We start from the raw sequence: 107,870 nt of genomic DNA, 5'->3' as shown, positions 1-107,870 counted from the left end.
GGCCCGGGGGGCCAATTTGGGCCGGGGGGCCCTTGTGGACGCCCCCGTTTTTTTTGGGGGGGGTTTTTTTGTTACCTTTTAATGTTTTTTGGGGGCCGCGTGGCGCCCCATCGCCGGCAAGCCAGCTCCCACAGGGACCGCGCAATTCTTGAGGCATGCGCTGTACCTGTGGGAGCTGGCTTGCCGGCGATGAGGCCGGTACTAGCCACAGGTATCGCTACTCAGAAATCCTTGCGCAGCTGCACGCCGAAGTAGCGCCCATCATCCCGCGGTACCGAGCGGTAGATGTAGTCGCCGCCACTGGCCAGCATCTGCGCATACGACTTGTCGCCCAGGTTCTTGCCCAGCAGCGCCACGCGCCAGCCGTCGTTGTAGTCGGCCAGGGCAATGCTGGCGTTCCAGATTCCATAGGCGCCCTGCACGGTGTCCGGGTTCTGATCGAGGCTGAACTGCACCGCGTCCTGCCAGCTGTAATCGCTGCTCAGTTCCACATCCAGACCGTTGTCCAGCGGGATCACATAATCGGCGCGCAGGTAAGTCTTCCAGTCCGGCGTGAACGGCAGGCGACCGCCATCGATGTTGCAGTTGGCGGCAGCACCCGCAGGGCAATTGAAGTGGTCGACACGGGCCTTGGTGTAGGCCACGGCTGTCGACAGCTTCAGGCGAGACGTGGCCTGGAAGCTGGCATCCAGCTCCACACCCTGGGTCTTGACCTTGCCGGCGTTGACCAAGCGGGTCACCACCTGGTTGGCCACGGTGTCGTAGAAGTTGGCCTGGTAGTTGTCGTAGTCGGTGTGGAATACGGCCAGGTTGGCGGTCAGGCGATTGTCCAGCGCGGTGCTTTTCAGGCCGATTTCGTAGGCATCGGAGGTCTCGGGTTCGAGCGCCTCGGTGTCGCGCGGCTGCATGTTGAAGAACACGTTGTAGGCCGGGCCTTTGTAGCCGCGCGAATAGGTGACGTAGCCGGTCAGGTTGTCGTTGAAGTCGTATTGCAGGCCGGTCCGACCGCTCCAGCCGTCCTCGTCCACCGAGCCAGCGCTTGCGGTCGAGGGCTGGATGCCGGTCACAGCGGTGGCCGAGGTGGAGACACGGCGGTGGTCATACTCGAGGTCGTCGTGGGTCCAGCGCAGGCCGAATATGGCTCGGAAGTCGTCGGTGAAGTTGAAGGTGTTCTCGCCAAACAGCGCAACACTGTCGTTGGTGGTGGAGTAGTCGGCACGGCCACTGTTGGCGACACCGCCATTGACCGACAGCCGCTGATAGGTCTCGTTGGACGTGCCATGCATGTAGAAGGCGCCCAGCACATATTCGTTGAACTGCCCTTTGGGCGAGGTCAGACGAAACTCCTGGCTGTACTGGTCATAGTCCACCGTGCCCTTGTCATGGGACGCGGTCAGCGGCAGCAGCGCACGGCGGTCGCCGTCCTGGTACTGGGTGTTGTCCCAGCCCCGCCAGGCGCTGATCGACGTCAGGGTGTAGTCGCCCAGCTGCCAATCCAGTTGCGCCGACAGCCCTTGGTTCTCGTCCTCGACGTGGGTCTTGAAGTCGCTGTTGATGTCGCGGTTGTGGGCACTGGGCGCCACCGGACGCAACTGGCTGGCGAACGCGGCACTGGCGCTGGTGATCACACCGCTGGGCAGGGTGTCTTCGCCTTTCATGTAGTCGGCGATCAGGGTCAGGCGCAGGTCTTCGTTGGGCTCGAACTCCAGCTTGCCGCGGGCGCCTTTTCGCTCGTAACCATTGACGTCGTGGCCATTGGCAACGTTCTCGACATTGCCATCGTAGTCGCCCCACAAGGTGCTCAACGAGCCCTTGAATTGCTCGCTCAGGCGCCCGCCAATACCAAAACGCAGGCGGTTCTCGTCGCCACCGCCAAAGTGCGAATAGTCCACATACCCCTGGGTCTGTTCGGGTATGGCCTTGCTGACCACGTTGAGCACACCAGCCGAGGCGTTCTTGCCAAACAGCGTGCCCTGCGGCCCGCGCAGTACCTCGATACGCTCCAGGTCGAGCAAGTCCAGAGTCGACTGGCCCGGGCGGCCGAATACCACACCATCGACCACCGTGGCCACGGTTGGCTCGACGCCCGGGGAGGTGGAAATGGTACCCACGCCACGGATGAACAGCGAGGTGTCCTTGTTCGAGGCACCGGCGCGGTAATTGAGGGTAGGCACCTGCTGGACGATGCTGGCAACGTTGTTGCGGTTGTCGCGCTCCAGTTGCTCGCCATCGATCACCGACACCGCCACCGGCACTTCCTGCAGCGTGGCTTCGCGGCGTGTGGCGGTCACGGTCACGGCGCCCAATGCCGTAGCCTGCGGGGCACCTGCTTGAGCCGGTTCGGCTGCCTGGGCGCCCTGACCGAAAGCGGCCAACAGGATGGCAGCGGCCAGCGGCCGGCGTTGCGTAGCGGGGAATGGTGTACGGCTTTTCTGCATGGTGCTCACTGCCTCGGGAAACCAGAACAGGCCCCACCTGTAGGGGCCGACACGGAATTGCTGTGGTTGTCTGGTCTCGCTCGTGCGAGTGGCAGGCGCTTGCCAACAGCAGCGCTTGTTAGCGCTAACATGAGCAAGTATCAGAGCCCGTCGATTAGCACGTCAAATACTTAAAAGTCAGATTTATATGCAATTAAGCTATTTGCCAATCGTTCATCCGTTAGCGCTACCATCGCGCCATTTCCACAGGAGGCAGCCCGGTGAGCCAGGCCAAGGATCCCCCCCGCAAGCGTCGAAGCGCAGGCCGTGTCACCCTCGCCGAGGTGGCGCGGGCTGCTGAGGTTTCAGCCATCAGCGTGTCGCGCTACTTCAACCAGCCCGACCAGGTTTCACCGCCGTTGCGTGAACGTATCGAGGCCGCTGTACAGGCGCTGGGCTATGTCCCCAATTTGGTCGCCGGGGGGTTGGCCTCGGCTCGCGGGCGCATCGTGGGCATGGTGATCCCGAACATTTCCGGGCCGATCTTCGCCCAGACCATCCAGGCCTTCAGCGATACCCTCAGCAGGCATGGCTACCAGTTGCTGCTGGCGTCCAGTTATTTCAGCGAAGCGCAGGAAGAAAGCGCAGTGCGGGCGTTTCTTGGCTGGTCGCCGGCGGCGTTGGTGGTGACCAGCCATTTCCACAGCCCGGCCACGGAAAAGATGCTGGCCGACGCCGATGTGCCGGTGGTGGAAATCTGGGATTACCGCCCGGAACGGGCGCCCTTGCAGGTGGGTTTCCTTCATCACCAGGTGGGTGTACAGGCCTGCCGATACCTGCTGGACAAAGGCCACCGGCGCATCGCGTTCGTGCAAAACAGTGCAGCCGGCGACCTGAGTGCGCTGGAACGGCGCGACGGCTATATCGAGGCGCTGGGTGAGGCCGGGCTGGAGCCCTGGGTGTTCGTGCCCTCGGCCGACTGCGCGCCGTTCGAGGCGGGCAAGCAAGCCATGGAAGCATTGATCCGCCGCAATCCACGGCCCGAGGCGATCATCTTCGCCAATGACAACCTGGCGGCCGGCGCCCTGTTGGCCGGCCAGCGCGCCGGTTTGCGCCTGCCTGAAGACATGGCCATTGTCGGCTTTGGCGACTACCCCTTTGCCGACATGCTGTTGCCCAGCCTCACCACCCTGCGCCCGCCCTCCCGGGAAATTGGCGAAGTGGCAGCGTTGCGGGTGCTGCAGCACCTGGGTGTGCTGGCGTGTGACGGTGAGGTACAGCGGCTGAACCTGTTGGCGTGCGAGTTGATTGCCCGCGAAAGCGCATGAAGGGCACAGTGGCCCGAACACTTGCGCCTTCAGAGGGTGGGTACGGGTACACCAAGCTGGCATTGACGGCAAGCCCGCCCCATGCTCTCCTTATGCCTCACGTTCAGGTGCCCCCTTGGGGGGTGAAACGGGAAACCGGTGCGTTGCAGGCCCTCCAGCAGGGCCGGACAAGGCCGGTGCTGCCCCCGCAACGGTAAGCGAGCGAAGCGTCTGTACCACTGTGCCTTGTAGTGCGGCATGGGAAGGTGACGCTTTCCAGGAGCCCTGCTCTTCCTCGCAAGCCCGGAGACCGGCCTGGCGTTCATGAACACCCCGCGGTGGGCGGGCGCTGTTGCATTCCCCTGGGCGACCACGCTCGGGGCTGCCGCGCTTGCCCATTGCCCACAAAAAGCAGAGGAACGCGTCATGCCCGTCACCAGCGCCAAGCAACACAGCCTTGCCACTCCTGTCACCCTCAGCCAGCGCGTCGTCATCGCCGTCGGCGCCAGCCTGCTGGGCCTGTGCCTGGTGTACTTTGCCGGCTTCTCGCACATCGAGGCCGTGCACAACGCCGCCCACGACACCCGCCACAGCGCCGCCTTCCCCTGCCACTGAGTACGCCTGATGATCATGCGCATTGCCCGTACCGCGGGCTTCAGCGGGCTGCTTGCGGCCCTGTTGCTGACCCTGCTGCAAAGCTTCTGGGTCGCCCCGCTGATTCTTGAGGCGGAAACCTACGAGTCCTCGGTCCCTGCCGCCCACCACGAGCATGGCGGCGACGTACCTGCCCATGAGCACAGCGCCGAAGCCTGGTCGCCGGAAGACGGCTGGCAGCGCGTGCTCTCTACCACGGGTGGCAATCTGGTAGTCGCAGTCGGCTTTGCCCTGATCCTCGCCGCCCTGTACAGCCTGCGCGCACCGACGCGCGCCGGCACGGGTGCATTGTGGGGGCTGGCCGGCTTCGCCGTGTTCTGTCTCGCCCCGACCCTGGGCCTGCCACCCGAACTGCCCGGTACTGCAGCCGCCGACCTGGGACAACGCCAGGCCTGGTGGATCGGCACAGCCAGTGCCACCGCTCTGGGCCTGGCTTTGCTGGTGTTCGCTCGCCACTGGCTGCTGAAGGCGTTGGGCGCCGTGCTGCTGGTAATCCCCCATGTGATCGGCGCACCACAACCTGAAGTACATGAAAGCCTGGCCCCCGAAGCCCTGGAAACCCAGTTCAAAGTGGCCTCCTGGCTGACCAACGCCGCCTTCTGGCTGGCCTTGGGCCTGCTCAGCGCCTGGCTTTTCCGCCGCTCCAGCCAGGCCTGATGCCTGCCTACTACGCCGGCTTCGGCTGCCGCCGGGGTTGCCCGGTGGATACCTTGCAAAGCCTGCTGCACCAGGCCCTGGAGAACCAGGGCCTGGTATTGGCCGACCTGCGCGGCATCGCCAGCATCAGCCTGAAGGCCGACGAACCTGGCTTGTTACAACTGGCCGATCGCCTCGGTTTGCCCTTGGTGCTGTACCATAGCGTGCAACTGCAACCTTACGAACCCCTGCTAAGCCACCGTTCCGCCGCCGCCCATGCCCACAGTGGCTGCTGGGGGGTGGCCGAGAGTGCAGCACTGGCCCTGGCGGGCCAGCAGCTTGGCACGGCCAGGTTGCTGCTGGCTCGCCAGGTACTGGGCCCGGCAACCCTGGCCCTGGCCTGCTGAGCACTTCCCCTTCTTTCCTGCAAGGACTTTCCATGACGGTCTATTTCATCGGTGCCGGTCCCGGCGACCCGGAACTGATCACGGTCAAGGGACAACGGCTGATTCGCCAATGCCCGGTGATCATCTATGCCGGCTCACTGGTACCCGCCGCCGTGCTCGAAGGTCACCACGCCGAGACCGTGATCAACAGCGCCGGACTGCATCTGGAACAGATTATCAGCGCCATGCGCAACGCCCACGAACAGGGTCAGGATGTGGCCCGTGTACACAGTGGCGACCCCAGTCTGTACGGTGCCATCGGCGAGCAAATCCGCCACTTGCAGGCGCTTGGCATCGATTACCAGATCATCCCCGGGGTCACCGCCACGGCAGCCAGCGCCGCACTGCTCGGCTGCGAACTGACCCTGCCACAGGTGGCACAAACGGTGATCCTCACCCGCTATGGCGACAGCTCGCCCATGCCGCCGGGCGAACAGCTGGGTGACCTGGCGCGCCATGGCAGCACCCTGGCAATTCACCTGGGGGTCAAGCACCTCTCGCGCATTGTCGAAGAACTGCTGCCACACTACGGCGCGCACTGCCAGGTAGCAGTGGTGCATCGTGCCACCTGGCCCGACCAGGACTGGGTGCGCGGCAACCTCGGCGATATCGTCGAACGCGTGGCGGCCAAAGATTTCCGGCGTACGGCACTGATCCTGGTTGGCCATGTGCTAGGGGATACGCCATTCGCCGAGTCGGCCTTGTACCGTGCCGGGCACGCCCACCTGTATCGCCCTGCCGACTGAGCATTGCCAGCCTAGCCACGGGCGTAGCAGACTCCGGGTTCCCGCCTGCGAACAGGAGTTACGCCCATGCTGGAATTACGCCCCAACTGCGAGTGCTGCGATACCGACCTGCCGGGCGACAGCCCCAACGCGTTGATCTGCTCCTTCGAATGCACCTTCTGCCGCACCTGCGCCGAAAGCCGCTTCCAGGGCCGTTGCCCGAACTGCTCCGGCCAACTGGTGGCCCGTCCGACGCGGGTCGACCGGGCGTTGGCCAACAACCCCGCCTCGACCCAGCGCGTAAACAAACCGCATGCGGCCTGCGTCTGACCGACCGGCGAAAACCGGCATCACCGCTTTGACAGGGTGATGTCTTTCCTGCTTTTTGTAGGATTTTTCAACAACAAGTGCGGGTAATTTCAACACTTCTATACTCGGCATTACCAAACTTCGGGATTGGTCGTATCTTGCAGCGCTTCCGATTAACCCACTTGCAGACGTATTCCTGAGTGATCCAGGAAGCGGACCACATCCCGACAGGAGTTTTCCCCATGACAACCGTGCTGATCGTCGACGACCACCCTATCGTCCGGCTGTCCTTGCGCCTACTGCTCGAGCGCGAGCGCTTCCATGTCGTCGGCGAAGTCGGCAATGGCAGTGAAGTGGCGCAGGTGGCCCGCGAACTGCGCCCGGACGTGGTCATTCTCGATATCGGCCTGCCTGGGCTGGACGGCATGGAAGTCATCAAGCGCCTGCAGTGCCTGGAGCCGGTTCCGAAGATCATGGTATTGACCGGCCAGGCCACCGACCTGTATGTGCGACGCTGCCTGGATGCCGGCATCGGCGCTTTCGTCACCAAGGAAGAAGACCACGAAGCGCTGTTGTTTGCCCTCAAGGCCCTGACCAAAGGTTATTCGACCTTTCCGCAGATGTCGGTCAACAGCAATTCGCTGGAAAGCGAGCCCGTACGCCTGGCCAGCCTCTCCAACCGGGAGATGGAAGTACTGCGCCGCCTGGCGCGCGGCGAGAACAACAAGAATATCGGCACTTGCATGAACCTCAGTGCCAAGACCATCAGCACCTATCGGGGCCGCATCATGGAAAAACTCAAGACTGAATCACTGGTTGAAATGGTCGACCTGGCCAAACGCAACAGCGTCTATTGAGCGTTTGCAAACCATGAAGCGCCTGCTGGCGAGCGTCTTTCTGGCTATCGGCGTGCTTGGCTCAGCCGACTTGTTGGCCAGTAGCGAACCGCGCCAGCTGCTGGCCCGCTCGGCCAGTGCCGCCGCCCCCCTGTCGCTATCCAGCGAGGACCGGCAATGGCTACAGCGACGCCAGTACCTGGTGCTGGGCAGCTCGCGACCCGACTATCCGCCCTTTGAAATCAACGTCAGTCAGCAGGAGTATGAAGGCCTTAGCGCCGATTACGCAGGGATTATCGCCGAGCAATTGGGCATTTCCGTCGAAGTGCGGCGCTATGACAGCCGACACGAAGCGATCACGGCCTTGCGCGAGGGCAGCATCGACCTGCTGGGCAGTTCCAATGCCTTCGAGGCGGCGGACGCCCAGCTCAGCCTCAGCACCCCCTACGCTGACGACCTGCCGGTCATCGTCACCCGCAAGGGGCACAGCCTGAAGGGCACGCCTGACCTCGCCGGCCTGCGCTTGGCCATGGTCGATCATTACCTGCCCGCCGCTGCCGTTCGAACGCTGTACCCCAAAGCGCAGCTGAGCCTTTACCGCTCGACCCAGGCCGGGCTGGCGGCTGTCGAACTGGGCGAGGCGGATGCCTATCTGGGCGATGCCATCAGCACCGACTTCCTGATTGGCAGGAGTTACCAGGGCACGCTCAAGATCGACCATTTCTGCCAGGTTGCCCCTGGCACCTTTGCCTTTGCCCTGGCCGATGACAACCCACGTTTGCATCGGCTGGTCGACAAGGCGCTGGCGCGCATCAGCGAAAGCGAACGGCTGAACATCCTGCGTCGCTGGAGCAGTGGTAACACCAGCCTGCTGCTGCAGCGCCACCTGACAGCCTTGAGCGTGGAAGAAGAGGCCTGGATCGCCGCCAACCCCACCGTCAGCGTGCTGGTCAATACCTCGCTGGCCCCTTTGACATTCAACGACGCTCAGCATCGCCCCAGTGGCATTACCCTCGACCTGCTCAAGCAGATCTCACTGCGCACGGGGCTGCAGTTCTCACCCGTCGAAAGTGCTTCAGCACAGGCGATGGTGGACCGTCTGGCCCGCGGTGAAGCACAAATGATCGGGGCACTGGGCTATGGCGCTGACCGTTTGAAGCAACTGCGCTTCACCCGCCCCTATCTGGTCAGCCCGCGCGTGCTCGTCACCCGCAGCGACGTCGAATCACCTGCACAAGCCAAGGCCCTGAACGGCAAGCGCATCGCCTTGGTACGTGGCTCACCGCAACGAGCCCTGCTGCAACAGCGCTACCCGCAGGCCAAGATAATCGAAGTGGACAATCCACTCAGTCAGATGGAGGCCGTGGCCAACGGTGCCGCCGACGTTGCCCTTAGCAGCCATATCAATGCTGCCTACTACATCAGTCATGTGTTCAAGGACCGCCTGCGCATCGCCAACGTGCTCGACGACGAACCGGCCGTTGCCGCCTTCGCCATCGCCGCCGACCAACCCCAGCTTCAGGCCATTCTCGACAAGGCGCTGATGAGCATTCCGCCCGAAGAGCTCGACCAGCTGATTAACCGCTGGCGTACCAGTACTCTGGTCAGCGACAGCCCCTGGCGCGACTACCGTACCTTGGCCTTGCAGGTGCTGGTGCTGTCGGCCCTGCTACTGGCCGGCGTCATTTTCTGGAACAGCTACCTGCGTAAACTGATCAACCAGCGCACCGAGGCCCAGCACGCGTTGCAGGCGCAGTTGGCGCTGAGCCGTGGGTTGCTTGAGCAACTGCGCCAAGCCAAGGACGACGCCGAACAGGCCAGCCAGACCAAAAGCACGTTCCTGGCCACCATGAGCCACGAAATCCGTACCCCGATGAATGCCGTGATCGGCCTGCTGGAACTGGCATTGGAGGACAGCCGTGGTGGCCGATGTGACACCCAGACCTTGCAGACCGCCTACGATTCGGCAATCGGCCTGCTTGAGCTGATTGGCGATATTCTCGACATTTCCCGGATCGAATCCGGGCACATCAGCCTGCAGCCAGTGCCCACCGATCTGGTAGAACTGGTGCGCGCCACGCTGCGGGTGTTCGAAGGCAATGCACGGGCCAAAGGCCTGCACCTGCACAGCGAACTGCCGACAGAACCGGTGTGGGTGCTGGCTGACCCGCTGCGATGCAAGCAAATTCTGTCCAACCTGATCAGTAACGCCATCAAGTTCACCGACCGTGGAGACGTGCAGGCAAGCCTGCTGCTACCCAAAGTTGCCGGCCACGGCACTCTGGCAATCGAGCTGAATGTACGCGACACCGGTATCGGCATCAGCCCCGCCGACCAGGCCCGGTTGTTCAATGCATTCGTGCAGGCCGATGGCCCAAGGGCCCGCCAAGGTGCGGGCCTGGGGTTGGTCATCAGCCGTACCCTTGCCGAATTGATGGGCGGCGCCCTGACCCTGCAGAGCGTGGAAGGCGTCGGCACCCGGGTGCAAGTCGACCTGCAACTGCCCACCTGCGCAGCACCGGTACAGGTCGAACAGGACCTGCCGGCACATGAGAGCAGCAGTGGCCCGCTAAACATCCTGGTGGTCGATGACTACCCTGCCAACCTGCTGTTGCTGGAGCGGCAACTGCATACCCTGGGGCACCGCGTGACCCTGGCGGAAAATGGCGAAATCGCCTTGGCTCGCTGGCAGGCAGCGCGCTTCGACCTGGTGATTACCGATTGCAGCATGCCGGTCATGGACGGCCACGAACTCACCCGGCGCATTCGCATCCTGGAGGGTGAACGCGGCCTGCCAGCATGCAGGATTGTCGGCGTGACCGCCAATGCCCAGGCCGAGGAGCGCGCCCGCTGCCTGGCCAGCGGCATGGACGAATGCCTGTTCAAACCGATCGGCCTACGGACGCTAAAGACCCATCTGCCCCAGGTCCGCCCTCAGCAACAAAAAACACCGACAACTCGCCGTAGCGGGTTCGATCTGGCTGAATTACGCCACCTGACCCAGGACGACGAACAGCTGACGCGGCATTTGCTCGAACAACTTTCGGTAAGCGTCGCTGAAGACTTGGCCGCGTTGCGCGCCCTGGCAGCAAACGCCTCTGATGAGGCGGTGCGCGCCCTTGCACATCGCATCAAGGGCGGCGCCAAGATGATCAGGGTGCGCACCGTGGTCACGGACTGCGAAGCCATCGAACAAGCGCACGCACAGGGGCTGCCGACGGTCGAGCAGCGCGCACTGCTGCAAACCAGCCTGCAGGCCCTGCTTGACGAAATGCGCGATGCGCTCAATGCAATTGCAGCGTCGAACTGATCTGGCTGATGGCATCTACCACATGCCGTGAGCCTTGCTGAATCTCCATGATCACCGTACCCGCTTCGTTGGCCAACGCAACGCCGTGACCCGTGCGGTTCAGGCTTGACTGCATGCTGGCAACGGCCAGTAGCGACAGGTCGTGGTTTTGCCGCACCACATCGACAATTTCCAGGGTGGCCTTGCTGGTTCGCGCCGCCAGGTTGCGCACCTCGTCGGCCACCACCGCAAAGCCTCGCCCGTGCTCGCCAGCACGGGCGGCTTCGATCGCTGCATTCAGGGCCAGCAGGTTGGTCTGGTCGGCGATGCCGCGAATGGTCAGCACGATCTGCCCGATCACATCCGATTGCCTGCTTACCGCGTCGATGCTGCGCGCGGCGTCGTTAAGCTCCTGGGAAATCTGCTCGATCACCTGCACTGCCTGTTGCACGACTTCGGTACCCTTGCGCGCGCAGGCGTCGGTCTGCATGGAACTGGCATGGGCGGCATCAGCGGCGTGCTGCTGGGTGCAGACCTGGCGGGTAATGTCACTGGCGAACTTCACGACCTTGTGCAAGCGGCCCTTGCTATCGAAGATGGGGTTGTAGGAGGCCTCCAGATAGACCATCTGGCCATGCTTGTTGATACGCTCGAAACGGTGCGAATGGTATTCGCCGCGGTTAAGCGATGCCCAGAATTCGCGGTACTCGCCCGACTCGCGTTCGTGCGGCAGGCAGAACAGACCGTGATGTCGACCGACCACCTCCTCCAGGCGATAGCCCATGGTGTCGAGGAAGTTCTGGTTGGCCTTGATCACCCGGCCTTGGGGGGTGAACTCGATCACCGCCATGGAGCGGCTGATGGCCTTGAGCAGGTTCTCGCTTTCATGCTCCTGCACCACCCGCTGGCTGATGTCGGCTGCCACCTTGATCACGCTGGTGACCTGACGCTGCTCGTCCAGCACCGGCATATAGCTGGCCTCCAGCCAGACCTCGCGCCCGGCCTTGTCGAGGCGCTCGAAGGTGCCGCTGATAGCCTTGCCCTGCCCCAGTTCACGCCACAGTTGCTGGTATTCGGCACTTTTTGCGTAGTCTGGCTCACAGAACAGCCGGTGGTGCTTGCCACGCAGCTCGTCAACGCTGTAACCCATGGCCTGGCAAAAACGCTCGTTGGCATCGAGAATGGTGCCATCGGGGGCGAATTCGATCATCGCCATGGAGCGGCTGATAGCGGCGAGTTTGGCCTGTGCGGTGGCCAAAGCCTGGTGGCTGCGCTGGATCTCGACCAAATCGGACTTACGGTGGAAATCGAACATGACGCCGGGCTCCTTTATGCGCGGTTTCATGAGCATAGATCGCCATCATTAGCATGCAAGCACAATGCTATCACTTTGTAATTACTACATTTTCATTGCCGAGGGCGTCTACACGTTCACCGCGCAGGCCTCGAAGTTCAGGAGCTTTCCCGGACCATCAACTCAAAGCCCAAGTCCTGCTGCGCGTTCGGCACCCGCTTGCCATCGAGCAACGCCAGCAGCGCCTGCGCCGCCCCACGCCCCACGGCAGCCCGCGGCGTGCGAATCGAAGTCAGCCGCGGCACCATGTGCGCCGAGGCCGGCAAATCGTTGAACCCGACCATTGCCACCTGGCGAGGGACCTCCACCCCCTGGCGCAAGGCCTGCAGCACCGCGCCCTGGGCCAGGTCGTCGTTACAGAAGAAGATACCGTCGACATCCGGCGCCTGTTGCATCAGTTGGCTAAACAGTGCACTGCCCAGGGCAATCGACGAAGGTTCCGGCGCCAGTACCTCCAGCTCGGTTGCCTGCAAACCGGCCTCGGCCAACGCCTGGCGGAAACCTTCTGCCCGTTGCATCACGCGCGGGTCGAGCTGCGCGGCAATGAATGCCAGGCGCTTGCGCCCGCGCTCGATCAGGTGCCTGGCAGCAGCACGCCCGGCCTGCTGCTGCGAGAAACCTACCGACAGTGCCCCAGGTTCGCCATTGAGCTCCATCATGTGCACACAAGGCACGCCACTGGCGGCCAGCATCTGGCGCGCAGCATCGCTGCGCTCGAAACCGGTCAGCAGCATGCCGCAGGGCTGGTAGGCGAGGTAGTTGCGGATCAGGTTCTCTTCTTCGGCAAGGTCGTAGTGATAGTTGCCGATCAGCACCTCGAGCCCACGCGGGCGCATGACCTCGTGAATGGCCTCCAGGGTATCGATGAACAGCTGGTTGGACAGTGACGGGATCAACACCACCACCGACTGGCTACGCGCCGAGGCCAGCGCCCGGGCCGCCGGGTTGGCCACATAGCCAAGGCTGGCCGCTGCGGCGACAACCTTTTCCACCAGTTGCGGCGCAACCGTGCTGACCCCGCGCAGGGCGCGCGAGGCGGTAATCGGGGAAACCCCGGAAAGCCTGGCAACTTCTGCCAGGGTAGGACGACCTGTAGTACGGGAGCCGGTGCGGGACATGGATGTTGTAATTTTACTACTTGCAAGGAGAGGGAACGGCCACTAAGGTAGCGCTGTCTCAGGACGCAGGCAATGTAATCTTTGGTAGCAGCCACCACGCGCTCGCCACCAGGCGTCCATACTGCGTAAGGACAAGACCAATAACACCGGGGAGGTGGCTGTTCGTCGATGACGAGACAGCGCTATCTCACCCCGCAGGAGGTACTGATGAATTCTCCCCTGTCCGCCATCGTGGTGATGGGCGTGGCCGGTTGCGGCAAAAGCTGCATCGGCGCTGCCATTGCCGCCAGAAGCGGCGGCCGCCTGATCGAAGGCGACGCTTTCCACCCTGCCGAAAACATCCGCAAGATGAGCGCTGGCATCCCTCTTGACGACGGCGACCGTGCCGGCTGGCTGGTGCGCCTTGGCCAGGAATTGCAGGCCACCACCCAGGCTGGAGAGCGTCCGATCCTGACCTGCTCGGCACTCAAGCGCCGCTACCGCGACACCCTGCGCGATGCCATGCCCGGGCTGCTGTTCGTGTTCCTCGAACTGTCACCTGCCGAGGCGGAAAAACGCGTCCTGGCCCGCCCTGGGCACTTCATGCCAGCCAGCCTTATCGACAGCCAGTTCGCTGCCTTGGAATCGCCACGCGGCGAGCCACTGACGCTGGCGCTGGACGCCACCCAACCCATCGAAGCGCTTGCCGAAGCGGTGGACCGCTGGCTAAAGCGCTGCGGTGAGCAGGGGCTGGCGCAAACCGCCTGACCCTGGCGGTTTTCCGGCTCACCAAAGACAGCGCTACCCCAGCCCGCAAACGCGGGCAAAGTTCCAAAAAGCTACGCCCAAAACAACGATAAGACCGAGGCCTTCAAACCATGTTCGGACTGGCTACTGATACCTTCCTGCTGCTCGACGCGCTGGTTACCATCGTCGGGCTGATCCTGCTGATCACCCACTTCAAAGTGCACCCCTTCGTCGCCCTTACCCTCGCGGCCGGCTTCCTGGGCCTGACCTCCGGCATGCCGGTGGCCAAGGTCATGAAATCGTTCCAGGACGGTTTTGGCGGCGTGTTGGGCTTTGTCGGTATCGTGCTTGCCCTAGGCACCATGCTCGGCAAGCTGATGGCCGACTCCGGGGGCGCCGACCAGATCGCGCAAACCCTCATCCGCGCCTTCGGCAAGAAGAACGTGCACTGGGCCATGATGTTCGCCGCATTCCTGGTGGGCATTCCGCTGTTCTTCGAAATCGGCTTCGTGTTGCTGATTCCTCTGGTATTCATCGTCGCCCGCCGCTCCGGGGTGTCGCTGGTGAAAATCGGCATTCCGCTGCTGGCCGGCCTTTCGGTGGTGCACGGCCTCGTCCCGCCGCACCCAGGCCCGCTGCTGGCGATCGGCATCTTCCACGCCGATATCGGCAAAACCATCTTCTACGGCCTGATCGTGGCGTTGCCCACGGCGATCATCGCCGGCCCGCTGTTTGGTAACTTCATTTCCCGCTACATCCCGGGCAACCCGTCGCAGGAACTGATGGACCAGATCGCGAAGGAGTCCGACCAGGGCAACCTGCCAAGCTTCAGCATCACCCTCATCACCGTGCTGCTGCCGGTGGCGCTGATGCTGCTGAAAACCTTCGCCGACGTGGTACTGCCGGCCGAGCATATCGTACGCCAGTGGATGGACCTGATCGGCCACCCCATCACCGCCCTGCTCGCGGCCCTGCTGCTGGCCTTCTACACCTTTGGTTCGGCTCGCGGCTTCAACCGCCAGCAGATCATGAAGATGCTTGACCAGAGCCTGGCCCCCACTGCAGCCATCGTGCTGATCGTGGGTGCTGGCGGTGGCTTCAAGCAAATGCTGGTGGACACCGGCGTGGGCAACGTGATCGGGCAGATGGCCGTGCAGGCGGAAATTTCACCCATCATGCTGGCCTGGCTGGTCGCTGCGGTGATCCGCATCGCTACCGGCTCCGCCACGGTTGCCACCATTACCGGTGCGGGCATCGTTGCGCCGGTGATCGACCTGGTGCCGGGGGTTAACCGTGAGCTGCTGGTACTGGCCACCGGTGCCGGCTCGCTGATCCTGTCGCATGTGAACGACGCCGGTTTCTGGCTGGTGAAGCAATACTTCAACATGACCGTGGCGGAAACCTTCAAGACCTGGAGCATGATGGAGACCATTCTCTCGGTGGTCGGCATCATCTTCATCATGTTGTTGTCGCTGGTGGTGTGACTGTCGTGTGATTGGGTTGCCAACGCGAAACCCGCATTGGCAACCCTGACGGACCGGCACCGATAGCGTCGATGTTCACCACTGACGCTTGTCTGGCCGGGTCAGCCCCAGTTTTTCGATCCGGTAACGCAGCATGTCCCGCGACAGCCCCAGCATCCGCGCCGACTTGGTCACGTTCCAGTCCGTACGGTCCAGGGTCTTGCACACCAGGTCGCGCTCCATGTCGGGTAGGCTGGTGCCCGGCTCCGGCTCGTGCCGCGGCATTTCGAACATTGCCGGCGCCTGCTGAGCTACCAGTGGCTCGTCAATCAGGGTCATGCACAGGTTCAACTGGTGCGCCTGCACCACCTCGTTCGGAGCCAGCAGCACGGTCTGTTCCAGCATGTTGCGCAGTTCGCGCACATTGCCTGGCCAACTGTAGCCCAGCATCAGGCTCTCGGCCTCGGCGGAAAAACGCAGGTTCGGCTTGCCGTAACGCCGGCCATGATGGGCCAGGAAATGCCTGGCCAGCAGCAGAATGTCCTGCCCGCGGGCATACAGGCGCGGAACCTTCAAGGCAATGATGCGCAGGCGGAAGAACAGATCGCGGCGGAACTTGCCCTGCTGCACCATCTGCTCCAGGTTGCAGTTGGTGGCGCTGATCACCCGCAGGTCAACCTTGCGCTCCTTCACCGCACCAATCCGGCGAATGCTGCGGTCCTCCAGCAGCTTGAGCAGCTTGGCCTGCAGCACCAGGTCCATCTCGCCGATCTCGTCAAGGAACAACGTGCCGCCATCGGCAGCCTCCACCAAGCCTACCCGGCGCTCCTTGGCGTCGGTGAATGCGCCCTTCTCGTGGCCGAACAGTTCGGCCTCCAGCAGGTTGGCGGGGATCGAGGCACAATTGAACTCGATGAACGGTCCCTTGCTGCGCGTGCCATCAAAATGCAGCGCGCGGGCCACCAGTTCCTTGCCGGTGCCGGTCTCGCCTTCGACGAGCACAGGTGGCAGGTCGTCACTGGCCATACGCCGTTCGGCATCCAGCACCTGGCGCAGGGTGTGCTTGAGGGTAAGCATCGTTGGCGACTCGCCGATCAACGCCTGCAACCCGGACTTCTGCGCCTCGCGCTCCTGATAGAACGACAGCGTGCGTTCCATGCGCTCGGCAGCCAGGGCCTTGTCCAGCGTCAGTTTGAGTTCGGCCAGTACCACGGGCTTGCTCAGGTAATGAAAAGCGCCCTCCTTCATCGCCTGCACGGCGTCTTCGACATTGCCGTAGCCCGTCATCATGATCACTTTCAGGTCCGGCACCTGTGCCACCAAGGTCCGCAGCAGGTCGTGCCCGCTCATGCCCGGCAGCGAGTTGTCGGTCAGCACCGCGTCGGGCCGGGCCCGCTTGATCTGCTCCAGCGCCAGCTCCGCGCTGTGGCATACGGTGACCTCGTAGCCCTTGAGGCTGAGGTAGGTGCGAATGTTGTCGGCGAGAATTTCATCATCCTCGACTACCAGGATGCTGTGCTCCATGGTCCCCTCCCGCTGCGATATTGAATGTAAGGCTGACGCGGGTTCCTTCCTCTTCGCGGCTGCTCAGGCTGACCGAGCCGCCAAAACGTTCCATGATGCGTTTGACCAGGGCCAGGCCTACACCGAGTCCACCCTGTTTGGTCGTGAAGAACGGTTTGAATACCATCCGTTCCTGCTGTTGGCTCATGCCCTTGCCCGTGTCGGTGAGCACGAACTCGGCACGCAGGCCTTCCTGCACATTGACCTGGGCATTGAGCATACCGCCGGAGGGCATGGCCTCCAGGGCATTGGAAAACAGGCTGTTGAGAATTTGCGTCAGCTGCAACGGCTGGCTGGCCACCCACTGCATGTCAGGCCCTTCGAAATGGAAGCGCACGCCGTTTCGCTCGATCTGCTGGGCGAAGGCCAGGTGGGTGTCCTCGATGGCGGCCACCAGGTCCACGGCTTCGGGTTCGTCGCTGGCCGGGCGCAACGACACCAGCAAGTCGCGCACCCAGCGCGACATACGGTCGACCTGGCTGATGATGTCGGTGATGTTCTTCTGCGCGGCAACGTTGGCGGTTTCCTGGGCCAGCTCGGCGCTTGAACGGATGTTGGCCAGCGGGTTGCGCAAGCTGTGGGCTACCGCCGACGACATTTCGCCCAGCGCCACATAGGTTTCGCTGGCCACCAGCCGGTCCTGTTGCAGGTGCAGCATCTGCGCGGCCCGGCGCACGATCCAGAACAGCCCGAAGTAGATGAGCGCCCCGCCCACCAAGGTCGAGGCCCAGATCAGCACATAACCACGCTGGATACGCCGTACCAGGTCCTGCGGCTCCTTGTAGATTTCCACCATGGCCAAAACCTGCTCGCCCTGGCTGTCGAACAGCGGAATGTAGTTCTCGATGAACAGGTAGCGCGGTTCACGCTGAAACTTCTGTTCTTCCCGATCTTCCTCGGCCTTGTGATAGCTGGCCGACACCGCCTTGCGCGACCGGAAGGCACGGTCGAGGTCGCCATCGGCTTCTATCCGCTTGCCGATCAGCTCGACGTTGGTGGACCAGACGATGGTGCGGTCGCGGGCGTAGACATTGGCCAACAAGGTATCTGGCAGGTGCTCGACATGGTCCAGGAACTCGACCCGGGTCGATTCGGCCAGTGCGGGGGTGAACTGCAGGTGCTGCAGGTCCAGACGCGGGTCGAGCAGCTCCCCCATGGTGGTGCCTGGCGGCAACTGCGAATGGCGTACCTCGGCCTGGGCCATGGCCTGAATGAACTGCGCGGTAAGCATCGCATCGCGCTGCACGCTGTCGCGTACCACGAAACGCGTTGACACATAGCCCAGCCCACCCGCCACGGCGGTGATGATCAACAGGCTGATGACCGAAAACCACCGCAGCAGGTTGAACTCACGCAATGGCACTGCCAGACCACTGGCGGTCGCACCGGGCTTGTCGCGAACTTCGTTTTCCAGCATCTGCATCGCGTGGTTCCCGCACAGGGCGTCCGTTCAGAAATGCCTCAAGGCCCACACCAACAGCCAATTGAAAGCACCCCGCCTGGGCAGCCTGATAGCTGCCGTTTGTTGCGTGTTGCGCTCTGCACATCACATAGCAAGAACTTGGCCAACCAGTAACAAAAAACTATAAATCCTTATAATTCAGTATTTTAATAAGTATTGTTAAGTACATTTTGAGGAAAAACCCCCACATCTGGGTAATTTTCACCCAAATCCTATCAAGCTGTTAAATATCAATAACTTATATATACTTCTTAATGTTTATCACACGCTAGCTGCCAGGCGGAACGTCAACGATACCCGCGTACCATGCCCCTCACTGCTGCTGAGCCGAACCGAACCGCCGAAGCGCTCCATGATGCGTTTCACCAGCACCAGCCCCACCCCTAGCCCACCCTGTTTGGTGGTGAAGAACGGCCGGAAGGCCATGCGCTGCTGCTCTTCGCTCATACCCTTGCCATTGTCGGACAGGCGCAGTGTCAGGCAGCGCCGGTTCTGGCGCACTACCTCGATCCGCAGACGCCCGCCCTGTTCCATGGACTCCAGGGCATTGGCAACCAGGCTGCTGAAGACCTGCCGCAGTAACGCCGGGTGCCCCAATACCTGCACTGCCGGTAACGGTTGCAGGTCAAGGCTTACCCCACCGCGTGCCAACGGCACGGCGTAGGTCTGCAAGCTTTCCTGCAAAGCCTGTGGCAAGTCCACCGCCACCGCCTCGTCGTTCAGCGGGCGCAGGGACTGCAGCATCTGGCGGATCCACTGCGACATGCGATCGACCTGGCTGATGATGTCGTTGACCTGGCGTTGCGCCGGGCCATCGTCGAACGCCTGGGCCAGTTCGGCGCTCGAGCGGATACTCGCCAGCGGGTTGCGCAGGCTGTGGGCCACCGCCGACGATACCTCGCCCAGTGCAACATAAGTTTCGTTGTTGATCAGCCGCTTCTGCTGCACGGCCAGCAACCGCGCGGCACGGTGCATGATGCCGTACAGGCCGATGTAGACCAGCGCGGCACCCACGGTGATAGCCAGCCATATCAGGATCAGGCCATGCTCGATGCGCACGATCAGGTCATGGGGCTCTTTATAGATTTCGACCATTGCCGTGACGTTCTCGCCATCGGCATCGAACAGCGGAATATAGTTTTCGATGAACAGCTGTTCGGGCGGTGTAACGAATTTCTGCTCCGCGCGGGCCTGTTCGAAGTTATGGTAGCTGGCCGAGACCCGCATCTTGTACTCGAAAGCCCGCTCCAGGTCGTCGTCGCCATTGATCAGCTTGCCGATCAGCGCCGGGTTGCTGGACCAGATCACCGTACGGTCCGGCGCATAGATATTGGCCAGCAGCATGTCCGGCAGGTGGGCGATATGGTCGAGGAACTCGCCGCGCGCCTTGCGCCGGGCATCCGGGTCGACGTCGGGCAAGTTGCTGCGGTCGGTGCGCGGATCAAGCAGCTCGCCCATGGTACGCACGTTGGGGATCGACACATGGCGTACTTCGGCGTCGGCGATGGAGGTGATGAACTGCGCGGTGAGCAAGGCATCGCGCTCCACGCTCTCATCGATGATGAAACGGCTGGAAATCAGCCCTAGTCCGGCAGCCACCGACAGGATGATGGCCAGGCTGACCCAGGCATACCAACGTAGAAGGTTGAAAGGCTTGCGCGGGGCGGCCAGCTCGTTACCGGCAGGCACTTCGATGGTCTCGGAACGAGGGGCGATGTCCATGGCGGACTCCACATCTAGGCACCTTCAGAAGGTTATAGCCCAGAGTTGGGGAAACCATAGTATTAAATTGATGGCATCCGCCGAAGGGTAACGTTTTTTTCACTTCGCACAGCCGGTCACTGCAGAAACGGCAGCCGTACCTGACGCCGTCAGAGAGAGCCATCATCTGCCAGCCCCTGCAATTTGCGATATTCGCGCAGCACAGCAGGCACATAGCGCCGGGTCTCGGCGAACGGCGGCACCGCGCCCCGCCGCATGACGGCATCTGGCCCTGCATTGTAAGCCGCCACGGCCAGGGTGATGTCGTTGTCAAACAGGGTGAGCATGCGCTTCAGGTAGCGTGCCCCACCCTGCACGTTGTCTTCCGGGTCCAGGCGGTCTTCCACGCCCATCTCGCGGGCGGTATCGGGCATCAGCTGCATCAACCCCACCGCACCCGCCGGCGAACGGGCCTTGGGGTTGTAGCCGGACTCGGCCTTGATCAGCGCGTGCAGCAATGCGGGGGGCACGTTGTGGATGCGCGCTGCGGTGGCGACCACCTCGGCATAAGGGCGGCCGGTGATCATCTGCGCGTTGGACGGCCCAGCCTGGGCCAGCGGTTCGTTGATTACCTTTTCATAGTGGCGTCCGGGTCGATGGACGTTGGTCAGTACATAGCCACCCTTGGCATCGATTGAGATGTACACATCAGCCTGAGCAGCCCCTGCCGCCAGCCAGATCAAACCGAGGATGAGTCCACGCATGACGGTTGCCTCTTCGTCGTGGCCCCCGATGTGGGGGAAATGCCCCGGAAAACCCGAGGTCGATGACCACGACGCAAGCACTGTGCCGCTTCCTGTGCCGCATGGCGCAAGGCCCCGAGGCAGACGTGCACGGCTGTTGCATGGTGCCTGTCAACGCGTGTTCCCATGCAGTGGAGGGCTTCACCATGCAGCGCAGAACCAACCCGCAACGTGGCTTCACCCTGCTCGAACTTCTGGTGGTACTGGTGGTGCTTGGCCTGCTGGCCGGCATCGTCGCGCCCAAATACTTCAGCCAGCTCGGCCGCTCCGAAGCCAAGGTGGCACGGGCGCAGATAGAAGGGTTGAGCAAGGCGCTGGATTTGTATCGCCTGGAAGTCGGCCATTACCCCAACAGTGAGCAAGGCCTGCAGGCCCTGGTAGTCGCCCCCAGTGGCGAAGCACGCTGGACCGGCCCTTACCTGCAGAAGGCCGTGCCGCAGGACCCGTGGGGCCGCCCATATATCTACCGGCAACCCGGGGAAAACGGCGGTGAATACGACCTGTTGTCGATGGGCAAGGACGGCCAGCCAGGTGGTGACGGGGAAAACGCCGAAGTCACCAGCTGGCAGTAAGGAGAGCGGCCATGCGCTACAGCCTCAAGGCCCTGGGCAGACAGGGCGTGGTGCAGTTGCAGATCGACGCCGAAGACGCCGACCAGGCCCGCCGTCAGGCCGAAGACCAGGGCCTGCGCGTACTCAGCCTGCGCGGCAACGGCGGCGCATTGCGCAACATGGCCTGGCGCCGTGAGGCGGCGTTTGATCTGGTGCTGTTCAGCCAGGAACTGTCGACCCTGCTCAATGCCGGCCTGCCGCTGATCGACGCACTGGAAAGCTTGGCAGAAAAGGCCCCCGCTGCCGCCACGCGCAAGGTGCTGGCCGAACTGGTACGTCAGCTGTACGAAGGGCGCTCGCTGTCCCAGGCCCTTGGTCAGCAATCCCGGGTATTCCCGCCGCTGTATGTGGCGCTGGTGCAGTCCAGCGAACGCACCGGTGCGTTGGGCGACGCCCTTGCCCGCTACATCAGCTATCGCCAGCGCCTGGACCTGGTGCGGCAGAAGCTGGTGGGCGCATCGGTGTACCCGTTGCTGCTGTTGCTGGTAGGTGGCGGCGTGGTGCTGTTCCTGCTCGGCTATGTGGTACCGCGTTTCAGCCAGGTGTTCGAAGGCATGGGCACCGAGTTGCCTTGGCTGTCACGGGTGTTGATGCAGATCGGTCTGTTTCTGCACGCGCAGCAACTGCCGCTGGCCCTGGGCACTGCAGGTGGCGTCACGGCGCTGTGGCTGCTGCGCCGCCACCCTCGGGTACGACGCTGGGCATCTTGTCAGTTGCGCCGGCTGCCAGCGCTGCACCAACGTTTGATGATGTACGAGCTGGCGCGCTTCTATCGCTCGCTGGGCATCCTGCTGCAAGGTGGCATTCCCATCCTCACCGCCATGGGCATGGCCCGCGGCCTGCTCGGCAGTGCCGCAGGCCAAGGCCTGGCACAGGCCAGCCAGCGGGTGGGCGAAGGGCTGCCGCTGTCCGATGCGCTGGAGGCCGGGCACCTGGTTACACCCGTTTCGCTGCGTCTGCTGCGGGCCGGCGAGCAGTCGGGCAACCTGGGCGAGATGCTGGAGCGCTGCGCCGACTTCCACGACCAGGAAATCGGCCGCTGGGTGGAATGGTTCGTCAAACTGTTCGAACCGCTGCTGATGACGTTCATCGGCCTGCTGATCGGCCTGATCGTGATCCTGATGTACATGCCGATATTCGAACTGGCTTCAAGCATTCACTGAGACACCAGGCCCAGGCTTTCGGGTGACGTGGTGCGGTCATGTTCACATCTTTACAATCGCCCACGTCGATGTTTGATCCCCACCTATCATTCAGCGTGATAATAACCTTCGCCCCGTTCGATTCGTGCCTCACGCGCAACACACTCACACTCCGCCCACTACTAATACATTGGCGGAGTTCTCCATGGAACAATCACTCAAACCCTTGCGCTTCCCCCTCGCTGCCCTGGCAGTGGTGGTGATCAGCGCTTGCGGTCGAACCCCCGACGCCGTGCAGGCTCCCGCCGCGCCGAAGGTCAGTGTGGCCAAGGTGATCGAGCAACCGATCAACGAATGGGACGAGTTCACCGGCCGCCTTGAAGCCCCGGAAACCGTCGAAGTACGCCCACGGGTCTCCGGCCAGATCGATCAGGTGGCCTTCACCGAAGGCGCCCAGGTCAAGAAAGGCGACCTGCTGTTCCAGATCGACCCACGCCCGTTCCAGGCTGAAGTCCGCCGCCTTGAAGCCCAGCTGCAACAGGCCAAGGCCACTGCCATTCGCAGTGCCAACGAAGCCCGCCGTGGCGAACGCCTGCGTGACAGCAACGCCATCTCCGCCGAGCTCGCCGAATCGCGCAGCAGCGCTGCCGCCGAAGCCCGTGCCGGGGTCGATGCCATTCAGGCCCAGCTCGACCTGGCACGCCTTAACCTCAGCTTCACCCGTGTCACCGCGCCTATCAGCGGCCGCGTCAGCCGTGCCGAGTTCACCGCCGGCAACATCGTCAGCGCCGATGTCACCCCGCTGACCAGCGTGGTATCCACCGACAAGGTCTACGCCTACTTCGACGCCGACGAGCGCGTGTACCTCAAGTACACCCAGCTGGCACGCGAAGGCCAGCGTGGCCAGAGCACCCCGGTGTACCTGGGCCTGACCAACGAAAGCGGCAACCCGCACCTGGGCCAGATGAACTTCGTCGACAACCAGGTCAACCCGCGCACCGGCACCATCCGTGGCCGTGCGGTGTTCGACAACAGCGACGGCCAGTTCACGCCGGGCCTGTATGCGCGCCTGAAACTGGTGGGCAGCGCCCAGTACGACGCCGTGCTGATCAACGACGAAGCCGTGGGCACCGACCTTGGCAAGAAGTTCGTGCTGGTCATGGACAAGGACAACAAGGCTGCCTACCGCGCCGTGGAGCTGGGGCCGAAGCTGGAAGGCCTGCGCATCGTGCGCAGTGGCCTGGGCAAGGATGACCGCATCGTGGTCAAGGGCCTGCAACGCGTGCGCCCTGGTTCACCTGTCACGCCGGAAGAAACCCAGATGGCCAGCGAACAGACCCTCGCCGCCCTCGCCCAGCAGCGCCAGGCCCTGGAGGCCAGCAACCCGGCGCCGAAGGTGGCGGGCAACAATGTGAAAGTCGCCAGCGCCCAGGCGCCACGCGGTTAAGGGACCACACCGATGAACTTCTCGAAATTCTTCATTACCCGGCCAATCTTCGCCGCGGTGCTGTCGCTGGTGCTGCTGATTGCGGGTTCGATCTCGCTGTTCCAGCTGCCGATCAGCGAATACCCCGAAGTGGTGCCGCCCACCGTGGTGGTGCGCGCCAACTTCCCCGGTGCCAACCCCAAGGTCATCGGCGAAACCGTCGCCGCGCCGCTGGAGCAGGCCATCACCGGTGTGGAGAACATGCTGTACATGTCCTCCCAGTCCACCGCGGACGGCAAGCTGACGCTGACCATCACCTTCGCCCTGGGCACCGACCTGGACAACGCCCAGGTACAGGTGCAGAACCGCGTCACCCGCACCCAGCCCAAGCTGCCCGAGGAAGTGACCCGCATCGGTATCACCGTCGACAAGGCCTCGCCCGACCTGACCATGGTCGTGCACCTGACCTCGCCGGACAACCGCTACGACATGCTCTACCTGTCCAACTACGCCATCCTCAACATCAAGGACGAGCTGGCGCGTCTGGGCGGTGTGGGCGACGTGCAGCTGTTCGGCATGGGCGACTACTCGCTGCGCGTGTGGCTGGACCCGAACAAGACCGCTTCGCGCAACCTCACCGCCAGTGATGTCGTCGCTGCAATCCGCGAGCAGAACCGCCAGGTGGCCGCTGGCCAGCTGGGCGCCCCGCCCGCCCCCGGTTCCACCAGTTTCCAGCTGTCGATCAACACCCAGGGCCGTCTGGTCAACGAGGAAGAGTTCGAGAACATCATCATCCGTGCCGGTGCCGATGGCGAGATCACCCGCCTGAAGGACATCGCCCGCGTCGAGCTTGGCTCCAGCCAGTACGCCTTGCGCTCGCTGCTGAACAACCAGCCGGCCGTGGCCATCCCGATCTTCCAGCGCCCCGGTTCCAACGCCATCGAGATCTCCGACGAAGTGCGGGCGAAAATGGCCGAGCTGAAGAAGGACTTCCCGGAAGGGATGGACTACAGCATCGTCTATGACCCGACCATCTTCGTGCGCGGTTCCATCGAAGCGGTGGTGCACACCCTGTTCGAAGCGCTGGTGCTGGTGGTGCTGGTGGTGATCCTGTTCCTGCAAACCTGGCGTGCCTCGATCATCCCGCTGCTGGCCGTGCCGGTGTCGCTGATCGGTACCTTTGCAGTCATGCACCTGTTCGGCTTCTCGCTCAACGCCTTGTCACTCTTCGGCTTGGTGCTGGCCATCGGTATCGTGGTGGACGACGCCATCGTCGTGGTGGAGAACGTCGAACGAAACATAGGCCTGGGCCTGAAACCGCTTGAGGCCACGCAAAAGGCCATGAGCGAAGTGACCGGGCCGATCATCGCCACCGCCCTGGTGCTGTGCGCCGTGTTCGTACCTGCTGCATTCATTTCCGGCCTTACCGGGCAGTTCTACAAGCAGTTCGCCCTGACCATCGCCATTTCCACCGTGATCTCGGCATTCAACTCGCTGACGCTGTCGCCGGCCCTGGCTGCCGTGTTGCTGAAGGACCACCATGCGCCCAAGGACCGTTTCTCGCGGTTCCTCGACAAGCTGCTGGGCAGCTGGCTGTTCTCCCCGTTCAACCGGTTCTTCGACCGCGCCAGCCACAGCTACGTCGGTGGTGTGCGCCGTGTCATCCGCTCCAGCGGCATCGCCCTGTTCGTGTACGCTGGCCTGATGGGCCTGACCTACCTGGGCTTCTCGTCCACGCCGACCGGCTTCGTGCCGGCCCAGGACAAACAGTACCTGGTGGCCTTCGCCCAACTGCCAGATGCGGCCAGCCTGGACCGCACCGAAGCGGTGATCAAGCGCATGAGTGAAATCGCCCTGAAGCAGCCAGGCGTTGCCGACTCGGTAGCCTTCCCGGGCCTGTCGATCAACGGTTTCACCAACAGCCCGAACAGCGGCATCGTGTTCACCCCGCTCAAGCCGTTCGATGAGCGCAAGGACCCGAGCCAGTCGGCGGCAGCCATCGCGGCTGCACTGAATGCCCAGTTCGCCGATATCCAGGACGCCTACATCGCCATCTTCCCACCGCCGCCGGTACAGGGTCTGGGCACGATTGGTGGTTTCCGCCTGCAAATCGAGGACCGTGGCAACCTGGGTTACGAAGCGCTGTACAAGGAAACCCAGAACATCATCGCCAAGAGCCACAACGTGCCAGAGCTGGCAGGCCTGTTCACCAGCTACCAGGTCAACGTGCCGCAGGTCGATGCCGCCATCGACCGGGAAAAGGCCAAGACCCACGGCGTGGCGATCACCGACATCTTCGACACCCTGCAGGTTTACCTGGGCTCGCTGTACACCAACGACTTCAACCGCTTTGGCCGCACCTATCAGGTCAACGTCCAGGCTGAACAGCAGTTCCGCCTCGATGCCGAGCAGATCGGCCAGCTGAAGGTGCGCAACAACCTTGGTGAAATGATCCCGCTGGCGACCTTCCTCAAGGTCAGCGACACCTCGGGGCCCGACCGCGTCATGCACTACAACGGCTTCATCACCGCCGAAATCAACGGTGCCGCAGCCCCAGGTTACAGCTCCGGCCAGGCCGAAGCTGCCATCGAGAAGCTGCTGAAAGAGGAACTGCCCAACGGCATGACCTTCGAGTGGACCGACCTGACCTACCAGCAAATCCTCTCGGGCAACACCGCACTGCTGGTATTCCCGCTGTGCGTACTGCTGGCGTTCCTGGTACTGGCTGCCCAGTACGAAAGCTGGAGCCTGCCGCTGGCGGTGATCCTGATCGTGCCGATGACCCTGCTGTCGGCCATCACCGGTGTGATCGTGTCGGGTGGCGACAACAACATCTTCACCCAGATCGGCCTGATCGTACTGGTGGGCCTGGCGTGCAAGAACGCGATCCTGATCGTCGAGTTCGCCAAGGATGAACAAGCCAAGGGCCTCGACCCGCTGGCTGCGGTACTGGAAGCCTGCCGCCTGCGCCTGCGGCCGATCCTGATGACCTCGATCGCCTTCATCATGGGTGTGGTGCCCCTGGTGTTCAGCTCGGGTGCGGGTTCCGAAATGCGCCATGCCATGGGTGTGGCGGTGTTCTCGGGGATGATCGGCGTGACGGTGTTCGGCCTGTTCCTGACCCCGGTGTTCTTCTTCCTGATCCGCCGTTTTGTCGAGCGTCGCCAGGCCCGCAAGGCCGCACGCGTTCACTCGCTGGAGAACCCTGCATGAACCTGCTAAAACCCCTGACCCCAAGCCTGCTGGCACTGGCCCTGGCGGCCTGTGCGGTAGGCCCGGACTACCAGGCCCCGGCCACCGAACCTGCGCAGCTGAGCAGCGACGTGCAGGCCAAGGCCTACGACCGTAGCCGCTTCGAAAGCCTGTGGTGGAAACAGTTCGATGACCCGGTGCTGAACCAGCTGGTGCAGGCCTCGCTCGACGGCAACCGTGATTTGCGCGTGGCCTTCGCCCGCCTGAAATCGGCGCGTTCGATCCGTGAAGACGCCGAGAACGATCAGTTCCCGGTGGTCACCAGCCGCGCCAGCAGCGACATTGGCAAGGGCCAGATCCCTGGCCAGACCACGCAGCGGGTGAACAGCGAGCGCTACGACCTGGGCCTGGACATGGCCTGGGAGCTTGACCTGTTCGGCCGCATCCAGCGTCAGATCGAGGCCAGCGAAGCCCAGGAAGCGGTGGCCGCCGCTGACCTGCAGCAGTTGCAAGTCAGCCTGATCGCCGAACTGGTCGATGCCTACGGGCAGCTACGCGGTGCCCAGTTACGCGAAAAGATTGCCCTGGCCAACCTCAAGACCCAGCAGGAATCGCGCACCATCACCGAAACCCTGCGCGATGCCGGCGTGGGCAACGACCTGGACGTGGTGCGTGCCGATGCACGCCTGGCCGGGGTCGAAGCCACCGTGCCGCAACTGCAGGCCGAACAAGCACGTGCCCGACACCGCATCGCCACCCTGCTCGGCCAGCGCCCTGACGCGCTCAGCGTAGACCTGTCGCCCAAGGCCCTGCCGGCCATCGCCAAGGCGTTGCCGGTGGGCGACCCGGGTGAACTGCTGCGTCGCCGCCCGGACATCCGCAGCGCTGAACGCCAGCTGGCGGCGGCCACCGCCAACGTCGGCGTGGCCACGGCAGACCTGTTCCCCCGCGTCAGCCTTAGCGGCTTCCTTGGTTTTACCGCTGCGCGCGGCTCGCAGATCGGCTCCTCCGCCGCCAATGCCTGGGCGCTGGGCCCGAGCATTACCTGGGCAGCCTTCGACCTGGGCAGCGTGCGGGCCCGCCTGCGCGGTGCCAAGGCCGATGCCGAAGGGGCGTTGGCCAACTACGAGCAGCAGGTATTGCTGGCCCTGGAAGAGTCGGCCAATGCGTTCAGCGATTACGACAAGACCCAGCAGCGGCTGCTGTCGCTGATGCGCCAGAGCGACGCCAGCCGCAAGGCGGCAGAGCTGGCCTCGATTCGCTATCGCGAGGGTACGGTCGACTACCTGGTGCTGCTGGATGCCGAGCGTGAGCGGTTGAGCGCAGAAGATGCGCAGGCTCAGGGCGAAGTCGAGCTGTACCGCGGCATTGTCTCGATCTACAAGGCCCTGGGCGGCGGCTGGCAACCGGAGACAGTGGCCAGCGCACACTGATACACCCCGTTTCAACGACTCCTTTGGTTGGCTCCTCCCCCAACCGTTTGCCCCGCAGGCCTTGGTCCGCGGGGCTTTTTTATGGCAAAAGCAATTGGGGGCTGCTGCGCAGCCCCAAACTACGGTGGCTCGGTTGCATTTACCCCCCGGCTGGCCCAAGCTCTGCCCTTCCCGCCGCCACGGATCGTCCGATGCCCAGACGCAACCGCTACCTGATCGCCCTGCTGTTGTTGATTCTGGTATCGGCCCTGTTCGGCTACCTGTGGCGCGACACCCCGCCAGCCGCGCCGACCCTGCCGGCACACAGCTACGCCAAGGCACTGCGCCAGGCCCACGACGGCCAGCCCGGTGCGGCACGGGTGCTGTACCAGCAACTGCAACGTAACGACCTGCCCGCCATTCGGCGTGCGGCACTGTACGCCGAGTTGCCCAACTACCCCTCGCCGCAGGCATTGAAGCTCGCCCGCCAGGACCTGGAGCATGCCGACCCGCTGGTGCGCCGAGCGGCCATTGCGGGTATCCGCCGCCTGTTGCCGGCGGCGCAGCGTAGCCTGGTGCTTGGCCCTCTGCTCGACGACGACGAGCAAAGCGTGCGTTTTGCCGCCGTGGATGCCCTGCTGGGCCTCGACCCCGACGCCATCGGCCTGTATTTCGGCCCGCTGCAAGCAGCCCTGGAGCACTACCAACAAGCGCTGGAGCAACAGCCGGAGGATGCAGATGCCCAGGTGCACCTGGCGCGCCTGTACCTGCATGAAAACGACTACACCCAAGCCGCCACGGCCCTGCAACGAGCGCTGGCGATCGCCCCCGGCAACCTCGATGCCTTGGCGACTCAGGTGCGCCTGCTCGAGCGCCAGGGCCATCACGATGCCTCTCGACAGGTGCTGGGCCAAGCCTTGGCACTCAGTCCCGACTCGGCCTTTCTGCAGTACGAGCTAGGGCTTTGGCTGAACCGCCACGAACAGCGTGAATATGCCTTACTGGCCCTGTCCCGCGCCGTCGAACTGGAGCCGGACAACGCCGACTACCGCTATACCCTGGCAGTTACCCTGCATGAGCTGGGCCAACTCGACGCTGCGCAGAAGCAACTGGAAACCGTGCTCAATCGCCAGCCTGCCAACCGCCGGGCACGGGTGCTGCTGATTCAATACTGGAAAGAGTCCGGCCAACTGCAGAACGTGCAAGTGCTGCTGGCCGAGCTGGAGCAACAAAATCCGGACGACCCCGTGCTTCAACAGGGCTTGTAGGTAACAGCTGATATTTGTTGAACCCTGAGCCTGAGCCCAGGGTCCAGTGGATATCAGGTCATCCTACAGGAGAGTCGTGTTGGCCAATTCATTGGCGCTGGACGAACGTGCCTTGATCCTGGCACCCCCGAGGTTGGCGGCGGATACCTCGCGCCTGCTCACCTCCGCCGGCATCGACAGCCTGTGCGCGGTCGACCTGGCCAACCTGCAGGCACACCTGGCCGAAGGCGCAGGCCTGGCGATCATCGCCGAGCAGGCGTTCAGCCAAGGCCCGAGCGCAGTGCTGCAGGCCTTCATCGACCAACAACCGAGCTGGTCCGATTTGCCCATCGTGCTGGTCACCCAGGGCGCCTGGACGGCCACTGGCGTAAGCAACCATCCGGTGGGCAACCTGGTATTGCTGGTCGCCCCCTTCGAAAGCGCCCAACTGCTGCACATGACCCAATCCGCCCTGCGCAATCGCCGCAGGCAGTACCTGACACGCGACCAGCTGCATGGCCTGCAGCAACGCCTGGACACCCGACTTTTGCCGCCAGGCGAAGAACAGGAGCGCGGTGAGTTCGCCCGCTACCAGGCACGCAAGATGGAAGCCATCGGCCAACTGGCCGGCGGCGTCGCCCATGATTTCAATAACCTGCTCACCAGCATTGGCGGCAGCTTTGAATTGATCGAGCGACGCCTGCGGCAGGGCCGCAGCGACGGGCTGGACGGGGTGCTGCGCATGGGCCACGAGGCTGTATCGCGCGCCGCGCGTCTGACCCACCGCCTGCTGGCCTTCTCGTCCCGCCAGTCGCTGCACAGCCAACGCATAGACCTGCATGCCCTGCTACAGGCAAAACGCCTGAAAGCCTGCCTGACCCCCTCAGTAACCCTGCAAGTACACATGGCCAAAGGCCTCTGGGCCGTGGAAGCGGATGACCAACAGCTGCAGGAAGCCTTGAGCAACCTGATGCTCAATGCCTGCGAAGCCATGCCCAGCGGTGGCCTGCTGCGCATCGAAGCAAGCAACCTGCACCTCACCTCCGGCCAGTTCGCCAGCGGCGCCCTGGGCAATGGCGACTATGTGCGGCTTCGCATCATCGACGATGGCCAAGGCATGGCGCAAAGCACGCTGGAACATGCCTTTGAGCCGTTCTTCAGCACCAAGGCGATAGGCCAAGGCATCGGTCTTGGCCTGTCGATGGTGTACGGTTTCAGCAAGCAGTCTCATGGGCATGTCACCCTGCACAGCCAGATCGGCCAGGGTACTCAGGTAGACCTTTACCTGCCGCGCCATGCCGGCCCGGCCAGGCAATCGAGCCAGCCGGCGCAGCCTGTGCAACACGACTGCGGCCGACATGTGCTGGTCGTCGAGGACGACCCGCATGTGCGCCAGCTGTTGTGCCAAGCCCTGCGCGACGACGGGTTCACCTGCCACAGCGCCGCCAACGCCCACGAGGGGCTGAAGGTGCTGCGCTCGGCACAAACGGTAAATTTACTGGTCAGTGATGTCGGCTTACCCGGCATGAACGGCCGGCAGCTGGCCGAGATAGCCCGCAACCTGCGCCCGCACTTGCCGGTGCTGTTCATCACCGGGTATGCGGAAACGGCCATGGCCCGAGAGGGTTTCCTGGGGGCGGGCATGAACTTGATCTGCAAGCCGTTCGAGCTGAAGCAGCTGCAAGCACAGGTAACGCAGATTCTTGGCAAGCCGTGATGCGCCTTACGCATCAAGCAAGCGCAGGGCCTTGTCGGCAAGGTCCGCCAGCAGGAACGGTTTGTTCATCAACGCCGTGCCCGGTTGATCGAGCAATTGCGCCTCGATGGACTGGTCCGCATAACCCGTGATGAACAGGATCTTCTGCTGCGCAAGCTGCATGCGCATGGCCCTGGCCACTTGCCGGCCACTGAAACCTCCCGGCAAGCCGATGTCGGTGATCACCAAGTCGAAGGGGCCATCATGGCGGAAACGTTCCAGGGCAGTATTCGCATCGCCTGCTGGCGTCACGTCGAAACCACGCTCGACCAGGTACTCATGCATGACCGCGCGCAAATTCACCTCGTCATCAACCAGCAGCAGGCGTTCGCCACGCGCCATACGCTGCGAAGGCGGCGCGGGCTTGGGCTCTTCCGGGACCAGGTCATGACACCTTGGAAAAAGCATGGAAACCTTGGTGCCCTGCTCCGGGCCAGACTCGATCCAGACATACCCGCCCGATTGGCTGACAAATCCATACACCATCGACAAACCCAGCCCGGCCCCACCTCCGATGGGTTTGGTGGTGAAGAACGGTTCAAAGGCCCTGGCTATGTCCGCTGCCGACATGCCATGGCCGTCATCCTCGACATACAAGGCTACATAGTCGCCAGGTGGCAGCCCCCCTGCATCTGGAAAAGCGGCGGTCAGCCGCTTGTTCACAGTACGCAACGTGACACTGCCCTGCGTCAGACTCGCTTCACGGGCGTTGGTGCAAAGGTTGATCAAGGCATTTTCAAGCGCACGAACGTCCAGGTTTACCGCCCACGGCACTACATCCAGCTGCCAGTGCAAGCCAATCTCCGCGCCCAACGTCTTCAGCAGCAATGGCTCGCAAAGGCGTAGTTGCCGATTGAGGTCCAGCGGCCGGGTGGCCAAGGGTTGATGGCGAGAGAGCGCCAGCAAGCGGTGAGTCAGCTCCATGGCGCGCTGCACTGAATCGCGCGCCACTTCCATGTAGGCCTCCACGCGCTCCAGGCGCCCCTCCTGCAGGCGCCGTTGCAACAATTCAAGGCTGCCGCCAACGCCGGACAGCAGATTATTCATTTCGTGGCCCATGCCCCCCGCCAATTGGCCTACCACCTGCATACGCTCGCTGTTGCGCATCAGCGCCTTGGACTGACGCGCCGCCTCTTCGCGGTCAGCGGTGATGTCCCGGCCAACCGCGGTCAGCAGGCTGCCATCAAACCGCGCGCTCCAGCGAAACCAGTGGTAGTGACCATCACGGTGACGTAGGCGGGTCTCGATCTGCTCCGTGTTGCTGTCTTGCAGCAGCCCGGACACTGCCACCTGCACCTCGGCGCGATCTGCCGGGTGCACCAGCTCCAGCACCGGCATATCCTGCACCTGCTCTTGGGTCCAGCCCAGAATGCGGTACCAGGCCGGGTTGACGGCATGCAGTTTCAGTTCGGGGGTAACTGTCATCATCGCTTCGCGCGACAGTTGCCAGAACTGTTCGCGCTCGGCCACATGGCGTTCGATCTGCCGTTCAAACCCCAACGCCTGCTCACGCCAATGACGGTGAGCCTCGACGCTGGCCGTCGTTTCGATCACCGTATGCAGAAAACCCGCCACATTGCCCAGCTCATCGTGCAACGGGGCATAACCGGACGCACACCATAGCGCCTGGACGCCTTCGCCGCAGACGATACGCAGGGGCGGATCCTCGACAAAACTCGAACGCCCTTCCAGTACCTTGAACACCCAAGGCCCCATTGCCGGCCAGAGATCACTCCACAGCGCATCGAACGCCTTGCCCAGTGCATCCGGCCCCCGCAGTGCCTGATAGCCATCGTTGTGCACCACACAAAGGTCTGCCCCCCAGACCACCGCACAGGGGAACGGCGACAAATGCATCATGTCGACGGCAATGCGTAACGAGGCCGGCCAGCGCGGCAATGGCCCGAGCGAGGTACACCCCCAGTCGAACCGTGCAATCCGCGCCCCCATCAGCTCGACTGACTGCGAAACAGGCGACTGCAGGATGACCGGCTGCGAAGGCTCGCGTGGCGTACTGTTTGCGACCAATATCGTGACTCCAGCAATGCTCAGGGTTGACCACCGTGCTGCCTGACTCGTGAGGCCCGCCCGTGGTTTTTTGTTCAAGTTAGCACAGCATGCACCGCGTACCATGGCACGCGTGCAGGTGGCAGCTATGCTGATTAGGTTTTCCCTTGGGCCAGGGAGCAACGGCCTATCCAGGTTGCCGACAGGAGCACGGTCATGAGCAAGAAAATGCTGGTGGTGCTGACCAACACAGCCAAGTACCCAACCCTCAAGCGGGCGACCGGGTTGTGGCTGGGTGAGGCCGTGCACTTTGTCGAGAAGGTCGAAAAGGCCGGCTACACGGTGGATTATGTCAGCCCACAGGGCGGCTACGTCCCCATCGACCCGCACAGCCTGCAGATGGCGCCGGATCTGGATTGGCAATGGTATGACGACAAGCGCTTCATGACACGCCTGGGTACCACGCTGAGCCCCGGCCAGGTAAAGGCCGACGAATACAGCGTCATCTACTACACCGGTGGGCATGGGGTGATGTACGACTTTGCCGACAACCAGCAGCTGCAAGAGCTGGCGCGCAAGGTCTACGAAAAAGGCGGCATCGTTGCGGCGGTATGCCACGGCGTTGTCGGCCTGCTGAACATCAAACTCAGCGACAACTGCCTGTTGCTCAAAGGCCGTAAAGTGACCGGCTTTTCCAATATCGAGGAAAAACTGGTTGAGCTGGACACCGTGGTGCCTTTCCTGACGGAAAACGAACTGGGTGGCCGCGGCGGCGAGTACAGCAAACACGATGACCCGTGGCAGCCGTATGTGGTCGAGGATGGCCGGTTGATCACCGGGCAGAACCCGGCCTCGACCGCCAAACTCGCCGAGCATGTACTGGCAAAACTCAAGGCTAGCTAAAGCCTCACATGAGCCTTGTGGTTTTCCTCTGCTGCGCATTGCACAAGGACTACAGCCGACCGGTCATTGAGTGCATAGGCTCAGGGTTCAGTTGTTCACCCCGAACAGCTTCGGCCCGGAGAGCGATTGCCCTATGTTGAAAATCCTGAACGCAGGACACCGCCTGCGAGAGCTGCTGCTGCTCTGCACGGTATGCCTCGTGCCTGTGATTTCCGGTTTGCTGGTAATGGTTGTTCAACTGGAAATGAAACTCGCGGAAAACGCAAACATCTCGGTGCAGGAAGCGGTTTTCAGTGTCGATCAGGCGCTGAACCGAATCCATGAGGCTGCCCAACGCGCCATGCCGCTTGCAGGCAAACCCTGCGAAAATGTCAAAGACGCTTTACAGGACCAGGTTGTGAGCCGCTCCATGCTCAGGTCGCTGACCTTGGTCGAGGGCAATGAGGCCTACTGCAGCAGTACTTCAGATTCCCTGGAACACTTAACGTCCTTTGCCTTGTCCGGCCAGCAGGTCGAACTGTCCTACGGACAACCCGACAAGCGCCGCAAGCTGTTGGTCAACTATTACTTGCAGGGTAAGAACGGCGGCGTGATCGTGACCGCCTATGCCGTGCAGCTACGCAACGAACTCGACGGTTTCCAGGATGGGTTGACGCTGCTGGTGGAGTTCGACGACCGATACATCTGGAGCCAAGGCGATAGCCGTGACGCTCAGCGCCCCTCGCAGTCCGAGTTTTTTGCAAGCGCACTGTCGGACAAGTATGGGTACAGGGTAAAAGGTGGTTACGCCGTCGGTTTCACCGCACTGGAAATCCGCCAGTCGATGCTGCAGATCTTTCCCTCGTTAATGCTGGTAGGGATCCTGACCGGCTCGATGGTATATCTGGGCTTGTACAGGGCACGAGCCCACAGGCGCGGGGCGGCCGCCAAGCATGCATGATGGCGGCGCCCCTCAAGCGGGATCAGTCGGTGCTCAGCACACCACGACGCACCTGGTCCCGTTCGATGGATTCGAACAACGCCTTGAAGTTGCCTTCACCAAAGCCATCGTCACCCTTGCGCTGGATGAACTCGAAGAACACCGGGCCAAGCAGGGTTTCCGAGAAGATCTGCAGCAGCAGGCGCTTGTCTTCAGGTTGCGAGGCGCCATCGAGCAGGATGCCACGCGCTTGCAGTTGATCGACCGGCTCGCCGTGGCCAGGCAGTCGCTCTTCGAGCATCTCGTAGTAGGTCTGAGGTGGCGCCGTCATGAAGCGCATGCCGAAGCCTTTCAGGGCATCCCAGGTCTTGAGCAGGTCATCGGTCAGGAAGGCTACATGCTGGATACCTTCACCGTTGAACTGCATCAGGAACTCTTCGATCTGCCCGGCACCCTTGGACGACTCTTCGTTGAGCGGAATGCGGATCATGCCATCAGGCGCAGTCATCGCCTTGGAGGTCAGACCGGTGTATTCGCCCTTGATGTCGAAGTAGCGGATTTCACGGAAGTTGAACAGCTTCTCGTAGAAGCCAGCCCAATAGGCCATGCGCCCGCGGTACACGTTGTGGGTGAGGTGGTCGATGATTTTCAGGCCGGCCCCCACCGGGTTGCGGTCCACGCCTTCGATGAAATTGAAGTCGATGTCGTAGATCGAGCTGCCTTCCTCGTAACGGTCGATCAGGTACAGCGGTGCACCACCAATGCCTTTGATGGCCGGCAGGCGCAGCTCCATCGGGCCGGTTTCGATTTCCACCGGCTGGGCACCCAGTTCCAGGGCACGGGCATAGGCCTCATGGGCATTGCGCACGCGGAACGCCATGCCACATACCGACGGGCCATGTTCGGCAGCGAAGTACGAGGCGACGCTCTTGGGTTCGTTGTTCAGGATCAGGTTGATACCACCCTGGCGATACAGGTGCACATCCTTCGAGCGGTGGGTGGCCACCTTGGTGAAGCCCAGGATCTGGAAGACCGGCTCGAGTACGCCAGGGGTCGGCGAAGCCAGTTCAATGAATTCGAAGCCCATCAGGCCCATTGGATTGTCGAAGATATCAGCCATGTTCGTGTCCTCATCTGCAGCGAAAAATTATTGAATGCGTGGGATGCGGAACAGAAACGGCGGTGAGCACGGGATACCCCGCACGCTGCGGGCGAGGAAGTCACCTATGATCAGTTTGAACCCATGGTATGTCATATGGACCCATTCTCGGCGGGTTTGATCCTCCGGAGTTGAAGGACCTTATTGTTGTATTCGTAAATGGATTCTACATTGCGTAAAATGGTTTGTCGCGTTTTTGTTGGTCGTGAGCGCCGACAAACGGCTATCCTCTCGTTATCTCTCATCGTAGCCAGGTCCGCATGCCCCTTTCCGTAAAACGCCGCGCCGCGTTCAGCTGGCGTACGCTGTTGCCCTGGGGCGTCGGTGTGCTGCCGGTGGTGTGCGGCCTTGCCATCATGAATTGGCAGGTTGAACGCGAGATGCAGGCCAGCAGCCAGGCCACCACCCGCCAGGCGGTGGAGCATGTCGAGCGCATCCTCGACAACTTGTCCAGTGCTGCCAATGCATTGCTGCCCTTGGCTGCAAGCCCCTGCGACCAGGCCCAGCTTACGCTGCGCGCCCAGGTTACCCGCAATGCCTTCGTGCGCTCGACCAACCTGTTCAGGCACAACAACCTTTACTGCACCTCGCTGTTCGGCGAATTCGACGAGCCGGTCAACGCCAGCGACTATACCGATGGCAAGCTGTGGCTGATGGACGGCAACTCGGTCACCCCAGGGCATCCGTTGCTGGTGTACCGTGCCAACGATGGCGACAACGGTGCAATCACCACGGTCGATGGCGACCACCTACTGACCGCACTGCGCCTGATCGGCCCCGATGAAGACTTGCACATCCGCGTGGGCGATGCCTGGATGGGCAAGGACGGTGTCGTCCACAAAGGCGTACCACCTGCCGCCGCCAGCGCCAACGTACTGATGGGCTCGACCCGTTACCCGTTCAGCGTGCAGGGCGGCTACAGCACCGGCAAACAGGGCCAGCTGTTACGCAGCCACTACCCTGCCCTGATCAGCTTGTTGCTGGTTCTGGGCGCCGTGGCGGGGCTAGTATCCCGCTGGCAGATTCGCCGGGCCACCTCCCCCCGCGCCGAGCTGGATCGGGCGCTGCAGGCCGACGAGTTTCTGCCGTATTTCCAGCCAGTGGTGCGCAAGGGCGACTACCGCTGGGCCGGTGCCGAAGTGCTGATGCGCTGGAACCACCCGCGCGAGGGCCTGGTAAGGCCCGACCTGTTCATCCCTTATGCCGAGCACAGCGGGCAGATCGTCGCCATGACCCGGGCGCTGATGATGCATACCGCGCAAAGCCTGGCGCCCTATGCCGGGCTGCTGGAAGACGGTTTCCATATCGGTGTCAACATCACCGCTGATCATTGCCGCGATCTCAGCCTGCTGGACGACTGCCGCACCTTCCTGCAGCACTTTGCGCCCGGCCGGGTGGTGCTGACCCTGGAACTGACCGAGCGCAAACTGATCGAGCCCACCCCTGTCACCCTGGAGCTGTTCGAGAAGCTGCACGCCATGGGCGTGATGATTGCCCTCGACGACTTCGGCACCGGCCAGTCAAGCCTCAACTACTTGCGCCAGTTCCAGGTCGACTACCTGAAGATCGACCAGAGTTTCGTTGCCATGATCGGCGGCGATGCACTGTCCGTGCACATTCTGGAAAGCATCATCGAACTGTCGGCCAAACTGGGCCTGGGCATCGTGGCCGAAGGTGTGGAAACGAACACCCAGCGCGACTACCTGGCCCGCCATGGGGTGGACTTCCAACAGGGCTACCTGTTTGCCAAACCCATGCCGGCCGCCCAGTTCCTGGAGGCACTGGCCACAGGCCCGGGCGCGGCGCAGTTGCCGCAAGGCGCGGCCCCTGAGATCATGCGCGGCTGATCCACCCGCTCAACTCCCCTATTCGAGGCACTTGTGTCAAAAGGCATTGTTTCATCGGTCATGGCGTCCTGTCTGTTCGCTGTGATGTATTTCTATACCTCGCTGCTCACGCCACTTGATGGCGAAGAGATCTTTGGCTGGCGCACCTTGCTGACGCTGCCCTGCCTCACCTTGTTCATGCTTGTCTCGAAGGACTGGAAACGGGTGGGCGAGCTGCTGGCCCGGGTAAAACGCACCCCGGTGCTGTTGCTGGGCATGGTCGGTACGTCGTGGCTGATGGGCGTGCAGTTGTGGCTGTTCCTCTGGGCGCCCCTGCACGGGCGCAGCCTGGAGGTGTCGATGGGCTACTTTCTGCTGCCACTGGCCATGGTCCTGACCGGGCGGCTGGTGTATGGCGAGCGCTTGTCGCGCCTGCAGAAGGTGGCGGTGGCCTGTGCCGCGCTGGGCGTGGGCCACGAGCTGTACCAAAATGGCAGTTTTGCCTGGGAAACCCTGTTGGTGACGATCGGTTACCCGATCTACTTCGTCCTGCGCCGGCGCTGCCGCACCGACCACTTGGGCGGCCTGTGGTGCGACATGTGTCTGCTGCTGCCGTGGGCGTTGTACTTCGTTATCCAGGGCCCGCTTTCCAGCGCCGACCTGCAAGCCCACTCTGGGCTGTATGCATTGATCCCGATCCTTGGGGCAATCAGCGCCTCGGCCCTGATTGCCTATGTGCTGGCCAGCCGCTTGCTACCGTTCAGCCTGTTCGGCCTGCTGAGCTACGTCGAGCCCGTGTTGCTGGTGGGCGTGGCGTTGCTGCTGGGCGAAACCATCGGCCCGGATCAGTGGCTGACCTACCTGCCGATCTGGGCCGCGGTGCTGGTACTGGTGCTCGAGGGCTTCAAGCACCTGCTGCGTCAACGTCGTCGTTCGGTATAAGCCGAACCTGGCGCACCCGTCGCTCTTCAACCGCTTCCACGGTCAGCGTCCAGCCATTCCAGGCCAGGCGGTCACCCACCATCGGCAGGCGGTCGAGCAGGCTCATCACCAGGCCCGCGAGGGTCTGGTAATCCTCGGTAGCACGGGCACTGAAACCGGTACGCGCCTGTACCTGGCTCAGGTTCAGTGCACCACTGACCACAAAGCCCTCACCCTCCTGGACGATCCCGGGGCCTTCAACCTCGCTGGCATCCGGCAGTTCGCCGGCAATCGACTCAAGGATGTCGGTCATGGTCAGCAAGCCGGTGAAGTCACCGAACTCGTTGACCACGAAGGCGATGTGGGTCGACTGACCACGCATCTGCTCCAGGGCGTTGAGGATGCTGAAGCTCTCCAGCAGGTTCAACGGCGCCCTGGCCATGCTTTCCAGGTCCGGCTGGCTGCCCGACAACAACTCCTTCAGCAGCTCCTTCTTGTGCACGAAGCCCAGTGGCTCGTCGACACGGCCATCGCGGATCAGCGGCAGGCGCGAGTAGGGCGAGTTGGCCAGGGCCTGGGTAATGGCGTCGGCCGGTTGCGACAAGTCGATCATGTCGACCTCGGCACGTGCAGTCATCACCGTACGGATCGGCCGCTCGGCCAGGTTCAGTACGCCACTGATCATCACCCGCTCGCGGCGATCGAACAGCACCTGCTCCTCACCACCCTCGACCAGGTCAGCGATTTCCTCGCCCACTTCATCAGCCTCGACACGGCGGCCACCCAGCAGGCGCAGCACGGCATGGGCAGTACGCTCACGCAACGGCTGATGCTGCTGCAAACTGCGCTTGCGGCGGGCCCTGGCCAACTGGTTGAACAACTCGATCAGGATCGAGAAGCCGATAGCCGCGTACAGGTAGCCTTTCGGGATATGGAAGCCCAGGCCTTCGGCGGTCAGGCTGAAGCCGATCATCATCAGGAAGCCCAGGCACAGCATGATCACCGTGGGGTGGGCATTGACGAAGCGGGTCAGCGGCTTGCTGGCAACGATCATGATACCGATGGAGAAGACCACCGCGATCATCATCACCGACAGTTGCTCGACCATGCCCACTGCGGTAATGACCGCGTCCAGCGAAAATACCGCGTCAAGCACCACGATCTGCGCCACGATCGGCCAGAACGCAGCATGGCGCACCGTGCCACTGGCCTGGGTCACATGGCCTTCCAGGCGTTCATGCAGCTCCATGGTGGCCTTGAACAGCAGGAACACACCACCAAACAGCATGATCAGGTCACGGCCAGAGAAGCTCTTTTCGAACACCTCGAACAGCGGCGCGGTCAGGGTGACCATCCACGAGATACTGGCCAACAGGCCCAGGCGCATGATCAATGCCAGGCTCAGACCAATCACCCGTGCGCGGTCGCGCTGATGCGGTGGCAGTTTGTCTGCCAGGATGGCGATGAACACCAGGTTGTCGATACCCAGCACCAGCTCGAGGACGATAAGCGTCAACAGGCCCAGCCAGGCCGTGGGGTCGGCTAGCCATTCCATTAGCGGGTACTCACAAGAGACGCGTCACGAGGACGGGGGAAGGATGGCCTGAACGGCCGGGGACTGGGGGGCTCCGCGAAGGTGCTCATATAGACCTTATTAACAAATTGGGGAAATGATCCTACAAGCACAGCTGGTTTCTCTGATAGCGCAAAACTATTACAAAACCTGTAACGGGTGTGGGGCTGCATTTTGTGGGTACTTTTCTTCAATACCCTCGACAGCCAACTGCTGAAAATCATGGTTCCTCCCACACCCCGGATCTTTCTCATGAGCCTTTCCCTGTCCATGGCCGCTTTCGCACTCGCGGCGTCAATTTCCCCCGGCCCGGTCAATATCGTTGCCCTGAGCAGCGGCGCCAACCATGGCTTACGCGCCAGCCTTGCACATGTGGCCGGCGCCACGCTGGGCTTCTGCCTGTTGTTGGTGCTGGTCGGGCTGGGCCTGCATCAACTGCTGCTGCGCTGGCCGCTGTTGGGCATGCTCCTGCACTGGGGTGGGGTCACGTTTCTGTTGTACATGGCGTGGAAACTTGCCCGCGACGACGGCCAACTGACGGGCACGCACTCAACACCCGCCCCCTCGGCCTGGCAAGGCGCGGCGATGCAATGGCTGAACCCCAAGGCCTGGCTGGCGGCAGTGGCCGGGGTCGGCGCGTACACCAGCGGTGAGCAGCACTTGCTGTGGTTGTTCACCTGGATCTACGGGCCGATCTGTTTCATTTCGGTGGCCAGTTGGGCATGGGCCGGCAGCGTGATTCGCCAGTACCTGAGCAACCCACGGCACTTGCGCTTGCTCAACCGAGGGTTGGCGGTGTTGCTGGTGGGCAGTGCTGCCTACCTGGTCATCTGACGCCAGCGGCATTGCGGTAATGACCCGGCGTCGCAGCCAGATGCTTTTTGAAAGCCCGCTGCAAGTGCGCCTGGTCAGCAAACCCGGCGTTCTGCGCGACCTCTGCAATCGACCGCCCCTGACGCAATTGCGCCCGGGCCAGCTGAACGCGCTGGTCGAGCAGGTAGCCATGCGGTGTCAGCCCGTACTGTTGGCGGAAGGCACGAATCAGGTAGGCGCGCGACAGGCCGCACGCGGTGCAGATATCTTCCAGGCTCAACGGGTCGCTGCGATGAGCGCGTATGAACGCTGCCGCCGCGTCCACCCGTGGGTTGCCCTCGTCACTCACACGGGCGTTGGCGCCGAGAAAGCCCGGCAATGAGTCGAACAAGGCGGCCAGGCGGCCCTCCCGATCAGACACACCGGCATCGAACAGGTCAGCAAACGTCTGCAATAACCGTTGGTACAAAGCAGGCGAGGCACTCCAGGTCTGCGTCGGCAATTCAAAGCCTTGCGCCTGTAACCAGGGCAGGTCGACGAAGAGCATCAGGTAAGACCAGGGCTCACCGTCGATGGGGTTGCAGGTATGCACAACACCAGGGTTCATCAGCACCGTGCTACCAGCCCCTACCTCAATGCGCAACTCACCGTTCAGGTAGGTGCTTCGTCCACCGGTGATCACGCCGATTGAAAAGCTCTCATGGGAGTGCGCGGCGTAGCACACCTGCCGCCCGTCCCCCACCAGCCGGGCCTCGACAAAGGGCAGGACAGGGTCACGCCAGAACCGCGAAACCTCGATCATCCCCTCGCCCACGCGTTGCTGAAATGCCCCGATACTACACGCTTATCGCGCAAACAGATCCAGCGTCCGCTCCACTTCACCGATATCGATCCGAAAACCATCACCCTCCGGTATCCCGACCACAAAGCCGAAATACTGGTGGTCGCGGTCCGTCAGGTATTTGTAGTAGCTGACAAACCGGTCAGGCGGCTGCAAGGTCAGCAGGCTAGCGCCTGGCTGCAGCACATTCACGCCATGCACCAGTTGGCTACCCTCCACGCCAATGACCACTTTTGCCCCGGCACAGGCTGCGACAATGCTCGGCACGTCAGACTTGAGCGGGTTGACCACGCGAAAACCACGCGTAACCCGCAAGTGTTCGGCAAGCTCCAGCTCATTGCGCAGCAGACGCAGGTCGCCATCACCGCCCCGCAGCAGGAACACACCCGGGTGTGGGGCATGCGGCACATGCGACAGCAGCTTGTCCCCCATGGCCCGGTAGCGGGCGTGCCGGCTGCGGTTGTTGCTCTGGTCGTCGAACAGCACCAGCTCACGGAAAAACGCACTGCGCAAGCGCAGCGGCTTCATATCCAGCCAGTCTTCATAGGCGGGCGCCTGGGTAAACAACGGGTACTTGGCAGAGGGTGCGGTGGTCACCGGGACGCCCTCGTTGCAAGCCAGCGCATAGGTCGGGCAATCTTCCATCAGCCAGGTACCGAACCAGGAATTGCCGTTTTGCGTGCAATAAATGGCTGCACGATCAATTTCGTTGTCCACGATGATGCCCGGAAAGGTGCTGGGCTTGAGTGACAACCAATGGCTGGCCTTGCCCTTGTACAACGCCCCATCGATCAGCCACACATTCTTGATCAGATAGCCCCGGGTTGGCCCTTGCAGCATGCTGATGCCGCCCTCCATCGTGCGCGCAGGGTGGACGTAGGGGTAAAAGCGCTTGCCCTCCCAGCCCGTCACCCGCTCCAGCTGGCCGGGCAGGTAGATGGCCGGTGGCGACACCGTGGCCTCGCCCGGGGCAATGTCCCAGCTCTTGGTCGCCATGCTCTTGAGGTCAATGGCCGTGCTTTTGCCCAAGCGCTTGCGCGCCATGTAGCGGTAGGCAGCCAGTGTCCAGGTGTGCGGCTTGGCTGCAGGCGATGCACTGAACTGCGAGATGTCGCTTCCCATGAAGCGTCCTCCCTTGGTAACGAAGTCAAAAACCGGACACGCGACGCCCTTTCAACGCAATCCAGGCAAACACTCAGCTGGACATCACCCTTTCCATCGCCGGGGGGGACTGCAGGTTGGCATACCGGGTGCGCAACGCTTCCACGAACGGTTCGCCCGTGCCGGTGCCGCCATAGAGGTAAATCTTGTGTAGGCCGCCAAACACCATTTCGTGGTAGCGGCTGGCGAACTCTTCTTCACTCGGCCCCTCGGGCAATCCCAAGTGCAACGTGAGCTTGTCACCTTCGACCGCGAACATCGGCGTGTCCCACAAGAACTTCGCCGTGCCGGCCTTGGGCAAGCGAACGAACAGGTAGGCATGGTTGCCCAGCGAATCGATATCGCCGCCGCGGCGGCGCTTCCATTTCAGCAACCCGTCATCTGGCCGCGCCAGGCACAGGCCAATGTCGTAATAATCGAAGCCCTGTTCCAGCGCCCACTCAAGGGCCATGAACGTGGTGATGGAGTTCACCTCACGCAGCTTCTTGGCATCGGAAAACACCGCTTCGCAATAGCCAAAGCGCAACGTGCTCCAGTAGCGTTTGCCGCCGCGCACCACTTCGCACCCCAAGTGGCAGCCAATCACCTCATCGCCCAAGGTAATCAGGTCGAGCCGGCCAACGCTCTTGGCAATCCGGAACACTTCTTCTGTAGGGAACTGTGCAGCGTGAATGCCTTGCCTGGCCGTGGCATAGGGGCGCAACAGGTCCCGGTCAGCCATGGCGATCTCGTCGTCCGAGAGGGTTTGGCGCATCTGGTAAAGCGGGCGGTTCTTGCGGATGCTGCGACGCAGTTCGCTGTCGTAGCGGGCCGTGATGTCTTCCAGCGGGCGCCCCAGCGGAACCACGGCACTCAGGTAATGTGGCACCGACAACGCGCCCGACGTCGGCATTTCGCTGATCACCACAACATGGTTGGCCGTCGCAGTCGCGCTTGCACCCTCCACGATCGACGCGCTGCCCTGGCCCTTGCCGCCGATCAGCAGCTTGGCCATTTCCCGTTGCTGCTTGCGCCCTATGTAAAGGATTTCGTACGGGCTTTCCTGCTGCATCCGGAACCTGGCAACTTCCCAACGCCAGAAACAGGCACGCGCCATCATTTCACGCACCTTGCTGGCCAGCAGCCTCATTTCGTAGCGCATGGAGGGCGACAGGAGTTTTCGCGCCACCGCCGTCAAGGTCTCTTTCATTTCTTCTTCGACGTCCTTTGAAGTGCTCTATGGTCTATCGGAAAAAGAGAAACAATCAGCAAAAACACCTAACGCTTTGTTTTTTATAGTGTGGCCTTAAACTTCTTTATCACATTCAGTAACAATTTAAGATGCCTGCAAACGCTTTGGCAAGCGGCTCCCCGCTAACTTTAGATCAAGTTTCATGGCGTCAGAATTCCTGCATGAAATCGATACCCGACACGCACTTTGCTATAACCATGCCCAACAAGCGCCGCGGCAATTATCACTTCGCTATCAATCGATAATCCTTGATGCCTTCTTTGCATAACAACCCTTGAGGTACAAAGCGCCCTCTCGACGAGCACCAGGGGCCATGTTGAGCCAGACTGGTGTTTTTTCGGCAGCCGGTGCATGCTCGAAGCTGAAGCGATTCACCCGGCTTGAAACCCGTCCCGCTATGTGAGGTGCAGTACCCATGGACCGTCTGCTCGATTCACTCTTCCCCAGCGCCGAAAGCATCCCGGAAACCTGGCGCCTGGAAGCCCCCCTGGAACAACGTGATTACCTGGTGAACGGCGAGCTCAGGCGCTGGGACGGGCCCTTGGCCACGGTGCGCAGCCCGGTCTGGCTCAAGGAAGGCGGCGAAGAACGCCAAGTGGTGCTGGGCAGCGCCCCACTGCTCGATGCCGACACCGCCCTTACCGCGCTCGACGCTGCCGTACAGGCCTACGACAAGGGCCGTGGCGCCTGGCCGAACATGCGCGTGGCCGAGCGCATCCAGCACGTCGAAACCTTCCTGGCGCGCATGCGAGAGCAGCGCCAGGCCGTGGTGAAACTGCTGATGTGGGAGATCGGCAAGAACCTCAAGGATTCGGAAAAGGAATTCGACCGCACCTGCGACTACATCGTCGACACCATCAACGCCCTCAAGGACCTCGACCGCCGCTCCAGCCGCTTCGAGCTTGAACAAGGCACGTTGGGCCAGATCCGCCGGGCGCCGCTGGGTGTCGCCCTGTGCATGGGGCCCTACAACTACCCGCTCAACGAAACATTCACCACGCTGATCCCCGCACTGATCATGGGCAATACCGTGGTGTTCAAGCCGGCCAAGTTCGGTGTGTTGTTGATCCGCCCGTTGCTCGAAGCCTTCCGTGACAGCTTCCCGCCCGGAGTGATCAACGTCATCTATGGCCGCGGCCGGGAAACGGTGAGCGCGCTGATGGCCAGCGGCAACGTCGATGTGTTCGCCTTCATCGGTACGCACAAGGCCGCCAGCGACCTGAAAAAACTGCACCCACGCCCACACCGCCTGCGCGCCGCACTGGGGCTGGATGCCAAGAACCCGGGTATCGTGCTGCCCCAGGTCGACCTCGACAACGCCGTCGAAGAGGCGGTGACCGGTGCGCTGTCGTTCAACGGCCAGCGCTGCACGGCACTGAAAATCCTGTTTGTCCACGAGGATGTGGTCGACGCCTTCCTCGACAAGTTCCAGCGCAAACTGGCCGCGCTCAAACCCGGCATGCCGTGGGAGCCAGGCGTAGCACTGACACCGTTGCCTGAGCCTGGCAAGGTCGACTACCTCGACGGCCTGGTGGCCGATGCCACTGCCAAGGGCGCACGCGTGCTCAACGAAGGTGGCGGGCAGAGCCGCGGCTCATTCTTCTACCCGGCCTTGCTGTACCCGGTTAATCAGCAAATGCGGGTATACCACGAAGAGCAGTTCGGCCCCCTGGTACCCGTCGTGCCCTACCGCGACCTGCAAACCGTCATCAACTATGTGCTGGACTCCGATTACGGCCAGCAACTGAGCCTGTTCGGCAACGACCCGGCAACCATCGGCAGCCTGGTCGACACCTTCGCCAACCAGGTCGGGCGCATCAACATCAACGCCCAGTGCCAACGTGGCCCGGACACCTACCCGTTCAACGGCCGCAAGAACAGCGCCGAAGGCACCCTGTCGGTGCATGACGCCTTGCGTGTGTTCTCCATCCGCACCCTGGTCGCCACCCGCTTCCAGGAGGCCAACAAGGAGCTGATCAGCGAAATCATCCGCAACCGCCAGTCGAGCTTCCTGACCACCGACTACATCTTCTGACGGCCGCGCTTATAGGAAATCGATCTAGCGCCCTTGTCGATTTTCCATCGGTGCAAACGACTCTAAGCAACAGGGCGCCCTCCGGCGCCCACTGCGAAGGAGAGTCGAACATGGCAGCCAAACCCATCCCCGAAGGCCAGCACAGCATTACCCCGTACCTGGCCATCAACGACGCCGCCAAGGCCATCGAGTTCTACAAGCAGGCCTTTGGTGCGGTCGAGATGTTCCGCCTCGATGCGCCAGGTGGCCGTGTGGGCCATGCCGAGCTGAAAATCGGTGATTCATCGCTGATGCTGGGCGACCCTTGCGACATGGAAGGCGGCCTGACCGCCAGCCAGAAACTCAGCGGCACAGGCGTGGGCCTGCACCTGTATGTCGAGGACTGCGACAAGGTCTACGCCCAAGCATTGGCGGCCGGCGGCACCCAGTTGCATCCGTTGACGGACCAGTTCTACGGCGACCGCAGCGGCACCCTGAAAGACCCGTTCGGCAATATCTGGTTCGTCTCCACCCATAAAGAGGACCTCACCCCCGACGAAATTCGTGCCCGCGCCGCGAAGATGTTTGGCAGTAACTGAGCGGCAAGTTGAAAGCGGCGCGACTTTGCTTGAAGCTTGAGGCTCGTAGCTTGGAGCTGCTTCATGCGAATCATCGACAAATCCGCCGCCCAGGTGCGCAGCCTGACCCCCGCCGAAGAAGAGCTGCTGGTCGGCTTTGCCACCGGCAGCCTCGGCGGCCCACGCCTGCTGCAGGCCAACCAGCTGCTGATGAAGGTGCGCAACGCTAACCAGTGGCTGGCCTGCGACTGCCGCAACGACGCCTTGCCGGTGCTCAATGTCACCCTCAACGGCAGCACCGGCACGCTGTTTCTCAAAAACAACCCGGGCACAGCAGAACACGCGCCCGGCTGCCCGTTCACCAAGGACGAGCGGGAGGCAGCCGAGCGTGAAAACGACCCTGCCCCACCTGCGGCCTGGCTGCCGCCCGACACGCCACTGCGCCTGCTCGGCGACTTCCGCAGCGCCACCAGCAGTGCCAGCGGCGATGGCAACGACCGCCGCGAACAACAGCGCCTGCTGTCACTGCTGCTGACCTGGATCGAAACCAGCGGCCTCAACCTTTACGCCACCCACCTGAAAAAGGACCTGACCACGCAGTTTGCCGAATTGCGCAGCGTGGCCAGCCGCTACCCGCTGCTGGAGCGGGTGCCCGCCAGCAACTACCTGGAAACCCGTCTGGACATGAAGCACATGATGATGCTCAAGTCCCGCCTTCGTGAAGCCACGGTGTTCGGTAACCACCGCCGCCACGGCTTGCTGCTGGACTGTGTCGACCAGATCAAAGGGCGCAAGCTGTTCAACAACCGTAATGAAGACGGCTTCGACTTCCAGGGGCACCACCTGTATTGGGGCGGTAGCCGTACCACCGGGCCATTACTGGCGCTGATGATCTACTCACCCACCAGCGCCGGTAGCCATTTCTATGAGCTGATCCATGTGGCCAGCGTACCGGTGCTGTCCCGTGCCCACTTGTTCCCTGTGTATCGCGATGAAGAGCGTGAGCCGCTCAAGGCGCTGGTGTCGTTGATTGACTGGATGGCCAGCAAAGGTGTGAAAGTGCAAATGCGCCGGCCGGTGATCGGCGGGCAGGTCATGGATGAACTGGTGCTGACCTCGGACCAGGACCGCGTGCTGTCGGTGTCATTGCTGGAGCAGCCGATCGGGCCCGAGCCAGATGCCGAGAACTTCAAGCGCTATGCCGACTTCAAGAGCCTGGAAACCTTCCGCAAGTTCGTTGCCGGCTTTTTCATGCGTGAACGCTGAAATCCTAGGGCCGCTTCGCGGCCCATCGCCGGCAAGCCAGCTCCCACAGGGACCGCGCGATGCTGAATAGCTACGCAGTACTCAGTACAGGCAGCCCCAAGTTTTCAGGTCACCCTAGGAACAGCTTGTAAGCCGGGTTATCCGTCTCATCCCAATACCGATACCCCATCTCATCCAGCGCCAACGGCAACCCCGCGACCTCGTCCCCCGGCACCTCCAGCGCCGCGAATACCCGGGCCTCCGCCGCCCCATGGTTGCGGTAATGGAACAGGCTGATGTTCCAGCGCTTGCCCAGCCGCTCCAAAAAGCCCAACAACGCCCCAGGCCGCTCAGGGAACTCGAAGCGCATGACCCGCTCATCCGCACCCGGCGCGGCGTGGCCACCCACGGTATGACGCACATGCAACTTGGCCAGCTCGTTTTCGGTCAGGTCCAGTACGCTGTAGCCCTGCTCGCGCAGGTTGGCCAGCAACTGGTCACGCGGGTCGTGCAGCGGATGGGTCTGTACGCCCACGAACAGGCGCGCTTCCTTGCCCGGGTAATAGCGGTAGTTGAACTCGGTGATCTGCCGCTTGCCCAGCGCCTGGCAGAAGGCGCGGAAGCTACCCGGTTGTTCAGGGATGGTCACGGCAATGATGGCCTCGCGTTGCTCACCCAGCTCGGCCCGCTCGGCCACATGACGCAGGCGGTCGAAGTTGACGTTCGCCCCGGAATCGATGGCAACCAAGGTTTGTCCCTGCACGCCATCGCGTGCTACATACTTCTTGATCCCCGCCACGGCCAGCGCCCCGGACGGCTCGGTGATCGACCGGGTATCGTCGTAGATGTCCTTGATCGCCGCACACAGCTCATCGCTGCTCACCGTCACCACCTCATCGACGAAGTGCCGGCACAGCTCGAAGCAATGGGCGCCGATCTGCGCCACCGCCACACCATCGGCAAACGTGCCGACCTGCGGCAGGATCACCCGCTCGCCAGCGGCCATGGCAGCCTGCAGGCAGTTGGAGTCTTCCGGCTCCACGCCGATCACCTTCACCTCCGGGCGCAGGTACTTCACATAGGCGGCAATGCCGGCGATCAAACCACCACCCCCCACCGGTACGAAGATGGCATCCAACGCACCCGGGCGCTGGCGCAGGATTTCCATGGCCACCGTGCCCTGCCCGGCGATCACGTCCGGGTCGTCGAAAGGCGGTACGAAGGTGGCGCCTTCGCTGTCGGCCAGTTTCAGCGCGTGGGCCAAGGCATGCGGAAAGCTCTCACCGTGCAATACCACATGCCCGCCGCGCGAACGCACCCCTTCCACTTTCAGCGATGGCGTGGTGGTGGGCATGACGATGGTGGCCTTCATGCCCAAATGCGATGCCGCCAGGGCCACGCCTTGGGCATGGTTGCCGGCCGAGGCAGTGATGACCCCGCGCTCACGCTGCGCGCGGGTCAGACGCGACAGCCGGGTGTAGGCACCCCGGATCTTGAACGAGAAGGTAGGCTGCAGGTCTTCACGCTTGAGCAAGACCTGGTTACCCAGGCTGGCAGACAAGGCAGGCGCGGCTTGCAGGGGCGTTTCGATGGCCAGGTCGTACACCGGCGCGGCAAGAATGCGCCGCACCTGCTCCGACAGCAGTTGCTGGGGGGTGACGGTAGTACGCGGAAGGCTGAAGCTGGTCATCGATAACTCCTTGGCTGTTTTCACGTTGCCCAGGAGTCAGAGAGAAAAAACCCGCCTCCAGGGCGGGTTCGGTGCACGTACGCGCTAGCCCGCCAAGCTGATAATGGCGGTAATAATAATGGCGTTCACATGCGGGAATGTATTCATGGGGTAGGAACTTAGCCGGTAGTGCGACACAAAGTCAACACTTGGCCTGCTGCGCCGAAAGCGGCACATCGAACACCTTGTCGAAACCCCACTGGAAGGCAAAGGCGTAAACGAAGAAGAACACGAACAACGCCAGGTTGGTCAGCAGTGCCGCCCACAGGCTAACGTCCAGCCAGTACGCCACCAGCGGCAGCAAAATCACCACCAAGCCCCCCTCGAAGCCCAACGCATGCAGCAAGCGCCGCATGAAGGTGCGCTCACGCTGGTGCTGGCGCGCTTCCCAACGCTCGAACACCCAGTTGTAGCCCATGTTCCAGCTCATCGCGATGCCCGACATCAGCACCGACAGCACGGTCGACTGCGCCATGCCGGCACCGAATGCCAACTCCAGTGCAGGCGCCACGCAGGCCACAGCGATGGCCTCGTAAAGAATGGCCTGAACGATCTTGCGGGCCTTGCCTTGCATGTTCAGCTCCCTAGGGTAAACGACCTGTAAAGCTACAAGATGTGGCCCATAAGAAAAAGCCCGAAATTTGGACAACCTCGTATTCGGCTGCTTGTATCTATCCCGTACAAACAGCGACATGTCGTACAACTTCGTCGAGGGAACCGAGCGAGGATAAAGACGATGGCCCACTCCACCCTGCCGGTGACTGCCGCATGAGCCTGGCATTCATCGATTTTCTCACCTATGTGCTGTTCGGCCTGAAGATACTGGCCATCACCCTCGCCTCGCTGATGTTCCTGCTAGGCCTGGACGATCTGTTCATCGACCTGTGTTACTGGGGGCGCAAGCTGATCCGGCGTTTCCGTATTTACGACAAGTACGAAAAGGCCGACGAGAAACGCCTGTACGAAGTCCCGGAAAAACCCTTGGCCATCATGGTACCCGCCTGGAACGAAGTGGGCGTGGTCGGTGAAATGGCCCGCCTTGCAGCCTCCACCATCGACTACGAGAACTACCAGATTTTCGTCGGCACCTACCCCAACGACCTGCAAACCCAAGCCGATGTCGATGCGGTGTGCCTGCACTACCCCAACGTGCACAAAGTGGTGTGCGCCCGCCCCGGCCCCACCAGCAAGGCCGACTGCCTGAACAACATCATCGACGCGCTGCTGCGCTTCCAGCAGGACGCCGGCATCGAGTTCGCCGGTTTCATCCTGCACGACGCCGAAGACGTGATATCGCCCATGGAGTTGCGCCTGTTCAACTACCTGCTGCCGAACAAGGACATGATCCAGATCCCGGTGTACCCCTATGCGCCGGAATGGAAGGGCTTCACCGCCGGCCACTATGTCGACGAGTTCGCCGAAAACCACGGCAAAGACGTTATCGTTCGCGAAGCACTCACCGGCCAGGTGCCCAGTGCCGGGGTCGGCACCTGTTTCAGCCGCCGCGCCATCAGCGCGTTGCTGGAGGACGGCGACGGCATCGCCTTCGACGTGCAGAGCCTGACCGAAGACTACGACATTGGCTTTCGCCTGAAGCAAAAAGGCATGAAGTGCATTTTCGCCCGCTACTCCATCAGCGACCCGGCGCTGACCCTGAAACAAGAATGGCGCCCCGGCATGAGCCGCGCATTTTCCCAGGTGATCTGCGTGCGCGAGCACTTCCCGCGGGACTGGCAGCATGCCATTCGGCAAAAGTCGCGGTGGATCGTCGGCATCGTGTTCCAGGGCACCAGCAACCTGGGCTGGAGCCGCAAGGGCGCGCTCAACTACTTCCTGTGGCGCGACCGCCGGGGGCTGTTCGCCTACCTGCTGAGTTTTCTGGTCAACCTGTTGCTGCTGGTGTTGCTGGCCATGTGGCTGGTCACGGTGATTGCGCCGGATTCGTGGCGTTTCATGTCGATCCTCAGCGACAGTTGGCTGCTTTCGACCCTGCTGTGGCTGAACGGCCTGATGCTGCTCAACCGGCTGTTCCAGCGCGGCTGGTTCGTTACCCGTTTCTACGGCATTGGCGAAGGCCTGCTGTCGGCACCGCGCATGATGTGGAGCAACTTCGTCAACTTCTTCGCCAACCTGCGCGCCCTGCGCCAGGTGATGGAGATGGGCGACTCGCGCCGCGTGGCCTGGGACAAGACCACCCACGAGTTTCCCGCCATCGCGGCCCCTGCCCGCACACCGCTGGGCCAGCGACTGGTGGCCAAGGGGCTGATCAGCGACGAACAGTTGCAACAGGCAATCAACAGCCCTGTACGCCGACGCCTGGGCCGCGAACTGCTGCTGCGTGGCTGGGTAAACAGCGAACAGCTGGTGGCCACCTTGGCCGAGCAGCTGGACCTGCCTTGGGCCCCGCTGAACCCGTTCAAGCTCGACCCACAGTTGATCGCCAAACTGCCACGCAAACTGGCCACGCACTACGGCGTGCTGCCGGTGGCCGAGGACGGCGACACGCTGATCCTGGCCAGCGAGAGCCCGGTCAGCCAAGTGTCACTGGGGGTAATCAGCCGTCACCTCAAGCGCCCGGTACGCGTGCGCCTGGCACCACAAGGCCGGGTAACCCTGGGCCTGCGCTACCACTACCCAAGCCCCTGGCAGAAGCCGGAAACCCGCGACATGCTAGCCACGCTGGCACGCCACCAGGACGACGAGGCGCTGCTGGAACAGGTCAGCCACCACCAGGTCATGCTCGGTGCCCTGCTGCAGGTGCGCGGTATGGTGCCCGTCACCTTGTTCAACCAGGCATTGATCGACTTCGACCCCGAACACCAGAGCCTGGGCGAGCACCTGATCGCTCGCGGCATCATCACCGAGCAGGTGTTGCAACAGGCACTCGACGAACAGGCCAGCGAACAGCAGGCTGCCCTCGACCTGATCCGGGAGGTGGCATGAAGCCGCATTTTACGCTCACCTTCACCGGCCTGCTGCTGTGCTCCGCCGCACTGCCCGTCGCCGCCTCGGCACCGATGACCGATTTCCAGCGGTTCACCAGTTTTCCGTTCATGGACCGCAGTTACCGTGAGGCCAGGAAAGACAACTGGGCCGAGGTCGAGCGCCTGACCCGTCATGTGCTGGGCCGGGTACCGAACAACGACGAAGCCCGCGCGCTGCTGGTAGAGGCCCTGGCCCACCAACGCCGCTACAAGGACGCCGAAGCGCTGGCCGAACAACTGGACGGAAGCCCCGAATACGCCGACGCGTTGCTCGAACTGCGCCTGACGTGGATCGAGCAGGACCCACCGCCCGCCAGTCAGGTAGAGCAATGGCTGGCCACCAGTGATGCCATGCACCGGGTGCGCCTGTGGCAGGCTTACAGCCTGAGCCTGGCCAAGTTCGGGGGTGCAGGCAAAGCGCTGGAGTGGCTCAACCAGCTGCCACCGCGCGACGATGGCCAGGTACTGCGCCTGGCCCGGGCCAACTTTGCCGAACAGCTGCGCAACTGGAAGGAAACCATCGAGCAACTGCAGCCGCTCGCCGACAAGGGCCAGTTGCCAGCCGAAGACTGGCAACGCTTGGCCAATGCCTATGTCCAACAGGTGGATGAAAAAGGGCTGAACACGCTGCTGGCCAGCGCGCCCTCCCCTCAAGCGGCTAACCAGGCGCGCTTGGCCATGGCCAACCGTGCCATTGCCGTGGGCCACAACCAGCAGGCCCAACGCTGGTTACAGTCGCTGCCGCCCGATCAGTTGAATCAACCCGACCAGCGCCAGCAGCTGTGGGAGCTGGCCCGCGAAGGCGATGATGCGGCAATGGTAATGCGCTTGAGCAATGACCTGCAGCGGCCCTGCCTGGAGACCGTCGACTGGCTGTCGCGCCATGATCCGGACCTGGCCCGCGAGCAGTTCAAAGGCTGCACGACCACGGCCGATGCACGCGCCTACACCGTGCTCAAGCAACGCCTGTATGGCGACCCACCACCCCCCCCGCAGCCGCGCACAGCCGGCGAATGGGAGAAACGCTACCGGCAAAGCGGCGACTTGGCCGCGCTGGAGCAAACCACTTTCCTGCTGGTGGAACAGGGCCAGGTTGCACACGCCCGGCAACTGCTGGAGCAGGCCTACGACCGCCGCCAGGGTCGCCTCAGCCCCTCGTTGCTACAACGTCTGGGTAACCTGTATGCACGCAACGACGGGCCGCTGGACAGCCACCGTATGCGTGGCCTGGTCCCTCAGGTCGATGCCAATACCCGCGCCCAATTGCTTGGCCGCCTGGCGGAAGACGGCCAGTGCGATGCCGTGCGCCAAGCGGTGCCGGCCATGCCGAGCGAACCCGGCCAGTACCGTGCGCTGGGCCGCTGCGCCATGCCTGACCAGCCTGGTGAAGCGGTGGTCTATTACCAGGCTGCCGAACGTTTGGGCGACCGCAGCAACCGCCTGCCGCTGGCCTATGCACTCGAAGCAGCCGGCGACTCCGAAACCGCGCTGCCGATCTGGCGGAGCCTGCCGGACAGCGCCTGGACCGACAATGCACGCCTCACCGCCGCCCGTGGCGCGCTGAATGCCGGCGATACCGAAGCCGCTCGGCGCTATTGGGACGCCGCTGCGCACCACAACGCCGATGACTGGGCGCTGGGCGCGGCCATCGCCCAGCGCCAAGGCGACTACCAGGCCGCTCTGGGCTTCCAGCGTCGTGCCTTGGCCAGCAACCCACGCGCCGACCACTACTACGCGGCCGCCAGCACCGCGCAACTGGCCGGCGACAGCGCGCAGAGCATGGCCTGGCTCGCCGAAGCCGTGCGCCTGGCCCCCGACCAGCCCCGCTACCGCGCCGATTACGGCATGCGCCTGGCCGGCGCCTCGGACAAGGCCCAGCGCCGCCAGTCGATCCCCTACCTCGAACGGGCGACCCACGACTTCCCCGAGGATTACCGCCTTGGCGAAACGCTGGCCCTGCGCTACGACGAAGCCGAAGACAGCGCCTCGGCACGCCGCGAACTGCGCCGCATCCTTGATGTGGAACAGAACGTGGTGGACGGCGATGATGAATACGGCAGCCTGGAAGCCCGCAAATACCGCCAGCGCAGGGCCCACGAAGCGCTGTCACGGCGTGACACCATCACCCTGGCCAGCACCTGGTCACCCGCCGGCACCTCGACCAACGACAAGTTCCTCGACAACGGCCAGCGCAGCGGCAGCTCGCGCCGCGCACAATCGCAGAACGTGCAGCTGGCCATGTGGGACCACGCCCTGGGTGAAGAGCCCAGCCGCAACGGCAGCACCCTCTCGGTTTATGGCCGGGTACTGTTCGGTGGTCAGAGCCGTACCGATTACGCGCAAAGCATGGGTACCGGCGTCGGCCTGCGTTACAAGCCGCTCGGCCAGGCCAACCTCAACCTGTACGCCGAGCTGTATCACCAGCGACAGATCGACGAAGAACACTATCGTGGCCTGAGCCTGGGGCAGTTGTTGAGCCCGGCCAAGGTCGGCGGCAACTGGGGCGACCTGCGCCACAACGCCGAGTCGAGCAACGACCTGTTGCTGCGCGCCACCGCCTCGTTCCTTGACCAGGGCGACTGGCGCAACGACTGGCGGGTGGATGAAGGCGACTGGAACGAGCGCTTCCTCTACCTCGACGCGGCCTGGTGGACCCGCGCTGGCGACCACGCCTGGCTGTCGCGCTACCAGCAAGGGCACGCCTGGAAACTGCCCGGCAGCTCACCGCAAACCATAATGCCCTACGGCTTTGTCGAGTTCTCCAGCCAGGACCCGAGCAACGACTGGCGCCAGGACGCCCGGGCCGGGGTTGGCGTGCGTTGGCAATGGTGGTTCGATGACGACCGCTACAACGCCTACCGCGGCTCGCTGAAAGTGCGTGCCGAATACCAGCAGTCGCTGGGCGGCAATCTATACGAGCGCGCCAACGGCGTGCTGGTCGGTGCGGAGATGACCTTCTGATGCGTACGATCCTCGCCCTCTGCCTGCTTGCCCTGTGCCTGCCCGCTACGGCGGATCAGCGCCTCTTCTATCAACCGCTCAACCGCGACGCCGATATCACCCCCGCCCAGTGGCAACAGCTGTGGCACGCCACCGTGGCCCAGGGGGGCAAAACCCTGATTGTCCAGTGGAGCGCCTATGGTGACAGCGACTTCGGCGGCGCTCAGGGCTGGCTGGCCAACAGCCTGCGCAGCGCACATGCCCAAGGCCTGCAGTTGGTGCTGGGGTTGTACATGGACCCGGCCTATTACCAGCGCCTCGACGAACTGGACGGCGAAGGCTTGAGCAGCTATTGGAAAGCGCAGCTGGGCCGCTCACTCAGCCAGTACCAGCAACTGCGCCACGCCTGGCAGTTGCCGGTGGACGGCTGGTACCTGCCCATGGAGCTGGACGACCAGCACTTTCGCGAGGCTGGGCGTCGTGATGCGCTGTTCAGCCAGTTGCAGGCCTTCAACCGCCAGCTGGACAAACCGTTGCATATCAGTGCGTTCAGCGTGGGCAAACTGTCGCCAAGCATCAATGCAGCGTGGCTGGAGCAACTGGCCGGGTTGGGCTTGACTGTCTGGTGGCAGGATGGCATCGGGACCGGGCGTTTGCCCGCGATGGTGCGCCAAGGCTATGAACAGGCTTTGCCGTGCCGGGTGGGCGTGGTGCGCGAGGCGTTCCGCCAGGTGAGCGGGCCAGGGCAGGCATTCAGGGCTGAGCCCGCCGAACCGAAGCTGGGCAGTGGGTGCCATGCCGAGGCAGTGTTCGCCTTGCGCTACCGGCCCTGGGCGCGGAACGTTTTGCCACAGAATTGAGCCACCAGGCCCGGCCTCTTCGCGGGTAAACCCGCACCCACAGGGACCGCACAGCATTCGAACGCTGTGGGGGACCTGTGGGAGCGGGTTCACCCGCGAAAGGGCCGGGCCTGGACAAGCAGTAGTCTCAGGAGCCCACCGATGTTCAAGACCATCGAAGCACATGTACGCAAGCAGGTCGCCCCCGCCGCCCTGCGCGCCGAATTCCGCCAGCACGAATTCGAGTCGATGCGCCCGTTCTGCCTGCTGGTGTTCTGCATCAGTATCCTGATCTGGCTGGTCTTCGACCTGATTGTCAGCTTCCTCGGCGGCCAGGGCTTCACCTGGCTGTCCTACCTGTTCATTGCCCTGCTCGGCTGCCTGACCATCGTGCTGCGCTTCACCCGCCGCAGCCATCACTTCGACGTGCTCAACCTGCTGTTCATTGCCATCATCACCTTGGGCATGCGCCTGGTGATCGAAGGCATCCCGGTGGCCCTGCGCCCGGTGTGGCTGGTGCTCGGCGTCTCCACCGTGCTGTATGCCGTGTCGGTGCAGCCAGTGCGGCGCTGGTCGTTCTTCTGCGCCATGGTCATCACCTGGGTGATGCTCAACCCCTTCTACCACACGCGCATTGAACCGGACGCCCTCGAAGGCGCCATGCTCATCAGCTACGCCATTTTCCTCAGCGGCCTGGTGAGCTACAGCTACCTGCAAATCCGCAAGGCCAAACTGCACAACTTCTACCTGTCGAAGGTGCTGCTCGAACAGGCCTATGTCGACGCCCTGACCGAAATCCCCAACCGCCGCTCGTTCATGGCCAAGGCAGAGCGACAATTGAAACTGGCAAGCCCCGGGCAATACCTGGCGATGGTTGATATAGACAACTTCAAGAAGGTCAATGACCGTTTCGGTCACGACATGGGTGATGAAGTGCTCAAACGGGTGGCACTGCACATCAAGGCGGCCATGGTCGATTCCGAGTTTGCGCGATTGGGCGGTGAGGAATTTGCCATCTTCCTTGAAGGGCTGGACCAGCAACGTGCTGAACAGCAGATGGAGGCGTTGGTACGCAGAGTGCGTGAAGATGCAGGCGCACACCCGGTGACCATCAGTATCGGCCTAGCACGGGTAGTTGCAGGCGATACGTTGACCACGGCGTTGATCAAGGCCGACTAGGCGCTGTATGAGGCCAAGCACACTGGCAAGGACCGGTTTGTGCTGTGGACTAACCGGCTGGCAACCGAATCCTGAACTGCGCCCCACCCAGCGCCGACTGTGCCACCGTCAAGGTCCCGCCCTGCCCCTCGATCGCGCGTCGGCTGATCGCCAACCCCAAGCCAAACCCGCCGGTGTTGCGGTCGCGGCTGCGGTCCAGGCGGTAAAACGGTTGGAAAATCCGCTCGCGCTCCTCAACCGGTATGCCAATCCCGTCATCCTCCACCGTCAACAGGCAGGCGCCATCGTTCTCCAGCCGCAGGCGCAGCAACAGGCTTTCATCGCAATAGCGCATGGCATTGCGCACCAGATTCTGCACCGCCCGCGCCGTCAACCGTGGGTCCAGCACAAACCGGGGCAGATTGCCCTCGGCTTGCACTTCCCAGCGAATGCCCCGGCCATCGAGTTCCTCGGCAAAACCCCCGAGTACACTGTCAACCAGCTCCAGCAACGACACTTCGACCCGCTCCCGGGCCTGGTCGGCGTTGTACAGACGGCTATAAGACAGTAACTCCAGCACCAGCTCATCCAGCTCACGTACATGCCCCACCAGTTCCAGCAGGCGTTTGCGGCTGGCGGGTGGCACCTCGTCGAACAGCAGCACCAGGCCGAAATCCAGCCGGGTCAAGGGTGTGCGCAATTCGTGCGACACCGCATTGAGCAACTCGCGCTGCTGATTGACGTGGCGCTCCAGGTCACTGGCCATGGTGTCGAACACCCCCGCCAGCTCGCCGATGTTGGAGTGCGGCGAAATGTGTGTGCGCTCGGCCATCTGCCCCTGGCCCAGGCGCCGGGCGGTTTCCTTCAGGCGCTCCAGGTCGCGCCAGTGCGGCCATACCCACAGCAGCAGGCACCCTAGCATCGCCGCGCCAATCAGGACGGTCACGCCCCACGACAACACGTTGATGTCCAGCGGGTCTGGGGGTGAGTGCAGGCGAACCAGCCACTGTTTGTCCAGCGGGGCGAGCACCGTCTCGTAATAGCCCCACTCGGCAATGCGCACGGCGTAAAGGCCATGCGCCAGGCGCGCCTGCTCTTCCTTGCTCAAGCCGGCCTGGTCCATGCGCAGCAACTGCAGTTCCAGGGGCGCGAAATCACGGGCCAGTTCCTGTTCCACCGCCGGCCATCGCTCGCGGGGGGCCTGGCGGAACTGGCGCACGATCAACGACTGCACGCCCTTGGCCTGGTCAAGGTTGTAGGCCATGAAGCGGTCGCGGAACAGCCCGACGATGGTGTCAGGGATGAACAGCAAGGCCCCGGCGTAGGCGACGATGATCACCAGGTACAGCCGCACCAAGATCTTCAGCATGGCCGATCAGCACTCCCACTCGACGCGGCTGAACAGATAACCCTTGCCCCACACGGTCTTGATCTTGCGCGCTTCGCCGGCATTATCGTCGAATTTGCGCCGCAACTTGGAGATGGCCACGTCCACCGAGCGGTCAGTGCCGTTGAACTCGATGCCCCGCAGTTGCTGCAGGATGCGGTCGCGGTTCAGCACTTCGCCAGCATTGCGTGCCAGCACCACCAGCAGGTTGTACTCGCCGCTGGACAGCTCCACTTCTTCACCGCGCCAGCTGACCGTGCGCTCGGCCAGGTCGATGCGCAGCCCCCCGATCAGGATCAGGTCATTGTCCAGGCGCGGCTCGTTGATGCTGCTACGACGCAGCAGCGTACGCACCCGGGCCAGCAGCACGCGTGGTTCACAGGGTTTGGTCACATAATCATCGGCCCCCATTTCCAGGCCCAGTACCTGGTCATGGCTGTCATCACGCGCAGTCAGCATCAGGATGGGCAGGCTCTGCGACTCCTGGCGCAGCAGGCGGCACAACTGCAGGCCATCGATGCCCGGCAGCATCAGGTCGAGGATGACCAAGTCAGGCTTTTGCCGGCGATATTCGTCCAGCACATGGTCGCCCCGGGCGATCACCTGGACATGAAAGTCGTTGCGTTGCAGGTAGCTGGCGATCAGTTCGGACAGCGCGCTGTCATCTTCGACCAGAAAAATATTCGGCATAGGTGCTAGGCGATATGGGTACAGGTACACGCAGAATATAGAACCCTACCGCTCCAGAGGCTTGATCTTCACACTTTTTCACACTCGCCCTACAGGTATTAACAGCCGCCCAAGCCACACCTGCCTTAGCATATACCCGGTCATCATCGGAAGATCCGCATGCCTACTACCCTCCCCCCTCGCCTGCGTCCACTGGCGCTTCTGGCGTTTCTAAGCGTGTCCCTGGCCGGCTGCGGCGATAGCGCCGAGCAAGACGAACAGGCCCCCACCCCGCAAGTGCGGGTGGAAACCTTGCAACTGCAGCCGCTGGCCATCAGCAGCGAACTCAGCGGCCGTATTCTCGCCCCGCGCACCGCCGAAGTGCGCGCGCGGGTCGCGGGCGTCGTGCTCAAGCGCGTCTACCGCGAAGGCAGCGACGTCAAGCAAGGCGATGTGCTGTTCCTGATCGACCCGGCGCCATTCAAGGCCGACCACGACAGCGCCCGCGCCACCCTGGCGAAGGCCGAGGCCACCCTGTACCAGGCGCGGTTGCAGGAGCATCGCTACCGCGAGCTGGTCGACGACAAAGCCGTCAGCCGTCAGGAATACGACAATGCCAAGGCCAGCTTCCTGCAGGCCGACGCCGACGTAGCCGCTGCCAAGGCCGCCTTGGAGCGCGCTCGCCTGAACCTCGGCTATGCCACCGTCACCGCGCCGATTTCCGGCCGTATCGGCCGTGCCCAGGTCACCGAAGGCGCACTGGTCGGGCAGAACGAAAGCACCCCGCTGGCAACCATCCAGCAGCTGGACCCGATCCATGCCGACGTTACCCAGTCCACCCGCGAGCTCAACGCCTTGCGCCGTGCCCTGCGCGCAGGCGAGCTGCAACAGGCAGGCGACGGCCAGGCCCGCGCCACCCTGATCCAGGACGATGGCAGTGCCTACCCGCTGCCAGGCAAGCTGCTGTTCTCCGACATCAGCGTCGACCCTAGCACCAACCAGATCACCCTGCGCAGCGAATTCCCCAACCCGGACCTCGACCTGCTGCCCGGCAGTTATGTACGTGTGCGCCTGGAGCAGGCCGTACAGCCCAAAGGCCTGAGCGTGCCGCAGCGGGCCATCCTGCGCGACAGTGCCGGCGTGCCCAAGGTGCTGGTGGTCGACGCGCAGGCCCGAGTCAGCGACCGCCAGGTGGTACTGGGCAGCGCCCAGGGGGATCGCTGGGTCGTCAGCGAAGGCCTGGCGCCAGGCGAGCAGGTGGTGGTCGAAGGCCTGCAACACGTCAAGGCCGGTGACCAGGTGCAGGTCGACAACGCATCGGGCGCAGCGCCCATTGCACAGCACACCGGCCAGTGAGGGCCTGATCCATGCCGCAATTCTTCATCGACCGCCCGGTGTTCGCCTGGGTAGTCGCGCTGTTCATTCTGCTGGCGGGCGCGCTGGCCATCCCGCAGCTGCCGGTGGCCCAGTACCCGAACGTGGCCCCGCCGCAGGTGGAAATTTACGCCGTGTACCCAGGCGCCTCCGCCGCGACCATGGACGAAAGCGTGGTCAGCCTGATCGAGCAGGAGCTCAACGGCGCCGACAACCTGCTGTACTTCGAGTCGCAGAGCAGCCTGGGCAGCGCCACCATCACCGCCACCTTCGCCCCGGGCACGAATCCAGACCTGGCCCAGGTCGACGTGCAGAACCGCCTTAAAGTGGTCGAGTCACGCCTGCCGCGCCCGGTCACCCAGCAGGGCCTGCAAGTGGAAAAGGTGTCCACCGGCTTCCTGCTGCTGGCCACCCTCACCTCAGAAGATGGCAAGTTCGACGAAACCGCGCTGTCAGACATTCTGGCGCGCAATGTGATGGACGAAATCCGCCGTCTCAAGGGCGTCGGTAAAGCCCAGCTGTACGGTTCGGAACGCGCCATGCGTATCTGGATCGACCCGCGCAAGCTGATCGGCTTCAACCTCACGCCCAATGATGTGGCGGAGGCCATCGCGGCGCAGAACGCCCAGGTCGCGCCCGGCAGCATTGGCGACCTGCCCAGCCGTGGCACTCAGGAAATCACCGCCAACGTGGTGGTCAAGGGGCAACTGAGCACCCCCGAAGAGTTCGCCGCTATTGTCCTGCGCGCCAATCCGGATGGTTCCACGGTCACCATCGGTGACGTCGCCCGGGTCGAGATCGGTGCCCAGGAGTACCAGTACGGCACTCGTCTGAACGGCAAGCCGGCCACTGCATTCAGCGTGCAGCTGTCGCCGGGGGCCAACGCCATGGAAACCGCCACCCTGGTGCGGGCGAAAATGCAGGACCTGGCGCGCTACTTCCCCGAAGGCGTCAAGTACGACATCCCCTACGACACCTCGCCGTTCGTCAAGGTGTCGATCGAGCAGGTCATCAACACCCTGTTCGAAGCCATGTTGCTGGTGTTTGCGGTGATGTTCCTGTTCCTGCAGAACCTGCGCTACACCCTGATCCCCACCCTGGTGGTGCCGGTGGCGCTGATGGGCACCTTCGCGGTCATGCTGGCCATGGGCTTCTCGATCAACGTACTGACCCTGTTCGGCATGGTGCTGGCCATCGGCATTCTGGTCGACGATGCCATCGTGGTGGTGGAAAACGTCGAGCGCATCATGGCTGAAGAAGGCCTGTCGCCCAAAGAAGCCACGCGCAAGGCCATGGGCCAGATCAGCGGCGCGATCATCGGCATTACCCTGGTGCTGGTGGCGGTGTTCCTGCCCATGGCCTTCATGCAAGGCTCGGTCGGGGTGATCTACCAGCAGTTCTCGGTGTCGATGGCGGTATCTATCCTGTTCTCGGCATTCCTGGCCCTCAGCCTTACCCCGGCGCTGTGCGCCACCCTGCTCAAACGCGTAGCCAAGGGCGAGCACCATGAACGCAAAGGCTTCTTCGGCTGGTTCAACCGCCGCTTCGAAAGCATGAGCAACGGCTACCAGCGCTGGGTAGTGCGTGCGCTCAAACGCAGTGGCCGCTACCTGCTGGTGTACGCCGTGTTGCTGGCGGTGCTGGGCTATGGCTTCAGCCAGTTGCCCACGGCCTTCCTGCCCACCGAAGACCAGGGCTATACCATCACCGACATCCAGCTGCCACCCGGCGCCAGCCGCATGCGCACCGAACAGGTGGCCGCGCAGATCGAAGCGCACAACGTCGAGGAACCGGGCGTAGGCAACACCACACTGATCCTGGGCTTCAGCTTTTCGGGTAGCGGGCAGAACGCAGCGCTGGCCTTTACCACGCTCAAGGACTGGTCCGAACGCGGCGCTGACGACAGCGCCCAATCGATTGCCGACCGCGCAACCATGGCTTTCACCCAACTCAAAGATGCCGTGGCCTACGCCGTATTGCCGCCGCCCATCGACGGTCTGGGCGAGTCCACCGGTTTCGAGTTCCGCCTGCAGGACCGTGGCGGCATGGGGCACGCCGAGCTGATGGCCGCTCGTGACACGCTGCTGGCCAATGCCGGCAAAAGCAAGGTGTTGACCAACGTGCGTGAAGCGTCGCTGGCAGAAAGCCCACAGGTTCAACTGGAGATCGACCGCCGCCAGGCCAATGCCCTGGGGGTTTCGTTTGCCGATATCGGCTCGGTACTCGACGTGGCAGTGGGCTCCAGCTACGTCAACGACTTCCCCAACCAGGGCCGCATGCAGCGGGTGGTGGTGCAGGCCGAAGGCGATCAGCGTAGCCAGGTCGAAGACTTGCTGAAAATCCATGTGCGCAACAACAGCGGCAAGATGGTGCCACTGGGTGCATTCGTCCAGGCCAAATGGGTCAGCGGGCCGGTGCAGTTGACCCGCTACAACGGCTACCCGGCGGTATCGATTTCCGGCGAGCCGGCAGCCGGCTACAGCTCCGGCGAAGCCATGGCCGAAATCGAACGTCTGGTGGCCCAGCTACCCGCCGGCACAGGCCTGGAATGGACTGGCCTGTCGCTGCAGGAACGCTTGTCCGGCAGCCAGGCCCCCATGCTGATGGCGCTGTCGTTACTGGTGGTGTTCCTGTGCCTGGCGGCGCTGTACGAAAGCTGGTCGATCCCGACCGCCGTGCTGCTGGTGGTCCCGCTTGGCGTGCTGGGTGCGGTGTTGGCCGTGACCCTGCGCGGCATGCCCAACGACGTGTTCTTCAAGGTGGGGCTGATTACCCTGATCGGCCTGTCGGCGAAGAACGCCATCCTGATCATCGAATTCGCCAAGCACCTGGTCGACCAAGGCGTGGACGCCACCGACGCCGCTGTGCAGGCTGCCCGCCTGCGCCTGCGGCCCATCGTGATGACCTCGCTGGCGTTCATCCTCGGCGTGGTACCGCTGGCCATCGCCAGCGGCGCCAGCTCGGCCAGCCAGCAGGCCATCGGCACCGGGGTGATCGGCGGCATGCTCAGCGCCACCTTGGCGGTGGTGTTCGTGCCGGTGTTCTTCGTGGTGGTGATGCGTTTGGCTGGGCGTCGCCAGGCGCGTAACGCCGACACGCAACCCGTTCCCAGCGAAAGCTGACTGGACAACCCCCGCGTGAAATGGGAGGGTTCCCGGCAATGACTGCCCGGAGCCCTTTTTCATGCCTGCTGCTTTGCCCTCCTGCTCAATCCTCATCCTTGCCGGTGGCCGTGGCCAGCGCATGGGCGGTCGTGACAAGGGCTTGATCGCCTGGCAGGGCGAACCGCTGGTGGCGCATGTGCAGCGGGTCGTCAGGCCATTGAGCGATGATCTGGTGATTTCCTGCAACCGCAATCAGGAGGCCTACCAAACGTATGCCGACCAGTGGGTGGGCGATGCCGAGGCGGACTTTCCCGGGCCGCTGGCGGGGGTCATTGCCGGGCTCAAGGTGGCACGGCATGAGTGGATGGTGGTGCTGGCCTGCGATGCACCACGGGTTGACCGGGTGTTGATCGAAGATCTGCTGCGGTTGGCGGTGGCGAATGACAGTGCAGCAATGGTGCGCCAAGGTCGGTATTGGCAACCGATGTTCAGCGTGCTGCCACGGCGGGTGCTGCCGATGCTTGAACAGGCTTGGGCCGCGGGTGAGCGGAGCTTGCAGAAGGCGCTGCTGCGCGAGGCCGTTCAAGGCTTGGAATGTGCCGAGAATGATCCCCGGTTAAGCAATTTCAATAGCCCGGAGTTGCTACAAGATTAAGGCCACGCACCGGCCCGCTCCCACAAGGCCCGTGCAACGGCATAGATGTGATTACCCAGCAGAGAGCTCCTCGGCACTGATCTCGCGCATCCTGAACTTCTGCACCTTGCCCGTCACCGTCATCGGAAACTCGTCGACAAAGCGGAAGTACCGGGGCACCTTGAAGTGCGCAATCCGCGCCTTCGCCCATTCGCGCAGCGCCTCTTCACTGGCAGCATGCCCCGGGTGCAGCCGCACCCAGGCCACGATTTCTTCGCCGTACTTGCTGCAGGGCACGCCAATCACCTGCACATCGGCCACTGCGGGGTGAGTAAAGAAGAACTCTTCCAGCTCACGCGGATAAATGTTTTCACCGCCACGAATGATCATGTCCTTGCTGCGCCCGACGATGCGCACATAGCCCTGATCGTCCATCACCGCCAAATCGCCAGTGTGCATCCAGCCCTCGGCATCGATGCTTTCGGCCGTGGCCTTGGGGTTGTTCCAGTAACCGAGCATCACGCTGTAGCCGCGGGTACACAGTTCGCCTATCTCGCCACGCGCCACGGTGTTGCCGTCTGCGTCCACCACCTTGTTCTCCAGCCGTGGCTGGGTACGACCGACGCTGGTCACCCGGCGTTCCAGGTCATCGTCGGGCCCGGTCTGCAGCGACACCGGGCTGGTCTCGGTCATGCCATAGGCGATCTGCACCTCGGCCATGTGCATCTCGCCAATCACCCGGCGCATCACCTCGATCGGGCAGGTAGCACCCGCCATGATCCCGGTGCGCAGGCTTGACAGGTCGAACTCGCCGCGCTGCGGGTGGTCCAGTTCGGCGATGAACATGGTCGGCACACCGTACAGCGCGGTCGCTTTTTCCTCCGCCACCGCACGCAGCGTGGCCAGCGGGTCGAAGGCATCGTTGGGGTAGATCAGCGTGCTGCCGTGGGTCATGCAGCCAAGGTTGGCCATGACCATGCCGAAACAGTGGTACAGCGGCACCGGCACCACCAGCCGGTCGTGCTCGGTGAGGCCCAGGCTTTCACCGACCATGTAGCCGTTGTTGAGGATATTGCTATGGCTGAGGGTGGCGCCCTTGGGGAAACCGGTAGTACCCGAGGTGTACTGGATATTGATCGGGTCGTCGCAACGCAGTTGTGCGTGGCGCTCGGCCAGGGCCTCACGGCTGATTGCATCGGCTCGGGCCTGCAATTCATGCCAGGCCAGAAAGCCCGGTGGTGGTGCGGTCGCCAGGCTGACCACGCCGCGCAGCTCCGGGAAGCGCTCGCAGATCAGCGCCCCCGGTTGGCCTGTGTTCAGGCCCGGCACCAGGCCCAGCAGCATCGCGTGGTAGTCGGAGGTCTTGAACGCGTCGGCGCAAATCACCCAGCGGCAACCGGACTGGCCGAGGGCGTAGTCCAGCTCGCTGGAGCGGTAGGCCGGGTTGATGTTGACCAGGATCGCACCAACCTTGGCACTGGCGAACTGGGTGATGCACCACTCGGCACAGTTGGGTGCCCAGATGCCCAGGCGGTCGCCGGGTTGCACGCCCAAGGCCATCAGGGCGCGGGCGTGCTGGTCGACTGCAGCGGCCAGTTGCTGCCAGGTGAAGCGCAGGGCCTGGTGGCGGACCACAAGGGCTTCGCGGTCGGGGAAGCGGGCGACGGTGGTATCGAAGGCGTCGCCGATGCATTGGCTGAGCAGGGCTTTGTCGGGGTTGCCCTGGGAGTAGCTTGGCTGGGGCATGGGCGTTCTCTTGTTGTTCTTGTGTTGTTTTGACTGGCCTCTTCGCGGGACAAGCCCGCTCCCACAAAGAACCCACAAGATCCGAATGCGGTGCAGTCTTGTGGGAGCGGGCTTGCCCCGCGAAGGATCCAGCACTGAACTACCTGATGAACACCTGCGGCGTCGTGGTAGACATGTCACCACCCGGCAACTTGATGTTCTTCACCTTCTCCAGCGTATCCGGGTTGAACACCGCCAGGTCGTTGAAGGTGCCGCCCAGATACAACTTGTCGCCCTTCTTGTCGAAGGTGACGCAGTAGTAAGTGTGCTCAAGGTTAGCCGCCTTGATCAGCTTGCGTTCCTTGATGTCGTATTTGGCCAGCCGATTGAGCACGCCGTAGATCTGGTTCGGGTCCTTGGGCGAGCGCAAGCCGGTGAAGTACAGCTCGGTCAGGTCGGCGAATTCCTGGGTGTGGGTCTTGCCGGTCTTCAGGTCGACGCTCAGGTAGCCATACAACGGCTCAGCGGTGGCCGGGTCCTGCTTGTCGTCCTTGAATTTGGCAATCGTGTACAGCATGGTGAACTCATGGCGTGGGCTCTGGTGCGGCCAGAAGTAGAGCACGTCCGGGGCGCTGTAGCCTTTGCGGTTCCAGTTGCGCAGCGGCAAGGCCACCGTGTACTTGCCAGTCTTTACATCCATCTTGTAAATATCCGGCCCGGCGACATACAGGCTGCCATCGTCGGCGGCACGCATCAGGTACACCTGACGCGGCATCGGGAAGGTGCGCACGGGCTTGGCCTGCAGGCCATCGCTGGTGCTGAACACCTCCAAGCGCGGCGGCTTGACCACATAATGGTCGTTCAGCATCTGGGTCGGGTTGACCGTGGCGTACACTTCCTTGCCGTCGGGGCTGATGGCAAACGAGTACATCGCCCGGCCCACTTCGCCCGCCACGCTCGACAAGTTGGCCCGGAAGGTGTTCTTGCAGGTGTCCAGGTCGATGCCGTAGATGTCGCCGTAATGGTTGTTCAGCACATAGGCGGTACGGTTGTCCGGCGCCATCATCGCGGTGCCAGGGCCAAACTTGTCGGGCATCTGGCAGCTTTTGTACACCGTGTCACTGGCTACATCGACCACATGCAGGTTGTTCGGGTAGTTGGTCACGATCATGTATTCGTGACCAGGCTTCAGTGCCGGCCCGGTGTCGTCGGCCTGTGCCAGGCCGGCACACGCCATGGCGGCGATGGTGAGCGCGAGTGGCGCGCAGCGTCCAGCTTTCATGCGGTTTCCCCTTGTCATTCTTGTTGGGCCGGTCACTTGTCTTTCGGGAACACAGTGCCGAGGTTGCGCCAGTCATCCGCCGAGTTGGTCGCCTGGGCGTTCCAGTCCTGATAGGTGCTCATCATGTCCGGCACCTGGGCCGGCCACCAGCAAGGGTCGGAGCAGCCATACAGGTCGGCCTCCATCGGCTGGCACAGCGAGCTCACGCCACCGAAGGCGTCCACTTCCCAGCCCGGGTCGGTGGTGGCCGTGCAGCCGGCCACCGCGCTCATGGCCACGACTTCTTCGATACGGTCTTCGGCAGCGGCCTGCTCAAGGATGCGCGCCTTGTTGTTCAGGGGCTTCAAGTGCTTCATGTCAGTGCGCCTTCCGCGGGGTGATGTAGCGGTCGATGAAGGCCGGGTTGGCGGCCATGATGCGGCTGTAGACTTCGATGCCGAAGTCGACCCAGTCGCGCATCAGTTCGCAATAGTGGTAGGTCGGGTGCTGCGGGTCGCCGTAGCGGGCGTAGCTTTCGTGGTAGCAGCCGCCAGAGCACAGGTTGCGGATACGGCAGCTCTCGCAGCCGGTGTTGCTGCGGTCCAGGCGCTGCGACAGGAAGTCGTTGAGCTCCACCTGCTTCACGCCCTGGTGCACGTTGCCGAAGGTCGGCAGGCTGGAGCCGGTGAAGCGGTGGCACAGGTTCAGCTCGCCTTCATGGTCCACCGCCAGCATTTTCAGCCCGGCACCGCATGGCAGGGCCTTTTTGTGGCCCTCATGGATATCGGTAATCAGCTGGTGCAGGTTGGAGAACCCGATGTTGCGGTGTTCCAGCGCTGCGTCCAGGTAACGGCGGCCCAGCGCCTTCATGTTGGCGAAGACCTCAACCAGTTCTTCTCCGGTGAGGTTGAAGTCCGCCATGTCGCCGGAGGTGACCGGGGCAAAGCCGACTTCGGCAAAGCCCATTTCATTGAACAGGTGGTTCCAGATGGTCTCGATATCGGTAATGCCGCGGGTCAAGGTTACCCGCGCGCCCACCGGTCGACTGTTGTAACGCGACAGCAGCATGTCGGCCTTGCGCCGCACCACGTCATAGGTGCCCTGCCCGCCCACGGTGATGCGGTTGCGGTCGTGCACGGTCTTGGGGCCGTCGATGCTGATCGACAGGCCGAAGCGGTGGGCATTGAGCCAGTCGATAATCTCTTCGGTCAGCAACGTGGCATTGGTGGTCATGATGAACTCCACCTGCTTGCCCGCTTCGGCGAAACGCCGCTCGCAGTAAGCCACCATGTGCTCGATCAACGGCCGGTTGGACAAGGGCTCACCACCGAAGAACACCACGCTGTAGCGCTCCTCATCGGGCGATTCCTTAAGCAGCATCTCCACTGAGGCCTCGGCGGTGGCGGTGCTCATCTTCTTGCCGGCAGACGGCTTGTCCAGGTCTTCCTTGTAGCAATAGGTGCAGCTGAGGTTGCAACCGGTGTTGACGTTGAGCACCACAGTATTCAGCGCGGTGCGCTCGACCCGCTTGAGGCCGATCTCCGGGGTCAGCGGCGAGCCATCGCTGACCAGCTCCAGCGCGATAAGCTCACGCAGGGTGTCCTGGATATCGTTGCCTGCAAACTGCTGGCCGAGGCGCTGCATCAGCTCCTCGGCCGAACAGCCTTGCTGGCGCAGCGTGTCGATGATGCCCCCGGTCACCGCGTCGGCGGTGAACAGCGAACTGCTGGGGATATGGAACAGCATGCGGTCGGCATCGACCTGCACTTCGTGCAGGTTGCGCTCGACCAGGTTCAGTAGTACGCCCATGGCGACCTCCCGATAATCGATCCGTTGGAAAACCGTTGCCCCCTGCTGTTACGGCAGCGGCGGGTTGTTCCAGCGCTGAACGGTGACGATCATGTGCCCTTCGCCGGTCTGGCCACCGTCGGCCAGCGTGGCGATGACCTTAAGGTTGCCGGCGTTGTTGGTCATCATCTTGCGCTCAGGGTTGGGGCCGGCACCGCCCGGCACGAACACGCCATCGGGTTGCATCTTGCCGGCGAACTTGACGTCTTCATCCTCGACCGCACGCTCATTGAACGGCTCGACCTTCCAGGTAGCCGGCAGGTAGCCGATACGCAGTGGCTGGCCATTGGCATCTTTGCCCCAGGCTTCAGCCTCGAAACGGCCCTGCACTTTCGGTACCGAAGCGCCGTTCTCGCCAATGCGGGCAATGGAGAATGCCGGCACGACCTTGACTTCCTCGACCTTGTCGTAGACCGCCAGGTTCACGCCCTTGAGCGCGCCCACCGCAACCTCGCGCTGGCCAGGCTTGGCATCGGCCGCTGCGCGGGCCTTGACCCGCACCAGGGTCGGGGTCTGCTCCAGCACTTCGGTCACTTCCACCCCGCTACCCAGGTCGGGCTTGCCGTCCAGGCCGCTGCCCACCAAGGTGATCTCGCTCTCGCCACCCGCCTTGATGAACGCCGGCTGCACGGCCAACAGGCGTGCCTTGCCTTCCTTCACCGCGGTGAAGTCCAGGCCACGCTCATCGTGCTCGGCCTCGAACATGCGGCCTTTCATTTCGCCATCCACGGCCGCGAACACCTGGCGCAGGTTGGCGTCGCCCACCTTGACGTTGCCGCGCCATTCGTAGCCGTTGTACAGGATTGCCGTGCCGCTGCCGTTGAACGGTGTGCCGTCGGCATAAGCACCCTTGACCTCTACCTTGAAGGTGTCGCCCTGTTCGGCCGTAACGCTCATCACCCCGCGCACGTCGCCCTTGGCCAGCATGTGGCCGCTGAAGGCCCATTGCCCCGGCAGCACGTCGGCGTTCGGTTTGGCCTTCTGCCACTCAGCCCAGGCCGGGTTGTCCAGCGGGTAGCGCTTGGCAAGTTCCGGCACCACCTGTTGAAGGGCAATCGGCAGCCAGTCGCGGTCACGCGCCTGGGCCTGGTATTCAAGGGACGGCCATTGGCCGAGGTGGAAGTTGACCAGGTGCTCCCACTCCTTGGCCGGGCGGCGCTGCAAGGCAACGCGGGCACCGGAATGGCAACGGCCACAGGTTTCGCTGAGCTGGGTGTCGAAATGCTCGACAGTATTCAGCCGGCGTTCCATGGCATAGCGCACGCCATCGGTTTCGCTGGGCGCCAGGCCCTGCTTGTCGGCCAGGTACTTGACCAGCGTACGGCGGTCGTCGTCGCTGATCTGCAAGCCGTGCATCACCTGCATGCGGGCGATGCTCATCAGCCAGCCTTCCGGCGTTTTGCGCTGGTGGCTGATACGGCTGTAAGTATCGTTGCCTTCGGGGATATGGCACCCCATGCACTTGTTCTGCAACAGGCTCGGGCCCTGCTCGGCCGCCATGGCCTGGGTGCTCAGCAGCGCGGCGGCGACCAGCGCCAGTTTGCCCGCATGCCGCCGGAGTCGAGTCGTCTTCAAGGTCAGACCTCCACGGTTGTTGTTCTTATCGTTTTTCGCACGCTTTGGTACAGCAGGTGTGCATGTGACAGTTGTGATACAGGAACTGTGCCAGTTGCTGTAAAAGCGTTGCCTTTCAACCTTTTAGGCAGTTTCCGAGGCTTGGCTAGCAACACAGATGGCCAATTGCAGCGTGCCATTTCGCGACTGGGTGTTTCATCCTGAGACAAGGCCTGCTGCGCAGGCCAATCGCCGGCATGCCAGCTCCCACAGGTACAGCGCAGGTCTTCATGGCAATGGTTAACCTGTGGGAGCTGGCTTGCCGGCGATTGGCCCTTGAAACCACTGTTTCACCACCGTCTCACACCGTCTCAATGTGCAACAGCGCACGCCCGCAATCACAAACTTGCACCCAGGCAAAACCCAATACCTACAGCGCTTCACCGCCATCTGCCCACTTTGGCACGCCCATTGCGCCTGTGCCCGGCACACCCAAAGACAAGAGGCACAGCCCCATGCTTTCCGAACTGCCCATCCTGCCCGCCACCCGCGCCTTCCTCGAACGCAAGCTGAAGATGCGCATCGGCGCCGACTGGCAGGACGCCGCCAGCGGTCGCACCCTGTCGTTCCGCAACCCGGCCACTGGCGAGGTGCTGGGTGAAGTACCCGCCGCCGAGGCCGAAGACGTCGACCGCGCCGTGCGCGCCGCACGCCAGGCTTTCGACGATTCGCCGTGGAGCCGCCTGCGCCCGCGTGAACGGCAAAACCTGCTGTGGCGCCTGGCCGACCTGATGGAGCGCGACGCCCGCCAGCTGGCCGAGCTGGAATGCCTGAACAACGGCAAGAGCGCCGCCGTGGCCCAGGTGATGGACGTGCAGTTGGCCATCGACTTCCTGCGCTACATGGCCGGCTGGGCCACCAAGATCGAGGGTAGCACCGTCGAAGCCTCTATGCCGTTGATGCCCAACGACCAATTCCACGGCTTCGTGCGCCGCGAAGCGGTGGGTGTTGTCGGCGCCATCGTTGCCTGGAACTTCCCGCTGCTGCTGGCCTGCTGGAAGCTCGGCCCGGCGCTGGCCACTGGCTGCACCGTGGTGCTCAAGCCTGCGGATGAAACCCCGCTGAGCGTGCTCAAGCTGGCAGAACTGGTCGACGAAGCCGGTTACCCGGCGGGTGTGTTCAACGTGATCACCGGTACCGGCCTTAATGCCGGCGCCGCGCTCAGCCGCCACCCCGGCGTGGACAAGCTGACCTTCACCGGTTCTACCGAAGTCGGCAAGCTGATCGGCAAAGCGGCCATGGACAACATGACCCGCGTCACCCTGGAGCTCGGCGGCAAATCGCCAACCATCGTCATGCCCGACGCCAACCTGCAGGAAGCCGCCGCCGGTGCGGCCACGGCGATCTTCTTCAACCAGGGCCAGGTGTGCTGCGCCGGCTCCCGCCTCTATGTGCACCGCAAGCACTTCGACAATGTGGTGGCTGACATCGCCAGCATCGCCAACGGCATGAAGCTGGGCAGCGGCCTGGACCCGGCCGTGCAAATGGGGCCGCTGATTTCGGCCAAACAGCAGGACCGCGTCACCGGCTACATCGAGCTGGGCCGCGAGCTGGGCGCGACCATCGCCTGCGGTGGCGAAGGGTTCGGCCCGGGCTACTTCGTCAAACCGACGGTGATCGTCGATGTCGACCAGCGCCACCGCCTGGTGCAGGAAGAAATCTTCGGGCCGGTGCTGGTGGCGATGCCGTTCGATGACCTGGACGAAGTGATCGGCATGGCCAACGACAACCCCTATGGCCTGGGCGCCAGCATCTGGTCCAACGACCTGGCAGCGGTGCACCGGATGATCCCGCGTATCAAGTCGGGATCGGTCTGGGTCAACTGCCACAGCGCGCTGGACCCGGCATTGCCATTTGGTGGCTACAAGATGTCTGGCGTTGGCCGTGAGATGGGCGCAGCGGCCATCGAACATTACACCGAGCTCAAATCGGTGTTGATCAAGCTCTGACCTTTTTCCTGTACCGGCCCTATCGCCGGTACAGGCAATACAAAAACAACAATAAAAACCATGGAGCAAAACCATGAGGCACACACTCGCCTGCATATTGGCCCTGCTGTTAACCGCAACCGCCAGCCAAGCCCACGAGCTGTACAACCACAACGGCACCACCCTCAACGCCGACCTCGAAGCCCTGTTTGGCGTCTTCCACAGCGACGAAAGCTTCAACCAGGCCGGCAACCGCCAGCCCGGCAGCACCGCCTGGCAGGAGGGCTACATCAAGTACGGCCTCAGCGGTAGCCAGGCCTTGCCCGATGCCGGCGCACTCTACGGCGCGTTCAACCTGCTCAGCTCCGCGACCTGGGGCGACGGCGACGCCGCCGGCCTGACGTTGGGCGACGAACACCGCACAGCCATCGAAGACCTGTACCTGGGCTGGCGCTCGGCCAACCTGTTCCCGGCCCTGGGCGAAGACGGCGTAGACATTTCTGGCGGCCGCCAGGTGGTGACACTGGGTGACGGCTTCCTCATTCAGGGCGACCCGGTGAACCTGGGCAAGGTCGACCTGGGCGCCAACTTCGACCGCGGCGGCGCCTACTACCTGGCCGCCCGCAAGGCCTTCGACCGCACCGCCGTCCTGCGCCTGGGCGGCAAACAAGGCTGGCGCAGCGACCTGATGTGGCTGAAGTCCGACAACCACTACCAGGCCGACACTTCGTTGGCAGTAGCCAACCTGGAACACGTCGCCGACGCTGGCACCGTGGGCCTCAGCTGGATACGCGGGCTGGACGTTGACCAGCGCTACGCGCAGCTCATGGGCCTGGAACACCGGGACGGCATGGACACCGCCAGCCTGCGCGGGCGCGGTAACCTGGGTGTGAAAGACTTGGAACTGGCCGCCGAGTATGTGACCCAGGACAAAACCGGTGGGCGCGAGAATGCCTGGTACCTGGAGGGCAACTGGACCTTCTCCGAACTGCCCTGGTCACCCACTGCCACCTACCGCTACAGCCGCTTCTCCGAAGGTTTCGACCCGCTGTTCTATGGCCTGAGCCGAGGCTACGGCACCTGGTTCCAAGGTGAAGTGGCCGCCAACTATGCCGGGCCGTTCAACAAGAACAGCCAAGTGCACCATGTGGCGCTCAAAGGCAAGCCACGCGACAACCTGACCGTCGGCGCGCTGTACTTCGACTTCGACACGCTGGACACCGACCAAGGCAACCTCGGCGGGCGGGAGCTGGACCTGTATGTGGAGTGGATGGTCAACGACCACTTGCTGATCAGCCCGTTGGTGGGGTTCTACAAGCCGGAGCGCAGTGCGGACAATGGTGGTACGCAACTGGGTAGCCGGGATACCGGAGCCTATATGCAGCTGATTGTCGGGACCTTCTTCTGACTCAGGGCCCCTATTGCAGGCAAGCCAGCTCCCCCAGGTTGAGCCTTGTGCAGTACCTGTGGGAGCTGGCTTGCCTGCGATAGGGCCGCAAAGCGGCCCCGGCGATCTCAAGCAAAACCTTGCTCCCGCAGCCAACGCCGCACCATCACTTGCTGTTCATCCAGAAGACCTGGCAACACTACCTCAAGTGCTTGCCCGTCATGTAGCCTCTGCACGATAGGCGCCAACTCCACCCCCTGCAAATGCCAAATCCCCAGTGGCTGGTCTGCAGTCACGACCACCTCGGCCTCATCCACCAGCCCATCACGCAGCACCGGCCGCCTTTCAACCCGTACTGCACTCCAATCCGCTGCCATGTGCAACGGCTGCGCATCCGGCCAGCCCTGGCGCCGGGCCCAGAACGGCTGCCCTGCCCAGCTTTGCTCCTGCCCATAGAAATCCCGGCCAATGCGGGCAAAGCGCAAAAACAGTTGCTCTACCCGTTGCTGGTGAAACTGCCGCGCCAACGCTGCATGCTCGGGCCTGCGCAACAGCGTATTAATCACCACCGGCGCCTGCAACGCTGAAGACAGCGACTGGAAAATACCGTTACCCGAGAGGGGGTCAACCGCCATGGCGGCATCACCTACCCGCAGCCAGTCTTCCCCGATACAATCGCCCGCCAGGATTGCCGTGCTGCTACGTGCATACACCTGCGCCGGCTCCCGTGCCCGCGCACCGAACAGTTCGGCTACAAGTGAACTCTGACATCGGCGGTCAGCGCAGTAGGCGGCCAGTTCGGACTTGCCCGGCAGCCCTGCTGCGTCCAGCGTGACTTGCCAGTAACAGCGGCCATCCTCCAGGCGGGCCATCCACGCCCAGCCATCCTCCAGGCTTTCCACTGCCGACGCGGGCGCCCCGGGGCTACCCTGCCAGGCATTGAGCAGGCTGACGGTTTCCGGCCCGCGCAGGCGGTCCGGGGCCAGCGGTGCCTGACGGCCTCGGGCCTCGACGAGGAAGCCAGCGATCAGTACCTGCCCATCGTCCAGACGAACACGATGACCGCCCTCGTGTACAACCTCGCGCACCCGCCCCTCGACCACACTCACCCCCGCACGCTGAAGGTCATCGCGCAGTGCCCGGTCAAACCGTTGTCGATCCAGCAGAAATTCCTGGTTCATTTGCAGGTGCTGACCGTTCCAGTGCACCTGTCGGGTAGCCGGCATGGCCGCCTGGCTCAAGGCCCCGCCAAGGCCCGCATGCCGCAAGCCCTCCAGCACCCGCTGCGAAACCCCTTCAACTGCAGCGAAACGGCGCCACTCCGACACCACCGTCACTGAGTAGCCCAGGCGGCGCAGGCCGATGGCCGTGGCAGCACCGGCAGGGCCGGCACCCAGCACCACAATGCGCGGCTCAGCCATGGCTGGCACCCCGCCGCTCGGGGCCGATGAACGTCGCGTGGTGGCGCAACCAGTCATGGATCTGCTGGCGGTCCATACCCGGTTCGTCACGCAGCAACGCCGCAATCCTTCCGCACAAAGCGGCACAGCCCAAGCTCGCGCCCGCTCTGCCGCCCGCACCTACATAACCACCAAAGTCTGCCTGCCGAGTGCCAAGCCAGGACCACTGGCCGGGTGCGCAACGCGCATCACCGGTAATCCGGATCACCCCAGGGTAGCTAGCCGGGTACACCGGCCCACCCTGTGCCGGGCTGGATGCGCACAACAGCACACCTGCGGCCAAGGCCTCGGCGCAGGCCTGGTGCAGCACAGGCCGGTCCTGCTGCAACCCCAGGCTGAGGTTGACCAGCGTTGCCCCTGCCTCTACCAGCCACAACAGCCCGGCCGCCACCTGCAAGGCACTGGTGCTGGCCTGCTCGCTGAACACCTGGGCCACCAGCACCGGGACCGGACCGGCCTCGCGCTGCAAGCCGGAAAGCACCGCACTGCCATGTCCTAGCGCGTCGGGCAGCATTTCGCCTTCACGCAACTGGCCGTCTTCCAGCCAGAAACGGCGGGCAGCCAGCAAACCGTTGGTCTGCTCCGGCGAGCAGCCACTGTCGATGATGCCAACGCGCACGTCAGTGCCCATGCTTGATTGCCTCCTGCGGCAGCACCTGCAACTGGCCATCATGCAGTTGCAAGTGCAGGTCGGCATCGGCCAGGGTCGAAGCCCGGTGGCTGATCAGGATGCGCGTGCGGCCGGCGAAAAGCTGGTCGATGGCCGCGATCACTTCGCGCTCGGTGGTTTCGTCCACTGCGGACGTTGCTTCGTCCAGCACCAGGATCGCCGGGGCCTGCAACACCGCCCGGGCGATGGCGATGCGTTGTTTCTGTCCACCGGACAACTGCTGGCCTCGTTCACCAAGCAGGCCGTCCAGGCCCAGTGGCAGGCTTTCGACCAGGCTGTCCAACCGCGCCAGGCGCACGACCTGTTCCAGCTCTGCACGGCTGGCCTCAGGTACGCCGTAGGCCAGGTTCTGCGCCAGGGTGCCACGGAACAGCACGATGTCCTGGCTGACCACCGCAATGCGCCGACGCAACGCAGCCAGGTCCAGGTCACGCAGGTCAGTACCATCCAGCAGAATGCGCCCGGCGTCCGGGTCGTAGAAGCGTTGCAACAGGTCGATCAGGGTCGACTTCCCCACCCCCGAGGCACCGCGGATGGCCACCTTCAGCCCGCCCGGCACACACACCTGCACGTTCTTCAATACCGCACCTTGGCGCCCTTCATGGGCAAAATCCAGGCCTTCGAGGCGCAGTTCACCGGGGCCATCGGGCGTCGGCTTCGGGTTGGTCGCCGGGCGCACGGCCACCGCCTCCTGTTTCAACTCCATCACCCGCCCCAGGCTCACGGCCATGCGCTGTACCGCGACATACAGGCCCAGCAGGCTCTGCACCGGGCCTACTGCCATGCCCATGTAGGTGGAAAAAGCGATCAGCGCACCCAACTGCCAAGTGCCCTGGATCACCCACCAGCCGCCGACCAGGAACGCACAAGCGCGGCACCAGGAGGTGAGCGTGCCGGGGATCGCCTGGGTGAAGAACTCGGTCACCTGCACTTTCAGCAACTGGCGCATGTAGCCTTGCCCAAGCTGGTCCAGGCGCCCTGCCTCGCGGCCTTGCTGGCCGGACGCCTGAATGAACTTCATCGCCGGCAAGGTCTCGACCAGGAACGACGACACATCCGCCGAACGCTCACGCAGGTTGCGCACTTCGCGCTCCACCTTGCGCCGCATCCAGCGCAGCCACAGCACTTCGATCGGTACCAACAGCGCCAACAGCAACGACAGTTGCCACGAGAGCATCAGCATCAATGCCACCGCCCCTACCAGGCCGATCACCGCCGACACCGCCGAGAACAGTGAATCCACGGCAAAGCGCTGGATCTCTGCCACGTCACCATCCAGCCGCGAAAGAATGTCGCCCATACGCCGCCGCGCGTAGAACGTTGGCGACAATTGTTGCAGGTGGCGGTAAAGGTCATCGCGCAGGGCGAACAGGATGCGCCCCGACAGGCGCGTGTGCAGGTAGCGGTTGACCCCGGCCAGCACCGTGCCCAGCAGGCCTGCACCGATCATGATCGCCGCCATGTGCCAGAGCGTCTGGTAATTCTTGGCCAGCAGCCCCTCGTCGATCAGCGTCTTGACCAGCCAGGGCTGCGCCAGCGCCAGCAGCGAGGCGCCCAGCGACAGGCCCAGCAGCAGGCCGATGGCGCGTCTGTGTGGGCGCACGAAACCATACAGCCAGGCCAATGCCTGGCGCATGAGTACAGGGTCGCTGGACTCCACCAGCCTTGCGAACAATGGGCCCATGGTTCAGCCGCGCAACTGTTTGAGCTTGCGGTACAACGTCGCCCGGCTGATCCCCAGCGCCTCGGCCGCAGCCGAAACGTTGCCTTGGTGGCGCGCCAGCGCGCCGCGGATCTGCTCCAGCTCGTTGTCCTTGAGGCTACCAGAGGGCGCGGTGCTGCTGGCCAGTTCGTCCAGCAGGCAATCGGTAAGGTGGTCCAGGGTCAGCACCTGCTCGCCGTCCTCGCGCATGGCCAACGCCGTGCGCACCACCATCTCCAGCTGGCGGATGTTGCCCGGCCAGTCGAAGCCTTCGAGCAAAGTGGTGAGTGCCGGGTCCAGGGTGACGCCTCGGGCATCCGACTTGTCCAGCAAGCCCTGGATGATCGCGCCCAGGTCATCACGCTCGCGCAGTGCCGGCAAGCGCAGCGACACGCCGTTGACCCGGTAGTAAAGGTCTTCGCGGAAGTGTTGCTCTTGTACCAGGCGCTTGAGATCACGGTGAGTGGCGCAGATCAGCGCCACATCGATTTCCTGCTCATCACCAGCACCCAGCGGTGCAACACGGCGCTCTTGCAGTACCCGCAGCAGGCGCGCCTGTAAGGCCAGCGGCATGTCACCGATTTCGTCGAGGAACAGCGTGCCACCATGGGCCTGCATCAGCCGCCCCACCATGCCGCCCCGGCGCGATCCGGTGAAGGCCCCCTCGCGGTAGCCGAACAGCTCGGACTCGATCAGCCCTTCGGGGATGGCAGCGCAGTTGACGGCCACAAACGGTTTGTCGGCCCGCGGGCTGGCCTGGTGCAAGGCCCGGGCGACCACCTCCTTACCGGTACCGGTCTCGCCCAGCAGCAGCACCGGCAGGCCATTGCCCAGCCCCTGACGGGCCATGCGCAGGTTGCGCGCCAGCCGTGGGTCGCCACCTGCCAGGGCGTCGAGTGCCGGTGACTGCTTGCTCAGCGTCGGCTTGCTGGCCGGCGTGCTGCCATTGACCCGGCCATGGCGCGGCAACTGCAAGGCACGGAAGTAGAACTCGCCCTTGGCCGTCTGCACACTGCTCACCCCGCCCTGCCACAGGCGTGCGATGAACGCAGGTGAACGTTCGCCGAGCAGGTCAGTGCTGCGCCGGCCGATCAGTTCATGGCGTGGCACCTGCAACAGCTGGCAGGCACTGTCGTTGGCGGCCAGCACTTCACCGTCCAGGCTCAGCGCCAGCAGACCGTGCCAGGCGCTGTTGAGGTATTGCGGTCGGCTGTGGAAGGCCAGCACCAGTTGCTCGGGGTGGCACAGGCCGAACATTCGGCTTTCAATGTTGCCGGCGGCCAGCATCAGCGTTGAAAGGCTGTCCTGCGGTTGCGCCATCACCCCTTCTCGGGTGATATCGAGCACACCGATCACCTCACCGCGCGGGTCACGCAGGGGCACGGACGTACAGGAGAACGGGCTAAGGCGGTCGAGGTAATGTTCGCCGCAGTTGATCAACGTCGGCCGGCCTTCGACCACGGCGGTACCGATGGCGTTGGTGCCGCGCAGCGACTCGCTCCAGCAACTGCCCGGGTGCAGATCACGCAGGCCCTCGCGGCTGAGCACATGGGTCTGGCCTTCGATGGCCAGCACGTTGGCCTGGGCGTCACCGAGGATGACGATACCCGCCTTGCCCTGCCGTGCAACCAGGTAGTCCAGTTCCGGGGTAACGGCGTCGACCAGCAGGCGGTTGCGCTCCAGCAGCATGCGCAAGTCGTGGCCCTGCTCCAGGCCCAGGCCGACTTGCTCGCCTTGCAGGCAATCCAGGCCATGGCCCAGGCTGCGGCGCCAAGAGGCGTCGATTTCGTCGCGCAGCATGCCCAGCGGCAGCTCGCCCTCGCTGGCCAGCTTCAGCCGGGCTTGGCGGGACTCGTGCAGCGGGTCGTGGGCGTTTGTTATTAGTTGTCGCGCCATTTTCTACTCCGGCTGTGCCCCGCGAAAGTGGCGGGGAACGGGCATCTGGACTTGCAGCAGTGTGCTGCAGCCTGACGCCTGCGTAAAGCCAGTGCGGTCAAGCCCCCCACAAGAGCCCCTCCTTGCTCAGAAAGGAGCCTCATGAGATTTGGGCAGAGAGACTTCACTTCGAAGATCTGCCGCTCGGACAGCTATCAGATGATATGCCTCTTTTTTGATCACAATTTCCAGGTGGTTGCGATTCTGAGGCTTCTTACCACGTACACCAAACATGAAATCCCGCCCTGGTTTGAGCCGGGCTTGGTTTTTTGTAAGTACGGCAAACACTTGGGGACTGCCCCCGGTGCCCATTGCAGTATTTTTAGCCATCATCCCTGGGATAGCACTTGTAAGTGACGCATAAAAACCATCACCCATGGTCAAGCCATTCGCACCCGCCCTACTCGGGTCAAGCCCTGACATCAGGCTTGCAGCGTGCTCGCTTGAACTTCCATGAAAGGCGAGCACATCCCAACCTTTGGTATCAATATTAGAGCCCGGGCGATCAATTTGTGGTAATGACTTCGACCTTGCCCGTGTAAAGGTTACCGCCTGAGTATGGGTTGTCGTGACACCCGCTTCGTAAACTACAGGCGCCCCTTTGTGAGACCTGCCAAAACCTGTTTTAACAGCCAAGCGGTCAAGAAATCTTGAAAACCAAGTCCGAATTGCAAATCGCCCTCCTGGATCCCGCAGATTTATTGGATCTCCCAAGCAATAAGCATAAGAATTCAACCCTCCAGCATTGAATGGACTCAAACCATCCAGGGAGTTGAAGCGCATCAGCATAGGATTGAATGCCCGATAGCCATTTCCCAAAAAATAATGCTGAGTCGTCGGGTCTGGTCGTTCTCCGTTAAAGCCAAGCAGGCTTTGCAACTTGCCGCCTGCGATACTGAAACCATAAGCGGAATATTTCGAGCATTGCAGCAGCGCCCCTCGCCCGGCGACATTCAATACCGACTGCTGCTGATCATTCGCCAACAAGGCGGCGATCAATACGTCACTTTCGTAACGCCCTTGCGCCAACAGCTGGTGCTCTCCTTGCACGATTGAAAACTTCAAAGCGCCTTGCACCTCGGTAGCCAATCGATTATTGCAGTAAAACTTTTGCAAAGTGCCTGCTTTCCTTTTGCCATCTAGAGCAACAGACTGCTCTTCCACTGGATCATCTGAGCCACATGACATTGCGGTGCCTCCCAATGCTCGCTTTAATAGCATGAGCATCCCAATTCGGGCCGCGAGTGGATACTGGTAAAAATGATAGGGGATTGCGCTGAAGAAACTGGCTCTCATGACTGGGCGCTACCGGGTGACATGTGACGCTTGCTCCGGCCTCATCTCGGGTAAACCCCACACGAATAGCGTGATCTCAAAGTCTACGCACTACCTGTGCGGGCTTGCCCGCGAAGGGGCCATCAGGGCAAATCACGGCTGCCGTCTACTAACTCTCAGCTTGCGGCCACGCCACCCTGCCGGGCCAGTTGCGGCCTCTCCACCCCATCCAGCAACGCCTCCACCACCGCCTTGGCCGAATCCAGCCCATGGTCATTGCTCAACAACAGATCACGGCAAGTCCCCTTGGCCAACTCCAATGCCTTGAGGTTGGTCGCAAATGCCCCCTTGAGCAGCGTGGACAGGTGCACCAGCGCATCTTCGTAGTCCACACCCGAACGCACGGCAAACAACGGCGGATGGCTGCATTCACAGGTCGAGAAACTGGAGGCCGCCGTAGTGGCGCGTACGGGAGGATCAGGTAAGCCTTTTGTCATTGTGTCGCTCCTTGATTCACTGGAGCCGCCACAGATCGCTACCAAACGAATGGGTGACGGCTGTACGCAGGTTGGTAGACCGGGAATCAAGGAAACCGGCGCGCACAGAGGCGCCCTACGCACAGCCGCCATAAAACGAAACAGCCGGGCACAAAAAAGCGCCAACTGTATCGCAGAGCGGGCGCTTGTGCGCCTTGATTGATCGCGGGCTACCAAACCCGGCTGCTGGATTGACAGCAGCGGGCAAAGACTACCGGGGTCAGGGAAGGGTTTCAAGCTGAGGGCATTTGCCGTAACACTTCTGTTAGATGCACCGGCCTCTTCGCGGGCTCGCCCGCGAAGAGGCCCTTAGGCCATTCACGGCTGCTGATTCTGACTCAAATACTTGTCCACCGTAGCCTTACCCTCCCCCGCATCCCCCGCCACCTGCCACAACCGCCGCTCGATCCCCTGTGCCAGCAAATGCCCCACCGCTGACTCGATCGCCGACAGCACGCACAGTTGCGCCGGTTCGTTGGTGGTGTACCCCACCTCGGCTTCCAGCAGCTTCTTGAACTCGATGAACTTGAACACCCCGGCACTGCGCCCGACCGAGTAGATGGTCTTGCTGGTCATCACGTTGGCCAGCACCTGTCCGGTGCGCACGTCTACCGCTCGCAGGTTCACGGTCACCTGGTCCACCCGGTACTCGCGGGAGATATCGATCCCCAGGTAACGAGCCCCCTCGCCGCCGCTGCGAACGTTGGTGTCGTAGGCAATGATGCCGCCTTCCAGCATCAGGTTGGCAGCTTGCAGGGGTGGCAGCTCGCCCATGATGTTTTCAGGTACATCCGGTTTTTTCTGCGAAGCACGGATGATCTTGCGCTCGGTCAGCAAGTTCTGCAGGCCTTCACGCTCCAGCACCACGAACCAGCCGCTGGCACTCAGGGCGTCCATCAGCATGCTCGCTGCCCCCTGGGTGACGCTGGTGGAAAACGAGCTGGCCGGGGTGGGCTTGTACTGCCCGGTCTGGTCGCGAAAGCCATACACCACCGCCATCAGCCGGCCTTTGGGCCGTGGCATGTTGATCAGGTCATAGTAGGTGGAGGCGCGCGGGGTCAGGGTCGGGGTTTCCGAGTCCTGTTCGGCCGACATGGGTTCGCGCAGGCTGCAACCACTTTGCAGGCCCAGGGCGGTGAGGATCAGCAGCGTGCTCAACAGACGTTTCATGGTGTTCTCTCCCCAACATAAAAGCCCTTCCCTCTCAGGGGTTCAGGCCGCTGACCTCAATGATCGAAATTTCTCCTGTGGCGCGATCGGTGACCTTGATACTCAAGGCCCCGGAATCGTCGATGACGTCGATGAGAAACGCATCGGTCGCCATGCTGCCGGTGCTGCCATTGCTGATGTTGTCCAGCAACTGCGACAACATCCGCGACTCCAGCTGGTTGCTGAAGCGCTCCAGGGCTGTGGTGCCGGTAAAGGCCGAGGCACGGTCCTTGAGGTCGGGGTCGTCGTAGTCGTTCTGCGCCTGGGCGTTGTTCAGCAGCCAGGTGCCGTTGAGTGGGTTGCCGCCAAAGGCCGGGTTGACCGGGGTGTACACCAGCTCGGTGGCCTGGGCAGCACACGCGCTGGCCAGCAGGCAGGCGGCAATGCAACGTGGAATGCGGTGGTTCATAGCTCGTCCCTCTCCAAGTCGGTGGTGTCCTGTAGCAGGCGTTGCAGCTTGCGTTGAATGATCTGCTGCTTGACCAGGTCGGCGGCTGCAACGGCCTCGTCTTTGAGCTCGGTGGTGTTCGGTGGCAGGAAGCGGCGGTACATGACCTCACGTTCGAACTCAACGGTGACCAGGCTGCCCCAGCGCGCATCCGGGCGTTCGCGCACCACCAGATTGAAGTCCAGGCGGCTGGTGGCCCGCAGGCGGTCGGCGAAGTAGTAGTAAAAGTCGTGGCCGATGTGCGAGATGGTGTTGTCGACGATGAAGCCCTGCATCTCGTCCTCGCTTGCGGCCTTGGCCGAAGTGGCCAACACCAGCAGCGTGCTCAGGCACAGCGCCGCCAGGGTATTCATGGCGTGTCTCCCGGGCCGCTGTGGGTCTGCACGCCGTCGGCGCCTTCGGTGAAGGCCTGCTCGGCGACGAACTGCCAGTCGCTGTAGTGTTCCAGCCCTTCGAAACCGGTCCACTCGGCGCTGAAGCCACTGCGCTTGAACGGGGTGGCGTCCGAGCGGCTGTGCACACCGGTGATGCGGCCGTCGATCGAACGCAGCAGGCCCCACTCGTCGCCGTTGGTGATGGGGTCGGGGTACAGCCTGCGAATGTGCCGCTTGGCCTGCGGAAAGCGGTTGTCCTGCAGCAAGTCGGCCAGGTCCTGCGGGTACTGGGCCATGCCCGGCGAGGCGCGGTAGTAGCTGCGCAGAGCCTGGGCGTACTGGCTGCCCACCCACAGCAGTTGGCGTTCACGGTCGCGCTGGGCGGCGCTGGCCCAGATCGTGCCGGTGGCGGCCAAGGCCACGCTGCTGACTGCAATCAGCAAGAGCACGCCCAGGTAGGTGAAGCCGCCGTTGGCCTTACCATTCAGCGAAGAGGCTGCCATCACGCGCCCTCCCTGTGGCACCGCTCTTGATATCGGCCACACCGCCGACCACGCCTTCGGGCGGTGGCACCAGTTGCCAGGCATCGCTGCGCTCGGTGATCGGGTCGACCGGGGTGTTGCGCAGGTAGCGCTGCTCTACCAACTGCTCCAGCGAATCCGGGTAGTGCCCGGTGTCGCCGTAGTAGTGGTCCAGCGCCTCGCGCAGCACCGCCAGGCTCTGGCGCAGGGTGGCTTCGCGGGAGCTCTCCAGGCTGTTGAAGTAGCGCGGCATGGCGATGGTCAGCAGCGTGGCGATGATCGCCATCACCACCAGCAGTTCGATCAGGGTGAAGCCTTTGCTGCGTTTCATGGCTGTCACCATTGCCCGTAAGGGATGTTGTTGAGGCCTTTGCCGCGGGCCTTTGAGTACACATCGAACACGTCTTCGCCTTCGCGCGGGTTGTCGGGGCTGCTGTCGTAGGCGCGCAGCCCCCAGGCGCCTTCGTCCCTGTCCTTGGCCGCCACCAGCGGGTCGTGCGGGATGCGCCGCAGGAAGTAGAACTTGGCGCCCTTGGCACTGCGCACGTCGCGCACGCCATCCACCAGCACTTGCAGGTTCGGCGGGTAGCCGCTGGCATCCAGGCGCTTCTCGATGTAACCGGCATCGAAGGCCCGCTTGTAGGCGTCGATGGCATCGCGAATCTGATACAGCGCCTCGCGCAGCTGCTGCTCCTTGCCACGGCGCACCACGGTTTCGGTCAGCGGTGCAGCCATGCTGGCCAGCAGCCCGAGCAGTGCCAGGGTCAGCACCACCTCGATCAGGCTGAAGCCCTGCATGCGGCGCTGCGCTTTCATGGGCGTGGGCTCCCGTTGGCCGGGGCGACCGCCATCTGGCTGTCCACCACTGGCGTGTCGGTGGTCGGTGCATTGCCGGGTACGTCCATCGGTGGCAGGGGCGCCATCTGGCGTACCTGCATGGCCGACTCGGTACCGGTGGAAAACTCCATGTCCGACGGGCTCTGGTACGGCAGGTTACGCACGATGCGCGGGGTGATCGCCAGCACCAGTTCGCTCTTGCTCATGTCATCTTTGTTGCTGCCGAACAACCGGCCCAGGCCAGGGATGTCGCCAAGCCACGGGATCTTGTTGCCGCTGGCGTTGTGGTCGTTGCGCACCAGGCCGGCCAGCACCTGGGTTTCGCCATCGTGCAGGCGCAGGCTGGTCTGGGCGTTGCGGGTGTCCACCTGGACCGGGATGGTGCCTTGGCGGGTGGCCTCCAGCGGGGTGGCGTTGCTCACTTCAAGCGCAACCTTGATCGCCACTTCGTTGTTCAGGTGCACGGTGGGCTGCACTTCAAGCTTCAGGCCGACGTCCAGGTAGGTGACGCTTTCAGTGATCACCGGGCCCTGGGTAGATGGCACCGAAGTGGCGCTGATGATCGGTACCCGCTGGCCGATGTGGATGCGTGCCTGCTCACGGTTGCTGACGCGGATCACCGGGCTGGCCAGGGTGTTGATGTCCTTGTCCTGGGCATTGATCTTGGCCTGTGGTGCCGGCGAAATGCTGATGCGGCTAGAGTCGATGCCCTTCAACTGGTCCAGCACGCTGACCGGCTTGCCATCGTTACTCAACACGCCAAAGGTGTTGGGCCATTGCAGGCCAAGGTCGAGGATGCGCGAGGTGGCCACTTCCATCACTTCCACTTCCAGCACCACCTCGGGGTTGGACTGGTCCTGCGACTGCAGCAGCTTCTCGGCCATGCGCACGGCGTCCGGGGTGTCACGCATGGTCAGGGTGTTGAGGCGCTCGTCAACGAACACGTCGCGGGTCTTGAGCATGGTCTTGACCATGTTCAGCGCAGTGTTGGCATCGATACTGGTCAGGTAGAAGGTGCGCATGACCAATTCCTGGTAATCCTTGGTCTTCTGTGGCGAGTCGGGGTAAACCATCACGGTGTTGTCGTTGACGATCTTCTGCCGCAGCTGGTTCTGCTCCAGCAGCAACGCCACGGCGTCCTCGATGCGCACTTCACGCACGAAGATGGTGGCTTTCATGTCCGGACGCATGTCCTTGTCGAAGATGAAGTTGATGCCGGCGACCTGGGACAGCACCTCGAAGATGGTCTTCAGGTTGGCATCGCGAAATTCCAGGGTGACCGGCCGCTCCAGCTTGCTGCGCAGCTGCGGGTACGGCTGTGCGGTGCGCGCCTGGACGTTCTCGATGTCGCTGCGCAGGGTAATGCCCTTCTGGTTTTGCGGGTCCAGGCGCAGCACTTCACGCATGTAGCGCTCGGCGCCGAACAGGTCGCCCTGGCGCAACGCTGCCTGGCCCAGGGCCACGCGCTCGTCGAGGGTGCGGATCAGCTCCAGTTGACGGATGCCTTCCTGGGCGCGGCGGTTGTTCGGTTCCAGGGTCAGCACCCGGCCGTAGCCCATGCGGGCGCTGGCGAAGTCGTGGCGTATGCGGTCCGCGTCAGCCTGGGTAATCAGCGCCTCGACCGCTGCCTGGCGGCTGTGGGCCAGAGAGATGTTCAGCTCGGTGTCGCGCGGGTCATCGCGCAGGGCTTCTTCCAGGCGGGCGATGCCGGCTTCGTACTGGCCCTCCTTCATCAACTGGTCGCTGTCCTTGCGTACCGCACTGGAACCGCAACCGGCTATGGCCACGCACAACGCCAAAAGCAGGAACGGAGCAGGCTTGCACAGCTTTGACGACTTCATGGTGCGCTCCCTACAGACAAAGTCTGCGACTGATGCAAAGGCAGGTAGACCAGGCTCAGCTCTTCGGCCGATACCCGATCGAGGCGGTAGGTGTCTTCGATCACGTCGCCCTGGCGCACGACGTAGAGTTTTTCGCCGCTCTGCAGAAAGATTTGCAGGTCGTCGTTGGTACCCATGCGGCCGATGAACTGGAACGGAAGCTCAGGGGCGGTCGGTGCAGCGGCTACGACTGGCGCGGCGACGACGGGCTGTTCGGTGACGGTGGCCAGGGCCTGGGGTTTGGTCCATTGCTGGGTAGGGAACAGATCGCGGGAAGCCTGCTCCGGCCCTTTCGCGGGCAAGCCCGCTCCCACAGGATCTGTGGACGCCGCCGAACCTGTGGGAGCGGGCTTGCCCGCGAAGGCCGCGACGCCGTCGTCCTGGCCGAACCAGTGCCCCGGTGCCCAGGCCAACGCCGCGCTCACCCCGAGGAAGCCGGCCCAGATGACTGCACGTTGTGTGTTCATCACGACCTCGACAGGTAAAGGGTCATGCGCAGGCGGGCATTCAGCTCGCTATCGCCGATGCGTTTGCGTTGCAGTTCGAGGTCTTCCAGCACCAGGGTCGGCAGTTGCTTGAGCAGGCCTTTGAGGAAGCCGCGAATCTGCGGGTAGCTGCCGCGCACCGGCAGCACGATCTGGTAGCGCGCCAGCTGGGTCTTGGGGTCGATGCCCAGGGCATACTCGCCACGGGCCAGGCTGATGTGCTCGGCACTGGCCAGGTGGTACAGGCGCTCGATCAGCTCGCTGGCCTGGGGCTGCCCCGGCAGTTGCTGGCGCAGGCTGTCGAGCGCCTGCTGCTCAGGCTTGACGGCGATTTTCAATTCGCCACGCTTGACCCGCTCCACTTGCACGCTGGCATCCGCTTCGGTGGCGCGCAGCTCACGCACGCTCTGCCACTGCGGGAGCACGCCGGCGCACACCACGCCCACTGCCAGTACGCCTACAGCCACCGTCGCCAGGCCGACCGGGCCGAGACGACGCAGGCGCTCCTGGAGGATCAGGCTGTTCAGCTCAAGGGCGCGCATGGCCAGTCTCCCAGGTCGCGGTGAGGGTGAAGCGCACCGGGTGCTCAGGCTGCGCGGCCAGCACCTCGTGGTTGAGCAGCGACACATCGCTGAGCTCGTCGCTGGCTTCCAGCCGCTGGTGGTACTGCAGCATCGCTTCCAGGTTGCGTGCTTCGGCGGCGATGCGTACCTGGCCCTTGCGCGCATCCGGGGTCAGGCCAAGCAACGCCACGTCGTCCTGCGGCATGGCTTCGAGCATGCTGAACAACTGCTGCCATGGGCGTTGCAGTTGCTGCGACACACTGCGCATCTGCGCCAGGCGCTCGGCCTGCTCACGGCTGGCGGCCGTGCTTTGCGGGGCGGCAGTGGCCGGACGGCGTCCCAGTTGCAGCTCCAGGCTGTGCACGCTGTCTTCCAGCTCTACCTGTTCGTTTTGCAAGGTGTACTGAAGCAGTACCAGGCCTGCGACCACGGCACTGCCCAAGGCCAGCAGCGACCAGGCCAACGGGCCGCTGCGCCGGGGTTGAAATTCCAGTTCGAGGCGGCGCATGTCAGGCCACCGCCCGCCACATGGCGCACAACGGGTCGGCTTCGCTGGCCGGCTGGCACAGCTGCACCGCCGCCAGCTGCGGCACGTCGCCCCGGCCTGGGGCATGCAGGTACACCCGGGGCAGGTGCTCGCCATACAGCTCGCAGGTGCGCTCGATCAGCGCTTGCAGGGCCTGGTCACTGTCGGCACAGCCTTGCGCGAGCACTTGCTGCCAAGCGCCGCCAGCGGCCAGCAGCAGCACGCTGCGACGTGGTTCGGCCAGGACGAACAGGAAGTCACCCTGCCCCAGTTGTGACGAGCAGCGGTTGTAAGCGGCCATCAGGTACGGCTGCACCGAGCGCAGGCTCAGGCGGCTTTCCCGGCCCAGCCCCTGCAACCGTTGCAGCAGGGCATCGGGCAGCGCCGTGGCGATGCGGGCGGCACCGGCAGGCTCAGGCGACAACACGATGCGCCAATCGTCCAGCGGCTGCCCGTAGAGGTTTTCGAAGCAGGCCCGGGCATAGGCGTCCAGCTCGCGCGGGTGGCCGATGGCATCACTCCAGGGCACCAGGCAGAAGCGGCTGTAGCGGGCTGACAGCAGCACCCGCAACTGGGCCCCCCGCACGGCATGCTCGGCCAGCAGCGCGGCCAGCGCGTCGACGGCGGCTTCCCAGGCTGGTTGGGCGGCATCGCAAGTAAACTCGCGGCTGCCCAGCCACTGGTGCTGGTGTTTGTGCCAGCAACCCAAGCCGACACCCTCGGCGCCGAGCACGGCACAGAAACGATCAGATGAATGTGACACGGTTGATCTCCTCAAGGGTGGTACGGCCATCGCGGACCAGGTCCAGGGCCGAAGCTCGCAGCAGGCGCAGGCCGCGCTGGCAGGCGAGAGTCTTGATTTGCGACAGGGGGCGGCGCTCGACGATCATCTGCCGCAGGTCGTCGTCCAGGTGCAGCAGTTCAGCGATCGCGCTGCGGCCGCGGAAGCCACTGCCCCGGCACTGGCCGCAGCCCTGCACGCGGACGAATTTCCAGCCGGCCACGCCTTCGCGGGTCAGGCCCGAGCCATACAGGGTGTCATCATCCACGTCACAGGGCGTGGCGCAGTGCGGGCAGGCCAGGCGGATCAGGCGCTGGGCCAGCACCGCGTTCAGTGCGGAAACGAAGCTGTAGGGGTCGACCTGCATCTGGCTGAAACGGCCGATCACGTCGAACACGTTGTTGGCGTGGATGGTGGTGAACACCAGGTGGCCGGTCAGCGCCGACTGCACGGCGATCTGTGCGGTGTCCGGGTCGCGGATTTCACCCACCAGGATCTTGTCCGGGTCGTGGCGCAGGATCGAGCGCAGGCCACGCGCGAAGGTCAGGCCCTTTTTCTCGTTCACCGGGATCTGCAGCACGCCGGGCAACTGGTACTCGACCGGGTCTTCGATGGTGATGATCTTGTCCACGCCGTGGTTGATCTCGCTGATCATGGCGTACAGGGTGGTGGTCTTGCCGCTGCCGGTGGGGCCGGTGACCAGGATCATGCCGTAGGGCTCGGCGGCCAGCCGGCGCAGGGCGCGCAGGGTTTCGTCGGCAAAGCCCAGGGCCTGCAACTGCACGCCGCTGACCCGGTCGGACAAGTCCTGCTTGTCGAGCACCCGCAGCACGGCGTCTTCGCCAAAAATGCTGGGCATGATCGATACGCGGAAGTCGATTTGCCGGTCACCCACGGCGACCTTGAAGCGACCGTCCTGGGGGACGCGCTTTTCACCGATGTCCAGTTCGGCCATGACCTTGATGCGCGAGATCACCTGGTCGGCAAACGCGCTGCCACTGGCCTTGCCAGCGCCGTTGAGCACGCCGTCGATGCGGTACTTGATGGTCAGGCCCTGGCCAGTCATGCCCAGGTGGATGTCGCTGGCGTGCAGCTTGAGGGCGTCGTACAGGGTGGAGTTGACCAGCTTGACCACGCGGCTCTGGTCTTCGCTGATGCTGGCCAGCGACAGGCGTTGCAGCGGGTCGCCTTCGCTGCTGGCCTCGGCATCGTGGTCGAGGGCATCGACGGCGTGGAAGCTTTCTTCGTGGCGGGCCAGAAAGGTGGCCAGTTCAGCGGCGTGGGCCAGGTAGAGTGGCGCGCCTTGCAGCACATCGTCGATCCAGGCCAGGCGGGTGTGGTCGAACGGGTCGGCGAACACGCCCAGCAGTTGGCCGCCCTGCTCGATCAGCACGAATTCGCGTTTCAGGCACTGGGCCAGGGCCACCTTGTCGAAGCGCGGGGTGCTGGCCAGCAGGCTGTGGCTGTCCAGCACCGGGTAATGCAGGGTCAGGCCGAGGCGGCGGGTGAAGGTGTCAGGGCTGTCGCAGGCCAGACGTTCCAGGCAGTTGAGCAGGCGCTCGTCGCTGGCTTGCAGACGGGCCTGGGCCAGCAGGTCACGGGGGTAGGCTGAGAATGGTGCTGGATGCTTCGCGGGTAAACCCGCTCCTACAGGTACAGCGTAATCCTGTGGGAGCGGGCATGCCCGCGAAGAGGCCGGTGCAGGCTGTTGCAGATCCCGGGTTGCATCGAATGCGTCTGGCATGGCCTGCGACTCCGCTCAGGGGCGCGTCGCAGGCTGGCTCGGCCAGGGGTGCGGGCGCCGCTATTCCCCTGTGAGCAGTTGATCGTCGTCGGGCCCTGGCGGCTTGGCGCCATTACGGCGGCGGTCGGCCAACACCCAGCTTCCATCGTACAACTGCAGGGGGAACGATTCGTTCCTGTTCTGGCGTCGTTCGACGAACCCTTCAGCCGGGTTGTCCGTGGCCCTGCGCCGGCGCTCGATGCCCATCAGGTCGAAGATCGCACGTGCCAGTTCCACCAGTGGGAACGGCTTGAACAGGACATGGCTCACACCGAGTTCGGCGGCCCGCTCACGCACTTCGACAGTGGGGTGGGCGGTAATCAGCACGAAATGGCACTGCCTGTTCTTGCGTACGGCCTCCAGAACCTGAAAACCCTCCATATCGGGCAAGCGGTAATCCAGCACGATCACTTGCGGTGCCAGGCTTGCAGCCTGTTCGATACCACTGGCACCGTCGTGGGCAACATGAACTTCCAGGCCTTGCGCCTGCAAATACGCTTGCAGGTTTTGCGCAAGGGTCTGTTCGTCATCGACTACCAATACTCTGTTCACCAAGGTCGACTCCCAAGTACTGCCCGGTTACCCGGTCTGCGAAGTGCGCCCTTGTACAGGCTTGAGCAGGCTTCGTGCCAGGCGTGAATAGTCATGTTGCACCGCTGTAAGTCTTTGATCTGCAAAGGGGGCTTACCCACACCCGAAACGCTGCGGGCAGGCGCACCCGCCCGGTTCCCCACAAGCGGGGAAACTGATGGCACATTGCCAAACCTTAATTCCCCAGCATTGGGGGAAGCGCCATCAGGGATCTCGGTCAGCGACCTCCACGTTAGCGGTATCGCGCAAACGTTGGCGTACGGACCGGCGCGCATCCGCCTCTCGTTTGCCGATGAGCGCTGCCCTGGCCAAGACCAGGCCCTGCTCGCGTATGACCTGAGGGTTATCACTTTGGTTCTGCGCTCCTTGCAGTGTTTCCCGGTTGGCATCATAGAATGCCTCCACTTCGACCTGGCTCGGCGCGTCGACTGCGCTGAGCTGGGCATACACCTGCTGGGCTGCCATGTCTTGCCGGGTGTATTCAGTGTACTGTGCCCTATCAAAGCCCGCCTCCGCCAGACGCCGCTCGAAAATTGCCGGGCTGCCGAATGCAGCTTCCACCTCGGTTACATGCGCCGTCACCTGGTCGTCGCTGATGGCGATACCTTGGCGCCGTGCCTCCTGCCACAACAGTTCCTTGTCGATCAGCTCATCCAGGGCCTGGTCGCGCAGCCGCTTGTACAAGCCCGGGTTGCGAATGCTGGTCAGCGCGCGGCCCTGGACGCTCAGGTATTCGCTGAAGTAACGCTCCAGTCGCGTCACGCCGATCTCCACGCCATTGACCCGCGCGGCGGGCACATCGGCCCAGCTCGCCTTGGCCAGCACCAACAGCAGGCACAACAACACGATACGCATGGCAACCTCCGCTCAAGGGGTTTCCGGCACCGGCCGGTACGGGGTGACCGAGGTGAAACGCGGCCCAGGTAGCGCCACCGCCACCACATGGGCGCCAGCCATGCCCTGGCGGCGGCCTGGGCCGAAGCCCAGGGCCGGGGTCAGGCCGGTGGACACATCGTGCAGGCCTTCCAGCGCTGCAATCAGTTGCTCGCGGCTGGCGTCACGGCCAATCTGCTTCAACGCTTCGCTCAACAACCGCAGCGCGCACAGGGTGTTGACCTGCAACGACGCCTGGCGTGGGTCCAGGCCTTGGCGCTGCTGCAGGCCGGCCAAGGTCGCCAACCCCTGCTCGGTCCAGTCCTCAGGCACATAGGGATAGGCCAGGAACACCCGTTGCGACCATTGCTCGGGCAAGCGCGCCACCGCCCCGGCCACCTGGCTGGAAGCGGCGAACAGGTAGGGCTGACGGCCTGCCGCCTGCAACGCGGCTGCCAATTCGGCAAAGGCTTGTGCGCGGCCAAGGAAGACGATGCCCTGCCCTTCCACGGCCTGGCCGTCGAAGGCCTGGATGGCAGGTGGCGCCCAGCCTTGCTGCTGCAGGCGCTCATGTACCTGCTCAGCCAACGCTGCCTGTTCGTTGCCGGCATATACCACGCGCAGCTCGCCTGGGGCTAAGCCCAACGCCGCACGCGCATGGCCTGCCAGGCTAAGCAATTGCACGGGCAGGCCAGGCAACGGGTCGAAAATCTGTAGGCTGCCACCTGTACGCGGCGTGCTGCCGATCAGGGGCACGTTCTGCGGCGCCAGCAAGGTTGCCAGGCGTTGGTCGAGCATGGGTGCCAACGGCGAGACCAGGGCAAACACGCGCGCCTGCTGCAGCAATTGCTGCAAGGCGTGTTCGGCACTGGCGGAGTCGGCGCCCGGGTCAAGCACCACCAGCTCCAGGCGGCGCCCGTGTATGCCACCTTGCTGGTTGAGTTGCGCCACCCCGTCTTCCAGCACGGCATGTACCACCTGCCCGGCTTCGGCCAGCGGGCCACTCGCTGGCAGCAAGGTGCCCAGGCGCAGCACGCCCTCCTCTACACCAGGGTCGCGTTCCTCGGCCAGGCGCTTGAGGTAGGCGGTAAGGTTGCGCTGGTCGGCCAGGGTCAGCTCGAAGCGCGGCATGGCCGGGTCCAGGCGGTTGCCGGCCGGGTCCACGCCATGCTGGATGGCCCGGGCGATGCTGCTGTCGGTGTAGGCCGGGTAGCTGCGGCCGTTGGCTTCGCGTGCGCCCTGGCCGAAAGCCAGGCGCTGCCAGTCGAGGCTGGGCGGGCGTACGCCACCTTCCGCGCGGCCACGGCCGTCGTTGCCGTGGCAGCTGGCGCAAGGCAGCACGCTAGCGGGCACGGTCATGCCACTGGCGCCAACCCGGGCTTGCAGTTGCGCGTCACTGCTGGAGACGCCCTCGCGGTAGAGGCGTTTGCCGGCTAGCTCGTGGTCGGTCAGGTCAAGGGCCAGGGCTGAACCGCAGAGGCTGATGCTGATGAGCAACACCCTAACTTTTGCAGTGCTCATGCCAGCCCAGGTGTTCATGATGCTCACCGCCCTGCCAGTGGCTGGGTCAGCAGTTGCATGCGCTGGGCAATGGCCATGGGCGGCGCATCCGGGCGGATCTTGCTCCAGCGTTTGCCGGCCACATCACCCGCAATCAGCTGTGTTGAATGCTGCTCGGGGCTTGGCAAGAACTGGCCGATGCGGCCGAGCACCAGGTCGACATTGGCCTTGTCGCCGGTCAGGAACAGCCAGTTCGGCCCATCCACCCCCTGCTTCTCGGCAAATGCCTTGAGCGCCTGCGGGGTATCGTTGAGCGGGTCGCTGCTGATTGACACGAACGTCACCTGGCTGGCCAACTGCGGCCCCATGGCCTCACGCACTTCGCGCAGCTTGCGGGTAATCAGCGGGCAGGCGTCAGTGCAATGGGTGAAGATCACGTTGAGCATCACCACCTTGTCCTTGAGCACATCGCTGTAGAACCGCAGCGCGCGGCCGTTCTGGTCCTTCAGCACGGTATCGGTGAACCACGTCTGCGCGTCGCGCGTGCCACCACCACTGGTCATTGCCTGGGGTGCCGGTTGTGGCGCTGGCGCTTGCGGCGCATGGCCCTCGTGGGCGAACGCCACCGAGGCGAGGATCCACAGGCAGCCGCCCAGCACCAGCCAGTCGAAAGCGCGCATACCGGCGCGGCGGGAAGATACAGTGCTCATGGTTGCACCTCATGATGATCGGCAATGGCCGTGCTCTTGGCATGCACCCGGCGGGCGCTGAGGCGGTTGATCTCTTCGATCAATACCGCCGGGTCGGTGAAGCCGTAGTAGCGCGTCCAGTGCCCACTACGCCCATCACCCACCAGGATCAGCGGCGGGTGCTGGCTGAGGTCGGCGCTGAAGCTGCCAAGGCCCTTGAGGGTTTCGGTGATGGCGTATGGGGTACCGGTCAGCCAGCTCCAGCCCGGCCCCTTCTGGAAGGCCTTCGCGTAGTCTTGCAGGCGCTTGGCGTCGTCACGCTGCGGGTCCACGCTGATCGACACCATGTGGATTTCCTCGCCAACCCGGCCACCCAGCTGTTGCTGGACCTTGCCCATGATCGACGACACCACCGGGCACACCGTGGTGCAGCTGGTGTAGATGAAGCCCATGACCACCAGGTGATCATCCACCAGGTCTCTCTCCAGCCGTACCGGCATGCCGTCCTGGTTCAGCAGCGAAACGTCGGCAAAACGCACGCTGGTCTTTTCCTGGCTCGCTGCCGGGGGCTGCTCGGCGTGGCCTTTGTGATCATGTCCGGCGTGGGCCAGGGCCAGGTTGCTGGCCAGTGCCAGGCTCAGGGCCAACAGTGTGAAAGCATGCTTGGTGTTCATCGCACATTCCTCACGTCAGTCTGGGAAGCGTTGGTCGCCGCGGCCGGCAGGACACGCAGGCTGGTGTAGTTCTCTTCGGCAAACTTGCGCCCCAACGAGGGCGACTGCACATGCAGGTACCACGCGCCAGCCTCGGGCAGAGTCAGGGCCGCCTGGTACACGCCCTCGCCCACCTCTTGCAGTTGCAGGTTGCGTGGCATCGACGATGGCGCCAGGAAGTAACGCAAACTCAGGTCGTTCAGGCCCAGGCGTGGCTGACCGTCGTCGCCAACGATGCGCACCCGTGCGGTAATCGCGCCGTGCTGGGGCATTGGCTGGTCAAGGCCAATGAACTCGGCATGCGCGCCTTTGCGCTTGGTGGCATTGGGTGACTCAGCCACATCGGTGCTGAAGCAGTGGATGATCTGCGGCTGGTTGAGCAGGAAGGCCACGTCGAACTTGCCGGCAGCGGGCAGCTTCACCGTCGAGCCGTACACCCCGGGCGCTACTTCGCGCAGGCTGCGGTCGACAACAATGGCGGCGCGGGCCTGGTGGCCACGGTTGTTGTAGCCAGACATCGGTGCGTTCATGCCTTCGGCGTAGAAGTAGGTGGTGTTGTCCACCGGGTTGACCACGAACACCGAGTTGTCATCACGCGACACCGACAACCCCTGGGCCAGCGGCAGGTCACCAGCCTGGCGCGGCGCGGCCGGGCCGGCCTCAAACCCCTGCACGATGGGTGAACGCCCCTCGCCCAGACTGGACAGGTTGATCATGGTCACTTTCGGGGAAGCCAGGCCGCGCACATAGGCATAACCCTTGGTAAAGGTCAGCTGGTACGGTTCGGCCGCCACCGGAATGTGGTGGATCAGCTTGTCGGTACTGGCGTCGATGACCAGCGCTTGGTTCTCCAGGGTGTTGAGCACGACCCCGTAGCGGCCATCACCACTGAAGCGCATTGGCCCCAGGCCCTGCTCGGCCTTGACCGTGTGGCGCAACTGGTGGCTGCGGGCATCGAAGACTCGCACGCTACCCTCCTCGCCGTCGACCACATACACGGCCTGGGACAGCGCCGAGTAACTGACCGACAGCGGGTGCGGGCCAACCTTGATGGTCTTGGCCAGGCGCATTTCCGGGATGTCGATAACACTCAGGGTGCCGCTGTCGCGGTTGCTGACGTAGGCATAGCGCGAGTCGGCGCTGAAGGCAATTTCGTGGTGCCCGGTGCCGGTCTTGAAGCTTTTCAGGGTGGTGCGCCCCGGCACGTCGATCACCGTGACCCCACCCTTGGCCGGGTCACTGCTGTTGTTGCCCACCCACAACCGGTGCTGGTCGGGTTGCAGGGCCACGCGCAGCGGCTGGTCGCCGGCGTCCAGGTCGGCCACGCGGGTGAAGGTTTCGGTGTCGATTACCGAAACCTTGCCGCGCTCGGGGATCGACACAAATACCTGCTTGTCGTCACCGGTGGCCGCCCAGTCCATGGGCCGCCCGGGCAGGTCGATGCGGGCCATGGTGCTGGTCACACCGCCCACCGAGACGGTCGGGTCGATCACCGTCAGGCTGGCGTCGTTGTTCAGCATCAACAGAAAGTAGCTGTTCAGGTCGAGCAGTGGCCGGGCACCGATGCTGCTCTTGAGAAACAGCGCGACCCGGGCCTTGCAGCTTTGGTCGCGGTCGCCCACCGGGGCCGACTGCGCCGGGTCGATCCACGCCCCCGGGGCCATGCCCGACAGTGGCTGGCCACTGGTCTGGTCGCTGAGCTTGAAGCGGATGTTGGCGAAACCGCCTTCCTTCAGCTCCCCCCCGGCCAATGGCCGGGCCTCGAACTCAACGGTTACGCCATCCCGGCTGAGCCGGTGCGGGACCTGCGGCTCGGCAGGTTCCTGCAACAGCTCGCGGGGATCGCACCAGAGCTTTTCGTACGCCACGCCCAGGCCGATCAGCGCTACTCCCAGCACTACCCCCAAGTAAGCAGGGCGAGTCTTCTTGTTCATGCTCGCGCTCCCCTTTCGTCACTGCGCCGGGGCCGTTGCCGGCGGCGCTTCGTTGGTCACCCGCAAAATCCCCCACAGCCCCGAGAGGTTGCCGTAGGCGGCGTAATCGCGGAACAGGTAGTCACCCGCCACCGCGTTGGCACCGCCGGCACTCGGCAGCATGAAGCTGAAGTGCGCCGCTGGCAGTACGCTTTCCTGGGCACCGATGTACATGGCCATCGGGTTGTAGCCGAAGCGCACTGAACCGATGCCAGGCAGGCTCATCGGGTAGCCATCCACGTCGCTCTTCTCGGCCTGGTAGTTGTGCAGCGGCCACAGGTGCCCGTCCAGCTGGTAGGTGATACCGCGGCTGCCACCGCTGGGCATCAGCACATGGCTACGCACGGGCTGGCCGGGTTTGGCGTACAGCACCGGGGTTTGCGGGTCACCGCCGACCAGGGCATTGCTGTAGGCCATGTGCGCGTTGGGCACATCGGCAAAGCCGAAACCATCGGCATGGCCGAAGGGTGCATCCGGTGCCAGGCCAAAGCGCAGCCACAGCGGTTCGGTCTTGTAGTTCATGGCCATGTTGCCGTTGTCTTTCGGGTCTCCCGGCACGCCGTTGCCTTCGGTGGCGATGCCTTCGACCGGGCGGCCGTCAGCCCAGCGCATGTTCATCGAGCGTTGCCACACCGTTACCAGGTCGCGGTAGTCGGGTTGGCCGGCGACCTTCACCGTGGCCTGTGCCCGGCTGGCAGTGTCCTCGGTCCAGGTTGCGGTTTGCGGCAAGATACTCATACCGCCGACCAGGCCTTTCTGGGGCTGCTTGATGAAGTCGGACGGCGTCAGGTTCAGGCCGCCGAACTCGATCGCGGTGGTGTTGATGTTGTCCACCGTGCGGCCCAGTTGCAGCACCGGCTTGCCCTCACGCTCCAGGTGACCGGCGTAGTACTGGTACACCCGGCTTGGGTAGGCACCGCTGTTGCCCACCCGGGGTGGCACGGTCTGCACCGGGTTGGCACCCACGTTGGCACCGTCGGACTTGGTGATGTCGTACGCCAGCAACTGGGCGTGCAAGCCCACATGGCTGGAGGGCCGCATCAGGTTGTTGTTGAAGGCGGTGGAGCCTTCGCTGTCGAAGCGGTCACGCTTGACCACGTTCTGCATCACGGCAGTACTTGGCAGGTCTGGCATTACCGACGGCAGGCGGTTCTCCAGGGTGATGCTGATGCAATCCCCGGCATTGGCGCGCAACACCAGCGGCTCCACCGGTACGCCGGCTTTGAGCTTGCCGGTGGTGGCATCCAGGTCGGCCTTGCGCACATACAGCACGGCGGTCGGGTCATGCAGCGGCGCACTGTGGCCACCCACGGTGAAGGTGGTGCCGTCCTCTTCGTCCACCACCGTGACCTGCGGGATGCTGGTCTTGCGGCTGTTGAACACCAGGGTGCCGCCAGTGGCCTTCAGCGGTCCACCGACATGCTGGCCCGCACCGGCCGGGTCGTTGATGCTGACACCGTTGCGGTTTTCGAGGATGTCGTTGGCCAGGGCCGCGACAATCTCGTAGCTGCGTTTGACCGTGGTACGGGTACCGATGCCGTTGGGGTTGGCCGTGGTTTTCGGGCAGATGCCGTCGAAGTTCACGGTATTGCGCATGGCCACCGGCTGGGTGTTGTTCGGCAGCGGGAACAGGTCGGCGCGTTGTGCGGTGTAGTTGCGCATCACCCCCCAGATACCGTTCCAGTAGCCTTCCAGGGCTGCGTCCATGGAGTACAGGTAATCGCCATTGGTAGCCGCCGAACTGGAAATCATCGACACCGGTGCCATGAAGCCCATCTGTTCGGAAATACCGATCATCTGCGAGGCCTTCCAGCCCGAGTTGGAGCTGTTACCGAAGCCCGAACCGTTCTGCAGCCACTTGACGCCGTGCAGCGTAACGTTGTGTTCCTCTTCGTGGCCCCCGGCATGCAGGCGCAAGCGCACGTTGTCGCCAGAGTAGGTACGCAGCATGGGCGTGAAGGGGTCGCCCGGCTCGCTGCCGGCCTTGTTGATGTGCGGTGGGAACAGCGTGGTCCCACCGGTTGGGCCTACTGCCGAGGTGATCGCCGATGGCGCCATGTTCATGGCCGGGATCGCACGGTCGGTACGGCTTTGCAGGGCATAGCTCAGGTCGCCGGCCAGGCCGTCTGCCTGCATGCCGCGCTTGCCGTCGGGGCCGACCTTGTTCGGGTCGAATACCCGCAGGGCCAGCGGCTCATTGCGGTAGTTGACGACGAACATGCCCGGGTCATCGACCGAAATCGCCTGCGGGCAAGGCCGGCTTGGGCAACCTGGGGCCAGGCCACCACGCGACTCGACCACCGATTCGAGCAGGTTCGATGCCTTCTGCCGGACTGGCGGGTTGATGGCATAGCGGAAGCTGTCGGCCGTGGCCGGGTAGGACTGGCCATTCGGGATGCCGTCCGGGCCTGCACCCACATACACACCGGCCTCATAGGCGTGCTGGAAGTCGCTGTACTCCAGGAAGAACTCACGGTAGCTGTCGTTCTTGCCGTCGCCATCGTGGTCGCCGGTCTTGATCACCGCCTGCCACGAAGTCGGCCCGCCGTCCTGGCGCATGGCCGGGTTGTACAGTTGCTCGCCGGTTTCGGCGTGATACCAGGTAGAGCCGGCAGGTTCGGCCAGCACGGTCGCATACAGCCCCAGTTGTTGGTGGGTCGATGGGCCGAGGTGGTCGTGGGTAAAGATGGTGCCCAGGCCACGGTCGACGTTGTTCACGTTTACCAGCGGGTCGGCAAACCAGCGCTGCATGGCCGTGCGTGCGCCCAGCCAGTCGGCCCGGCCGAAGCGGCCGAAGTACGGGTGTTGCTTGGCTTTCGGGCAGGCAGCGGTGCCGTCGCGGCTATCACCTTCGGTGCAGCCGTTGTAGGCACGAATGGCGTGCACACGCTCTACCACGCTGCCGGGCGAGAGAATGCCGTCTTCGTAGTTCCAGCCGTTGGCCGAACCATCGGCGGCAGTCAGGTCCCACTTGGGCAGGTGAATGTGCTGGCCGATCACATCGGTCGGGGTGCGCACCTGATAGTCGTCCATTTCATAGACCGACGGAATCAGGTTGGTGTGGGTGTACATGGTGCAGTCGAAGGTGTTCATGCGCATCACCAGCGGCTCTGGCGGGCGCTGCTTGGTGATCACCGGCCAGGCGTCTTCCCACAGCGCCAGGATACGGGCTTGCGGGAAGTGGTAGCCGACCTTGTTGTACACCGCGTCGAACTGGATGTTGGCGCCTTTGTAGATGCGCGGGCGGTCGGCGGTGAAGCTGGACGAACCCCGGAAGTTCATGCCGGTCAGGCTCTCGCCGCTCACATACTCACCCACACCCGAGGTCTGAGTGAGGCGCTTGCCGCGGTCATCCATGCAAGGCTCGTAGAACGGCGCCCCGGCAGTGGGCAAGGCACCGTTGGTGCGGAACGCCTTGGCCACTGGCTGGCTGCCAGGGATCAGGGCGTAGCTGGCGTGCTCGGCTTTGGCATGGAACTGCATGGCGGCCTGCTCGACATCGGTACCTTCTTCAGGCAAATAGATGGGCTTGGCCTTGTGCACCACCTTGGAGAAGTCCAGCTTGGTGGTGGTGGTCACCGCTTCGCCGCCTGCAGACACGCCGTCTAGCGCGTGCCGGCCCAGGCCGCCATCCCAGCCATCGACCTGGTTGGGATCAAGGTTGGCCCACAGGGCCTTGCCGCTGGCTTTCAACTGCTGGGCCAGTGCCGGGTCGAGCATGTCCAGTGGCGGGGTCGGTGGGCGGTTACCCACACTGCTTTCCATGCCACCGATCCAGAACGGGTAACCGGGGTTCTTCAGCGTACCGTCGGCGTTACGGTTGGCATCGGTGCGGTCGACCAGCGCCAGCGAGCCGACGGCCTTGCGCACCGGCGTTTCGTTGGCGTGATCGTCGTCGCCTGCTTCGTCGTCATCGTCATTGGCGGCGACCCGTTCTTCGGACAGTTTGGGCACCACCACCACCTTGCCCGGCATCGGCGCCATGGCCTTGCCAGGCAGCGGCACGATGGCGGGAATCGGCGTACCGGCAACAATCTCACCATCAGGCAATGCCCGGGCGCCAGTAGCCGGCTTGCCGCTGCGCAGGGCGAACGGCGTGCTGTGGAAACCATTCGCGCCCTGCCCGCTCACCTCCAGCCGGGTGCCCTCCTCGAACACATCATGTACCCGCCACATGGCCCACATGCCCTGGGCGAAGTGCGGGTAGAAGTGGCAGTGGTAGATGGCATCGCCCGCCACGCGGTTACGGTTGCCCGAGCCACCGTTGGCGATTTCGTAGGTGTAGCCAATGCCCGGGCCGATGCCTTGGGCGTCGATGTAGTCGGAGTTGTCGTCATTGGGGTTGAACAACCACTGGTGGCCGTGCAGGTGGAAGATGTGCTGTTCATGGCCATTGTGGGTATTGCGGAACTTGGTGAAATCACCAATGTAACTGTGGTGCACGTTGGCAGGCTCAGCCGGGTAAAGTGCCATGTTGGCCTTGACCCCAACGGCGCTGGCCGGTGGCGTTTCGCCTGGGCGAATGTTCTCCAGCCCGACGTTGGCCGGCACGTCCACCAGGGTGCCGATATCACCCACCGTATGTGCACTGAGGAAGAACTCCTCATAGGCACACGACAGGCAATCATGCATCGGCCCCACGCCCAGGCGGTTGGCGACCACTTCAGCGCCCATGCCGCCAGAACCGTAGTTGATCATGAACGAATCGCGGGTCGGCTCCAGCACATGGCCCATCACCGGGTCCGCCCAGTAGCCTGGGAAGGCCTGGGTGGCAGCCACTTCATCGGCAAACTGCGAGGCGAAGTCGCGGAACGCTTCCAGGCGGTTGGGCAACGCGGGGTTGCGCTTGTTGACGCTTTCCAGTGGGTAGGTCGAACGCGGGAAGCTGCCATCGGGGTTTGGCCCCATGACGATGGCGTCGGTCTCGCTGTTGAGGATTTCATTGCCGTCGACCATGGCAATGATCGGCTTGCCGGCCTTGCCCTCGGTGAGCCACGGTTCGGCTTGTGGGTAGCGGGCCTGGTAGTCGATCACCGGCTGGCCAGTGGCGGTGCGGCCGGTGGTGGCCAGGCGCATCTCTTCTTCGGTCAGGGTGTTGCGGAAGGTTCGCCCACCTTTGGGGACGACCACCACCTGGCCGAACAGGCCGTTGGCAACGTTACCTGCCCCCCCCTGGCCGCCAAAGGTCGCGCCCTGGCTGGTGGCGGCAAAGGCCCCTTCACGCTCGGCGTACAAGGTGTAGCTGCGGGTGTTGCCGGGCGACACCAGGAAGTTGCCATTGCGACCAGTGTTGGCGGCGATATTGCCAATGCTGTTGACCGCCTGCATGCCGTTTACCTGGAAGCCGACATGCCGGTCGTTCACCTGCTCATCGGCAACAAAGCCCTCACCGCCTTCGTTCTCGACCTCGTTTTCCGGGCCTTCCTCCTCGCCTTCGACCTCGTTTTCTTCGTGGTCGATACCGTGCTTGTTGGGGTTCGCCTGGTAGGCCAGCAGGTTGGTCAGGTTGACCGTGAGGCAGTCGCCAGCCGCTACCCGCAGCACAATCGGCCGTGGGCGCTTGTCCGGGCGCAGGGTGACCTTGCCCGGAACAGCCGCCCCGCCCTTGCTGAGAGGGACCTGCTTGTCGTCCACCACATCTTCACGAAGGGCGAACATCATGCCGTTGGCGTTTTGCGCGCCAAGGCGGTTGAACATCAGTGGCTGGTCCAGCGCCACCACGTTGGCGACCAAGGTGCGCTGGCACTGCACGGCCGCCTCGCTGGTCGATTCCCAGCCCAGCAGGGCCAGAACGAGTGATGACAGAAGGGGGCCTTTGCGTGGCGTAGACATGCTGCACCTCCGGGGCACGGGGACTCTGCGGAGGTGTGGAGCAAGGTGTGTGCCAGGAGTATATCTCTAGTTATTTCATGAGCTTATGCAGCTAACCGCATCAGATTGGGGAGGATCACCCGGGCGAGATCCCCAAAAATGGGGGGCACCTCTTAGCCTTGATGACGATTCGGTCGATGTGGGAGCGGGCTTGTCCCGCGAATGGGGCTACGCGGTGCATGGCACCGGCTCCGCCGGTGTTCGCGGGGCAAGCTCGCTCCCACAATGTTCGCCTTCAGCTTCCCTTCAGCCGACCAGGCCACGAACGCAGAAGTACAGAATCGAAGGCCCCATCAAACACCCCAATCCGGTATGGAAGGTAGCCGTCAACGCCCCATACGGCACCAGCCGCCGATCCGTCGCCGCCAGCCCGGCCGTCACCCCCGACACCGTGCCCGCCAACCCACCAAACACCATCGCCGAACGCGGGTTGTCCAGCGCCAGCAGGCGCGCCGACACCGGGGTGAACACCATCACCAGGATCGCCTTGATCAGCCCGGTGGCAATCGACAGGGCCATGACGTCCGAACTCGCACCCAGCGCCGCCCCGGTCACCGGCCCGACGATGTAGGTCACCGCGCCCGCGCCGATGGTGGTCATGCTCACCGCATCGCGGTAGCCGAAGGCGTAGGCCACCGCCGCGCCGACAATGAACGGCAACACCGTGCCCAGCAACAGCGCTACAGCCCCGATCATGCCGGCCTTGCGCGCCTCGGTGGCTTGCACTTCGAAGGCCGTGGCTACGATGGCGAAGTCGCGCAACATGGCCCCGCCCATCAGGCCGATGCCGGAGAACAGCGCCATGTCGGCCAGGCCTTTCTGGCCACCCGTGACGGTGCCGCCCACCCAGGCCAGCACCAGGCCGATGACGATGGCGATGGCCGAACCGTGCACCCGGCCAAAGGTGAGGTACTTCGATAGCAGCACCGACAACCACATGATGACGCCCACCACTGCAAAGGCAGTGATCAGGCCGTTGTGCTCCAGGGCATTTTCAATGATCGGCCACATGTTCAACGACCTCCTGCAGGGGCAACCTGCGCGCGGGTTTCGGGGGTAGGCTCAAGCGCGGGCAATGGCTCGCCCCGATGACTGCGGCTGATCAGGGCGATGGTCAGACCGCACACCAGCACCGCGCCCACCGCCGCCAATAGCGCAACTGGCCCGCCGTGCAAGGCGGTGACCACGTTCTGCTGAGCGGCCATGGCCACCACCACCGGGATGTACATGGCTCCCCAGAAGCCCACACCGAATTCACATTCCTTGCTCATGCCGCCGTTGCGGTGCATGTAAAGCCGTGCGCAGATCAGCAGGATCATGGCGATGCCAACCCCGCCCACATTGGATTTGACGCCCAGCAGCACGCCCAGGAAGTCGCCGACGACGACGCCGGCAAGCGTGCAGACCGCCAGCAGTGCCACACCATAGATGATCATTGTTGTTGTCCTCAGGTAGTGTCGAAGTTGCTTGTTTTTGTTCTTCGTAAACACACATTGATGCGGCTATCACGATCACTGTGGGAGCGGGCTTGCCCGCGAAGCAGGCGATGCGGTGGATGGCACGGGCTTCGCCCGTGTTCGCGGGCAAGCCCGCTCCCACAGTGATCGCGCAAGCTTCCAGAATTTGAACAAGACAGTTCTCAAATTGATCGCGCCAGCAGGCTGCCATCTTCATCGGTTCTGGGCCACCTCCTGGCGCAACAGCGCATCCAGGGTGTCCCAACGGGTGCCTTCCACCGTCACCACCCTGCCCTGTTCGAACACGGGCCGGGCCAGCCCGCTGAGCACGCTGCCAGGCGGCATTTCCAGGTGCAGGCGCACGCCGCGTTCATAGGCGTTGCGCAACGTGGCACGCCAGTCGACCACCCGCGCCATGTTACCGGCCAGGTCGTCGCGCAGGCGCTGAGGGTCGTACACCGGCCGTGCGCTGCTACCACTGAGGTACATAATGCGTGGCCGTTGCAGCTCGACCGTGGCGAAGGCATCGGCCAGCGCCGCAGCCGGGCGGTCCAACAGCGGGCAATGCGACGGCACGCTGACCGCCAGACGCCTCGCCACACCCTGGCCCCGACGACGAGCCCTGGCGGCGACTTCGGCCATCGCCGCATCGCTACCTGCAATGACAATCTGGTTTTCGCTGTTGAGGTTGGCGACGTATACCTCACCGCCCACCTCAATCAGCAAACGCTCGACACTGTTCAAGTCCAGGCCGCTGAGCGCGGTCATGCCGTAGCCTTGCGGGTAGGCGCCCTGCATCAGCTCGCCACGCAGGGCGACCAAACGCACGGCATCGGCAAAGCCCAAGGCACCCGCCACGACCGCAGCCGGATAAGCGCCAATCGACAAGCCCGCCACATAATCCGGTGAAGGGCTGCGTTGCATCAGCCAGCGCGCCCAGGCCACGCCGCTCAGCAGCAGGCACAGCTGCACGGCGCGGGTGTTTTGCAGGGCTTGCTGGCTGTCCATGCCCAGCACCTGCTGGCCGAGGACATCGCTGGCCTCTTCCAGCAGGTGCCCACAACCTTCAGGCAGGCGTTGCAGCATGCCCACCTGCTGGGCACCCTGGCCGGGGAAGGCGAACAGGCTGCTCATGCGGCACGCTCCATCTCGGCCCAAGGGTCGCTGACCAGGCGCGGGCCATGGGGCGACTTGAGCAGCGCACGGGGGGCAAAGCTGGCCCACTCGCGCAGGGCAACCGCACCCGCCGGGGTTTCCAGTTGCACATCGATACGGCATGGCGCGCAGTCGAGAATATCCAGCAGCTCCCGCGCCTGGGCGCGGGCCAGCGGTCGTGGCGTGCGCAGCAGCAGGTCCAGGTCACTGTCGGCGTGTACCACTTCAATGCCAGTTGCGATCTGATACCCCACCCCGCCCGTCGGCCCCCAGGCCAAGCCACGGGCCTGCAATACCAGGGTGACCGAAGCCAGTGCCTGCAATGCAGGCCATGGGCTTTGCTCATGCACGCGCAGGGCTTCAGGGCCTTGCTGACGCTGGATATCGGTCAGGCGCATCAAGGCACCCAACCGCTGCGCCCTACCGTGACCGCGAAGCCCCACCGCCACCCAGCCCGCTTCACAGGTGGCACGGCGCACCACCACCGGCTGACCGCTTGCCAACACCTCCAGCGCCCACTGGGGCGCATCCGTGGGCAAACCCGACACGGGCATCCCCCACAGCAGGTCGTGCGGCCTTGGCGCGTTCATCTCAAGCACCCTGCCACTGGCGGCGTAACTGCTCACATACCTGGCGTGATGCACTGCGGTTTTCACCCGCCAATCGTGACGACAGGTCGGTCGAGTTACCGATATC

Annotated in this window: 84 protein-coding genes, 3 pseudogenes and 1 riboswitch (1 of these 88 only partly in view); of the genes and pseudogenes, 34 read left to right on the top strand and 53 right to left on the bottom strand. The window is 63.4% G+C overall.

What is annotated here, in order from left to right; genetic code table 11:
• Positions 1-221: 221 nt before the first annotated feature.
• Entirely contained in the window at positions 222-2,438 is a 2,217-nt protein-coding gene (locus QQL85_RS21665; RefSeq protein ID WP_284356048.1) for a TonB-dependent receptor, read from the bottom strand.
• 260 nt (positions 2,439-2,698) lie between these two features.
• On the opposite strand from QQL85_RS21665, the gene QQL85_RS21660 reads away from it, so the two are divergent.
• The 8 genes from QQL85_RS21660 (at position 2,699) to QQL85_RS21625 (ending at position 10,640) form a co-directional block, all read left to right on the top strand.
• On the top strand, positions 2,699-3,745 hold the full coding sequence (locus QQL85_RS21660; RefSeq protein ID WP_284356049.1) for a LacI family DNA-binding transcriptional regulator: 1,047 nt from the start codon (positions 2,699-2,701) through the stop codon (positions 3,743-3,745).
• Positions 3,746-3,833: 88 nt separating this feature from the next.
• Positions 3,834-4,057: riboswitch (cobalamin riboswitch) on the top strand.
• Between the two features lie 93 nt (positions 4,058-4,150).
• On the top strand, positions 4,151-4,339 hold the full coding sequence (locus QQL85_RS21655; protein WP_012272173.1) for a CbtB domain-containing protein: 189 nt from the start codon (positions 4,151-4,153) through the stop codon (positions 4,337-4,339).
• Between the two features lie 9 nt (positions 4,340-4,348).
• The gene (locus QQL85_RS21650; RefSeq protein ID WP_284356050.1) at positions 4,349-5,035 is read left to right on the top strand and encodes a CbtA family protein; all 687 of its coding nucleotides are present in this window, start codon (positions 4,349-4,351) and stop codon (positions 5,033-5,035) included.
• On the top strand, positions 5,035-5,421 hold the full coding sequence (locus QQL85_RS21645) for a cobalamin biosynthesis protein (RefSeq protein ID WP_284356051.1): 387 nt from the start codon (positions 5,035-5,037) through the stop codon (positions 5,419-5,421). Before QQL85_RS21650 ends, QQL85_RS21645 begins: the two co-directional genes overlap by 1 nt.
• A 32-nt stretch (positions 5,422-5,453) precedes the next feature.
• Entirely contained in the window at positions 5,454-6,206 is a 753-nt protein-coding gene (gene cobM, locus QQL85_RS21640; protein ID WP_284356052.1) for a precorrin-4 C(11)-methyltransferase, read from the top strand.
• A gap of 66 nt (positions 6,207-6,272) precedes the next feature.
• Complete coding sequence (locus QQL85_RS21635) at positions 6,273-6,515, top strand: DUF1272 domain-containing protein (protein WP_284356053.1); 243 nt, start codon at positions 6,273-6,275, stop codon at positions 6,513-6,515.
• 221 nt (positions 6,516-6,736) lie between these two features.
• The gene (locus QQL85_RS21630) at positions 6,737-7,351 is read left to right on the top strand and encodes a response regulator transcription factor (RefSeq protein ID WP_284356054.1); all 615 of its coding nucleotides are present in this window, start codon (positions 6,737-6,739) and stop codon (positions 7,349-7,351) included.
• Positions 7,352-7,364: 13 nt separating this feature from the next.
• Positions 7,365-10,640: a transporter substrate-binding domain-containing protein gene (locus QQL85_RS21625; RefSeq protein ID WP_284356055.1), complete on the top strand. Its 3,276-nt coding sequence runs from the start codon at positions 7,365-7,367 to the stop codon at positions 10,638-10,640.
• Here the strand turns inward: QQL85_RS21625 and QQL85_RS26845 are convergent.
• The 3 genes and pseudogenes from QQL85_RS26845 to QQL85_RS21615 form a co-directional block, all read right to left on the bottom strand.
• Positions 10,615-11,046 (bottom strand): annotated as a pseudogene (locus QQL85_RS26845) (methyl-accepting chemotaxis protein); the annotation flags it as partial. The gene QQL85_RS21625 and the pseudogene QQL85_RS26845 overlap by 26 nt on opposite strands.
• A gap of 105 nt (positions 11,047-11,151) precedes the next feature.
• Positions 11,152-11,934: pseudogene (locus QQL85_RS26840) on the bottom strand (PAS domain-containing protein); the annotation flags it as partial.
• 137 nt (positions 11,935-12,071) lie between these two features.
• Positions 12,072-13,091, bottom strand: a complete 1,020-nt coding sequence (locus tag QQL85_RS21615) for a LacI family DNA-binding transcriptional regulator (RefSeq protein ID WP_284356057.1) — start codon at positions 13,089-13,091, stop codon at positions 12,072-12,074.
• A gap of 207 nt (positions 13,092-13,298) precedes the next feature.
• Between QQL85_RS21615 and QQL85_RS21610 the strand changes: the two genes are divergently transcribed.
• Together QQL85_RS21610 and QQL85_RS21605 are read left to right on the top strand one after the other, a co-directional pair.
• The gene (locus tag QQL85_RS21610; protein WP_284356058.1) at positions 13,299-13,838 is read left to right on the top strand and encodes a gluconokinase; all 540 of its coding nucleotides are present in this window, start codon (positions 13,299-13,301) and stop codon (positions 13,836-13,838) included.
• A 110-nt stretch (positions 13,839-13,948) separates the two neighbouring features.
• Positions 13,949-15,301: a GntP family permease gene (locus QQL85_RS21605; protein WP_028698893.1), complete on the top strand. Its 1,353-nt coding sequence runs from the start codon at positions 13,949-13,951 to the stop codon at positions 15,299-15,301.
• A 75-nt stretch (positions 15,302-15,376) separates the two neighbouring features.
• Here QQL85_RS21605 and QQL85_RS21600 read toward each other — a convergent pair whose 3' ends face one another.
• The 4 genes from QQL85_RS21600 to QQL85_RS21585 all read right to left on the bottom strand — a co-directional run bounded on the left by QQL85_RS21600 (position 15,377) and on the right by QQL85_RS21585 (position 20,770).
• Positions 15,377-16,804: a sigma-54-dependent transcriptional regulator gene (locus QQL85_RS21600; RefSeq protein ID WP_284356059.1), complete on the bottom strand. Its 1,428-nt coding sequence runs from the start codon at positions 16,802-16,804 to the stop codon at positions 15,377-15,379.
• A complete protein-coding gene (locus QQL85_RS21595) occupies positions 16,773-18,266 on the bottom strand; it encodes a sensor histidine kinase (protein ID WP_284356060.1) in 1,494 nt (497 codons plus the stop codon). The genes QQL85_RS21600 and QQL85_RS21595 overlap by 32 nt, the downstream gene beginning before the upstream one ends.
• Before the next feature lie 300 nt (positions 18,267-18,566).
• On the bottom strand, positions 18,567-20,027 hold the full coding sequence (locus QQL85_RS21590) for a sensor histidine kinase (protein WP_284356061.1): 1,461 nt from the start codon (positions 20,025-20,027) through the stop codon (positions 18,567-18,569).
• Between the two features lie 149 nt (positions 20,028-20,176).
• Positions 20,177-20,770 (bottom strand): lytic transglycosylase domain-containing protein, encoded by a 594-nt coding sequence (locus QQL85_RS21585; protein WP_284356062.1) that lies wholly within the window; start codon positions 20,768-20,770, stop codon positions 20,177-20,179.
• Between the two features lie 185 nt (positions 20,771-20,955).
• Between QQL85_RS21585 and gspG the strand changes: the two genes are divergently transcribed.
• The 7 genes from gspG (at position 20,956) to QQL85_RS21550 (ending at position 31,556) form a co-directional block, all read left to right on the top strand.
• Positions 20,956-21,381 carry a type II secretion system major pseudopilin GspG gene (gene gspG, locus QQL85_RS21580; protein WP_012052184.1) on the top strand — a complete coding sequence of 142 codons (426 nt, stop codon included), beginning with the start codon at positions 20,956-20,958 and terminating at the stop codon, positions 21,379-21,381.
• Positions 21,382-21,392: 11 nt separating this feature from the next.
• Positions 21,393-22,583, top strand: a complete 1,191-nt coding sequence (locus tag QQL85_RS21575) for a type II secretion system F family protein (RefSeq protein ID WP_284356063.1) — start codon at positions 21,393-21,395, stop codon at positions 22,581-22,583.
• A 184-nt stretch (positions 22,584-22,767) separates the two neighbouring features.
• On the top strand, positions 22,768-24,009 hold the full coding sequence (gene mexE, locus QQL85_RS21570; RefSeq protein WP_019099270.1) for a multidrug efflux RND transporter periplasmic adaptor subunit MexE: 1,242 nt from the start codon (positions 22,768-22,770) through the stop codon (positions 24,007-24,009).
• Between the two features lie 12 nt (positions 24,010-24,021).
• A complete protein-coding gene (locus QQL85_RS21565) occupies positions 24,022-27,201 on the top strand; it encodes an efflux RND transporter permease subunit (protein WP_284356064.1) in 3,180 nt (1,059 codons plus the stop codon).
• Positions 27,198-28,613, top strand: a complete 1,416-nt coding sequence (locus QQL85_RS21560) for an efflux transporter outer membrane subunit (protein ID WP_284356065.1) — start codon at positions 27,198-27,200, stop codon at positions 28,611-28,613. Before QQL85_RS21565 ends, QQL85_RS21560 begins: the two co-directional genes overlap by 4 nt.
• A gap of 191 nt (positions 28,614-28,804) precedes the next feature.
• Entirely contained in the window at positions 28,805-29,860 is a 1,056-nt protein-coding gene (locus QQL85_RS21555) for a tetratricopeptide repeat protein (RefSeq protein WP_284356066.1), read from the top strand.
• Between the two features lie 79 nt (positions 29,861-29,939).
• Complete coding sequence (locus QQL85_RS21550; protein WP_284356067.1) at positions 29,940-31,556, top strand: response regulator; 1,617 nt, start codon at positions 29,940-29,942, stop codon at positions 31,554-31,556.
• A gap of 6 nt (positions 31,557-31,562) precedes the next feature.
• Here the strand turns inward: QQL85_RS21550 and QQL85_RS21545 are convergent, their stop codons facing one another.
• Positions 31,563-33,623 carry a hybrid sensor histidine kinase/response regulator gene (locus QQL85_RS21545; protein ID WP_284356068.1) on the bottom strand — a complete coding sequence of 687 codons (2,061 nt, stop codon included), beginning with the start codon at positions 33,621-33,623 and terminating at the stop codon, positions 31,563-31,565.
• 195 nt (positions 33,624-33,818) lie between these two features.
• Here QQL85_RS21545 and QQL85_RS21540 point away from each other — a divergent pair, with 195 nt between their 5' ends.
• A complete protein-coding gene (locus tag QQL85_RS21540) occupies positions 33,819-34,505 on the top strand; it encodes a type 1 glutamine amidotransferase domain-containing protein (RefSeq protein ID WP_284356069.1) in 687 nt (228 codons plus the stop codon).
• Between the two features lie 133 nt (positions 34,506-34,638).
• Positions 34,639-35,445, top strand: coding sequence for a CSS-motif domain-containing protein (locus QQL85_RS21535; protein ID WP_284356070.1), 807 nt, complete (start codon positions 34,639-34,641; stop codon positions 35,443-35,445).
• 22 nt (positions 35,446-35,467) lie between these two features.
• Here the strand turns inward: QQL85_RS21535 and hppD are convergent, their stop codons facing one another.
• Positions 35,468-36,544 (bottom strand): 4-hydroxyphenylpyruvate dioxygenase, encoded by a 1,077-nt coding sequence (gene hppD / locus QQL85_RS21530; protein WP_284356071.1) that lies wholly within the window; start codon positions 36,542-36,544, stop codon positions 35,468-35,470.
• A gap of 299 nt (positions 36,545-36,843) precedes the next feature.
• On the opposite strand from hppD, the gene QQL85_RS21525 reads away from it, so the two are divergent.
• On the top strand, positions 36,844-38,430 hold the full coding sequence (locus QQL85_RS21525) for an EAL domain-containing protein (protein WP_284356072.1): 1,587 nt from the start codon (positions 36,844-36,846) through the stop codon (positions 38,428-38,430).
• 33 nt (positions 38,431-38,463) lie between these two features.
• Positions 38,464-39,351: an EamA family transporter RarD gene (rarD, locus tag QQL85_RS21520; protein ID WP_284356073.1), complete on the top strand. Its 888-nt coding sequence runs from the start codon at positions 38,464-38,466 to the stop codon at positions 39,349-39,351.
• Here rarD and QQL85_RS21515 read toward each other — a convergent pair.
• Positions 39,314-40,885, bottom strand: a complete 1,572-nt coding sequence (locus QQL85_RS21515) for a TerC family protein (RefSeq protein WP_284356074.1) — start codon at positions 40,883-40,885, stop codon at positions 39,314-39,316. The genes rarD and QQL85_RS21515 overlap by 38 nt on opposite strands.
• Positions 40,886-41,155: 270 nt before the next feature.
• On the opposite strand from QQL85_RS21515, the gene QQL85_RS21510 reads away from it, so the two are divergent.
• A complete protein-coding gene (locus QQL85_RS21510) occupies positions 41,156-41,737 on the top strand; it encodes a LysE family translocator (RefSeq protein WP_284356075.1) in 582 nt (193 codons plus the stop codon).
• Here the strand turns inward: QQL85_RS21510 and QQL85_RS21505 are convergent.
• The 3 genes from QQL85_RS21505 to QQL85_RS21495 form a co-directional block, all read right to left on the bottom strand.
• The gene (locus QQL85_RS21505; RefSeq protein ID WP_284356076.1) at positions 41,730-42,518 is read right to left on the bottom strand and encodes an AraC family transcriptional regulator; all 789 of its coding nucleotides are present in this window, start codon (positions 42,516-42,518) and stop codon (positions 41,730-41,732) included. The two genes, QQL85_RS21510 and QQL85_RS21505, sit on opposite strands and share 8 nt — an antisense overlap.
• Positions 42,519-42,560: 42 nt before the next feature.
• Positions 42,561-43,679, bottom strand: coding sequence for a glycosyltransferase 61 family protein (locus QQL85_RS21500; protein WP_284356077.1), 1,119 nt, complete (start codon positions 43,677-43,679; stop codon positions 42,561-42,563).
• A 73-nt stretch (positions 43,680-43,752) separates the two neighbouring features.
• Positions 43,753-44,907 (bottom strand): hypothetical protein, encoded by a 1,155-nt coding sequence (locus QQL85_RS21495; protein WP_284356078.1) that lies wholly within the window; start codon positions 44,905-44,907, stop codon positions 43,753-43,755.
• 457 nt (positions 44,908-45,364) lie between these two features.
• On the opposite strand from QQL85_RS21495, the gene QQL85_RS21490 reads away from it, so the two are divergent.
• The 3 genes from QQL85_RS21490 (at position 45,365) to QQL85_RS21480 (ending at position 48,807) form a co-directional block, all read left to right on the top strand.
• A complete protein-coding gene (locus QQL85_RS21490) occupies positions 45,365-46,984 on the top strand; it encodes an NADP-dependent glyceraldehyde-3-phosphate dehydrogenase (protein ID WP_284356079.1) in 1,620 nt (539 codons plus the stop codon).
• 110 nt (positions 46,985-47,094) lie between these two features.
• A complete protein-coding gene (locus QQL85_RS21485) occupies positions 47,095-47,562 on the top strand; it encodes a VOC family protein (protein ID WP_284356080.1) in 468 nt (155 codons plus the stop codon).
• Between the two features lie 63 nt (positions 47,563-47,625).
• Positions 47,626-48,807, top strand: coding sequence for a hypothetical protein (locus QQL85_RS21480; protein WP_284356081.1), 1,182 nt, complete (start codon positions 47,626-47,628; stop codon positions 48,805-48,807).
• A gap of 109 nt (positions 48,808-48,916) precedes the next feature.
• Here the strand turns inward: QQL85_RS21480 and ilvA are convergent, their stop codons facing one another.
• Together ilvA and QQL85_RS21470 are read right to left on the bottom strand one after the other, a co-directional pair.
• On the bottom strand, positions 48,917-50,476 hold the full coding sequence (ilvA, locus tag QQL85_RS21475) for a threonine ammonia-lyase, biosynthetic (RefSeq protein WP_284356082.1): 1,560 nt from the start codon (positions 50,474-50,476) through the stop codon (positions 48,917-48,919).
• 181 nt (positions 50,477-50,657) lie between these two features.
• Positions 50,658-51,089 carry a PACE efflux transporter gene (locus QQL85_RS21470; protein WP_119369798.1) on the bottom strand — a complete coding sequence of 144 codons (432 nt, stop codon included), beginning with the start codon at positions 51,087-51,089 and terminating at the stop codon, positions 50,658-50,660.
• A 194-nt stretch (positions 51,090-51,283) separates the two neighbouring features.
• Here QQL85_RS21470 and nrfB point away from each other — a divergent pair, with 194 nt between their 5' ends.
• The 4 genes and pseudogenes from nrfB (at position 51,284) to QQL85_RS21450 (ending at position 58,532) form a co-directional block, all read left to right on the top strand.
• A complete protein-coding gene (nrfB, locus tag QQL85_RS21465) occupies positions 51,284-53,458 on the top strand; it encodes a cyclic di-3',5'-guanylate-activated glycosyltransferase NrfB (RefSeq protein ID WP_284356083.1) in 2,175 nt (724 codons plus the stop codon).
• Positions 53,455-56,460, top strand: a complete 3,006-nt coding sequence (locus tag QQL85_RS21460; RefSeq protein WP_284356084.1) for a phage receptor — start codon at positions 53,455-53,457, stop codon at positions 56,458-56,460. Before nrfB ends, QQL85_RS21460 begins: the two co-directional genes overlap by 4 nt.
• On the top strand, positions 56,460-57,299 hold the full coding sequence (locus tag QQL85_RS21455; protein ID WP_284356085.1) for a DUF4434 family protein: 840 nt from the start codon (positions 56,460-56,462) through the stop codon (positions 57,297-57,299). Before QQL85_RS21460 ends, QQL85_RS21455 begins: the two co-directional genes overlap by 1 nt.
• 141 nt (positions 57,300-57,440) lie before the next feature.
• Positions 57,441-58,532: pseudogene (locus QQL85_RS21450) on the top strand (diguanylate cyclase domain-containing protein).
• On the opposite strand, the gene QQL85_RS21445 reads toward QQL85_RS21450, so the two are convergent.
• Both QQL85_RS21445 and QQL85_RS21440 read right to left on the bottom strand, forming a co-directional pair.
• Entirely contained in the window at positions 58,507-59,805 is a 1,299-nt protein-coding gene (locus QQL85_RS21445; RefSeq protein WP_284356086.1) for an ATP-binding protein, read from the bottom strand. The pseudogene QQL85_RS21450 and the gene QQL85_RS21445 overlap by 26 nt on opposite strands.
• A 6-nt stretch (positions 59,806-59,811) precedes the next feature.
• The gene (locus tag QQL85_RS21440) at positions 59,812-60,513 is read right to left on the bottom strand and encodes a response regulator transcription factor (protein WP_284356087.1); all 702 of its coding nucleotides are present in this window, start codon (positions 60,511-60,513) and stop codon (positions 59,812-59,814) included.
• Positions 60,514-60,672: 159 nt separating this feature from the next.
• Here QQL85_RS21440 and QQL85_RS21435 point away from each other — a divergent pair, with 159 nt between their 5' ends.
• The 3 genes from QQL85_RS21435 to mobA all read left to right on the top strand — a co-directional run bounded on the left by QQL85_RS21435 (position 60,673) and on the right by mobA (position 65,625).
• The gene (locus tag QQL85_RS21435) at positions 60,673-61,848 is read left to right on the top strand and encodes an efflux RND transporter periplasmic adaptor subunit (RefSeq protein ID WP_284356088.1); all 1,176 of its coding nucleotides are present in this window, start codon (positions 60,673-60,675) and stop codon (positions 61,846-61,848) included.
• Positions 61,849-61,859: 11 nt separating this feature from the next.
• Entirely contained in the window at positions 61,860-64,988 is a 3,129-nt protein-coding gene (locus QQL85_RS21430) for an efflux RND transporter permease subunit (protein WP_284356089.1), read from the top strand.
• A 61-nt stretch (positions 64,989-65,049) separates the two neighbouring features.
• Positions 65,050-65,625, top strand: a complete 576-nt coding sequence (gene mobA / locus QQL85_RS21425; protein WP_284356090.1) for a molybdenum cofactor guanylyltransferase MobA — start codon at positions 65,050-65,052, stop codon at positions 65,623-65,625.
• 51 nt (positions 65,626-65,676) lie between these two features.
• Here mobA and QQL85_RS21420 read toward each other — a convergent pair whose 3' ends face one another.
• The 5 genes from QQL85_RS21420 to peaA form a co-directional block, all read right to left on the bottom strand.
• Positions 65,677-67,350 carry a fatty acid CoA ligase family protein gene (locus QQL85_RS21420; protein ID WP_284356091.1) on the bottom strand — a complete coding sequence of 558 codons (1,674 nt, stop codon included), beginning with the start codon at positions 67,348-67,350 and terminating at the stop codon, positions 65,677-65,679.
• A gap of 139 nt (positions 67,351-67,489) precedes the next feature.
• A complete protein-coding gene (gene peaD, locus QQL85_RS21415; RefSeq protein ID WP_284356092.1) occupies positions 67,490-68,611 on the bottom strand; it encodes a quinohemoprotein amine dehydrogenase subunit beta in 1,122 nt (373 codons plus the stop codon).
• A gap of 32 nt (positions 68,612-68,643) precedes the next feature.
• Entirely contained in the window at positions 68,644-68,967 is a 324-nt protein-coding gene (gene qhpC, locus QQL85_RS21410; RefSeq protein WP_284356093.1) for a quinohemoprotein amine dehydrogenase subunit gamma, read from the bottom strand.
• Between the two features lies 1 nt (position 68,968).
• The gene (gene peaB / locus QQL85_RS21405) at positions 68,969-70,399 is read right to left on the bottom strand and encodes a quinohemoprotein amine dehydrogenase maturation protein (protein ID WP_284356094.1); all 1,431 of its coding nucleotides are present in this window, start codon (positions 70,397-70,399) and stop codon (positions 68,969-68,971) included.
• 48 nt (positions 70,400-70,447) lie between these two features.
• Positions 70,448-72,013, bottom strand: coding sequence for a quinohemoprotein amine dehydrogenase subunit alpha (gene peaA / locus QQL85_RS21400; RefSeq protein WP_284356095.1), 1,566 nt, complete (start codon positions 72,011-72,013; stop codon positions 70,448-70,450).
• A 494-nt stretch (positions 72,014-72,507) separates the two neighbouring features.
• Between peaA and QQL85_RS21395 the strand changes: the two genes are divergently transcribed.
• Both QQL85_RS21395 and QQL85_RS21390 read left to right on the top strand, forming a co-directional pair.
• Complete coding sequence (locus tag QQL85_RS21395) at positions 72,508-74,001, top strand: aldehyde dehydrogenase family protein (protein WP_284356096.1); 1,494 nt, start codon at positions 72,508-72,510, stop codon at positions 73,999-74,001.
• 73 nt (positions 74,002-74,074) lie between these two features.
• Positions 74,075-75,388 (top strand): hypothetical protein, encoded by a 1,314-nt coding sequence (locus QQL85_RS21390; RefSeq protein ID WP_284356097.1) that lies wholly within the window; start codon positions 74,075-74,077, stop codon positions 75,386-75,388.
• A gap of 107 nt (positions 75,389-75,495) precedes the next feature.
• Here the strand turns inward: QQL85_RS21390 and qhpG are convergent, their stop codons facing one another.
• The 30 genes from qhpG to mdcE all read right to left on the bottom strand — a co-directional run.
• On the bottom strand, positions 75,496-76,788 hold the full coding sequence (gene qhpG / locus QQL85_RS21385; RefSeq protein WP_284356098.1) for a flavin-dependent monooxygenase QhpG: 1,293 nt from the start codon (positions 76,786-76,788) through the stop codon (positions 75,496-75,498).
• Complete coding sequence (qhpE, locus tag QQL85_RS21380; protein ID WP_284356099.1) at positions 76,781-77,458, bottom strand: subtilisin-like serine protease QhpE; 678 nt, start codon at positions 77,456-77,458, stop codon at positions 76,781-76,783. Before qhpE ends, qhpG begins: the two co-directional genes overlap by 8 nt.
• The gene (locus QQL85_RS21375) at positions 77,448-79,181 is read right to left on the bottom strand and encodes an ABC transporter ATP-binding protein (RefSeq protein ID WP_284356100.1); all 1,734 of its coding nucleotides are present in this window, start codon (positions 79,179-79,181) and stop codon (positions 77,448-77,450) included. Before QQL85_RS21375 ends, qhpE begins: the two co-directional genes overlap by 11 nt.
• Before the next feature lie 3 nt (positions 79,182-79,184).
• Complete coding sequence (locus QQL85_RS21370; protein WP_284356101.1) at positions 79,185-81,095, bottom strand: sigma-54-dependent Fis family transcriptional regulator; 1,911 nt, start codon at positions 81,093-81,095, stop codon at positions 79,185-79,187.
• A 126-nt stretch (positions 81,096-81,221) separates the two neighbouring features.
• Complete coding sequence (locus QQL85_RS21365) at positions 81,222-82,430, bottom strand: RHS repeat-associated core domain-containing protein (RefSeq protein WP_284356102.1); 1,209 nt, start codon at positions 82,428-82,430, stop codon at positions 81,222-81,224.
• Between the two features lie 155 nt (positions 82,431-82,585).
• Positions 82,586-82,822, bottom strand: coding sequence for a hypothetical protein (locus tag QQL85_RS21360; RefSeq protein WP_349816506.1), 237 nt, complete (start codon positions 82,820-82,822; stop codon positions 82,586-82,588).
• Between the two features lie 441 nt (positions 82,823-83,263).
• On the bottom strand, positions 83,264-84,115 hold the full coding sequence (locus QQL85_RS21355; RefSeq protein ID WP_284356104.1) for a CsgG/HfaB family protein: 852 nt from the start codon (positions 84,113-84,115) through the stop codon (positions 83,264-83,266).
• A 34-nt stretch (positions 84,116-84,149) separates the two neighbouring features.
• Positions 84,150-84,563: a curli assembly protein CsgF gene (locus tag QQL85_RS21350; RefSeq protein WP_016487339.1), complete on the bottom strand. Its 414-nt coding sequence runs from the start codon at positions 84,561-84,563 to the stop codon at positions 84,150-84,152.
• Positions 84,560-84,955 (bottom strand): curli production assembly/transport protein CsgE, encoded by a 396-nt coding sequence (gene csgE / locus QQL85_RS21345; protein ID WP_284356105.1) that lies wholly within the window; start codon positions 84,953-84,955, stop codon positions 84,560-84,562. Before csgE ends, QQL85_RS21350 begins: the two co-directional genes overlap by 4 nt.
• Positions 84,952-85,479, bottom strand: coding sequence for a type II secretion system protein (locus QQL85_RS21340; RefSeq protein ID WP_284356106.1), 528 nt, complete (start codon positions 85,477-85,479; stop codon positions 84,952-84,954). Before QQL85_RS21340 ends, csgE begins: the two co-directional genes overlap by 4 nt.
• A complete protein-coding gene (locus tag QQL85_RS21335) occupies positions 85,454-85,828 on the bottom strand; it encodes a type II secretion system protein (protein ID WP_284356107.1) in 375 nt (124 codons plus the stop codon). The genes QQL85_RS21340 and QQL85_RS21335 overlap by 26 nt, the downstream gene beginning before the upstream one ends.
• Positions 85,829-85,833: 5 nt before the next feature.
• Positions 85,834-86,313 (bottom strand): type II secretion system protein, encoded by a 480-nt coding sequence (locus tag QQL85_RS21330; protein WP_016713966.1) that lies wholly within the window; start codon positions 86,311-86,313, stop codon positions 85,834-85,836.
• Positions 86,310-88,175, bottom strand: a complete 1,866-nt coding sequence (locus QQL85_RS21325; protein WP_284356108.1) for a secretin N-terminal domain-containing protein — start codon at positions 88,173-88,175, stop codon at positions 86,310-86,312. The genes QQL85_RS21330 and QQL85_RS21325 overlap by 4 nt, the downstream gene beginning before the upstream one ends.
• Positions 88,172-88,681 (bottom strand): hypothetical protein, encoded by a 510-nt coding sequence (locus QQL85_RS21320; protein ID WP_284356109.1) that lies wholly within the window; start codon positions 88,679-88,681, stop codon positions 88,172-88,174. Before QQL85_RS21320 ends, QQL85_RS21325 begins: the two co-directional genes overlap by 4 nt.
• Positions 88,681-89,241 carry a type 4a pilus biogenesis protein PilO gene (gene pilO, locus QQL85_RS21315; protein ID WP_284356110.1) on the bottom strand — a complete coding sequence of 187 codons (561 nt, stop codon included), beginning with the start codon at positions 89,239-89,241 and terminating at the stop codon, positions 88,681-88,683. Before pilO ends, QQL85_RS21320 begins: the two co-directional genes overlap by 1 nt.
• Positions 89,228-89,770, bottom strand: a complete 543-nt coding sequence (locus QQL85_RS21310) for a pilus assembly protein (RefSeq protein WP_284356111.1) — start codon at positions 89,768-89,770, stop codon at positions 89,228-89,230. Before QQL85_RS21310 ends, pilO begins: the two co-directional genes overlap by 14 nt.
• Before the next feature lies 1 nt (position 89,771).
• A complete protein-coding gene (locus QQL85_RS21305) occupies positions 89,772-90,551 on the bottom strand; it encodes a hypothetical protein (protein WP_284356112.1) in 780 nt (259 codons plus the stop codon).
• Positions 90,535-92,313, bottom strand: a complete 1,779-nt coding sequence (locus QQL85_RS21300) for a GspE/PulE family protein (RefSeq protein WP_284356113.1) — start codon at positions 92,311-92,313, stop codon at positions 90,535-90,537. Before QQL85_RS21300 ends, QQL85_RS21305 begins: the two co-directional genes overlap by 17 nt.
• Positions 92,314-92,373: 60 nt before the next feature.
• Positions 92,374-92,907 carry a response regulator gene (locus QQL85_RS21295; RefSeq protein ID WP_177410296.1) on the bottom strand — a complete coding sequence of 178 codons (534 nt, stop codon included), beginning with the start codon at positions 92,905-92,907 and terminating at the stop codon, positions 92,374-92,376.
• A gap of 240 nt (positions 92,908-93,147) precedes the next feature.
• Positions 93,148-93,798 (bottom strand): SurA N-terminal domain-containing protein, encoded by a 651-nt coding sequence (locus tag QQL85_RS21290; protein ID WP_284356114.1) that lies wholly within the window; start codon positions 93,796-93,798, stop codon positions 93,148-93,150.
• A 12-nt stretch (positions 93,799-93,810) separates the two neighbouring features.
• The gene (locus QQL85_RS21285) at positions 93,811-95,337 is read right to left on the bottom strand and encodes a cytochrome c/ABC transporter substrate-binding protein (protein WP_284356213.1); all 1,527 of its coding nucleotides are present in this window, start codon (positions 95,335-95,337) and stop codon (positions 93,811-93,813) included.
• Positions 95,338-95,360: 23 nt separating this feature from the next.
• The gene (locus QQL85_RS21280; RefSeq protein ID WP_284356115.1) at positions 95,361-96,026 is read right to left on the bottom strand and encodes an SCO family protein; all 666 of its coding nucleotides are present in this window, start codon (positions 96,024-96,026) and stop codon (positions 95,361-95,363) included.
• A complete protein-coding gene (locus tag QQL85_RS21275; protein ID WP_284356116.1) occupies positions 96,023-96,679 on the bottom strand; it encodes an SCO family protein in 657 nt (218 codons plus the stop codon). Before QQL85_RS21275 ends, QQL85_RS21280 begins: the two co-directional genes overlap by 4 nt.
• On the bottom strand, positions 96,676-98,652 hold the full coding sequence (locus QQL85_RS21270; RefSeq protein ID WP_284356117.1) for a cytochrome D1 domain-containing protein: 1,977 nt from the start codon (positions 98,650-98,652) through the stop codon (positions 96,676-96,678). The genes QQL85_RS21275 and QQL85_RS21270 overlap by 4 nt, the downstream gene beginning before the upstream one ends.
• Before the next feature lie 18 nt (positions 98,653-98,670).
• Complete coding sequence (gene mnxG / locus QQL85_RS21265; protein ID WP_284356118.1) at positions 98,671-104,523, bottom strand: manganese-oxidizing multicopper oxidase MnxG; 5,853 nt, start codon at positions 104,521-104,523, stop codon at positions 98,671-98,673.
• Positions 104,524-104,808: 285 nt separating this feature from the next.
• Positions 104,809-105,573 (bottom strand): malonate transporter subunit MadM, encoded by a 765-nt coding sequence (madM, locus tag QQL85_RS21260; protein ID WP_284356119.1) that lies wholly within the window; start codon positions 105,571-105,573, stop codon positions 104,809-104,811.
• A gap of 2 nt (positions 105,574-105,575) precedes the next feature.
• Positions 105,576-105,998: a malonate transporter subunit MadL gene (gene madL, locus QQL85_RS21255; protein ID WP_284356120.1), complete on the bottom strand. Its 423-nt coding sequence runs from the start codon at positions 105,996-105,998 to the stop codon at positions 105,576-105,578.
• 234 nt (positions 105,999-106,232) lie between these two features.
• Entirely contained in the window at positions 106,233-107,153 is a 921-nt protein-coding gene (gene mdcH, locus QQL85_RS21250) for a malonate decarboxylase subunit epsilon (RefSeq protein ID WP_284356121.1), read from the bottom strand.
• The gene (locus QQL85_RS21245; RefSeq protein WP_284356122.1) at positions 107,150-107,764 is read right to left on the bottom strand and encodes a malonate decarboxylase holo-ACP synthase; all 615 of its coding nucleotides are present in this window, start codon (positions 107,762-107,764) and stop codon (positions 107,150-107,152) included. The genes mdcH and QQL85_RS21245 overlap by 4 nt, the downstream gene beginning before the upstream one ends.
• A 1-nt stretch (position 107,765) precedes the next feature.
• On the bottom strand, positions 107,766-107,870 hold the 3' portion of the coding sequence (gene mdcE, locus QQL85_RS21240; RefSeq protein WP_284356123.1) for a biotin-independent malonate decarboxylase subunit gamma. Its footprint extends 687 nt past the window's final position; the window shows 105 of its 792 coding nt (coding positions 688-792); its start codon lies off the right edge, out of view; its stop codon occupies positions 107,766-107,768.

Origin of the sequence: Pseudomonas putida, from assembly GCF_030159595.1 — a bacterium.
Classification (GTDB): Bacteria; Pseudomonadota; Gammaproteobacteria; order Pseudomonadales; family Pseudomonadaceae; genus Aquipseudomonas; species Aquipseudomonas putida_AC.
This window is presented reverse-complemented; position numbering and strand designations above follow the sequence as displayed.

What these genes read in the sequence shown, in the direction of transcription:
- QQL85_RS21665 (WP_284356048.1), bottom strand. Translation starts at nt 2,438, where the DNA reads ATGCAGAAAAGCCGTACACCATTCCCCGCTACGCAACGCCGGCCGCTG.
- QQL85_RS21655 (WP_012272173.1), top strand. Translation starts at nt 4,151, where the DNA reads ATGCCCGTCACCAGCGCCAAGCAACACAGCCTTGCCACTCCTGTCACC.
- QQL85_RS21650 (WP_284356050.1), top strand. Translation starts at nt 4,349, where the DNA reads ATGATCATGCGCATTGCCCGTACCGCGGGCTTCAGCGGGCTGCTTGCG.
- QQL85_RS21645 (WP_284356051.1), top strand. Translation starts at nt 5,035, where the DNA reads ATGCCTGCCTACTACGCCGGCTTCGGCTGCCGCCGGGGTTGCCCGGTG.
- cobM (WP_284356052.1), top strand. Translation starts at nt 5,454, where the DNA reads ATGACGGTCTATTTCATCGGTGCCGGTCCCGGCGACCCGGAACTGATC.
- QQL85_RS21635 (WP_284356053.1), top strand. Translation starts at nt 6,273, where the DNA reads ATGCTGGAATTACGCCCCAACTGCGAGTGCTGCGATACCGACCTGCCG.
- QQL85_RS21630 (WP_284356054.1), top strand. Translation starts at nt 6,737, where the DNA reads ATGACAACCGTGCTGATCGTCGACGACCACCCTATCGTCCGGCTGTCC.
- QQL85_RS21625 (WP_284356055.1), top strand. Translation starts at nt 7,365, where the DNA reads ATGAAGCGCCTGCTGGCGAGCGTCTTTCTGGCTATCGGCGTGCTTGGC.
- QQL85_RS21615 (WP_284356057.1), bottom strand. Translation starts at nt 13,091, where the DNA reads ATGTCCCGCACCGGCTCCCGTACTACAGGTCGTCCTACCCTGGCAGAA.
- QQL85_RS21610 (WP_284356058.1), top strand. Translation starts at nt 13,299, where the DNA reads ATGAATTCTCCCCTGTCCGCCATCGTGGTGATGGGCGTGGCCGGTTGC.
- QQL85_RS21605 (WP_028698893.1), top strand. Translation starts at nt 13,949, where the DNA reads ATGTTCGGACTGGCTACTGATACCTTCCTGCTGCTCGACGCGCTGGTT.
- QQL85_RS21600 (WP_284356059.1), bottom strand. Translation starts at nt 16,804, where the DNA reads ATGGAGCACAGCATCCTGGTAGTCGAGGATGATGAAATTCTCGCCGAC.
- QQL85_RS21595 (WP_284356060.1), bottom strand. Translation starts at nt 18,266, where the DNA reads ATGCAGATGCTGGAAAACGAAGTTCGCGACAAGCCCGGTGCGACCGCC.
- QQL85_RS21590 (WP_284356061.1), bottom strand. Translation starts at nt 20,027, where the DNA reads ATGGACATCGCCCCTCGTTCCGAGACCATCGAAGTGCCTGCCGGTAAC.
- QQL85_RS21585 (WP_284356062.1), bottom strand. Translation starts at nt 20,770, where the DNA reads ATGCGTGGACTCATCCTCGGTTTGATCTGGCTGGCGGCAGGGGCTGCT.
- gspG (WP_012052184.1), top strand. Translation starts at nt 20,956, where the DNA reads ATGCAGCGCAGAACCAACCCGCAACGTGGCTTCACCCTGCTCGAACTT.
- QQL85_RS21575 (WP_284356063.1), top strand. Translation starts at nt 21,393, where the DNA reads ATGCGCTACAGCCTCAAGGCCCTGGGCAGACAGGGCGTGGTGCAGTTG.
- mexE (WP_019099270.1), top strand. Translation starts at nt 22,768, where the DNA reads ATGGAACAATCACTCAAACCCTTGCGCTTCCCCCTCGCTGCCCTGGCA.
- QQL85_RS21565 (WP_284356064.1), top strand. Translation starts at nt 24,022, where the DNA reads ATGAACTTCTCGAAATTCTTCATTACCCGGCCAATCTTCGCCGCGGTG.
- QQL85_RS21560 (WP_284356065.1), top strand. Translation starts at nt 27,198, where the DNA reads ATGAACCTGCTAAAACCCCTGACCCCAAGCCTGCTGGCACTGGCCCTG.
- QQL85_RS21555 (WP_284356066.1), top strand. Translation starts at nt 28,805, where the DNA reads ATGCCCAGACGCAACCGCTACCTGATCGCCCTGCTGTTGTTGATTCTG.
- QQL85_RS21540 (WP_284356069.1), top strand. Translation starts at nt 33,819, where the DNA reads ATGAGCAAGAAAATGCTGGTGGTGCTGACCAACACAGCCAAGTACCCA.
- QQL85_RS21535 (WP_284356070.1), top strand. Translation starts at nt 34,639, where the DNA reads ATGTTGAAAATCCTGAACGCAGGACACCGCCTGCGAGAGCTGCTGCTG.
- hppD (WP_284356071.1), bottom strand. Translation starts at nt 36,544, where the DNA reads ATGGCTGATATCTTCGACAATCCAATGGGCCTGATGGGCTTCGAATTC.
- QQL85_RS21525 (WP_284356072.1), top strand. Translation starts at nt 36,844, where the DNA reads ATGCCCCTTTCCGTAAAACGCCGCGCCGCGTTCAGCTGGCGTACGCTG.
- QQL85_RS21515 (WP_284356074.1), bottom strand. Translation starts at nt 40,885, where the DNA reads ATGGAATGGCTAGCCGACCCCACGGCCTGGCTGGGCCTGTTGACGCTT.
- QQL85_RS21510 (WP_284356075.1), top strand. Translation starts at nt 41,156, where the DNA reads ATGAGCCTTTCCCTGTCCATGGCCGCTTTCGCACTCGCGGCGTCAATT.
- QQL85_RS21505 (WP_284356076.1), bottom strand. Translation starts at nt 42,518, where the DNA reads ATGATCGAGGTTTCGCGGTTCTGGCGTGACCCTGTCCTGCCCTTTGTC.
- QQL85_RS21500 (WP_284356077.1), bottom strand. Translation starts at nt 43,679, where the DNA reads ATGGGAAGCGACATCTCGCAGTTCAGTGCATCGCCTGCAGCCAAGCCG.
- QQL85_RS21495 (WP_284356078.1), bottom strand. Translation starts at nt 44,907, where the DNA reads ATGAAAGAGACCTTGACGGCGGTGGCGCGAAAACTCCTGTCGCCCTCC.
- QQL85_RS21490 (WP_284356079.1), top strand. Translation starts at nt 45,365, where the DNA reads ATGGACCGTCTGCTCGATTCACTCTTCCCCAGCGCCGAAAGCATCCCG.
- QQL85_RS21485 (WP_284356080.1), top strand. Translation starts at nt 47,095, where the DNA reads ATGGCAGCCAAACCCATCCCCGAAGGCCAGCACAGCATTACCCCGTAC.
- QQL85_RS21480 (WP_284356081.1), top strand. Translation starts at nt 47,626, where the DNA reads ATGCGAATCATCGACAAATCCGCCGCCCAGGTGCGCAGCCTGACCCCC.
- ilvA (WP_284356082.1), bottom strand. Translation starts at nt 50,476, where the DNA reads ATGACCAGCTTCAGCCTTCCGCGTACTACCGTCACCCCCCAGCAACTG.
- QQL85_RS21470 (WP_119369798.1), bottom strand. Translation starts at nt 51,089, where the DNA reads ATGCAAGGCAAGGCCCGCAAGATCGTTCAGGCCATTCTTTACGAGGCC.
- nrfB (WP_284356083.1), top strand. Translation starts at nt 51,284, where the DNA reads ATGAGCCTGGCATTCATCGATTTTCTCACCTATGTGCTGTTCGGCCTG.
- QQL85_RS21460 (WP_284356084.1), top strand. Translation starts at nt 53,455, where the DNA reads ATGAAGCCGCATTTTACGCTCACCTTCACCGGCCTGCTGCTGTGCTCC.
- QQL85_RS21455 (WP_284356085.1), top strand. Translation starts at nt 56,460, where the DNA reads ATGCGTACGATCCTCGCCCTCTGCCTGCTTGCCCTGTGCCTGCCCGCT.
- QQL85_RS21445 (WP_284356086.1), bottom strand. Translation starts at nt 59,805, where the DNA reads ATGCTGAAGATCTTGGTGCGGCTGTACCTGGTGATCATCGTCGCCTAC.
- QQL85_RS21440 (WP_284356087.1), bottom strand. Translation starts at nt 60,513, where the DNA reads ATGCCGAATATTTTTCTGGTCGAAGATGACAGCGCGCTGTCCGAACTG.
- QQL85_RS21435 (WP_284356088.1), top strand. Translation starts at nt 60,673, where the DNA reads ATGCCTACTACCCTCCCCCCTCGCCTGCGTCCACTGGCGCTTCTGGCG.
- QQL85_RS21430 (WP_284356089.1), top strand. Translation starts at nt 61,860, where the DNA reads ATGCCGCAATTCTTCATCGACCGCCCGGTGTTCGCCTGGGTAGTCGCG.
- mobA (WP_284356090.1), top strand. Translation starts at nt 65,050, where the DNA reads ATGCCTGCTGCTTTGCCCTCCTGCTCAATCCTCATCCTTGCCGGTGGC.
- QQL85_RS21420 (WP_284356091.1), bottom strand. Translation starts at nt 67,350, where the DNA reads ATGCCCCAGCCAAGCTACTCCCAGGGCAACCCCGACAAAGCCCTGCTC.
- peaD (WP_284356092.1), bottom strand. Translation starts at nt 68,611, where the DNA reads ATGAAAGCTGGACGCTGCGCGCCACTCGCGCTCACCATCGCCGCCATG.
- qhpC (WP_284356093.1), bottom strand. Translation starts at nt 68,967, where the DNA reads ATGAAGCACTTGAAGCCCCTGAACAACAAGGCGCGCATCCTTGAGCAG.
- peaB (WP_284356094.1), bottom strand. Translation starts at nt 70,399, where the DNA reads ATGGGCGTACTACTGAACCTGGTCGAGCGCAACCTGCACGAAGTGCAG.
- QQL85_RS21395 (WP_284356096.1), top strand. Translation starts at nt 72,508, where the DNA reads ATGCTTTCCGAACTGCCCATCCTGCCCGCCACCCGCGCCTTCCTCGAA.
- QQL85_RS21390 (WP_284356097.1), top strand. Translation starts at nt 74,075, where the DNA reads ATGAGGCACACACTCGCCTGCATATTGGCCCTGCTGTTAACCGCAACC.
- qhpG (WP_284356098.1), bottom strand. Translation starts at nt 76,788, where the DNA reads ATGGCTGAGCCGCGCATTGTGGTGCTGGGTGCCGGCCCTGCCGGTGCT.
- qhpE (WP_284356099.1), bottom strand. Translation starts at nt 77,458, where the DNA reads ATGGGCACTGACGTGCGCGTTGGCATCATCGACAGTGGCTGCTCGCCG.
- QQL85_RS21375 (WP_284356100.1), bottom strand. Translation starts at nt 79,181, where the DNA reads ATGGGCCCATTGTTCGCAAGGCTGGTGGAGTCCAGCGACCCTGTACTC.
- QQL85_RS21370 (WP_284356101.1), bottom strand. Translation starts at nt 81,095, where the DNA reads ATGGCGCGACAACTAATAACAAACGCCCACGACCCGCTGCACGAGTCC.
- QQL85_RS21365 (WP_284356102.1), bottom strand. Translation starts at nt 82,430, where the DNA reads ATGAGAGCCAGTTTCTTCAGCGCAATCCCCTATCATTTTTACCAGTAT.
- QQL85_RS21355 (WP_284356104.1), bottom strand. Translation starts at nt 84,115, where the DNA reads ATGAAACGTCTGTTGAGCACGCTGCTGATCCTCACCGCCCTGGGCCTG.
- QQL85_RS21350 (WP_016487339.1), bottom strand. Translation starts at nt 84,563, where the DNA reads ATGAACCACCGCATTCCACGTTGCATTGCCGCCTGCCTGCTGGCCAGC.
- csgE (WP_284356105.1), bottom strand. Translation starts at nt 84,955, where the DNA reads ATGAATACCCTGGCGGCGCTGTGCCTGAGCACGCTGCTGGTGTTGGCC.
- QQL85_RS21340 (WP_284356106.1), bottom strand. Translation starts at nt 85,479, where the DNA reads ATGGCAGCCTCTTCGCTGAATGGTAAGGCCAACGGCGGCTTCACCTAC.
- QQL85_RS21335 (WP_284356107.1), bottom strand. Translation starts at nt 85,828, where the DNA reads ATGAAACGCAGCAAAGGCTTCACCCTGATCGAACTGCTGGTGGTGATG.
- QQL85_RS21330 (WP_016713966.1), bottom strand. Translation starts at nt 86,313, where the DNA reads ATGAAAGCGCAGCGCCGCATGCAGGGCTTCAGCCTGATCGAGGTGGTG.
- QQL85_RS21325 (WP_284356108.1), bottom strand. Translation starts at nt 88,175, where the DNA reads ATGAAGTCGTCAAAGCTGTGCAAGCCTGCTCCGTTCCTGCTTTTGGCG.
- QQL85_RS21320 (WP_284356109.1), bottom strand. Translation starts at nt 88,681, where the DNA reads ATGAACACACAACGTGCAGTCATCTGGGCCGGCTTCCTCGGGGTGAGC.
- pilO (WP_284356110.1), bottom strand. Translation starts at nt 89,241, where the DNA reads ATGCGCGCCCTTGAGCTGAACAGCCTGATCCTCCAGGAGCGCCTGCGT.
- QQL85_RS21310 (WP_284356111.1), bottom strand. Translation starts at nt 89,770, where the DNA reads ATGCGCCGCCTCGAACTGGAATTTCAACCCCGGCGCAGCGGCCCGTTG.
- QQL85_RS21300 (WP_284356113.1), bottom strand. Translation starts at nt 92,313, where the DNA reads ATGCCAGACGCATTCGATGCAACCCGGGATCTGCAACAGCCTGCACCG.
- QQL85_RS21290 (WP_284356114.1), bottom strand. Translation starts at nt 93,798, where the DNA reads ATGCGTATCGTGTTGTTGTGCCTGCTGTTGGTGCTGGCCAAGGCGAGC.
- QQL85_RS21285 (WP_284356213.1), bottom strand. Translation starts at nt 95,337, where the DNA reads ATGAGCACTGCAAAAGTTAGGGTGTTGCTCATCAGCATCAGCCTCTGC.
- QQL85_RS21280 (WP_284356115.1), bottom strand. Translation starts at nt 96,026, where the DNA reads ATGAGCACTGTATCTTCCCGCCGCGCCGGTATGCGCGCTTTCGACTGG.
- QQL85_RS21275 (WP_284356116.1), bottom strand. Translation starts at nt 96,679, where the DNA reads ATGAACACCAAGCATGCTTTCACACTGTTGGCCCTGAGCCTGGCACTG.
- QQL85_RS21270 (WP_284356117.1), bottom strand. Translation starts at nt 98,652, where the DNA reads ATGAACAAGAAGACTCGCCCTGCTTACTTGGGGGTAGTGCTGGGAGTA.
- mnxG (WP_284356118.1), bottom strand. Translation starts at nt 104,523, where the DNA reads ATGTCTACGCCACGCAAAGGCCCCCTTCTGTCATCACTCGTTCTGGCC.
- madM (WP_284356119.1), bottom strand. Translation starts at nt 105,573, where the DNA reads ATGTGGCCGATCATTGAAAATGCCCTGGAGCACAACGGCCTGATCACT.
- madL (WP_284356120.1), bottom strand. Translation starts at nt 105,998, where the DNA reads ATGATCATCTATGGTGTGGCACTGCTGGCGGTCTGCACGCTTGCCGGC.
- mdcH (WP_284356121.1), bottom strand. Translation starts at nt 107,153, where the DNA reads ATGAGCAGCCTGTTCGCCTTCCCCGGCCAGGGTGCCCAGCAGGTGGGC.
- QQL85_RS21245 (WP_284356122.1), bottom strand. Translation starts at nt 107,764, where the DNA reads ATGAACGCGCCAAGGCCGCACGACCTGCTGTGGGGGATGCCCGTGTCG.